The organism is Xanthobacter sp. DMC12 (assembly GCF_056314105.1).
The window spans coordinates 1,244,419-1,356,646 of the sequence record NZ_JBQUYZ010000001.1; the positions used below are offsets into that span (position 1 = coordinate 1,244,419).

The 112,228-nt window shown below is 68.6% G+C and carries 103 protein-coding genes, 1 tRNA gene, 1 pseudogene and 1 riboswitch (2 of these 106 running past the window's edge); of the genes and pseudogenes, 68 read left to right on the top strand and 37 right to left on the bottom strand.

Going from position 1 to position 112,228, the window contains the following annotated elements; translation table 11 throughout:
* Positions 1 to 2,508: the 5' portion of a DNA translocase FtsK gene (locus tag ACT535_RS05785; RefSeq protein WP_476363637.1), read on the bottom strand. Its footprint begins 513 nt before the window's first position; only the first 2,508 of its 3,021 coding nucleotides appear in the window; it begins with the start codon at positions 2,506 to 2,508; its stop codon lies off the left edge, out of view.
* Positions 2,509 to 2,768: 260 nt separating this feature from the next.
* Here ACT535_RS05785 and ACT535_RS05790 point away from each other — a divergent pair, with 260 nt between their 5' ends.
* From ACT535_RS05790 to ACT535_RS05805, 4 genes are all read left to right on the top strand, one after another.
* On the top strand, positions 2,769 to 3,602 hold the full coding sequence (locus ACT535_RS05790) for an ImuA family protein (RefSeq protein WP_476363638.1): 834 nt from the start codon (positions 2,769 to 2,771) through the stop codon (positions 3,600 to 3,602).
* Positions 3,571 to 5,076 (top strand): DUF6504 family protein, encoded by a 1,506-nt coding sequence (locus ACT535_RS05795; RefSeq protein WP_476364001.1) that lies wholly within the window; start codon positions 3,571 to 3,573, stop codon positions 5,074 to 5,076. Before ACT535_RS05790 ends, ACT535_RS05795 begins: the two co-directional genes overlap by 32 nt.
* A complete protein-coding gene (locus ACT535_RS05800; RefSeq protein ID WP_476363639.1) occupies positions 5,073 to 8,372 on the top strand; it encodes an error-prone DNA polymerase in 3,300 nt (1,099 codons plus the stop codon). Before ACT535_RS05795 ends, ACT535_RS05800 begins: the two co-directional genes overlap by 4 nt.
* A 175-nt stretch (positions 8,373 to 8,547) precedes the next feature.
* Entirely contained in the window at positions 8,548 to 9,576 is a 1,029-nt protein-coding gene (locus ACT535_RS05805; protein ID WP_476363640.1) for a polysaccharide deacetylase family protein, read from the top strand.
* 66 nt (positions 9,577 to 9,642) lie between these two features.
* On the opposite strand, the gene otnC is transcribed toward ACT535_RS05805, so the two are convergent.
* A complete protein-coding gene (gene otnC, locus ACT535_RS05810; protein ID WP_476323147.1) occupies positions 9,643 to 10,344 on the bottom strand; it encodes a 3-oxo-tetronate 4-phosphate decarboxylase in 702 nt (233 codons plus the stop codon).
* A 163-nt stretch (positions 10,345 to 10,507) separates the two neighbouring features.
* Here otnC and ltnD point away from each other — a divergent pair, with 163 nt between their 5' ends.
* Both ltnD and ACT535_RS05820 read left to right on the top strand, forming a co-directional pair.
* Positions 10,508 to 11,446: an L-threonate dehydrogenase gene (gene ltnD, locus ACT535_RS05815; RefSeq protein ID WP_476363641.1), complete on the top strand. Its 939-nt coding sequence runs from the start codon at positions 10,508 to 10,510 to the stop codon at positions 11,444 to 11,446.
* A gap of 139 nt (positions 11,447 to 11,585) precedes the next feature.
* Positions 11,586 to 11,843: a cysteine rich repeat-containing protein gene (locus ACT535_RS05820; RefSeq protein WP_476363642.1), complete on the top strand. Its 258-nt coding sequence runs from the start codon at positions 11,586 to 11,588 to the stop codon at positions 11,841 to 11,843.
* Between the two features lie 16 nt (positions 11,844 to 11,859).
* On the opposite strand, the gene putA is transcribed toward ACT535_RS05820, so the two are convergent.
* Entirely contained in the window at positions 11,860 to 15,522 is a 3,663-nt protein-coding gene (gene putA, locus ACT535_RS05825; RefSeq protein ID WP_476363643.1) for a bifunctional proline dehydrogenase/L-glutamate gamma-semialdehyde dehydrogenase PutA, read from the bottom strand.
* A 141-nt stretch (positions 15,523 to 15,663) separates the two neighbouring features.
* Between putA and ACT535_RS05830 the strand changes: the two genes are divergently transcribed.
* The 3 genes from ACT535_RS05830 to ACT535_RS05840 all read left to right on the top strand — a co-directional run bounded on the left by ACT535_RS05830 (position 15,664) and on the right by ACT535_RS05840 (position 18,997).
* Positions 15,664 to 16,134 (top strand): Lrp/AsnC family transcriptional regulator, encoded by a 471-nt coding sequence (locus ACT535_RS05830; RefSeq protein WP_476363644.1) that lies wholly within the window; start codon positions 15,664 to 15,666, stop codon positions 16,132 to 16,134.
* Positions 16,135 to 16,220: 86 nt separating this feature from the next.
* On the top strand, positions 16,221 to 18,050 hold the full coding sequence (gene glsA, locus ACT535_RS05835; protein ID WP_476323158.1) for a glutaminase A: 1,830 nt from the start codon (positions 16,221 to 16,223) through the stop codon (positions 18,048 to 18,050).
* Between the two features lie 149 nt (positions 18,051 to 18,199).
* Positions 18,200 to 18,997 (top strand): DUF2189 domain-containing protein, encoded by a 798-nt coding sequence (locus tag ACT535_RS05840; protein WP_476363645.1) that lies wholly within the window; start codon positions 18,200 to 18,202, stop codon positions 18,995 to 18,997.
* A 15-nt stretch (positions 18,998 to 19,012) separates the two neighbouring features.
* Here ACT535_RS05840 and ACT535_RS05845 read toward each other — a convergent pair whose 3' ends face one another.
* Complete coding sequence (locus ACT535_RS05845) at positions 19,013 to 20,119, bottom strand: NUDIX hydrolase (RefSeq protein ID WP_476363646.1); 1,107 nt, start codon at positions 20,117 to 20,119, stop codon at positions 19,013 to 19,015.
* A gap of 227 nt (positions 20,120 to 20,346) precedes the next feature.
* Positions 20,347 to 21,099 carry an SIMPL domain-containing protein gene (locus tag ACT535_RS05850; RefSeq protein ID WP_168460751.1) on the bottom strand — a complete coding sequence of 251 codons (753 nt, stop codon included), beginning with the start codon at positions 21,097 to 21,099 and terminating at the stop codon, positions 20,347 to 20,349.
* 183 nt (positions 21,100 to 21,282) lie between these two features.
* Between ACT535_RS05850 and ACT535_RS05855 the strand changes: the two genes are divergently transcribed.
* Both ACT535_RS05855 and ACT535_RS05860 read left to right on the top strand, forming a co-directional pair.
* Positions 21,283 to 21,358: transfer RNA gene (locus ACT535_RS05855), tRNA-Ile, on the top strand.
* 349 nt (positions 21,359 to 21,707) lie between these two features.
* The gene (locus tag ACT535_RS05860; RefSeq protein ID WP_476363647.1) at positions 21,708 to 23,108 is read left to right on the top strand and encodes a carbohydrate porin; all 1,401 of its coding nucleotides are present in this window, start codon (positions 21,708 to 21,710) and stop codon (positions 23,106 to 23,108) included.
* 107 nt (positions 23,109 to 23,215) lie between these two features.
* Here ACT535_RS05860 and ACT535_RS05865 read toward each other — a convergent pair whose 3' ends face one another.
* Genes ACT535_RS05865 through ACT535_RS05880 form a run of 4 tightly spaced genes read right to left on the bottom strand, consistent with a single transcriptional unit; the run spans position 23,216 to position 28,294 of the window.
* Complete coding sequence (locus ACT535_RS05865) at positions 23,216 to 26,446, bottom strand: helicase HerA domain-containing protein (RefSeq protein WP_476363648.1); 3,231 nt, start codon at positions 26,444 to 26,446, stop codon at positions 23,216 to 23,218.
* Entirely contained in the window at positions 26,443 to 27,147 is a 705-nt protein-coding gene (locus tag ACT535_RS05870) for a hypothetical protein (RefSeq protein ID WP_476363649.1), read from the bottom strand. The genes ACT535_RS05865 and ACT535_RS05870 overlap by 4 nt, the downstream gene beginning before the upstream one ends.
* Positions 27,148 to 27,564, bottom strand: coding sequence for an endonuclease domain-containing protein (locus tag ACT535_RS05875; RefSeq protein WP_476363650.1), 417 nt, complete (start codon positions 27,562 to 27,564; stop codon positions 27,148 to 27,150).
* Positions 27,551 to 28,294, bottom strand: a complete 744-nt coding sequence (locus ACT535_RS05880) for a hypothetical protein (protein WP_476363651.1) — start codon at positions 28,292 to 28,294, stop codon at positions 27,551 to 27,553. The genes ACT535_RS05875 and ACT535_RS05880 overlap by 14 nt, the downstream gene beginning before the upstream one ends.
* 203 nt (positions 28,295 to 28,497) lie before the next feature.
* On the opposite strand from ACT535_RS05880, the gene ACT535_RS05885 reads away from it, so the two are divergent.
* Positions 28,498 to 29,292: a bestrophin-like domain gene (locus tag ACT535_RS05885; RefSeq protein ID WP_476363652.1), complete on the top strand. Its 795-nt coding sequence runs from the start codon at positions 28,498 to 28,500 to the stop codon at positions 29,290 to 29,292.
* Positions 29,293 to 29,353: 61 nt separating this feature from the next.
* Here ACT535_RS05885 and ACT535_RS05890 read toward each other — a convergent pair whose 3' ends face one another.
* Complete coding sequence (locus tag ACT535_RS05890) at positions 29,354 to 30,874, bottom strand: aldehyde dehydrogenase (RefSeq protein WP_168460759.1); 1,521 nt, start codon at positions 30,872 to 30,874, stop codon at positions 29,354 to 29,356.
* Between the two features lie 19 nt (positions 30,875 to 30,893).
* Entirely contained in the window at positions 30,894 to 31,571 is a 678-nt protein-coding gene (locus ACT535_RS05895) for a GntR family transcriptional regulator (RefSeq protein WP_168460761.1), read from the bottom strand.
* Positions 31,572 to 31,724: 153 nt separating this feature from the next.
* Between ACT535_RS05895 and ACT535_RS05900 the strand changes: the two genes are divergently transcribed.
* From ACT535_RS05900 to ACT535_RS05925, 6 genes and pseudogenes are all read left to right on the top strand, one after another.
* On the top strand, positions 31,725 to 32,975 hold the full coding sequence (locus ACT535_RS05900) for an ABC transporter substrate-binding protein (RefSeq protein ID WP_168460763.1): 1,251 nt from the start codon (positions 31,725 to 31,727) through the stop codon (positions 32,973 to 32,975).
* 156 nt (positions 32,976 to 33,131) lie between these two features.
* Positions 33,132 to 33,992, top strand: a complete 861-nt coding sequence (locus tag ACT535_RS05905) for a branched-chain amino acid ABC transporter permease (protein WP_476363653.1) — start codon at positions 33,132 to 33,134, stop codon at positions 33,990 to 33,992.
* The gene (locus ACT535_RS05910; protein WP_476363654.1) at positions 33,989 to 34,978 is read left to right on the top strand and encodes a branched-chain amino acid ABC transporter permease; all 990 of its coding nucleotides are present in this window, start codon (positions 33,989 to 33,991) and stop codon (positions 34,976 to 34,978) included. The genes ACT535_RS05905 and ACT535_RS05910 overlap by 4 nt, the downstream gene beginning before the upstream one ends.
* 64 nt (positions 34,979 to 35,042) lie before the next feature.
* Positions 35,043 to 35,714 (top strand): annotated as a pseudogene (locus ACT535_RS05915) (ABC transporter ATP-binding protein); the annotation flags it as partial.
* The gene (locus tag ACT535_RS05920) at positions 35,707 to 36,423 is read left to right on the top strand and encodes an ABC transporter ATP-binding protein (RefSeq protein ID WP_476363655.1); all 717 of its coding nucleotides are present in this window, start codon (positions 35,707 to 35,709) and stop codon (positions 36,421 to 36,423) included. The pseudogene ACT535_RS05915 and the gene ACT535_RS05920, both read left to right, overlap by 8 nt.
* Positions 36,423 to 37,244 carry an alpha/beta fold hydrolase gene (locus ACT535_RS05925; RefSeq protein ID WP_476363656.1) on the top strand — a complete coding sequence of 274 codons (822 nt, stop codon included), beginning with the start codon at positions 36,423 to 36,425 and terminating at the stop codon, positions 37,242 to 37,244. Before ACT535_RS05920 ends, ACT535_RS05925 begins: the two co-directional genes overlap by 1 nt.
* Before the next feature lie 30 nt (positions 37,245 to 37,274).
* On the opposite strand, the gene ACT535_RS05930 is transcribed toward ACT535_RS05925, so the two are convergent.
* The 3 genes from ACT535_RS05930 to ACT535_RS05940 form a co-directional block, all read right to left on the bottom strand.
* On the bottom strand, positions 37,275 to 37,433 hold the full coding sequence (locus ACT535_RS05930; protein WP_168460773.1) for a hypothetical protein: 159 nt from the start codon (positions 37,431 to 37,433) through the stop codon (positions 37,275 to 37,277).
* Positions 37,434 to 37,595: 162 nt separating this feature from the next.
* Positions 37,596 to 38,570: an aldo/keto reductase gene (locus tag ACT535_RS05935; RefSeq protein WP_476363657.1), complete on the bottom strand. Its 975-nt coding sequence runs from the start codon at positions 38,568 to 38,570 to the stop codon at positions 37,596 to 37,598.
* Positions 38,571 to 38,637: 67 nt separating this feature from the next.
* Positions 38,638 to 39,228: a TetR/AcrR family transcriptional regulator gene (locus ACT535_RS05940; protein ID WP_476363658.1), complete on the bottom strand. Its 591-nt coding sequence runs from the start codon at positions 39,226 to 39,228 to the stop codon at positions 38,638 to 38,640.
* Positions 39,229 to 39,312: 84 nt separating this feature from the next.
* Between ACT535_RS05940 and ACT535_RS05945 the strand changes: the two genes are divergently transcribed.
* Complete coding sequence (locus ACT535_RS05945; RefSeq protein WP_476363659.1) at positions 39,313 to 40,122, top strand: crotonase/enoyl-CoA hydratase family protein; 810 nt, start codon at positions 39,313 to 39,315, stop codon at positions 40,120 to 40,122.
* A gap of 2 nt (positions 40,123 to 40,124) precedes the next feature.
* The gene (locus tag ACT535_RS05950) at positions 40,125 to 40,544 is read left to right on the top strand and encodes a DUF1330 domain-containing protein (protein ID WP_476363660.1); all 420 of its coding nucleotides are present in this window, start codon (positions 40,125 to 40,127) and stop codon (positions 40,542 to 40,544) included.
* A 38-nt stretch (positions 40,545 to 40,582) separates the two neighbouring features.
* Here the strand turns inward: ACT535_RS05950 and ACT535_RS05955 are convergent, their stop codons facing one another.
* Positions 40,583 to 41,473 carry a LysR substrate-binding domain-containing protein gene (locus ACT535_RS05955; RefSeq protein WP_476363661.1) on the bottom strand — a complete coding sequence of 297 codons (891 nt, stop codon included), beginning with the start codon at positions 41,471 to 41,473 and terminating at the stop codon, positions 40,583 to 40,585.
* 99 nt (positions 41,474 to 41,572) lie between these two features.
* Here ACT535_RS05955 and ACT535_RS05960 point away from each other — a divergent pair, with 99 nt between their 5' ends.
* Genes ACT535_RS05960 through ACT535_RS05970 form a run of 3 tightly spaced genes read left to right on the top strand, consistent with a single transcriptional unit; the run spans position 41,573 to position 42,916 of the window.
* Complete coding sequence (locus ACT535_RS05960; RefSeq protein WP_476363662.1) at positions 41,573 to 42,046, top strand: cupin domain-containing protein; 474 nt, start codon at positions 41,573 to 41,575, stop codon at positions 42,044 to 42,046.
* 7 nt (positions 42,047 to 42,053) lie between these two features.
* Positions 42,054 to 42,452 carry a VOC family protein gene (locus tag ACT535_RS05965; protein ID WP_476363663.1) on the top strand — a complete coding sequence of 133 codons (399 nt, stop codon included), beginning with the start codon at positions 42,054 to 42,056 and terminating at the stop codon, positions 42,450 to 42,452.
* Positions 42,449 to 42,916 (top strand): nuclear transport factor 2 family protein, encoded by a 468-nt coding sequence (locus ACT535_RS05970; protein WP_476363664.1) that lies wholly within the window; start codon positions 42,449 to 42,451, stop codon positions 42,914 to 42,916. Before ACT535_RS05965 ends, ACT535_RS05970 begins: the two co-directional genes overlap by 4 nt.
* Here ACT535_RS05970 and ACT535_RS05975 read toward each other — a convergent pair.
* Positions 42,829 to 44,145, bottom strand: coding sequence for an MFS transporter (locus ACT535_RS05975; protein ID WP_476363665.1), 1,317 nt, complete (start codon positions 44,143 to 44,145; stop codon positions 42,829 to 42,831). The two genes, ACT535_RS05970 and ACT535_RS05975, sit on opposite strands and share 88 nt — an antisense overlap.
* 271 nt (positions 44,146 to 44,416) lie before the next feature.
* On the opposite strand from ACT535_RS05975, the gene ACT535_RS05980 reads away from it, so the two are divergent.
* Positions 44,417 to 45,001, top strand: a complete 585-nt coding sequence (locus ACT535_RS05980; protein ID WP_476363666.1) for a DUF1190 domain-containing protein — start codon at positions 44,417 to 44,419, stop codon at positions 44,999 to 45,001.
* Positions 45,001 to 46,155, top strand: coding sequence for a glutathionylspermidine synthase family protein (locus ACT535_RS05985; protein WP_476363667.1), 1,155 nt, complete (start codon positions 45,001 to 45,003; stop codon positions 46,153 to 46,155). Before ACT535_RS05980 ends, ACT535_RS05985 begins: the two co-directional genes overlap by 1 nt.
* 6 nt (positions 46,156 to 46,161) lie before the next feature.
* Here the strand turns inward: ACT535_RS05985 and ACT535_RS05990 are convergent, their stop codons facing one another.
* Both ACT535_RS05990 and uppP read right to left on the bottom strand, forming a co-directional pair.
* Complete coding sequence (locus ACT535_RS05990; protein ID WP_168460798.1) at positions 46,162 to 46,764, bottom strand: cation efflux transmembrane domain-containing protein; 603 nt, start codon at positions 46,762 to 46,764, stop codon at positions 46,162 to 46,164.
* Between the two features lie 87 nt (positions 46,765 to 46,851).
* Positions 46,852 to 47,724, bottom strand: a complete 873-nt coding sequence (gene uppP / locus ACT535_RS05995) for an undecaprenyl-diphosphatase UppP (protein ID WP_168460800.1) — start codon at positions 47,722 to 47,724, stop codon at positions 46,852 to 46,854.
* Positions 47,725 to 48,181: 457 nt separating this feature from the next.
* Between uppP and hflK the strand changes: the two genes are divergently transcribed.
* From hflK to ACT535_RS06010, 3 genes are read left to right on the top strand one after another with little or no spacing between them, the layout of a single operon-like run.
* Positions 48,182 to 49,267: an FtsH protease activity modulator HflK gene (hflK, locus tag ACT535_RS06000; RefSeq protein ID WP_476363668.1), complete on the top strand. Its 1,086-nt coding sequence runs from the start codon at positions 48,182 to 48,184 to the stop codon at positions 49,265 to 49,267.
* Complete coding sequence (gene hflC / locus ACT535_RS06005; protein ID WP_476363669.1) at positions 49,264 to 50,187, top strand: protease modulator HflC; 924 nt, start codon at positions 49,264 to 49,266, stop codon at positions 50,185 to 50,187. Before hflK ends, hflC begins: the two co-directional genes overlap by 4 nt.
* A gap of 39 nt (positions 50,188 to 50,226) precedes the next feature.
* On the top strand, positions 50,227 to 51,318 hold the full coding sequence (locus ACT535_RS06010) for a YjbE family putative metal transport protein (protein ID WP_476363670.1): 1,092 nt from the start codon (positions 50,227 to 50,229) through the stop codon (positions 51,316 to 51,318).
* A gap of 9 nt (positions 51,319 to 51,327) precedes the next feature.
* Here the strand turns inward: ACT535_RS06010 and ACT535_RS06015 are convergent, their stop codons facing one another.
* From ACT535_RS06015 to ACT535_RS06030, 4 genes are read right to left on the bottom strand one after another with little or no spacing between them, the layout of a single operon-like run.
* Complete coding sequence (locus ACT535_RS06015) at positions 51,328 to 52,083, bottom strand: ABC transporter ATP-binding protein (protein WP_476363671.1); 756 nt, start codon at positions 52,081 to 52,083, stop codon at positions 51,328 to 51,330.
* Positions 52,080 to 53,066 (bottom strand): FecCD family ABC transporter permease, encoded by a 987-nt coding sequence (locus ACT535_RS06020; RefSeq protein ID WP_476363672.1) that lies wholly within the window; start codon positions 53,064 to 53,066, stop codon positions 52,080 to 52,082. The genes ACT535_RS06015 and ACT535_RS06020 overlap by 4 nt, the downstream gene beginning before the upstream one ends.
* Entirely contained in the window at positions 53,066 to 53,929 is an 864-nt protein-coding gene (locus ACT535_RS06025) for an ABC transporter substrate-binding protein (protein WP_476363673.1), read from the bottom strand. Before ACT535_RS06025 ends, ACT535_RS06020 begins: the two co-directional genes overlap by 1 nt.
* A gap of 45 nt (positions 53,930 to 53,974) precedes the next feature.
* Positions 53,975 to 55,963 (bottom strand): TonB-dependent receptor plug domain-containing protein, encoded by a 1,989-nt coding sequence (locus ACT535_RS06030; protein WP_476363674.1) that lies wholly within the window; start codon positions 55,961 to 55,963, stop codon positions 53,975 to 53,977.
* 104 nt (positions 55,964 to 56,067) lie between these two features.
* Positions 56,068 to 56,267, bottom strand: a riboswitch (cobalamin riboswitch).
* Positions 56,268 to 56,594: 327 nt separating this feature from the next.
* Between ACT535_RS06030 and ACT535_RS06035 the strand changes: the two genes are divergently transcribed.
* From ACT535_RS06035 to ACT535_RS06090, 12 genes are all read left to right on the top strand, one after another.
* The gene (locus ACT535_RS06035) at positions 56,595 to 57,815 is read left to right on the top strand and encodes an ABC transporter substrate-binding protein (RefSeq protein WP_476363675.1); all 1,221 of its coding nucleotides are present in this window, start codon (positions 56,595 to 56,597) and stop codon (positions 57,813 to 57,815) included.
* A 308-nt stretch (positions 57,816 to 58,123) separates the two neighbouring features.
* A complete protein-coding gene (locus ACT535_RS06040; protein ID WP_168460822.1) occupies positions 58,124 to 59,023 on the top strand; it encodes a branched-chain amino acid ABC transporter permease in 900 nt (299 codons plus the stop codon).
* A gap of 5 nt (positions 59,024 to 59,028) precedes the next feature.
* The gene (locus tag ACT535_RS06045; protein ID WP_476363676.1) at positions 59,029 to 61,020 is read left to right on the top strand and encodes a branched-chain amino acid ABC transporter ATP-binding protein/permease; all 1,992 of its coding nucleotides are present in this window, start codon (positions 59,029 to 59,031) and stop codon (positions 61,018 to 61,020) included.
* A gap of 10 nt (positions 61,021 to 61,030) precedes the next feature.
* Positions 61,031 to 61,753 (top strand): ABC transporter ATP-binding protein, encoded by a 723-nt coding sequence (locus ACT535_RS06050; RefSeq protein WP_168460825.1) that lies wholly within the window; start codon positions 61,031 to 61,033, stop codon positions 61,751 to 61,753.
* Positions 61,754 to 61,881: 128 nt separating this feature from the next.
* Positions 61,882 to 62,577 (top strand): alpha/beta hydrolase, encoded by a 696-nt coding sequence (locus tag ACT535_RS06055; RefSeq protein ID WP_476363677.1) that lies wholly within the window; start codon positions 61,882 to 61,884, stop codon positions 62,575 to 62,577.
* A 413-nt stretch (positions 62,578 to 62,990) separates the two neighbouring features.
* A complete protein-coding gene (locus tag ACT535_RS06060) occupies positions 62,991 to 63,080 on the top strand; it encodes a K(+)-transporting ATPase subunit F (RefSeq protein ID WP_394028108.1) in 90 nt (29 codons plus the stop codon).
* A gap of 10 nt (positions 63,081 to 63,090) precedes the next feature.
* The gene (gene kdpA, locus ACT535_RS06065; RefSeq protein ID WP_476363678.1) at positions 63,091 to 64,800 is read left to right on the top strand and encodes a potassium-transporting ATPase subunit KdpA; all 1,710 of its coding nucleotides are present in this window, start codon (positions 63,091 to 63,093) and stop codon (positions 64,798 to 64,800) included.
* A 1-nt stretch (position 64,801) separates the two neighbouring features.
* Positions 64,802 to 64,933 carry a hypothetical protein gene (locus tag ACT535_RS06070; protein WP_476363679.1) on the top strand — a complete coding sequence of 44 codons (132 nt, stop codon included), beginning with the start codon at positions 64,802 to 64,804 and terminating at the stop codon, positions 64,931 to 64,933.
* Between the two features lie 16 nt (positions 64,934 to 64,949).
* Positions 64,950 to 67,013: a potassium-transporting ATPase subunit KdpB gene (gene kdpB / locus ACT535_RS06075; protein ID WP_476363680.1), complete on the top strand. Its 2,064-nt coding sequence runs from the start codon at positions 64,950 to 64,952 to the stop codon at positions 67,011 to 67,013.
* A gap of 12 nt (positions 67,014 to 67,025) precedes the next feature.
* On the top strand, positions 67,026 to 67,634 hold the full coding sequence (locus tag ACT535_RS06080) for a K(+)-transporting ATPase subunit C (RefSeq protein ID WP_476363681.1): 609 nt from the start codon (positions 67,026 to 67,028) through the stop codon (positions 67,632 to 67,634).
* Positions 67,635 to 67,672: 38 nt separating this feature from the next.
* A complete protein-coding gene (locus tag ACT535_RS06085; RefSeq protein ID WP_476363682.1) occupies positions 67,673 to 70,378 on the top strand; it encodes a DUF4118 domain-containing protein in 2,706 nt (901 codons plus the stop codon).
* A complete protein-coding gene (locus tag ACT535_RS06090) occupies positions 70,375 to 71,064 on the top strand; it encodes a response regulator transcription factor (protein ID WP_476363683.1) in 690 nt (229 codons plus the stop codon). Before ACT535_RS06085 ends, ACT535_RS06090 begins: the two co-directional genes overlap by 4 nt.
* Before the next feature lie 10 nt (positions 71,065 to 71,074).
* Here ACT535_RS06090 and ACT535_RS06095 read toward each other — a convergent pair whose 3' ends face one another.
* From ACT535_RS06095 to ACT535_RS06130, 8 genes are all read right to left on the bottom strand, one after another.
* Positions 71,075 to 71,983, bottom strand: a complete 909-nt coding sequence (locus tag ACT535_RS06095) for a CopD family protein (RefSeq protein WP_476363684.1) — start codon at positions 71,981 to 71,983, stop codon at positions 71,075 to 71,077.
* The gene (copC, locus tag ACT535_RS06100; protein ID WP_476363685.1) at positions 71,983 to 72,348 is read right to left on the bottom strand and encodes a copper homeostasis periplasmic binding protein CopC; all 366 of its coding nucleotides are present in this window, start codon (positions 72,346 to 72,348) and stop codon (positions 71,983 to 71,985) included. The genes ACT535_RS06095 and copC overlap by 1 nt, the downstream gene beginning before the upstream one ends.
* Positions 72,349 to 72,372: 24 nt before the next feature.
* Positions 72,373 to 73,284 carry a hypothetical protein gene (locus ACT535_RS06105; RefSeq protein WP_476323295.1) on the bottom strand — a complete coding sequence of 304 codons (912 nt, stop codon included), beginning with the start codon at positions 73,282 to 73,284 and terminating at the stop codon, positions 72,373 to 72,375.
* Positions 73,285 to 73,330: 46 nt separating this feature from the next.
* Positions 73,331 to 73,756, bottom strand: coding sequence for a hypothetical protein (locus ACT535_RS06110; RefSeq protein WP_476363686.1), 426 nt, complete (start codon positions 73,754 to 73,756; stop codon positions 73,331 to 73,333).
* A 262-nt stretch (positions 73,757 to 74,018) separates the two neighbouring features.
* Positions 74,019 to 74,999: an amidohydrolase family protein gene (locus ACT535_RS06115; RefSeq protein ID WP_476363687.1), complete on the bottom strand. Its 981-nt coding sequence runs from the start codon at positions 74,997 to 74,999 to the stop codon at positions 74,019 to 74,021.
* Between the two features lie 72 nt (positions 75,000 to 75,071).
* Positions 75,072 to 76,352: a hypothetical protein gene (locus ACT535_RS06120; RefSeq protein WP_476363688.1), complete on the bottom strand. Its 1,281-nt coding sequence runs from the start codon at positions 76,350 to 76,352 to the stop codon at positions 75,072 to 75,074.
* Between the two features lie 201 nt (positions 76,353 to 76,553).
* Positions 76,554 to 77,189, bottom strand: a complete 636-nt coding sequence (locus ACT535_RS06125; RefSeq protein WP_476363689.1) for an NrsF family protein — start codon at positions 77,187 to 77,189, stop codon at positions 76,554 to 76,556.
* 9 nt (positions 77,190 to 77,198) lie between these two features.
* Complete coding sequence (locus tag ACT535_RS06130) at positions 77,199 to 77,744, bottom strand: sigma-70 family RNA polymerase sigma factor (protein ID WP_476363690.1); 546 nt, start codon at positions 77,742 to 77,744, stop codon at positions 77,199 to 77,201.
* Between the two features lie 447 nt (positions 77,745 to 78,191).
* Here ACT535_RS06130 and ACT535_RS06135 point away from each other — a divergent pair, with 447 nt between their 5' ends.
* From ACT535_RS06135 to ACT535_RS06165, 7 genes are all read left to right on the top strand, one after another.
* Positions 78,192 to 79,250 (top strand): carbon-nitrogen hydrolase family protein, encoded by a 1,059-nt coding sequence (locus tag ACT535_RS06135; protein WP_476363691.1) that lies wholly within the window; start codon positions 78,192 to 78,194, stop codon positions 79,248 to 79,250.
* A 78-nt stretch (positions 79,251 to 79,328) separates the two neighbouring features.
* On the top strand, positions 79,329 to 80,522 hold the full coding sequence (locus ACT535_RS06140; protein ID WP_168460859.1) for a branched-chain amino acid ABC transporter substrate-binding protein: 1,194 nt from the start codon (positions 79,329 to 79,331) through the stop codon (positions 80,520 to 80,522).
* A gap of 257 nt (positions 80,523 to 80,779) precedes the next feature.
* Positions 80,780 to 81,700: a branched-chain amino acid ABC transporter permease gene (locus ACT535_RS06145; protein WP_476363692.1), complete on the top strand. Its 921-nt coding sequence runs from the start codon at positions 80,780 to 80,782 to the stop codon at positions 81,698 to 81,700.
* 7 nt (positions 81,701 to 81,707) lie between these two features.
* Complete coding sequence (locus ACT535_RS06150; RefSeq protein WP_168460863.1) at positions 81,708 to 82,901, top strand: branched-chain amino acid ABC transporter permease; 1,194 nt, start codon at positions 81,708 to 81,710, stop codon at positions 82,899 to 82,901.
* On the top strand, positions 82,898 to 83,674 hold the full coding sequence (locus tag ACT535_RS06155; RefSeq protein ID WP_168460868.1) for an ATP-binding cassette domain-containing protein: 777 nt from the start codon (positions 82,898 to 82,900) through the stop codon (positions 83,672 to 83,674). Before ACT535_RS06150 ends, ACT535_RS06155 begins: the two co-directional genes overlap by 4 nt.
* On the top strand, positions 83,671 to 84,417 hold the full coding sequence (locus ACT535_RS06160; RefSeq protein ID WP_476363693.1) for an ABC transporter ATP-binding protein: 747 nt from the start codon (positions 83,671 to 83,673) through the stop codon (positions 84,415 to 84,417). Before ACT535_RS06155 ends, ACT535_RS06160 begins: the two co-directional genes overlap by 4 nt.
* 30 nt (positions 84,418 to 84,447) lie before the next feature.
* Positions 84,448 to 85,497, top strand: coding sequence for a phenylacetaldoxime dehydratase family protein (locus tag ACT535_RS06165; protein WP_476363694.1), 1,050 nt, complete (start codon positions 84,448 to 84,450; stop codon positions 85,495 to 85,497).
* 195 nt (positions 85,498 to 85,692) lie between these two features.
* On the opposite strand, the gene ACT535_RS06170 is transcribed toward ACT535_RS06165, so the two are convergent.
* Complete coding sequence (locus ACT535_RS06170; RefSeq protein ID WP_168460877.1) at positions 85,693 to 86,586, bottom strand: LysR family transcriptional regulator; 894 nt, start codon at positions 86,584 to 86,586, stop codon at positions 85,693 to 85,695.
* 178 nt (positions 86,587 to 86,764) lie between these two features.
* On the opposite strand from ACT535_RS06170, the gene ACT535_RS06175 reads away from it, so the two are divergent.
* Positions 86,765 to 87,934: an amidase gene (locus ACT535_RS06175; RefSeq protein ID WP_476363695.1), complete on the top strand. Its 1,170-nt coding sequence runs from the start codon at positions 86,765 to 86,767 to the stop codon at positions 87,932 to 87,934.
* Positions 87,935 to 87,942: 8 nt separating this feature from the next.
* Here the strand turns inward: ACT535_RS06175 and ACT535_RS06180 are convergent, their stop codons facing one another.
* The 3 genes from ACT535_RS06180 to ACT535_RS06190 are packed head-to-tail and all read right to left on the bottom strand — an operon-like array spanning position 87,943 to position 90,787.
* Positions 87,943 to 88,593, bottom strand: a complete 651-nt coding sequence (locus ACT535_RS06180; protein WP_168460881.1) for a response regulator transcription factor — start codon at positions 88,591 to 88,593, stop codon at positions 87,943 to 87,945.
* Positions 88,590 to 90,086 carry an ATP-binding protein gene (locus ACT535_RS06185; RefSeq protein WP_476363696.1) on the bottom strand — a complete coding sequence of 499 codons (1,497 nt, stop codon included), beginning with the start codon at positions 90,084 to 90,086 and terminating at the stop codon, positions 88,590 to 88,592. The genes ACT535_RS06180 and ACT535_RS06185 overlap by 4 nt, the downstream gene beginning before the upstream one ends.
* Positions 90,083 to 90,787 carry a hypothetical protein gene (locus ACT535_RS06190; RefSeq protein ID WP_476363697.1) on the bottom strand — a complete coding sequence of 235 codons (705 nt, stop codon included), beginning with the start codon at positions 90,785 to 90,787 and terminating at the stop codon, positions 90,083 to 90,085. Before ACT535_RS06190 ends, ACT535_RS06185 begins: the two co-directional genes overlap by 4 nt.
* Before the next feature lie 501 nt (positions 90,788 to 91,288).
* Between ACT535_RS06190 and ACT535_RS06195 the strand changes: the two genes are divergently transcribed.
* From ACT535_RS06195 to ACT535_RS06255, 13 genes are all read left to right on the top strand, one after another.
* Positions 91,289 to 93,175 (top strand): methanol/ethanol family PQQ-dependent dehydrogenase, encoded by a 1,887-nt coding sequence (locus tag ACT535_RS06195; RefSeq protein WP_168460887.1) that lies wholly within the window; start codon positions 91,289 to 91,291, stop codon positions 93,173 to 93,175.
* A gap of 138 nt (positions 93,176 to 93,313) precedes the next feature.
* Positions 93,314 to 94,273, top strand: a complete 960-nt coding sequence (gene moxJ / locus ACT535_RS06200; RefSeq protein WP_476363698.1) for a methanol oxidation system protein MoxJ — start codon at positions 93,314 to 93,316, stop codon at positions 94,271 to 94,273.
* Between the two features lie 45 nt (positions 94,274 to 94,318).
* The gene (moxG, locus tag ACT535_RS06205; RefSeq protein ID WP_168460889.1) at positions 94,319 to 94,921 is read left to right on the top strand and encodes a cytochrome c(L), periplasmic; all 603 of its coding nucleotides are present in this window, start codon (positions 94,319 to 94,321) and stop codon (positions 94,919 to 94,921) included.
* Between the two features lie 46 nt (positions 94,922 to 94,967).
* On the top strand, positions 94,968 to 95,255 hold the full coding sequence (locus tag ACT535_RS06210; RefSeq protein ID WP_168461221.1) for a methanol dehydrogenase [cytochrome c] subunit: 288 nt from the start codon (positions 94,968 to 94,970) through the stop codon (positions 95,253 to 95,255).
* 182 nt (positions 95,256 to 95,437) lie between these two features.
* Positions 95,438 to 96,469 (top strand): AAA family ATPase, encoded by a 1,032-nt coding sequence (locus tag ACT535_RS06215; protein WP_476363699.1) that lies wholly within the window; start codon positions 95,438 to 95,440, stop codon positions 96,467 to 96,469.
* Positions 96,466 to 97,335, top strand: a complete 870-nt coding sequence (locus tag ACT535_RS06220; protein ID WP_476363700.1) for a DUF58 domain-containing protein — start codon at positions 96,466 to 96,468, stop codon at positions 97,333 to 97,335. The genes ACT535_RS06215 and ACT535_RS06220 overlap by 4 nt, the downstream gene beginning before the upstream one ends.
* Positions 97,322 to 98,290: a nonribosomal peptide synthetase MxaA gene (locus ACT535_RS06225; RefSeq protein ID WP_476363701.1), complete on the top strand. Its 969-nt coding sequence runs from the start codon at positions 97,322 to 97,324 to the stop codon at positions 98,288 to 98,290. The genes ACT535_RS06220 and ACT535_RS06225 overlap by 14 nt, the downstream gene beginning before the upstream one ends.
* Positions 98,290 to 99,333 carry a vWA domain-containing protein gene (locus ACT535_RS06230; protein ID WP_476363702.1) on the top strand — a complete coding sequence of 348 codons (1,044 nt, stop codon included), beginning with the start codon at positions 98,290 to 98,292 and terminating at the stop codon, positions 99,331 to 99,333. The genes ACT535_RS06225 and ACT535_RS06230 overlap by 1 nt, the downstream gene beginning before the upstream one ends.
* On the top strand, positions 99,330 to 99,908 hold the full coding sequence (locus tag ACT535_RS06235; protein WP_476363703.1) for a hypothetical protein: 579 nt from the start codon (positions 99,330 to 99,332) through the stop codon (positions 99,906 to 99,908). Before ACT535_RS06230 ends, ACT535_RS06235 begins: the two co-directional genes overlap by 4 nt.
* Positions 99,908 to 100,882, top strand: coding sequence for a vWA domain-containing protein (locus ACT535_RS06240; protein ID WP_476363704.1), 975 nt, complete (start codon positions 99,908 to 99,910; stop codon positions 100,880 to 100,882). Before ACT535_RS06235 ends, ACT535_RS06240 begins: the two co-directional genes overlap by 1 nt.
* Positions 100,879 to 101,427 (top strand): SRPBCC family protein, encoded by a 549-nt coding sequence (locus ACT535_RS06245; RefSeq protein ID WP_476363705.1) that lies wholly within the window; start codon positions 100,879 to 100,881, stop codon positions 101,425 to 101,427. The genes ACT535_RS06240 and ACT535_RS06245 overlap by 4 nt, the downstream gene beginning before the upstream one ends.
* Positions 101,428 to 101,429: 2 nt before the next feature.
* Entirely contained in the window at positions 101,430 to 102,371 is a 942-nt protein-coding gene (locus ACT535_RS06250; RefSeq protein WP_476363706.1) for a YncE family protein, read from the top strand.
* A gap of 69 nt (positions 102,372 to 102,440) precedes the next feature.
* Complete coding sequence (locus ACT535_RS06255) at positions 102,441 to 103,346, top strand: AEC family transporter (protein WP_476363707.1); 906 nt, start codon at positions 102,441 to 102,443, stop codon at positions 103,344 to 103,346.
* On the opposite strand, the gene ACT535_RS06260 is transcribed toward ACT535_RS06255, so the two are convergent.
* Positions 103,333 to 104,745, bottom strand: a complete 1,413-nt coding sequence (locus ACT535_RS06260; RefSeq protein ID WP_476363708.1) for a mandelate racemase — start codon at positions 104,743 to 104,745, stop codon at positions 103,333 to 103,335. The genes ACT535_RS06255 and ACT535_RS06260 overlap by 14 nt on opposite strands.
* Before the next feature lie 25 nt (positions 104,746 to 104,770).
* Positions 104,771 to 105,625 carry an IclR family transcriptional regulator gene (locus ACT535_RS06265; protein ID WP_476363709.1) on the bottom strand — a complete coding sequence of 285 codons (855 nt, stop codon included), beginning with the start codon at positions 105,623 to 105,625 and terminating at the stop codon, positions 104,771 to 104,773.
* Positions 105,626 to 105,918: 293 nt separating this feature from the next.
* Between ACT535_RS06265 and ACT535_RS06270 the strand changes: the two genes are divergently transcribed.
* The 6 genes from ACT535_RS06270 (at position 105,919) to ACT535_RS06295 (ending at position 111,466) form a co-directional block, all read left to right on the top strand.
* Complete coding sequence (locus tag ACT535_RS06270) at positions 105,919 to 106,962, top strand: NAD-dependent epimerase/dehydratase family protein (RefSeq protein ID WP_476323385.1); 1,044 nt, start codon at positions 105,919 to 105,921, stop codon at positions 106,960 to 106,962.
* An 11-nt stretch (positions 106,963 to 106,973) separates the two neighbouring features.
* Positions 106,974 to 107,738, top strand: a complete 765-nt coding sequence (locus tag ACT535_RS06275) for a hypothetical protein (RefSeq protein ID WP_476363710.1) — start codon at positions 106,974 to 106,976, stop codon at positions 107,736 to 107,738.
* The gene (locus ACT535_RS06280) at positions 107,735 to 108,574 is read left to right on the top strand and encodes a fumarylacetoacetate hydrolase family protein (RefSeq protein WP_476363711.1); all 840 of its coding nucleotides are present in this window, start codon (positions 107,735 to 107,737) and stop codon (positions 108,572 to 108,574) included. The genes ACT535_RS06275 and ACT535_RS06280 overlap by 4 nt, the downstream gene beginning before the upstream one ends.
* Positions 108,575 to 108,585: 11 nt before the next feature.
* Positions 108,586 to 109,410, top strand: coding sequence for an ABC transporter permease (locus tag ACT535_RS06285; protein WP_476323394.1), 825 nt, complete (start codon positions 108,586 to 108,588; stop codon positions 109,408 to 109,410).
* A gap of 212 nt (positions 109,411 to 109,622) precedes the next feature.
* On the top strand, positions 109,623 to 110,639 hold the full coding sequence (locus ACT535_RS06290) for an ABC transporter substrate-binding protein (RefSeq protein ID WP_476323397.1): 1,017 nt from the start codon (positions 109,623 to 109,625) through the stop codon (positions 110,637 to 110,639).
* Complete coding sequence (locus ACT535_RS06295; protein WP_476363712.1) at positions 110,636 to 111,466, top strand: ABC transporter ATP-binding protein; 831 nt, start codon at positions 110,636 to 110,638, stop codon at positions 111,464 to 111,466. The genes ACT535_RS06290 and ACT535_RS06295 overlap by 4 nt, the downstream gene beginning before the upstream one ends.
* Positions 111,467 to 111,544: 78 nt before the next feature.
* Here the strand turns inward: ACT535_RS06295 and ACT535_RS06300 are convergent, their stop codons facing one another.
* Positions 111,545 to 111,844: a putative quinol monooxygenase gene (locus ACT535_RS06300; RefSeq protein ID WP_476363713.1), complete on the bottom strand. Its 300-nt coding sequence runs from the start codon at positions 111,842 to 111,844 to the stop codon at positions 111,545 to 111,547.
* Between the two features lie 161 nt (positions 111,845 to 112,005).
* Between ACT535_RS06300 and trxA the strand changes: the two genes are divergently transcribed.
* Positions 112,006 to 112,228, top strand: the beginning of a protein-coding gene (trxA, locus tag ACT535_RS06305; RefSeq protein ID WP_476363714.1) for a thioredoxin. 251 nt of this gene lie beyond the right edge of the window; the window shows 223 of its 474 coding nt (coding positions 1-223); it begins with the start codon at positions 112,006 to 112,008; its stop codon lies off the right edge, out of view.

The following is a 112,228-nucleotide window of genomic DNA, read 5'->3' on the forward strand; positions in this document are numbered from 1 at the left end:
GATGACATCGACTGAGGGGCGCTGCGTCGCCATCACCAGATGGATGCCGGCGGCCCGCGCCATCTGGGCGAGACGTTGGATGGCACCCTCGATCTCCTTGCCCGCCACCATCATCAGGTCGGCCATCTCGTCCACGATGACGACGATGTAGGGCAGCGCGGTGAGGTCCATCTCCTGTTCCTCGAACAGGGCCTCCCCGGTCTCGCGATCGAACCCCACCTGAACGTTGCGGGTGATGATCTCGCCCTTCGCCGAAGCCTCGCGGACGCGGGCGTTGTAGCCGTCGATGTTGCGAACGGCGAGGCGGCTCATCTTGCGATAGCGCTCCTCCATCTCCTTCACCGCCCATTTCAGCGCGATGATCGCCTTCTTGGGATCGGTGACGACGGGGGTGAGCAGATGCGGGATGCCCTCGTATACCGAGAGCTCCAGCATCTTGGGGTCTATCATGATGAGCCGGCAGGCCTCCGGCGTGTGCCGGTAGAGCAGGCTCAGGATCATGGTGTTGATGGCGACCGACTTGCCCGAGCCGGTGGTGCCGGCGACGAGAAGATGCGGCATGCGCGCGAGGTCGGCGATCACCGGCACGCCGCCGATGGTCTTGCCCAGGCACAGGCCGAGCTTGGGATGGGCCTCGGCGAATTCATGGCTCGCCAGCAGCTCGCGAAGCCACACGGTCTCGCGCCGCCGGTTGGGCAGCTCGATGCCGATGACGTTGCGCCCCTCCACCACCGCCACGCGGGCAGACACCGCGCTCATGGAGCGGGCGATGTCCGGCGACAGGCCGATGACGCGGGAAGACTTCACCCCCGGTGCCGGCTCGAACTCGTAGAGGGTGACGACGGGGCCGGGATTGGCGTCGATCACCTCGCCGCGCACGCCGAAGTCGCGCAGCACCTGCTGAAGCATGGTGGAGGACTGGTCGAGGAATTCCTCGGAGAGCTCATAGTCCGGCTCCACCACCGGCGGCTCGCGCAGGAGATCGAGGGGCGGGAGGAAATAGGGTCCTTCCGTGACCTCAGCAGCTGCGTGCGCGGGCTCGGGCGGGAGGGTAACAACAGCTTCCACAGGAACGGCGGCGACGGCATCCACCACAAGCGCTGCTGCCGGGGCCGCAGGAGCGGACATGGCCGCCGAATGGAGGGCACCGAAGAACTGGGCGCTGATGCTCTGCTGGTAGGGTCGCCAGGACGCGAACGCTTCGCCCGACAGGATCGACCCGGCCGCGAGGGGCAGTGGGGCGTCCTCGGCTTCGGCCTCGTCTTGATCGTCGTCTTCAAGCACGGCAGCGTCTTCCGAATCGTCCTGGTCGCGTTCGGCGGCCTCCTCGTCTTCCTCGTCCGTCAGGTCCGTGTCCTCGAAGGCATCGTCTTCGAATTCGTCGTCATCGAGTTCATCGTCCTCCAGCTCGGAGGAAAGCGCCGCGTCGTCCTCGTCCAGTTCGTCGTCATCCTCGGAAAGGGCGATCTCTTCTCCCTCCCCCTCTTCGTTGTGCGTGTCGCCCTCCAGTTCGGCGACCTCATTGTCATCGGTGTCTTCGTCCTCGAACGCGTCGTCCTCGAGTTCGTCCTCCTCGGAGGCTTCAAGCTCGGAGATCTCGTCCTCGTCAGCGTCCACCTCGCTTTCGTCGAAGTCGGCACCCTCCTCGATGGCGGGCAGCGCCTCCAACACTGCGTCCTCGCTCTCCACCGGATCGTCTTCCGCGTCGGCCAGTTCTGCAGGCGCGGGATCCAGATCCTGGTCTCCGGCCGGAGCGGGCGGGGTGGCGGCGCGGCCGATGACGACGAGGCGCAGCAGGCTCCACAGGTGATCGGGGACGTCCGCCGTGTCGACCTCCGAAGCCGCCTCAGCCACGGCCTGCGGCGCGATGCCGGGCTCAAGGAGCGCAGGCTCCGACGCTTCCGCCGGGACCTCCTCGCCGGGGGCAGCGTCTATAAGCGCGGCATCGGAAGCCGAGGGCGCGCAGACAGCAATGGCGGCCTCTTCCTCAACGGGAGGCAGGGCGGCCGGGGCCGCCGTCACCTCTTCCGGCACCGCGCCGGGCGCGGCGAAGGCGGTCTCCGTCGGGATATCCGCAAGCTTGGCGACGGGCTGCTGCGCCACCGGCTGGACCGCATCGTCCGCGGGCTCGAACAGGAAGTGCCAGCCGCGGCTCGACCCCTGGGTCGTGACCGGGGTGGGCACTTGCGGCAGGACTGGCGGCAGCGAGGGCGCGCCCGGCTCGCGGGGGCGCAGCAGATGGTCCGGAGTGCGGGTGAAACGGGTGTTGGCGTCGAGGGTGAACGGCCGCAGCCAGCTCGGGACCAGCTCCAGGTCGATCCAGCTGTGGGTGGTTTCGGCCGCCTCGAAGGCGCCATCGTGGATGGCTGGATCGTATTCCGGAATCCGCTCGTAGAACGAGGGCAGACCACGTTCGGCGGCAGAATCGGCCGGCGGTGGATCGAACGAGTCGTCCGGAGCGTAGGAAGGATACGCAAAAGGTCTCGGAGGACGGTTGAAGGAAGACATGGGAATCCGAAATCCGCAGCACCGGCGCCGTTTCGAGGACACTAGGGCGGGGGGCGTTAAGGGGAGGTTTGCACCTCGCGATAACGGTTTCTGAATACCTTATCTGTGAATCATGGGGACAAGCCCGCACCGCCCCACCCGTCTGCGGTGGACCCGCTCCAGCCCCCGCAATCCCTGCTGCCGGACCTCCGTACGGTTGACATTCCGTCCTGCCGGAGTCCTTTTAAAAGAGAACAAAATAGGAACATTTGGCTCCGTCCATGCCCTCGTTTCCCCACCCGCACCAGGCCCGGCGCGAGGATCTGGCAGCCCTTCGCCGCCGCATCGTCGAGATGGAACGGCTGTCCGCCCCGCCGGACGGTCCCGCCCGGCCGCGCCTATCGCTCGGGGCGCCGTTGGACGAGGTGCTGGGGGGCGGCCTCGCCCGCGATGCGCTGCACGAGGCGTTCCCGGCGGAAAAGGGGAATGTCGCCGCCGTGTTCGGGTTCGCTCTCGCCCTCGCGGCCGGCACCCGCAAGCCGGTGCTGTGGGTGCGGCAGGACATGGCGGCGCTGGAGGGGGGTGACATCTACGGTCCAGGCTGCGCCGCCTTCGGGCTCGATCCGTGCCGCCTGATCCTGGTGGCCACCGCGGATGCGGCCGACACGCTGGGCGCCGCAGAGGAAGCCCTTGGCCATGGCGCCCTCGGGCTGGTGGTGGCCGAGCCCTGGGGATCCCCGCGGCTCATCGACCTCACCGCCACCCGCCGCCTCGCCCTGCGCAGCGAGCGCTCCGGCGTGCCTGCCCTCCTGCTGCGGCCGGGAGCAGACCCCGGCCCCTCCGCCGCCGCCACCCGCTGGCGGGTCTCCGCAGCTCCCTCCCGGGTGGCGGGGGATGTTCCGACCTTCTGCCTCGGCCCGCCTGCCTTCGCACTGGAAATCGAGCGCAACCGTCTTGGACCCACCGGCCGCTTCACCGTGGAATGGAATGCCCATGCCCGACGCTTCACCCCGGCGCCTCGCCGCGCTCTTCCTGCCGCGCCTGCCGACCGACCGGCTGCACCGCAGCCGGCGGGGGCGTCGCATGTCGTCTCCGGCTGGCGCCGCACCGGCTGAGACGCCGCTGGTTACGGTGGAGGTGAAAGCCAATGCCCGCCGGCTCGCCGCGGTGGACGCGGCGGCGGCCCGCCTCGGTCTCCATCCCGGCCTCACCCTCGCCGACGCGCAGGCCCGTGTGCCGCAGATCGAAGCGGTGGAGGCGGATGCCGCGGCCGATACGGCGTTGCTCGCCGCCATCGCCTCGTGGTGCGAGCGCTGGACGCCCTTCGTCGCTGTATCCGGGCCGGACGGCATCGTGCTCGACATCACCGGCTGCGCCCATCTGTTCGGCGGCGAGGCGGCCATGGTGTCCGCCATGACGGAACGGCTTGCCGCCACCGGACTTGCCGCCTGCGGCGCAGTGGCTGGGACCGCGCGGGCCGCCCTCGCCCTTGCCCGCTGGCGGCCGGAGCAGGTGGTGCCGGCTGGCCGCGAGCGGGAGGCCGTCGCCCCTTTGCCGGTGGACGCCCTCGGCCTCGATGCGGAGACGGGGCGAAGCCTCGCCTATCTCGGGCTGGTGCGCATCGGCGACATCGCCGGCAAGCCCCGCGCGGCGCTCGCCGCCCGCTTCGGCAGCGTGCTGGTGGAACGGCTGGACGAGCTGTGCGGCGCGGCTTCGCCGCCCATCTCCCCGCTCAATCCCCTGCCCGTCTATGTGGCAGAACGGCGCTTCGCCGAACCCATGGGCGACGAAGCGACCGCCCGCGCCGTGCTTGCAGACCTCGCGCACGACATCACCGGTGTGCTGGAGCGACACGGCGAAGGCGGCCGCCGCTTCGAGGCCGCCTTCTTCCGCAGCGATGGCGCGGTGCGGCGGGTGGCGGCAGGCACGGCGGCACCGCTCCGTGATGGCGCCCGCCTTGCCGGCCTGTTCCGAGAGCGGCTGGCAGCGCTGGCCGATCCGCTCGATCCCGGCTTCGGCTATGACGTGATCCGCCTGTCTGTCACCGCCGCCGAACCGCTGGCCGCCACCCAGTCCGGCTTTGGCACCGAGCCCGCGGGCGCGGGGCTGGACCAGTTGGTGGATACCCTCTCCGCCCGGCTCGGGCCGCGCCGCGTCACTTGCCTCGCCGCGCAGGACAGCCATATTCCCGAGCGCGCCGCCATGCGGGTGCCAGCGCAAAAGGCATGGCGCAGCAGGGAAGCGCTCGCGCACGACTGGGCCGAGCCGGCCGCCGCCGATGCCCCCCTCGCCCGACCCCCGGCCCTGTTTCCCACCCCCGAGCCGGTGGAGACGCTGGCCCAGGTGCCGGACGGCCCGCCTCTGCGCTTCCGCTGGCGGCGCGTGCTGCACGAGGTGGCGCGAGCCGAGGGTCCGGAGCGCATCGCCCCGGAATGGTGGACCGCCCTTGATGCGGGGAGCCGCAGCCTCACCCGCGATTATTTCCGCGTTGAAGACACGCAGGGTCGGCGCTTCTGGCTCTATCGCGAAGGCACCTACGGGCGGGAGACGTCGGCGCCCCGCTGGTTCCTGCACGGCCTGTTCCCGTGAGCGAGCCCGTCTATGCCGAATTGGCGGCCGCCTCGCATTTCTCCTTCCTGCGGGGGGCGAGCGCGCCGGCCCATCTGGTGCGCACCGCCGTCGGCCTCGGTCTCGATGGCCTCGGCATCGCCGACCGCAACACGGTGGCCGGCGTGGTGCGGGCCTATAGCGCGCTGGAGGATCTGCGCACCCTCGACGAGGATCTGGAAGCCGACGATCCCGAGGCGGATGCCAAGCGCGCCGTCGCCGCCCGCGCCCGCGCCTTCCGGCTGGTGACGGGCGCGCGACTCGTCTTCTGGGACGGCACGGCGGACATCATCGCCTATCCCTCGACCCGCGCCGGCTGGGGCCGGCTCTGCCGCCTGCTCACCACCGGCAACCGGCGGGCGAAGAAGGGCGACTGCCATCTGTCCCTCGCCGACCTCCTCGCCGACGCCCGCGACCTGATGCTCATCGTGCTGCCCGGCGAAGAGGCAAGCGCTCTTCCGCCCCTCCTCTCCCGCCTCGCGGAGGCCGCCCCCGGCGCGGTGTGGCTCGGCGTCGACATGCCATTCTCCGGTGCCGACCGCCGGCGCCTTGCCGCCCTCAAGATCTGCGCACGCACGGCCGGCGTGCCGCTGCTGGCGGTGAACGAGGTGCTTTATGCAACGCCCGAAGAGCGCGATCTGCAGGACATCCTCACCTGCGTGCGCGAGGGCACCACCATCGCCGAGGCGGGGCGGCGGCTCCAGGCGAACGCCGAGCGCCACCTCAAGCCTGCCGCCGAGATGGCCCGCCTGTTCCGCGATGCTCCCGAGGCGGTGGCGGAGACCGCGGCGCTCCTCGCCCGCATCGATTTCACTCTCAAGGAACTGAAATACGACTATCCCGAGGAGCCGGTGCCCCCCGGCTGGACGCCGCAGGCGTGGCTGGAGGAATTGACCTGGCGCTGCGCCGGCGTGCGCTATCCCGCCGGCATCCCCGAGAAGGTGCGGAAGCTGCTGAAGGACGAGCTGGCCCTCATCCGGCAGCTCGAATACGCCCCCTATTTCCTCACTATCCACGATATCGTTCGCTTCGCCGAGAGCCGGGACATCCTCTGCCAGGGGCGCGGCTCGGCGGCCAATTCCGCCGTTTGCTACGTGCTCGGCATCACCGCCGTGGACCCCGCCGACAACGATCTCCTCTTTGCCCGCTTCATCTCGATGGAGCGGCGCGAGCCGCCGGACATTGATGTCGATTTCGAGCACGAGAAGCGTGAGAAGGTGATCCAGTACATCTATGAGAAATACGGTCGTCACCGCGCCGGCATCGTCGCCACCGTCATCCACTATCGGCCACGCAGCGCCATCCGCGACGTAGGCAAAGCTCTCGGCCTCACCGAGGATGTCACGGCGCGCCTCGCCTCCACACAGTGGGGCAGCTGGGGCCGTGATATTTCCGACGCGCACATCCGGGAGGCGGGGCTCGACCCGTCAAACCCCTTCATCCGCCGCGCGGTGGAGCTGGCCGGCCGCCTGATGGGCGCGCCCCGCCACCTCTCCCAGCATGTGGGCGGCTTCGTCCTCGCCCGTGAGCGGCTGGACGACACCGTGCCCATCGGCAACGCGGCCATGGCGGACCGCACCTTCATCGAATGGGACAAAGACGACATCGACGTGCTGAAGCTCATGAAGGTGGATGTGCTGGCGCTCGGCATGCTCACCTGCATCCGGAAAGCGCTCGACCTGATGCGCGAGCACGAGGGCATCGACTGGGGCCTCGCCGACGTGCCGCGCGAGCAACCGGACGTCTACGCCATGCTCCAGCGCGGGGATTCCATCGGCGTGTTCCAGGTGGAGAGCCGGGCGCAGATCAACATGCTGCCGCGCCTGAAGCCGAAGGAATTCTACGATCTCGTGATCCAGGTCGCCATCGTGCGGCCGGGACCGATCCAGGGCGACATGGTCCACCCCTATCTGAGGCGCCGCAACGAGCTGGAGAAAGTGGACTATCCCTCCCCGGCGTCACACCTTGGCGACAAGGGCGAATTGTACGATGTCCTCCACAAAACGCTCGGCGTGCCGCTGTTCCAGGAGCAGGCTATGAAGCTCGCCATGGTCGCCGCGCGCTTTTCCGACATCGAAGCCAACAAGCTGCGCCGGGCCATGGCCACCTTCCGCAACCTCGGCACCATCCACGAATTCGAAAGCTTGATGGTGGAGCGCATGGTGGCGCGCGGCTACAAGCGCGACTTCGCCCAGCGCTGCTTCGAGCAGATCAAGGGCTTCGGCAGCTACGGCTTCCCCGAGAGTCACGCCGCCTCCTTCGCCAAGCTCGTCTACATTTCCTCCTACATCAAATGCCGCCACCCGGCGGCTTTCGCCTGCGCGCTGCTCAATGCCCAGCCCATGGGCTTCTACGCCCCGGCGCAGATCGTGCGGGATGCCCGCGAGCACGGCGTGGAGGTGCGGCCCGTTGATGCCAATTTCAGCCACCACGACAACACGTTGGAACGCCGGGACGACGGCACCCTCGCGTTGCGCCTCGGCTTCCGGCAGGTGGATGGCTTTCACGAGGACTGGGGCGAGCGCCTCGCCGCCACCCGCGCCGTTCCCTTCGCAAGCCTAGAAGACCTCGCCCGCCGAGCGCGCCTGCCCACCCGCGCGGCGAAGCTGCTCGCCGATGCGGATGCCTTCCGCTCCATGGGCCTCGACCGCCGGGCCGCCCTGTGGCACGCCCGCCGCCTGCCGGACGACGATGCCCTGCCCCTGTTCGCGGCGGCGGACGCCCGTGAGCTGGGCGTCGAAGAGGAGGTGACGCTGCCGCGCATGGCGCGCTCGGAGCACATCGTCGCCGACTACCAGACGGTGCGCCTCTCCCTGAAGGGGCATCCCATGGGCGAATTGCGCGACCATTTCCGGAAAGAGCGCATCCTCACCTGCGCAGAGACGTCTGCGCTGAAGGACGGCGCCTTCGTCCGCAATGCTGGCGTGGTGCTGGTGCGCCAGCGGCCGGGCAACGGCAAGGCCATCTTCATCACCATCGAGGACGAGACCGGCATCACCAACATCGTCCTGTGGGAACGGGCGCTGGAACGCTTCCGCCGGGAGGTGATGGGCGCACGCTTGCTTCTGGTGGAAGGACGCATCCAGAAGAGCCCGGAGGGCGTCGTCCACCTCATGGCCCAGCGGCTCACGGACCGCACCGCCGACCTCGCCTTGCTCTCCAGGGTGCGACAGCCGCGGATGGAGGTCGCGCGGGCCGACGAATTCGCCCACCCCCAGCATCCGCGCAAGCATCCACGTGACGTTAGGGTACTGCCCAAGTCCCGGGACTTTCACTGAGCGCCGCGGCCTGGATGCCGCAGAGGTATCCAGCAGCCCAAGTGCGCACCGCGGCCCGCGAAAACACGGTAATTCGGGCAAAAAAGGCACGGCAGCCCCGCGCACTTCACGATTTATCCACAAAAACCCGTGAGGCTTCAGACCATAGGGAACCAAAGGCCGGGATACCGTCGCCGTGAAGCCGCTCCTCATCGTTACCGGATTTGTGGCCGCCGCCGCCGTGGGCGCCGGCATGGCCATCAGCCCGCTCCTGTCGGCCAAGGACGACGGCCCGGCGACCACCCAATCCATTTCCCAGCCGGCCACCCCGGCTTCCGGGCAGGCTGCCCAGGGCAAGGGCGCGACCGCCGCGCAGAAGAGCGCGGCTGCATCGGCCCAGCCGGTGCCGGCCCCGGCGCCGGAGCCCGCCGCGCCCCCGCCGGTGACCCCGCGCAAGAATTACACCTACAAGTCGTTCGACGTGGATGGCTCCTACATCGCCCTGACCTTCGACGACGGTCCGAACCCGGAAACGACGCCGCGGCTGCTTGAGATCCTGCGCCAGCGCAACATCAAGGTGACCTTCTTCGTGCTCGGCAACATGGTCGCCAAGCATCCCGAAGTACTGAAGATGATCGCCGACGAGGGCCACGAGATCGGCAGCCATTCCTGGAGCCATCCGCAGCTCACCCGCATCAGCCAGGCGGCGGTCGACAAGGAACTGGGCAACACCTCGGAAGCGATCTTCCAGGTCACCGGCAAGCGCCCGATCTACCTGCGCCCGCCCTACGGCTCCATGAAGCCGTCCCTGCGCAGCTACATCGAGGACAAGTACGGCCTCACCATCGTCAACTGGTCGGTGGATCCCAACGACTGGAAGAACCGCAACAGCCAGGCGGTGCATGACGCCATCATGGCGCAGGTGAAGCCGGGCGCCATCGTGCTCTCGCACGACATCTATGCCACCACCGTGGATGCCATGCCGCGCATCCTCGATGAACTGGCCGCCAAGGGCTACAAGTTCGCGACGCTGTCGCAGATGGTGGCCATGGACAAGCCGCTCAAGGTGGCCCTGGCCGCCCCTGGAGCCGCCGCCAAGAAGCCGAAGCCCAATGGCGCGAAACCGGATGCGGCGAAGCCTGCCGGCACGCCCAAGCCGGCCGCCGCTTCGGCACCGAAGCCCGCCGGGGCGCCTGCTCCGGCTCGGAGCGCCGGCGTCTACTGACGCGAAAGCCTCTCCACGCGAACGGCGCTCCCGGATCCGGGGGCGCCGTTTTCGTTTGGAGGCCGGTCAGTCCTCGGTCGAGTGGCCATGCCCGTGATGGTCGTGGTGGTGGTGTGCGTCCGGCGCCGGAAGGGTCACGCCGAAGGTCTTCACCAGATCGTCCACCTGAGCCGGCGACAGATAGCGCGGGTTGAGGCCACGCAGCAGCAGGTAGAGCTTCGCAGTCTCCTCCAGTTCCTCGGTGGCGAACACCGCCGCCTCCAGCGTATCGCCGGCCACCACCGGGCCGTGGTTCGCGAGCAGCACGGACGAATAGCGCCCCGCGAGGCCACGGATGGCATCTGCGACAGCAGGATCGCCCGGCCGATAATAGGGCAACAGCGCAGTCTGGCCGGCGCGCATGAGATAATAAGGCGTCATGGGCGGCAGCGCGGCCCGGGGATCGATCTCCGGCAGCATGGTGAGCGCCACCGAGTGGGTCGAGTGCAGATGCACGATGGCCCGGGCCGTGCCACGGGTCTCGTAGAGCGCGGAATGCAGCGGGATCTCCTTCGTGGGCTTGTCGCCGCTGAGGAGCCGCCCGCCCGCATCGAGCCGGGAGATGCGCGCGGGATCAAGGAAGCCGAGGGACGCGTTGGTGGGCGTCACCAGCCATCCACCGTCATCGAGCCTCAGGCTGATATTGCCGGAAGAGCCGGGCGTGAGGCCGCGCTCGAACAGGGACCGCCCGAAGCGGCAGATCTCCTCCCGTAGTCTAGTCTCTTCCATGGCCGGCCTCCGCTTGCTCCGCCGACGCACCAAAGCGAAGCGGAGGCGCCTTGGCAAGCGCGAACGGTACCGCGGCTAAAACGATTTGATCCAATGTCGCCCGGCTCCTACAACAGGCGCCGGAGCCGCCCGCCAACTGGCGGCCGAGACAGGGGAAACGGCCATGGTCGAGCAGGCGGAAGGAACAGCGGGCGTCCAGGGCGTCGGACGCGCGGGCGTGATCGGTCTCGGCTCCATGGGCTTCGGCATGGCGCAATCGCTATTACGGGCGGGGCTTGATGTGGCCGGCTGCGATGTCGGCACGGCTGCGGTGGAGCGCTTTGTCGCCGCGGGCGGGCGCGGTGCAGCCTCGCCCGCCGAAGCGGCGGAGGGGGCGGACATGGTGGTCAGCGTGGTGGTCAACGCCGCGCAGACCGAGGCGATCCTCTTCGGCCCCTCGGGCGTCGCCGAGACCTTGCCTCAGGGCGCGGTTTTCATCTCATCCGCCACCATGGACCCGGACATCGCCCGAAGCCTCGCCGCGCGGCTGGAGGCGACCGGCCGGCACTATCTTGACGCCCCCATCTCCGGCGGCGCCCAGCGGGCGGCCGAAGGCGCACTGACCATCCTCGCCTCCGGCAGCCCCGCCGCCTTCGCCACGGCGAAACCCGCCCTCGACGCCATGGCCGCCAAGCTTTACCCGCTGGGCGACGCTCCGGGCCAGGGTGCCGCCTTCAAGATGATCAACCAGCTCCTCGCCGGCGTCCACATTGCCGCCGCCAGCGAGGCCATGGCCTTCGCCGCACGGCAGGGGCTGGACCTGAAGAAGGTCTACGACGTCATCACCGCCTCGGCCGGCAACAGCTGGATGTTCGAGAACCGCATGCCCCACGTGCTGGACGGCGATTACACGCCACGCAGCGCCGTGGACATTTTCGTGAAGGACCTCGGCATCATCCAGGACATGGCGCGCAGCGCAAAGTTCCCGGTGCCGGTTTCGGCCGCCGCCCTGCAGATGTTCCTCGCCACCTCCGCCGCCGGCATGGGCCGCGACGACGACGCATCCGTCGCCCGCCTCTATGCTCGCATCACTGGCACCACCTTGCCGGGCGACGAGAGCTGAGGCGCGGCGGGTGTCGCTTTTTCGCCGTGCCAGCGGCGTTACACTCCGTCGCGATTCGTTACGTTCGGGGAACGCCCCAGCAACCTCCCCCCGCGAGGGTCTGGCGTCGACCCGACGCATCACAATGAGGATCCAGCCGATGACCCTCTCCCTGCGCGCCTCCTTCCTCGCGCTCCCTCTTCTGGCTCTCTGCACCGGCCCTGCTCCGGCTCAGACCGCCGCCACCCTCACCGCCGAGCAAGCCCAGGCCCTGCGTACCGCCTGCTCGGCGGACGTGAAGAAGCTGTGTGGCGATGTGCAGCCCGGCGGCGGGCGCGTGGTCCAGTGCATGCAGAGCAAGAAGGAACAGACAACTCCGCCCTGCCAGGCCGCCCTCGGCGCGCTGGGCAAGAAGTAGGGACGGCAGGCCAGCCTCAGGCGAGCGCCATGAGGCTGGCATTGCCACCCGCCGCAGCGGTGTTGACCGATACCGATCGCTCTTCCAGCAGCAGGTTCGCCGGATAGGCGAAGGGAGAGGATGCGATCTCCTCGACCGAGGCCGCATGGAGCGGCACGATGGGTCCGTCGCGCTCCGCAATGGCACGGGCAACGGAGCGCAGGCGCTCCCCCTCCCCTTCCACCAGCGCGACGGCGACCGCCTCGCCTTCAGGGGCGAGCCGGGCAGCCACAGGCTCCGGCACTGTGGCAAGCACGCCGGCCAGGGCCGCCGGGGCGTCGAGCATTGCGCGATTTCCAGTGGCGAGCGCGGTGCCAAATTGCCGGATCAGTCCCGTTTCCGTCTCCGGCATCAGCAGCACTATGCCGCGGCTGCGCAGCTCGTAAATGTTGCGTTCGCCCACCGGACCGGGAAGCTCCAGCGTCAGCCCGAGGGGACTGCGCGCGATGATCGCCCGCATCGCTTCCGCATCCGCCGTGCGGCCCGTCCCCTCAAGCCAACCCACGAACGCGAGCGCCGCTGGATCGGGTTGCCCCGCCCCCAGGGTGAACTGCGGCCCACGCACCAGCCGCGAAAGATAGAGCGGCCCGCCAGCCTTCGGCCCGGTGCCGGAGAGGGCGCGCCCCCCAAACGGCTGCACCCCGACCACCGCGCCGATGATGTTGCGGTTCACGTAGAGATTGCCGGCCTCGATCCGCTCCGTCACCGCAGCCACGGTTGAGTCGAGACGCGTTTGCAGGCCGAAGGTCAGGCCATAGCCTGTGGCATTGATGGCCGAGACCAGCCGGCCGAGATCGCGGCGCCGCCAGCGCAGCACATGCAGCACGGGCCCGAACACCTCGCGGCCGAGATCGGCCAGGGACGAAATCTCAATCAGCGTCGGGGCCACGAAGGTGCCCTGCGCCGTCTCGGACGGCAGTGGCGGGCTATGGACGGGGCATCCCTTCGCTGCCATTGCCGAGACGTGCGCCTCGATCCCCCGGCGCGCCTCGGCGTGGATCACCGGCCCCACGTCCACCGAGAGGCGATCCGTGCGGCCGGTCTCCAGTTCCGCCATGGCGCCCTTCAGCATGGCGAGCAGGGTATCGGCAACCTCGTCCTGAAGACACAGAACCCGCAACGCGGAACATCGCTGGCCCGCACTGTCGAAGGCGGAGGCGAGAACGTCCGCCACCACCTGCTCGGGCAATGCGGAGGAGTCCACGATCATCGCATTCTGTCCGCCGGTCTCGGCAATTAGCGGCACCGGCCGGCCATCCGGTCCCGGCCGCCCGGCCAGCGAACGGGCGATCAGTCGCGCCACCTCGGTCGAGCCGGTGAACATCACCCCCGCCACCTGGGGCGCCGACACCAGCGCTCCGCCGATGCGGCCATCGCCGGGCAGAAGCTGCAGCACGTCGGCGGGGATGCCGGCCCCGTGCAGGAGGCGCACCGCCTCGGCCGCCACAAGCGGCGTTTCCTCCGCTGGCTTCGCAAGCACGGGATTGCCCGCAGCCAGCGCCGCGGCCACCTGGCCGGTGAAAATGGCAAGGGGGAAATTCCACGGGCTGATCGAGGCGATAGGGCCGAGCGGGCGATGGGCGGGAGTGAGGCGCGCCTCCGCTTCACCGGCATAATAGCGCAGGAAATCCACCGCCTCGCGGACCTCCGCCACCGCGTTGGCGGCCGACTTGCCGGCCTCGCGCATGATGAGGCCCATGAGGCCCATCATTGCCGCCTCCATGGCGTCTGCCGCGCGCCGAAGCAGCACTCCTCGTTCAGCCGGGACAAGGGCGGCCCAATCGGTCGCGGCCGAAGCCGCGCGGGCGACGGCGCGCGCCACATCCGGGACGGTCGCGTCGCGCACTTCGCCCACAATATCGCGATGGTCGCCGGGATTCCGCACCAGCCGCGGGGCCGCGCCTCCAGATGCGGGCGAGGCCACCGTCCATGTGGCCGCCTGAGCGGCGAGGTGCGACGAAAGCGTGCCGAGCGTCCCGTCGTCGGCAAGATCCAGCCCGGCCGAATTCACTCGTTCCCCATAGAGGGCGCGCGGGGCAGCGATGCCCGGATGGGGCGCGCCCGGCACCGGCATGGAGGCGACGACCTCGGCCGGATCGGCGATGAGGTCCTCCACCGGGACGGCGGGGTCACGGATGCGGTTGACGAAGGACGAATTGGCGCCGTTCTCGAGCAGGCGCCGCACCAGATAAGCCAGGAGAGTCTCGTGGGTGCCCACCGGCGCATAGATGCGGCAGGGCCGGCCAAGGGGGCCGACGACCTCCTCATACAGCGGTTCGCCCATGCCGTGCAGGCACTGGAACTCATAGTCGCCGATGCGGAAGTCCGGGCCAGCCAGGTCGTGGATTGCGGCGAGCGTCTGGGCATTGTGGGTGGCGAACTGGGGGAAGACCGCATCCCTCGCCGCGAGCAGCTTGCGGGCGCAGGCGATGTAGGAGAGGTCGGTGTGGACCTTGCGGGTGAAGACGGGGAAATCCGGCATCCCGTCCACCTGCGCGCGCTTGATCTCGGCATCCCAATAGGCGCCCTTCACGAGGCGCACCGCAATGCGGCGTCCGGTCCGCCGGGCGAGGTCGACGACAAAATCCAGTATCGCCGGGCAGCGCCGGCCGTAGGCCTGCACCACGAAGCCGATGCCGTCCCAACCGGCCAGCTCCGGCGCGGCACAAAGCGCCTCAAGCAGGTCCAGGGAGAGTTCGAGCCGGTCCTGCTCCTCGGCATCGATGGTGAGGCCGATGTTCCAGCGCCGCGCCTCGACGACGAGCACGAGGAGGCGCGGCAGCAGTTCGCCCATCACCCGCTCCGCCTTGGCCCGGGCGTAGCGCGGATGCAGCGCCGACAGCTTTACGGACAGGCCCGGCCCGCGGACGATGCCGCGCCCGCCCGAAGCCGCGCCGATGGCGGTGATGGCACGGTGGTAGGCCTCGAAATAGCGCGTGGCATCCGCCGCCGTCATGGCCGCCTCGCCCAGCATGTCGAAGGAATAGAGGAAGCCCTCGCGCTCGCGCCTCCGGGCACGGCCTAACGCCTCTTCGATGTTGCGGCCCATGACGAACTGCTCGCCCATGACGCCAATGGCCGCATCCACCGCACGACGGATCACCGGCGCGCCGCAGCGGGCGACGAGGCGCGTCAGCGCCCCGGAGAGACTGTGCGTATCATCCGCCAGGGCGAGGTGCCCCGTGACGAGAAGGCCCCAGCTGGCCGCATTCACGAATAGCGACTGGCCGCCGCCCACATGCGCTCGCCAATCGCCGGAACCGATCTTGTCGCGGATCAGCGCATCGCGGGTGGCGGCATCGGGAATGCGCAGCAGCGCCTCGGCCAGGCACATGAGGGCAATACCCTCGCGTGAGGACAGGTCGAACTCCTGCACCAGTTCCTCCACCATCGAGCCGCGGGGCTTGTGCCGCAGACGGGCGACGAGGGCACGGGCGTGGGTGCCGACGCGCACGCGCTGCCCGGGGGAAAGCCGCGCCTGCGGCAGGAGCGCGGCGACGCATGTCTCCTCAGGCACCCGTGTCATGGCGGTGATGGCCTGCCGGAGGACCCCTCGGGGCGCTGGCGGAGGAGCGAAGTCCGCGAACAAGGGCGGGCGGACCGTCTCGCGAAGCGGGCTAAAAACTGCGGGCGCTGGCATCTGAGGCACCTTTCGTCGCGTCTTTCGAGCGATCTCGAACAGGCCTAAATGCTAACCCTGATGCCCGGAGGCGTTCTGACCGAAGATGGCCTCCATGATCCCGGAATTGACTTTTATTAGCTCAGATTGAAAATCGAATTTATGCAAATCGACTATATTTCCGATCAAATTGACGCATTCGATGCGCGCATCATCGCCGCCTTGGTGGAGGACGGGCGCATTTCCGTCACCGACCTTGCGGCGCGGGTCGGGCTGTCGCGCAGCCCATGTCAGGCGCGGCTGAAGCGGTTGGTGGACGAGGGCTTTATCCGCGGCTTCCGGGCCGTGCTCGATCCCGCGAAGCTGGGCCTCGACCACATCGCCTTCACCGAAGTGAAGCTCACCGAGACGACGGAAGCGGCGCTCACCGCCTTCAACAAGGCGGTACTGAAAATCCGCGAGGTGGAGGCCTGCCACATGATCGCGGGCTCGTTCGACTACCTGCTCAAAGTGCGCACCCGCGATATTCGCCGCTATCGAGAAGTGTTGGGGGAGAAGATCTCCAGCCTGCCCCACGTGGCGAGCACCTCCACCTACGTGGTGATGGAGCCGGTGAAGGACGACGGCGCGTAGGCGTATCGCCACCGGCCACCGCGTTTTGCGGCATTGCATCATGGCTCAGGTGGCGTTTCACTGGAGGGAATTTCCGGAGCCCGACCTTGCCCCATCCCCTGCCGACCCTCGAGACCCCGCTGCTCCGGTTTATCAAGGAGACCCACGCGGAATTCTCCCGCATCGACGAGGGCGAGGTCGCCTCCTACATCCCCGAACTGGGCAAGGCCAATCCCGACCATTTCGGCATCGCCGTTGCCACCACCGACGGGCATGTGTACGAGGCGGGCGACACGCAGGTGCCCTTCACCATCCAGTCGGTGTCGAAGGCTATGGTGTTCGCCCTGGCGCTCGATCTTCTGGGGGCGGAGCGGGTGGAGGCGGCCATCGGCGTCGAGCCGAGCGGCGAGGCGTTCAACTCCATTCGTCTGAGGGCCGACAACAAGCCGTTCAACGCCATGGTGAATGCGGGCGCCATCGCCTGTTCCGGCCTTATCGCGGAGAGCGCGGGGGACGAGGCGTTCGAGCTGATCCGCCAGGCCCTCGGCCGCTTCGCCGGGCGCGACCTCGGCGTAGACGCGGCGGTGTTCGAGAGCGAGCGCTCCACCGGCGACCGCAACCGTGCCATCGCCTATCTTCTGCGCACCTATGGCGGCGTCGCGGGAGACGTGGACCGGCTGCTCGACGTCTATTTCCGCCAGTGCTCCGTGCTCGTCACCGCGCGCGACCTCGCGGTGATGGGGGCGACCTTTGCCAATCACGGCGTTAACCCGCTCACCGGCGTCACGGTCGCCTCGAACTACGCAGTGGCGCGTACGCTGGCGGTGATGAGTTCGTCCGGCATGTACGACTTCGCCGGCGAGTGGATCTACCGCGTCGGCGTGCCGGCGAAGAGCGGCGTCGGCGGCGGCATTCTGGCTGCGTTGCCGTCCCAGCTCGGCCTCGGCACCTTCTCACCCCGCCTCGACATGCACGGCAACAGCGTGCGCGGCATCCGCACCTGCGAGGCCATTTCGGAAGCGTTCGACCTGCATATGCTGTCGCGACGGGACGATGTGCGGACCTGCATCGTCGCCGATTACGATTTCCGGACCGTACCGTCCAAACCCGGCCGGCAGCCGCACGAGCAGGACATCCTCTCCGCCCGCTCCGGCGCCATTCGGGCAATCGAGTTGGCCGGCAAGCTCTCCTTCGCCTCCATGGATTACGTGACCCGGCGGCTGACCGACCCAGCGGGCGTGCCGGAATTCCTCATCCTCAACCTGCACCGCGTCGCCACCATCACCGATGCGGGCCTCAGACTCCTCACCGGCCTCATCAAGAACCAGTTGCCCGCCGCCACCACCGCGGTGATCGCGGGCGTCGAAGCCACTTCACCCGTTGCACCGCAGCTGAAGGCGCTGCGGGAACAGGGCGTGCGCGTGCGCATCTTCCCCACCTACGATGCGGCGGTTGAATGGGCCGAGGACCAGGTGGTGTACCGCCATGGCGGCTTCTCCCGTATCGAGGTGGAAGCGGACCTCAGCCGGCAGGCGCTGCTCGCCGGCCTTTCCCCCCAGGAACTGGCCGACCTCTCACGCCTCGGCACTCGCGTGGTGTTCCCTGCCGGCACGCGGATCATTTCCGCCAACGAACCGCCGGCGCGGGTCTATTTTCTGTTGCGGGGCATGGTGAGCGCACGCTCCGGGGGCGACGTCCGCCTCTCCACCATGATCCCGGGCATGGTCTTCGGCGAGATGGCGCTCATCGAGCAGCCCCGCAGCACGGACGTCTGGGCCGATACGGAGGCGGTATGCGTGGAGGTCACGGCCGACCAGTTCCGCGCCTTCCAGGAAACCCATGCCCGCGCCGCCGACCGGATAATGCGCAACCTCGCCATCCTGCTCGCCGGGCGAATCCGCATGGCCACCGCCCGCATCGAGATGCTGACCGGATAGGCCTTTCGCATCATCGGCTTGGATGGCCGTCTCCTAGACGGATCGCCATTTGCCGGCCTAGCACTTTCGGCCAGCCTTGAGCGAAGCCCTTTACAACCCTCCGTTCCCCTCCCAGTCTTCTTCCAAACAGAAGAATTCGGGAGGTGAAGATGGTGGATACGGTGGAGAACCGGCCACAGGCTGTACCGGCGATGCCGGCGGTTCGGGCGGTGACGTTCGCGGACGTGAAGGCCTCGCTCATCGAGGGGTTGTCAGACTTCGCGCGGGCCCCGGCCTTCGGCCTCGTATTCGGCGGCCTTTATGCGGCGGGCGGCCTAACCATCGTCGCCTGTGTCATGTTCTTCGATGTGGGATATCTCGCCTATCCGCTGTTTGCCGGCTCGGTGCTGATCGGACCATTCGTGGCGGCCGGCCTCTACGATGTCAGCCGGGAACTGGAGGCGGGACGTCAACCCACCTGGAACGGCGTGATGGCCACCATCTTTGCCCAGCGCCAGCGGGAACTCGGGTGGATGGCGTTCGTCACCATCTTCGCCTTCATCATCTGGATGTACCAGGTGCGCCTGCTGCTGGCCCTGTTCCTCGGCTTCGCCTCCTTCGCCACGCTCAACGACTTCATCAAGGTGCTGTTCACCACTTCGGATGGCATCGCGTTCCTGGCCGTCGGCCATGTGATCGGGGCTGCGCTGGCGCTGGGCCTGTTCTCCATCACCGTCGTTTCGTTCCCGCTGCTGATGGACCGGGATCTCGATGTGGTGACGGCGATGATAACGAGCGTACAGGCGGTGCTCACCAGCCCCGGGCCGATGATCCTGTGGGGCATCTGCGTGGTGGCGCTGATTGCCATCGGCACCGCCCCCGCCTTCCTTGGGCTGATCTTCGTGTTGCCGGTGCTGGGGCATGCCACGTGGCACCTCTATCGCCGGGCCGTGGCACCGCTCTCCTGAGAGACGACGCCGACGTCAGGAGGCGTCGGTGTCCTTACCCTTGCGCTTCGGCTTGGGCGTTGCCGCATCGGAAACCCGCGCCGTCTTCGCCGTCGCCGCGGATCCGGCAGATTTGGCGGCTGCGGCTTTGGTCGCGGCTCCTGGGCCATCCGCGCTGCCGATGGGCTTCTGCGCGGACTTGGCCTTGGTCGCCTTGGGCTTCAAAACTTTGGCGGGCTTGGCGATCTTGGCGGCCTTCAAGACCTTCGGCGGCTTGGCTTCGCCCGTGGCCGGAATGGCATCGCCATCGTCCGGCATCAGCGCCCGCGACGCCACAACCTTCGCCTTGGCGGCCCGCGCCTTGGCTTCCTTATTCTTGGCCATCTTCGCTCGGGCGACGACCGTGCCCGCATCCTCGGCCCCGGCCCCATGCTCGAGTTGCCCGGGTGATGAGGACGAACGCACCGAGGCGGCAAGACTTTCCTGATCCGTTACAGATCGCGCCCCAGCCTTTGCGGACTTCCCCTTCTCCGCCTTGGCCTTCTCCGTCTTGGCCTTACCCGCCTTGGCCTTGGCCGGCTTATCATCGGCCTTCGCGACCTTGGCCTTGCCAGCCCGCGCCTTGCCCGCCTTGGCACCCGCTTCGCTGCCTTTAACCTGGTCGGCCTCGATCGCCTTCGATTTGGCCGCCTTCGCCTTGAGCACGGCCGGTTCGGCCACAGCGGCAGTGTCAGCCAGCTTCTCCTGCCAACGCCGGGCCATGATGTCCCCGAAGGATAGGATCAGCTGGGAGAGGTCTTCCTCCTGAACCGCCGCAGCGGCGGTCTCGATGGAGAACCAGAAGCCGTAGCGCTGGAACCGTTCCGGCCACTTCTGCAGCAGGCGCTTCACCTTGAGCGGGAAGACCAGCACGTCGCACAGCACGGAGCGGGTGCCGAGGCGCTTCTCATAAGTGTAGGCGCCGAGGGGTTCGCGGGAGACGACGCCGACAAGGCCGGCCTCCTCGTAGGACTCGCGCGCCGCCGTCTTGGGCGGGGTAAGGCCCTTGATCGGCCACCCCTTTGGAATCACCCAGCGGCGCGTTTCCCGGGAGGTGATGAGCCGAATCTGCACCTCGCCGTCGCGCCGCACGCGGTAGGGCAAGGCAGCATATTGCACTCGGCGCCCGCTCGAGACGCCCGCAGCAACCGGAATATGGGGCCAATCCGACCAAGGCGCCATTGACGATCCAGGAGCGGCGGAGCGTGAAAGACGAACCCGGTGACCGAGAACCCGTTCTTCCGCCCGCCGACGGCAGAATCGGTCATCAAGACTGATCTATCACAAAGCATTCCCCTGAAGAAATCGCCCCGGCCGCCGTTGCCGTTGCCTCACTGGGGTTCAGCTTCGTAGACCACGACGGTGCGCGCCCGCACCTCTATCTCACCCGCCTCCACCGGCACCGCCATGCGAGCCGCATCGGCTTTCATCATCATCGGCGCCGGCATGATCGGACCGCTGTGCTGCCCCTCGGGCTGGATCGACATGATGCGCGTGAGCCGAAGCCCCGCAGCCGCGGCGACGCCCTTGGCCTGCTCAATGGCGTCCTTCACCGAGGCCGTCCGCGCCTCGCCTTCCAGCCGATCCGTATCGGCGAGGGCGAAGGACAGGCCCGATGCCTGGTTGGCACCCGACTGCACCACCTTGTCCAGCAGTCCACCGAGCTTGCCGAGGTCACGCACCGTGATCCGGACCGAATTGCGCACCTCGAAGCCGATCAGCTTCGGCGCCTCGCGGGACGGCGGCTGTGGGAAGGACTGCTGCGGCTGGATGGAGAAGGACGAGGTGGAGATATCGTTTGGCGCGATCCCCGCCGCCTTCAGCGCCGCGATCACGTCCGCGACCGCCTTGGAATTGGCGGCGAGCGCATCGTCGGCAGTCTTCGCATTGCTCACGACGCCGGTCGTAAGCACCGCCATGTCCGGCGGGGCAGTGCGCGTTGCCTCTCCCACCACCGTGATCGTCGCCGCCGCAGCCACAGGCCCAGACACAGCCAGCGTTGCGGCGAAGGCCGCTGCAATCACGGCCGCAGTGCTGACCGCGGCACGCGGGAACGAAACGTAGCCGGCCGGCGAATGACGCATGGAGGTATCCTCGTTCGGCCCCGGCTATGCCCCGGGGGGAACGGCAGACGACCGCGCGAACGCGGCGCCATTGCGGCGAAGCCGCCGCCATCCCCACCCTAACGGCACTCTCCTCACGCGAGGGCTGGAATCTGTTGTTCCCGCGCGGCAGGATTGCTAGAGCAACACGCATAAGGCGTGCGGGGGCCTGTAGCTCAATGGTTAGAGCTGACCGCTCATAACGGTTAGGTTGCAGGTTCGAGTCCTGCCGGGCCCACCAGCTTCCGGGTTCATCAGAAACCCCGTGGGCAATTTTCCTTCTTTTCAGCCCGCCGTCCCCAATCGGCACGATCGAGGTTTTTGGGGACGCAGAGGATGATCCGTCGCGTCCATGGACGCGTGTCCGCATGGTGCCGCAGCCGATCGTGATCGACCGGCGCGAGCGGTAGCGAGACGACGACCTAGCTGGTATCCAATTCTTCTTTTGATTTGCTGCACTTGCACGCCTCGAAAACGTGCATTCTACGCGTGCGATTCCCAATTATGGGCCCCGCGGAGGGCCCGCTCTCACGCGATCAAACGTCGGGATTCGCATCGGGCGTTGGGGCTCTCGCGATGGAAACGGGCAGATGAATCGGCCGAAGCGATCTGGGGATCGACGTCACATTGCCAGCGGCCGGACGGTGAAAGTGCGATTCGATCTGGTCGCCGCACTGTTGATCGCCGGCACGGCCCCGGTATTTGCGGTCGATATGGCGGGTGCCGACACGGGAGCGCCGCCTTCGTTCTTTCAGGATGATTTCTGGACCCGGCCCTACCTCTTTGGGGATCTGGGACGGAGCCGGCTGAAGGAACAGGGCATCGACATCTCTGGCGGGCTCGTCAACGAAACGGTCGGGAACCTCTCGGGCGGCACGCACCAGACGGGGGCGAATGCGGGCCAGGCGTCCATTCAGGCCATCTTCGACATGGAGAAGCTGGCCAACATCACCGGCGGCACCTTCGGCATCACCCTCGTGGGCCGTTGGGGCGACAACCTCGCCGAAGTCGCCAACATTCCGGCCCTGATGCTGATGAACGAAGTCTACGGCCGCGGCAATATCGTTCGCCTCGTGGACTTTCACTACAATCAGGCCTTGTTCGACGGCGCCGTGGACATCAAAGTCGGCCGGCTCGCCGTCGGCGCCGATTTCGGCTTCGATCGCTGCGATTTCATTAATCTGACCTTTTGCGGCTCGGTTCCAGGAAATATAGCCGGGAACTACATCTTCAACTGGCCGGTGAGCCAATGGGGCGGCGTCGTGAAGCTCCATCTCACCGATGACCTGACCTTTTCAGCCGCCGTCTATGACGAAAACCAGACCTACCTGTCGGTTCAGGCGAAGTGGGCGCTGCTGCCCAGCTGGCCGTCCGGTTCCGAGGGCGCGCTGGTGCCCCTGGAGCTGAAATGGACTCCGACGCTCTGGAATCTGTCGGGCACCTACAAGATCGGCGGATGGTTCGATACCGCGACCGCGGATAACGCCGTCACCAGCATCAACGGGCAGCCCCAGCTCATCTCCGGGCTTCCCTATGCCCAGGATTATGGGCGATACGGCTTCTACGTTTCCTTCATCCAGCAGCTGACGGGCAACGCCACGGGGCCGAACCCGAAGCAGGGATTGTGGAGCTTCTTCAACTTCACCTATGCCGACCCGCGGACCTCCACGCAGCTCTATCAGGTGGCATGGGGCATTCAGCAGCACGGCACGTTCGCAAGCCGGCCCGATGACGACATCGGTTTCGCCATCGGAACGACCGGGATCAATCCGCGGCTCGCAACGGCGCAGGCTGAGGCCAATTGGCTGGGGCTCGGCCCGGGCTATGTGCAGCACAATGAATATGTGCTGGAAGCCTACTACGGGTTCCAGGCCACGGGGTGGCTGAACCTGAAGGCCTCCCTGCAATACGTCATCGATCCCGGCGGCTACACCTCGCCCGTCAACGAGAACGCCTGGGTGGTGGGCCTGCGCACAACGGTTGCCTTCTGAGGGAGGAGCCACGGGCATCGCCCGAAGCTCCGCCCCGTAGGCGCCCGCACATGGCGGAGCGGTGAGTGGTTTCCGGCCTGCCGGGTGATCCTGACCTTCCTTCCCCTTCAGCCCGGATGCTGTGAGGAGGCGCGCGCCGCCTTCACCACCTCGGCGGCGGTCGGGGGATTGGCCGGGTGCCAGCTCAGACAAAGGGCGGTCTCGATCTTGACCGGCCGACGCACGCCTTCCGTAGAGAAGTAGAAGACACCACGCCCCAACCGGGCCAGATCATCGGCCGCACCACCCTTGGCGGCCATGAGATCACGCGTCGCCTCGATGGTCGCAGGCGAACTCATGCGGCCGTACATATGAGTGGTGCAGTTGGAGACGATGCCGCTGTCGATGCCCCGCGGCAGCTGGGTCGCGAACACCATGCCGAGCCGATACTTGCGCGCCTGCGCTGCCAGCGAGCGGGTGCTCGCCTTGCAGGCCGTATTGGCCTGGGATGGCGCAAAGTTCTGTGCCTCGTCCAGCACGTAGAGCCGCCCGGAGGGGCTCGGGTTCTGCTTCACCCATGTGAACAGCGTCATCTGCAGCTGGTTGACGAACGCCTGCTTCGCTTCGTCGGTGGCAAGGCCGGCGAGGTTGATGACGGAGATACGCGGCCGCCCCGGATCGCGCCCATGAAAGAGGCGCCTGGGATCCAGCTTCGGCCCACTCGACTGGAGCAACGGATTGGTGGCGATGGCCGCGCGCAACTGGTCGGCCATGTCGCGGGCGAGCTTTTCGGCATTGCCGATCTCGCTCAACCCCTCTGGAAGTTCGGACAGCAGGGCCACGAAGTCCTTCAACTCTCGTCCGCCGCTCAAGGCAAAGTGGCACAGAGCGTCGGCGAGAACCCCCTGCTTCAGGATTGCCTTCTGGCCGCCGCCGCCGAGGTAGGGGGTGAGCGTGGCGCGCGCCATTTCCACCGCCTGGCTACGCTCGTCCTCGCTCTCGGCGTCACGGCCGTTGCCGATGGCGGCGAAGTCCGGCAGGAGGGCGAGGGAGAGCGGATTGCCGCTGGAGACGCCGGGGGTCCAGACCACCACCTCCACGCCAGCGTGGTACGCCTCAGCCTTCACCACGTCCTCGGAAGAGAAGGATTCCGGCACTTGGGGCCACGCCTCGCCGAGGCGGGCGAGGTCGTTGTTGATGTCGAGCACGATGGCGGGAATGCCGAGGAGAGCCGCCTCCTCCACCAGACGCCGCAGCAGGACCGTCTTTCCGGATCCGGAGCCCGCGAAAATCGCCACATGCCGGGGCAAGAGGGAAGCTGCGAGTTCCACCGTTTCTCCCCCGCCTTGCGGAGCGACCCGGCGGCCGACCACGATCTGCGTCGCCGCGCCGGACGGGGGCACCAGCGGCTCCGGAGCAGGACGCGCCGGACGGGGATCGACGGGGGGCGCGGCGACCTTGCCGGACGGGATACTGACAGGCGTTCCGGGCGGGGGCGGTTCGGGCGCAGCGCCGAGAAAGGCGGGTGGCGCGAGGCCGGCAGCCTTGAACAGAGGCGCGTCGTACAGCGGATTGCTCTGCTTCAGCCAGGCAGCGAAGTCTGGACGGCCAGCGAGCGAGCGCAGGGCCAGGAAGGCTCGCAGGTCGTCCTCGCCGGGCGCGATGAAGCGACCGCCCGCCTTTTGGAACTCCTCTGTCAGCTGCCGCGACTTCGGCCCCTGCGGCGGTTCAGTCGAGCGCAGCAGCACAAGGTGACGCCCCTTCAGCTTCGAGCCGATTCCAGAAGCCGTCATGGCCGCCTTGATGCGGGATTGATAGGCGAGGTGGTTGGGATGGGGCAGCAGTCGGAAACAGTAATGCTGCTCAAGATCGCCCTGGGCGCGGAAAGTGAAGGACAGCCGGCCGTGGAGCGGCGGCGTCTTCTGGTTCGGGTAGAATTGGACCCCCGCATCCACGTCCTCCGGCAGATCAAGCTGTTGCTCGAAAAGGCCGAGGGCATAGGCGAAGAGGTCGCGCATCTCGTCCTCCCGATCGGGATCGAGAAGGCCGGACACATCCGCCTCTGCGCGAGCCTGGACATAGGCGGCCTCGAGACCGGAGATCGTGGGGATGGTGGCCGGCGGCTGCCCCCCACGCGTGAATGTGGACAATTCCTCGACGTCGCCACCGGCGACACATGCCAGGCGATGGGCCTCGCAGCGCCGGAGCAGTTCGCGCGGCGAGAGACCGACCGCCTCGGCGAAAGCCTCGGGCCGGAACGGCCAGGTGGGATAAGGTGGGGTGAAATTGCGCGGGCCATAGGCAGCGACGAGACGCGCTCCGACCAGCGCAGAAGCACGTTCGGAATCGGGCAAGGCCTGCAGGGACGTCGGCGGACGGAAGCGGGCATCCACGGGCACGCTCGAGGTTTGCTCGATCACCTGCCATGTGGCCTCAAGACACGACAGGACGACCACCGCGCGATATTTCACCTCGTGGAGGTCCATCAGGCCCTGCGCCAGCGCCTCCAGGATGGATCGCGCCTCTGCCTTCTCCCCCTCCGACAGGTTTTCCGCCGCCTTTGAACTGGCGTTCGCGGCACTGACGATGGCGTCGATCTGGTCCACCGCAATCAGTGTTGGCCCCACGAGGCTCATGAGCCAGCACAGGCCTTTTACGACGGAAATGGGTGAGTTCTGGCCGACGAAACCGAACTGGCCCGCGTCCTGCGCCGTCGAGGGCATGCCCTGCAGCCACGCATGCGCGATGCTCTGCTGATCGAGGTCGCTGGATGTCAGGAGAATGAGGGCGGTCAACACGTAGCGATGTTCGAGCGTGCCCTGCCGGTCATACCGGGCGAAGGAGTTGAGGAATAGCGCCGATATGTCGTTCATGGCCTTGCGCGGGTCGTCATCGTGACGGCGCGCGATGGTGCCGACCTGCCCGGCGATGCCCAGTTTGTCCGCCAGCTTCAGGATCAGGAGGTCGTGCTGCGTCATGCCTTCCGCGCGCAGGGCCAGAAGCGAGTTCAGGAAACCGAGCGCTATGGACGACCAGAAATCCTTCACCCCCACGAGGTCGAGGAGAACGAACCAGCCATCGCGCTCCCAGACCCCGGCCCGCAGCCGGCCGACCAGATGGGTCTTGCCATAGCCAGCCGGCCCCACAATGACGCGGCCGAGCGGCTCCGGCTCGGGCTTTTCCTCCGCCGTCCGCTCCTCGAAGTAGGACAGGATGTCGTCGATGCAGCCTTCATGCAGCGCCGTGACCTGATGGGGCGGATCGCGCCAGACGCTGCGCAGCTGCCGGGTCCAGTCGAAGCTTGCGGCGCGGAAAGCCGCCAATCCCGGTGCGCCGGGCTTCTCCCTCGCTCGCGTCATCGCTCGATCCACAGGATGTGGCGGGGCTCGCCGGCGATCTCGACCGCCGCGGCGCGATCCGCCTCGGTGATCTCGGCGCGATTGTCGATGCGGTAGAGGCGGGCAGCGCCCTCCGTCTGCATCGCCTTCAACGCGGCGTCGAGGACCGCTTCGGACACGTCGGAGAGGTGAGGCCGCAAATTCTTCAAGAGCGCCCGCGTGTTGAGGCGGCCACCCGTCACATCGAGATAGGCAGCGCGGATGCGCGCGGGAAGGTTCGATGCCTCCTCCTCTCCCCCTTCGCCAAATCCGCTCCCGATGGCCGGGCCGGACGTGGGCGACGGGCCGCCTTGAGGGCCGAGCAGGTCCGCGAGCGCAATCTCCTGCGCTGCCATGTAGGCGGAAAGGCGCTTCAGCACCGCGCGCAGCACCGCCGAGGCGCCTTCCGCGTCCTCGGGCAGCAAGGCGTGGAGGGCGGCGCCGCCGGCATCCCAGCCCTTGTCCGTGACCTCTATCACATTGGCCCGTCCCCGTTTCGTGGTGCGGATCCAGCCCTCGCGCTCCAGCGGACGGCGCACCGCGGGGTCTGGCACCGGGCGCAGATCCTTCTGCGCGGCGCCGCCGTCGGGATGCGCGAGCAGGGCCAGCAGGAGCAGCCCCTGGCGTTCTTTCAGCCGGCTTTCGGGGGATCGCGTCGGTTTGGTCATCGCCTTGGTTGCCACCTATCTCTCCCCAAGCAAGACCTGCCGGCGGTGCCGGACCAGGTCGCGAATCTTTTCCAGCGCCAGCCAGCAGTCCTGGGCGATCTCGTCGTTGGCGAGACGCAGCACGGCGTAGCCGGACAGGGTCAGCTCGAAATCGCGATGGCGGTCGCGCTGGAAGGCGGCGCGGGTGCCGTGGTCGGCATAGCCGTCCAGCTCCACCACGAGCCGCCCCTCGGCCCACAGGAGGTCGACCCTCGGGCGGGATCCCCGCACGGTTTGAACGGGAAGGTTGAAGCCGAACAGCGGGGCCAGTTCCGCATCCGCCTCGATGAGCCGGGCGAGATGCTGTTCCAGGGCGCTCAACGGGTGGGGACGGCCGCGCCACGGGATCAGCCACGGCCCGTCCGGCTCCGCCCTAACCTCATGTCCATTCACATGATTTTCCGGTGGGGCGATGTCCGCTTCGTCGGCAAGGCGCCAGGCCCCGTGGCGGATACGGTCGAAGGGCGAAAGCTCGGCGGGGGGGCTCGGGAAACAGCGCCACCACCGCCCCGTGGAGATGGCGCGCGATCCATTCCAGCCCTGCGACAAACGCCTCCGCCCTCGCGGCGGGAAGGGGTTGCGGCACCTCCACGACCAGCACCAGGCCATCCGGTCCGATCACCCGGGACAGCTGGTCGAGCTGCGTCCCGGCGGGCGTCCGGGGCACCTTTGGCGGCCGGTTTTCCAGCGCCAGCAAGGCTCCGGCCTCGATCCAGGCGGACAGGACGCCGGGGTGGCCGGCTGCGGTGCGGCGCGCGGCCGCCGTGACGGCCAGGCGGGCGAGCGTGTCCGCCCCCTGGGCGGGGAAGCTCACGTCATCATACCAGACGGGCCACATGCGGAGGGCAATGTCGGCCAATCGGGTGAGGAGATTTTCGGCCACCGCCTCGGGGGTGTCGGCCGGCGCGAGGGGAAGAAAGAGCAGCCGCGGCGCGCCGGATGGAAGCTCCATCTCATTGAAGAGAGAGCATAATTGCGAAAGCTCGACGCCATCCACGCAGACGATGCCGCCCTGCGGCGCCCCGAGGAGGACAGCCGCGAGGGCCGGCGCCGACAGGCGATCGCGTGCGACTTTGTCCCCCAAAAGGTTGCTCCCCAGCCTTGAGACGACCAGAACGCGCAACGGATCGATACCGGGGACATGACGTAGGTGCAACCGCGCTTTTGCCGCATCCGGCGTCCGACTGACTCGCCCCTGAACAGTGCGGTTCGGGTGCCTTTCACCAGGGGAATCGGTATGGTTCGGTGGGGTTTCGGCGGCGAGTCAGTCGAAGGTTCGGCATATTCCGACCGAACCCGCCACGGAACGGATGAAGAGCCGCAAATATGAACGCCTGGGTTGCAGCCGGAGTTGCAGTGGTGACCATGGCCTTTGCCATGGGGATCGGGATGGCCATCGGCAGTCGCCTCTCGCAGACACGCTACGAAGACGGGTCGATCAAGAATTTGCGCACCAGCGTCGCCATCATCGCGACCATGTCTTCGCTTCTGCTTGGCCTCATGGTGAATTCGGCCCGCTACAACTTCAGCGACGCCTATTCCGACGTACAGAAATACGCGGCCGTCCTTCAGATCACCGATCTCAACCTGCTCAGCTTCGGCGCGCCCGCCTGTCCGCTCCGGGGCAACCTTCAGGCCTATGCGCGCCAGCTCGTGGCGGAGACGTGGACGGCCGGCGAGGATGAAGCCTCGTCCGGCGCCGCGCAGGTGTCGGCGCTCACCGCGCTCCTCGGCTTCGATGCCGGGGTGCGCAACCTCAAGGCCGAGACGGCCGACCAGCAGGAGGTGCGAGGCACCCTGCTCGGCCTGTCGCGGCAGTTGGTGGAGTATCGCTGGAAGGTCACGGGCGTCGCCCGCACAGCCACCCCCGTCACCTTCATCGTTGTGGTCATCTGCTGGTTTGCGCTGATCTTCCTCTATTCCGGCGTCTTCGCGCCGCGGAGCGCGCTGGTCCTCGTCGGCCACGGGCTGGGCATGGTCGGCATCGCCGCCGCCATCTTCCTGGTCATGGAAATGGGCCAGCCCTTCACCGGGCCGATCAAGGTGTCCCCCGCCCCGGTGGAGCGGCTGCTGGCGCGCATGCAGGCGGAGCCCTGCCCCGCCGTCGCGCCGCAGGGCTGAAACAGCGACGGCCGGATCGCAAGACGCGACCCGGCCGTCGTAAACCCTTGAGAATGCGCGATCAGTTCAGGCGCGGCTGCTGGGACGTGCCCTTGTACCAGTCGAACGCCTTGCCCTCGGTGGAGAGCATCACCGACTTCACATCGAAGTGGTCGTTGAAGCTCTCGATGCCGAACTCACGGCCGATGCCGCTGTCGTCCACGCCGCCCCACGGCGACGCCGGATCGAGGCGGTGGTGATCGTTGATCCAGACGATGCCGGCCTTCACCTTCGCCGCCACGCGATGGGCGCGGTGGACATCGCGGGTGCGGATGGCGGCGGCGAGGCCGAACGGGCTGTCGTTGGCAATGGCGAGCGCCTCCTCCTCCGTCTCGAAGGGGATCACCACGGTGAAGGGGCCGAACACCTCCTCGCGGGCGATGCGCATGTGGGGCGCCACATCCGCGAACACGGTGGGCTCCACGAAGAAGCCGTTCTCGTGGCCGGGCACGATGCGCCGCTGGCCGCCGGCGACGAGGCGCGCGCCATCGTCATGGCCCGCCTGCACGAAGGAGAGCACGCGGTCGAGTTGGCGCTGGGAGACCACCGGGCCGAGCTGGGTCTCGGGATCGCACGGATCGCCGATGCGGATGGCCTTGGTCTTGGCGGCCAGGCGCTCCACGAACTCGTCATAGATGGTCTTCTGCACGATGTGCCGGGCGGCGCAGACGCAGGTCTGGCCGGCGCCCACGAAGGCGCCGAAGGCGGCATAGTTCACCGCTTGCTCCACGTCGTAATCGTCGAACACCATCACCGGCGTCTTGCCGCCCAGTTCCAGCGTCTGGTGGGCGAAGACCTTCGCCGCCGCGGAGCCGGCGATGCGCCCGGCCTCGGTGCCACCGGTGAGCACCAGCTTGTTGATATCGTGATGCTCGGCGAGGAAGCGGCCGGAATTGCCGCCGATGCCGTTCACCACATTGAACACGCCGGGCGGCAGGCCGTTGTCGCTCATCAGCTTGGCGAGACGCAGCGTGGTCAGGGGCGTGTATTCGGAGGGCTTCACCACCGTGGTGCAGCCCGAGGCGAGCACCGCCGCCAGCGACTTGCACAGGATCATCAGCGGGTGGTTGAAGGGCGTGCAATTGGCCACCACGCCGATGGGCGTGCGGCGGGTGTAGTTGAGGTAGTTGCCTTCCACCGGGATCACGTCGTCGCGGCGGGCGAGGGCGAGGCCGCCGAAATAGCGCAGGAAGTCCGGCAGGCGGCCGAGCTGGGCGCGGGTCTCGTTCACCGGCCGGCCGTTGTTCTGGGTTTCGAGCTGGTACAGCTCCGGCAGCGCGGCCTCGAAGGCGTCGGCGATGCGGTTGATGAGCTTCACCCGCTCGCGGATGGCCATGCCGCCCCAGGCGTCACCATTGAAGGCGGCGCGGGCGCTTTTCACCGCCGCATCGACGTCCTCGCGGGTGCTGTCGGGAATGGTGGCGATGACGGCGCCGGTGGCGGGGTTCTTCACCTCCACCGTGCCGCCGCCGATGCTCTCCACCTCGCGGCCATCAATGAAATTGCCGCGCGCCGCGATGGCGATCTCGGCTTTGGCGTTCATGGCGTTTCTCCGGTTTTTCTCAAAGGACGACGGCGTGGCGCGACAGGGCCGCGACCACCCGCTTTTCGGCATCGGCGATATGGTCCCGCAGCAGGCGGGCGGCCTTGCGGCCGTCGCGGGATTGCAGCGCCTCGATGATGGCGACGTGTTCGGCAATGAGCCGGTCGGGGTCGCGCCCCTGCATGGTACCGATGCTGACCAGCACCAGCCGGTCCGCCTGCGCGACCAGATCCACCACCTCTTCCCGCATGCGGCGGTGGGGCGAGCACATGGCCACCGCGACATGGAAGGCGCGGTTGTAGCGGATGAAATCCGACTTTGACGCATCGAAGGTGCGGAACACGTCGAGGGCGGCCAGCACCTCGTCGGTCGCATGGCGGGCGGCATCGGCCGCGCAGGCCGGCTCCATCACCTCGCGGAAGCGGAAGATGTCGCGCGCATCGGCCAGCGACACCGGATTCACCCGGTAGCCCTGGCGCGGCAGCACGGTGATGAGGCGCTCCTGCTCCAGCCGAAGCAGGGCCTCGCGCACGGGCTGCTTGCTCACCTCGAAGCGGCCGGCCAGCTCCTGCTCGCGCAGCTCCTCTCCGGGCTGGAGACGGCAGCCGAGAATCTCCTCCTTGAGCCGCGCATAGACCGCGTCCCGCAGCAGGCCGGAGCCGCCGATGGCCTTATCAGAGGCGATGTCTTGATCCATCAACATATTTCATGCCCTGAAATTCTCGCCGCATCTTGGAGGAGTGATAACGACAGAACAACGGAAAAATGGCGCTTGACGGCGGTTTTCGGTTCTGTCTGAAATATCACGACAAAAAATTTTGCCGTCAAGAGCATCTCAGGGAGAGCAAAAATGCCCACACTCACCAAGCGCACCGCGGCCTGTTCGTGGCTCGCCGCGACGGCGCTGTCCGCGCTGATGGCCGTGCCCGCGGCGGCGCAGCAGCCGCCCATCAAGGTCGGCTTCATGACGGTGCGCTCCGGCGCGCTGGCGGCCGGCGGCAAGCAGATGGAGCAGGGCATGGAGTATTGCCTTGCCGAGCGGAACGGCATGATGGGCGGCCGCAAGGTGGAGCTCATCACGGTGGACACCGCCGGCCAGCCGGCCACCACCAAGACCCGCGCGCAGGAGCTGGTGGAGCGCGAGCGCGTCAACGCCATCATCGGCCCGCTCGCCGCCTTCGAGGCGCTGGCCATCGACGACTACATCCGGCAGGTGGGCGTGCCCGTGATCTCGCCCTCGGCGGCGGCGGAAGACCTCACCCAGCGCAAGCAGAACCCATGGTTCGTGCGCGCCGTGGGCACCTCCGCCCAGGCCAACCACGCGCTCGGCGAATATGCCGCCAAGGACCTGAAGCTGAAGCGCGTCGTCACCATCGGCGACGACTTCGCCTTCGGCCACGAGGCCACCGCCGGCTTCCAGCGCGCCTTCGAGGACAATGGCGGTCAGGTGGTGCAGAAGCTGTGGCCGCCGCTGAACGTCGCCGATTACGGCAGCTACATCAGCCAGATCCGCACCGACGTGGATGCCGTCTACGCCGCCTTCGCCGGTGGCAACGGCCTGCGCTTCCTCCAGCAGTACGCCGAATACGGCGCGCCGGTGAAGGTGATCGCGCAGATGACCACGGTGGACGAGGGCATCCTCAAGTCCATGGGCAAGGAGGCGGTGGGCGTCATCTCCTCCGGCTGGTACACCGCGACCCAGGACGTGCCCGGCAACAAGGAATTCGCCGCCGGCATCCGCGCCAAATACGGCGCCGATCCCGGCTACTACACCGCCGGCGCCTATGCCGCATGCGCCTTCCTCGATGCGGCCGTGAAGGCCGTGGACGGCAAGGTGGAGGACAAGCAGGCGCTCATGAAGGCGCTGCGCTCCGTGAAGCTGGAGAAGGGCCCGTATGGCGAGGTCACCCTCGACGAATACGGCAACCCCATCATGAACGTCACCATCCGCAAGACCGAGGAGAAGGACGGCCGGCTGCAGAACGTCGTCATCAAGACCTATCCGAAGGTGACGCAGTTCTGGATCTACGATCCCAAGGCCTTCCTCGCCGAGCCGGTCTACAGCCGCGACTACCCGCCGGCCAAAAACCTCGGGAAGTGATCCCGGGACCTGATCCCGGCTCCTCCTTCGGGCGCTCCCCAGCGGGCGCGCCCGATCCGGGCGTCGCACGGCTCATGCCCTGACCGCCGTTGCGACGCCTGGACTCTACATCCGCGCGGATCGCCACCTCCTGCTCGCGCCACTCGGGGAGTTTCCATGACCTTCTGGGTCAGCCAAAGCCTCAATGCCCTCGCGCTCGGCGGGCTGCTGTTCATGCTGGCGTCGGGCTTCAGCCTCATCTTCGGGCTGATGCGGGTGGCGAACCTCGCGCACGGCGCGCTGTTCATGCTCGGCGCCTATCTGGGCCTCGCCGCCGTGAAGGCTGGCTTCGGCTTCTGGGCGGCGGCGGCAGCGGCGGCGGTGGCGGTGGGGCTGCTCGGCGGCATCCTCGAGCGCACGCTGCTGCGGCGGCTCGCCGGGCGCACGCTGCCGCAGGTGCTGCTGACGCTGGGCCTCGCGTTCATCATCGCCGACGCCTGCCTGATGATGTGGGGCGGCGACCCCATGCGCCTGCCGCCGCCGCCGGAACTCTCCGGCGCCGTGCGGGTGGGGGATGCGGTGTTCCCGCGCTACCGGCTGTTCGTCATCGGCGCCTCGGCGGCGGTGGCGCTGGGGCTATGGCTGCTGGTGGAACGCACCCGCGCCGGCGCCATGATCCGCGCGGCGGTGGATGACGTGGGCATGGCCCGCGCCATCGGCGTCTCCGCCTCCACCCTGTTTACCGCCGTCTTCTGCCTCGGCACCGCTCTGGCGGGCCTCGGCGGGGTCATCGGCGGCCCCATCCTCTCGGTCTATCCCAGCCTCGATCAGGACATGCTGCCGCTGGCGCTCCTCGTCGTGATCCTCGGCGGTGCCGGGAGCCTCGTCGGGGCGTTCGTGGGCGCCTACGCCATCGGCTTCATCTACACGTTCGGACAGGTGCTCGTGCCCGACCTCGCCTATGTGATCCTCTTCCTGCCCATGATCGCGGTGCTCTCCGTGGCGCCGCAGGGCCTGTTCGGCCGGAGGCTCGGATGAGCGCGCGCGTCCTCCCCTTCGCGGTGGCGCTGGCCGCCATGGCCATGGTGCCGCTGTTCTCCTCCTCGCCCTTCTACGTGAACCTCACCAGCCAGGTGGCCATCGCCGCCATCGGCGCGCTGGGGCTCAACGTGCTGGTGGGTCATGCGGGGCTGAACTCCCTGGGCTTCGCCGTCTTCCCCGGTCTCACCGCCTATCTGGTGGCATGGCTCTCCACCGTGGGAGGCATCGATCCCGTAGCGGCGGCGCTGCTGGCGCTGGGCGGGACGCTGGCGGTGTCCGCGCTGTTCGCCCTCGTCGCCCTGCGCACCACCGGCCTCGGCTTCGTGATGATCACCATGGCGCTCTGCCAGATCGTCTGGGGCGCCGCCTATCGCTGGACCTCGGTGACCGGCGGCGACAACGGCCTCTCCGGCGTGCCGCGCCCCGGCGGCGCGTGGCTGCCGCTGGAGAAGCCGGAATACTTCCTGTGGCTCTGCCTCGCCGTGCTGGCGCTGGCGCTGATCCAGCTCGGCCGCTTCTTCGACAGCCCGCTCGGCGTCGCCCTGCGCGGCACCCGGGACCAGCCGCGCCGCATGGGGGCGGTGGGTTATGACGTGTGGCGCATCCGCTTCGTCGCCTGGATGCTCGCTGCCGCCTGGGGCGCCGCCGCTGGCCTGCTCTATGCGTGGTACCACCAGTTCGTCAGCCCCCACATGATGGCGGTGACCGCCTCCGCCGAAGTGCTGCTGATGGTGGTGGCGGGCGGCGCCGGCACGCTGGCCGGCCCGCTTATCGGTGCCGCGCTGGTGGTGCTGCTCAAGAACCTCGCCTCCATCTGGATCGACCGCTGGGTGATGCTGCTCGGCTTCACCTTCGTCGTCATCGTCCTCGTGATGCCCGACGGCATCGTCCCCGGCTTCAACCGCCTCACCGCATGGCTGAAGCGCGTGAAGCCGGCAGCCCCCGCCCCCAAACTCGTGCCGAGGGAGCGCGCCGATGGCTGAGCCGGCTCTCCGCATCGACGGCCTGACCAAGCAGTTCGGCGGCCTGCCCGCCGTCGCCGATGTCAGCCTCGACATCATGCCCGGCGAGCGGCATCTGCTGCTCGGCCCCAACGGCGCGGGCAAGACCACGCTGTTCAACCTGATCTGCGGCGACCTCACCCCCACCGGCGGCTCCATCCGCCTGTTCGGGTCGGAGCTGGTGGGCCTGCCACCGCGCAAGCGCACCGGCTTCGGCCTCGCGCGCACCTATCAGATCCTCACGCTGTTCCCGCACGAGACGATCTGCCGGAACGTGATGCTGGCGCTCAACGGCCTCCGCCGCGAGAAATGGCGCGCCTGGGCCCCCTTCAACGCGGACGCGGCGCTCAGGGCGGAAGCCCTCGCCATCCTCGACCGGGTGAAGCTCGCCGACCTCGCGGACCGGCCCGTCTCCCAGACCGCCTATGGCGACCGGCGGCGGCTGGAGATCGCCATGGCGCTGGCCCTCGCCCCGCGCGTGCTGCTGCTGGACGAGCCATTGGCCGGCCTCTCCCGCGACGAGCGGGTGATGGTGCAGGACCTGCTCGCCAATTTGCCGGAGGAGATGACCGTGGTGCTCATCGAGCACGACATGGATGTCGCCCTCGCCTTCGCCGAGCGCATCACCCTGCTCCACCACGGCCGGGTGGTCACCACCGGATCGCGCGCCGACATCGCCGCCGATCCCCGCACACGGGAGGTGTATCTCGGTGCCTGAAGCCCTCACCCTGTCCAATCTTCACGTCTATCACGGCGAAATCTGCGCCGTGCGCGGGCTCGACATCGCCTGCGCGGAAGGCGCGGTCACCGCCCTGCTCGGCCGCAACGGCGCGGGCAAGTCCACGACGCTTTCCGCCATCGCCGGGCTGCTCGACGCCCGGCAGGGCCGCATCGACCTGTTCGGCACGGCGCTGGAGAACCGCAAGCCAGAGGCCATCTGCCGGCTGGGCGTGGGGCTGGTGCCGCAGGGGCGGCGCATCTTCCCGTCCCTGACCGTGCAGGAACACCTCGCCATCGCCTACCGGCCGCCGCGCCACAAAGCGGCGCGGGTGTTCGACATCGCCTCGGTGGAGACGCTGTTTCCGCGCCTGAAGGAACGGCGCCGTCAGCTCGCGGGCTCCATGTCCGGCGGCGAGCAGCAGATGCTGGCCATCGCCCGCGCGCTCGTCACCAATCCCCGCGTGCTGCTGCTGGACGAGCCGGCGGAAGGCCTCGCCCCGCAGATCGTCGCCGAGGTGGCGGATGCCATCGCCGCGCTGAAGCAGGCCGGGCTCTCCATTCTCCTCGTGGAACACAATCTGCCGCTGGCGCTGCGGCTCGCCGACACCTGCGTCGTCCTGTCTTCGGGAGAGGTGGTCTGGCGCGGACCGCCGCAGGTTCTCGCCGACGACCCCGCCCTCATGGCCCAACATCTGGGAGTGCACTGATGCTCACCGCCAACACACGCGCCGCCGGCCTCTCCGCGCACATCACCGGCACCGGTCCCAGCATCGTGTTCCTGCACTCGCTCCTGTCCGATCGCGGCAGCCTGGAACCCATGGTGCCGCTGCTGTCCGACCGCTTCCGCCTCGTGCTGCTGGATCTGCCCGGCTTCGGCGGCTCGCCGCGTGTGGAAGGCGGGCTTGAGGGGCAGGCGGATGCGGTGGCGGCGGCGGCGGCGGAGGCCTGCCCCGGCGAGACGCCGATCCTGTTCGGCAATGGCTACGGCTCGTTCCTCGCCCTTGCCACGGCGCTGCGCCATCCGCACCTGTCGAGCGGCCTGTTTCTGGCCGGCTGCGGCGCCCGCTTCACCGAGGAGGGGCGCGGCGCCTTCCGCTTCATGGCCGCGAAGGCCGGTGCGGAGGGGCTGGAATCCATCGCCCAGACGGCCATGCTGCGCCTGTTCCCCGCCGCCATGGCGGCACGGGTGCCGGAGACGCTGGCGGAGCGGCGCGCGGCCTTCGTCGCCACCGATCCGGAGGTGTTCGGCGACGCCTGCGGCCTTCTCGCGACCCTCGACCTGAGGGACGCCGCGCGGGATCTCGCCGTGCCGGTGTTCGCCTGCGCCGGCACCTTCGACGCAGCGACGCCGCCCGCCATGGCGCGCGAACTCGCCGACCTCGTGCCCAACGGCACATTCCACGAGATCCACGATTGCGCCCACGTGCCGACCCTTCAGGCGCCGGCCGAGGTGGCGGTGCTGCTCACCGCATTTGCCCGGTCTTCGAGCACGCCGCGCGCGGAAGCTGCCGCAGCGCGGGCGGGCTGAGGCCGCGCGGACACGCGTCGCCGGCCGGCGTCACGCGACGGTCGGAACGTCCATGGCGAGGGCCACCAGCGTGAAGCCGAGCGCGAGCAGGAAGTTCAAGCCGCCGCTGCCGCCGAACACAAGGGTGACACCCACGCTCATCAGCGCGGCGACAAGGGTGAGGATGATGCCGAAGGCGATGCCCTTCATGGGTCTGGTCCAGAAACACGATCGGGCCAATATGCCCGCTTGATCGTGATGCTCCGGGTGCCGGGCGGAATTTCGACAGGAAAGCGGCGGCTTTGCTGCGGGCGGGGTCGCCGCCCACAGATCGACGAAACGTGATCTTTTCGCCACGGCGGGCGCGGGGGCTCAGTCCGTAAAGCCGGCAACCCGGTGCGGGACGTAGGGCGCCTCCAGCGCGGCGATCTCCTCCGCCGTCAGCGCCAGCGAGAGGGCCGCCACCGCATCCGTGAGATGGCCGGGCTTCGAGGCGCCGATGATGGGCGCGGTGACGCCCTTCTTCTGCAGCATCCAGGCAAGCGCCACCTGCGCGCGCGGCACGCCCCGGTTTGCGGCGATGGCGCCCACCGCGTCCACCACCTCCCGGTCGCCCGCCACATAGAGCGTCTTGCCGAATTCGTCGCTCTCCAGCCGATAGGTCGCCTCGTCCCACGCCCGCGCCAGCCGGCCGCGCGCCAGGGGGCTCCACGGGATGACGGCCACGCCCTCCTCGATGCACAGGGGCAGCATCTCGCGCTCCTCCTCGCGATAGAGGAGGTTCATGTGGTTCTGCATGCTCACGAAGCGCGTCCAGCCGTTGAGGCGCGAGATGTAGATCGCCTTGGCGAAGCGCCATGCCGGCATGGAGGAGGCGCCGATGTAGCGCGCCTTGCCGGCCTTCACCACGTCGTGCAGCGCCTCCAGCGTCTCCTCGATGGGGGTGGCGTGGTCGAAGCGGTGGATCTGGTAGAGGTCCACATAGTCCGTGCCGAGGCGGCGCAGGCTGGCGTCGATCTCGGCCATGATCGCCTTGCGCGAGAGGCCCGCGCCGTTGGGGCCGGGGCGCATGCGGTTGAACACCTTGGTGGCGAGCACCACCTCCTCGCGCCGCACGAAATCCTTCAGCGCGCGGCCGACGATCTCTTCCGACGTGCCGTCCGAATAGACGTTGGCGGTGTCGAGGAAATTGATGCCGAGGTCGAGGGCCTGCCGGATGAGCGGACGGCTCTCCTCCTCCTTCAGGGTCCAGGCGTGGGAGCCGCGGTTGGGCTCGCCGAACGTCATGCAGCCGAGGCACAGCTTCGAGACCTCAAGGCCGGTCGCGCCGAATTTCACGTAGTCCAATGCCCGTCTCCCGCGATGAAGGCGCCCACCATGGCCGCCGCGGCGCCACTTGCAAGCGTTCAGTGCATCACGATACCGCGCTCGTCCCGCGCGGATGGGCGCGCACCAGGGCGCCGGCGGCGGCGCCCGCCTCCTCGAACCAGCTCGCATCGCGATGCACCAGCGAGGCGGAGAAGGCGCCGTCCAGCAGCAGCAGAATCTGCCGCGCCAGCGCCGTGGGCGTCTCGAAGCCTTCCCCCTCCAATTCACCCGCCAGCCACGTGGCGAAGGCCGCCTTGTGGCGGGCGCCGATCTTCACCGCCGGGTGTCCGGGCAGCGCGGCCAGTTCCGCCGTGGTGCGCAGGAACCCGCAGCCCTTCCACTTGGGATGCCGCGCGCTCTTGGCGAGGGCCGCGAAGATGGCGGCGACCTTCGCGTCCGCCCCGCCCTCGGCGGCGGCGAACCACGCCGCCATCTGCTTCAGATTCGGCTGGTCGCGGGCGTCGAGATAGGCGGCGACGAGATCGTCCTTGCTGTCGAAATGGTAGTAGAGCGTCCGCTTGGTGACGCCCGCCTTCTCCGCCACCGCATCCATGCTCACGCGGCCGATTCCCTCCGCATAGAACAGCTTCGAGGCGGCCTGAACGATCTTGGTGCGGGTGTCGGTGACCTTCGGCATGACCGCAAGGTATACCGTACAGTGAGTATACTCAACCGGCCGCCGCGTGCAGGGTCGGCTCCTCATCGAACGGGGAGATCATCCATGACGGACCTTGTGCTGACGACGGTGGACGGCGCCATCGCCACCCTCACCCTCAACCGCCCGGAAAAGCTCAATGCCCTGAGCTACGACACCATCGAGACGCTGCTGCGCCACCTCGACGCCATCGAGGGCGACGACGGCATCCGCGGCGTCATCCTCACCGGCACCGGACGCGCCTTCTCGGCGGGCGGCGACATTCCCGAATTCTCCCGCTCCGTTGCCGAAAGCCCCGAGGCCGCGCTGCGCGATTTCGTGGCGCGCGGCCAAAGGCTGACGGCGCGGGTGGAAGCCTTCCGCAAGCCGCTGGTGGTGGCGGTCAATGGCCTCGCCTACGGCGGCGGCTGCGAGGTGACGGAAGCGGCCCCGCTCGCCATCGCCAGCGACCGCGCAGTGTTCGCCAAGCCGGAGATCCGGCTCGGCATGCCGCCCACCTTCGGCGGCACCCAGCGCCTGCCCCGCCTCGCCGGCCGCAAGCGGGCCATGGAACTGCTGCTCACCGGCGAGACCTTCACCCCTGAGCGCGCGCTGGAGCTGGGGCTGGTGAATGCGGTGGTGCCCCATGACGAACTCCTGCCCCGCGCCCGCGACCTCCTGGAGCGCATCCTCGTCCACTCCCCGCTCGCCGTTTCCAGCATCCTCACGGCGGTCACGCGCGGCATCAACCTGCCCATCGCCGAGGGCCTGCTGGTGGAGGCCGAGCAGTTCGCCCGCATGGCCCCCACCGCCGACCTGCGCGAGGGGCTCGACGCCTGGATCGTCCGCCGCGCACCCGCCTATCCGGGCCTGTGGACCGCATCTGCGGAGGGCTGACCATGGATGGCCACACCAGCTTCCCCCGCGAGACGTTCGCCGCCTTCGCGGCGAACGACCGCCCCGGCCCGGTGCACCTGCTGAACCTCATCCGCCTGCGCCCGCGCGTGGTCTATGCGGACGGGCGCATCACCACCGGCGCCGAGGCCTATGACGCCTACAGCCGCCTCAGCGCGCCGGTGCTCGCGGAGATCGGCGGGCGCATCGTCTGGCGTGGCGACTTCGAGCTGTCCCTCGTCGGGCCGCCGGAGACCCATTGGGACATCGCCTTCATCGCTGAGTATCCCAGCCCCGGCGCCTTCATGCAGATGCTGCGCGATCCGTGCTACCGCGAGGCCATGGCACACCGGCAGGCCGGCGTCGCCGACAGCCGGCTCGTGCGCTTTGATCCGCTGCCGGCCGGCGCCGGCTTCGCGGGATGATTGGCGGCGAGGCATCGCAGAGGTGCCGCGCCCCTCTCTCAGTCGGCAGTGCCCAGCGGCCACCCGGCCTGCGGTGCTGCTTGGCCCTCGCCTTCCAGCCAGCGCGCGAGGGCATCGATGTTGCGCGGATTGCGCGGCGATCGGCTGCGGATGAAATGAAAACCGCTCTCAAGCTCCATCAGCGGCCCCAGCACCCGCAGTCTCCCGGCGGCGAGATGGTCGTCCAGGTAACGCGCATCAGTGAGCACGACGCCGGCCCCGGCCAGCGCCGCCTCCAGCCCCTGCGCCCGGTTCTCCACCACCATGCCGCCGGCCGGAGCCCCACCCTTCTGCCGCGTCTGTTGCCACCACAGCGGCCAGTCGCGGAAGCGGGCACGGGCGCGGATCACCGGCCAGTCGGACGGCCGGCCCAGCGCCAGGCCGGGCGCGGCGGCGGGCACCAGCGTCTCGCGGAAAAGCAGCCGCGCCTCCACGCCGGGCCAATCGCCCATGCCGCTGCGGATGGCGCAGTCCACATCCTCCCCGTCGAGATCCACCACGCGCTGCGTGGTCAGCACCGCGATCTCGATATCCGGATGGGCGCGCTGGAAACGCGGCAGGCGCGGCAGCAGCCAGTTGGCGGCCAGCGTGTTCACTGTCGAGAGCCGGATCTGCCGCGCGCGCCTCTGGAGGGGCGAGACCGCCGCCTCGATCCTGCCGATGGCGTCACCCATGGCGGCGAGGAGCGCTATGCCCTCGTCCGTCAGTACGGAGACCCGGCCGGATCGCATGACCAGCCGCGCCCCCAGTTCTGCCTCAAGGTCCGCAATGCGGTGCCCGAGGGCCGAACGCGAGATGCCCAGCGCCTCGGCGGCCGCCCCCTGCCTTTTGTGCCGCGCCAGCGCATCGAGGGCCGCAAGGCCGCGCAGCGACGGCAGGTTGGAGGACATGAGCGCTTCCCGGACGAACCAAACAGGTGAGAACTTCTCACCCATTTCAGCCCAAACATCCGCTAGCTTCCAGCCCGATCATTGTCGGAGGAGCGCATCATGACAGGCCCCGCCCGCACGCCGCTCGCAGCCGAGGACGTGCCGCCCCGCACCAAGCCCTCCAACTATCCCGCGCCCTTCGCCGCGCGCATGGCGGGGCGGGAGAAGCGGCAGTTGGGCGACGCCTTCGGCCTCTCGCGCTTCGGCGTGAACCTCACCACGCTGGCGCCCGGCGCACAGTCCGCGCTGCTGCACCGGCACAGCCGGTCGGAGGAGTTCATCTATATCCTCGCCGGCACGCCGACCTTGCGCACCGACGAGGGCGAGTTCCTGCTCGGCCCCGACATGTGCATCGGCTTTCCGGCGAACGGCCTCGCCCATCATCTCGTCAATAAAAGCGCGGAAGAGGTCCGCTATCTGGAGATCGGCGACCGGGATCCCGAGGATGCCGGCACCTATCCCGAGGACGATCTGGTGGCGCAGTTTTCTGCCGCCGGATGGTCCTTCACCCACAAGGACGGAACCCCATGGTGAGGCCCGCATGATTTCCCACGTGAATATCGGCACGAACGACATCGTTGCCGCGAAGGCCTTCTACGATCCGCTGATGGCGCGCCTCGGCTGGCGCCTGCGCTTCTTCGATGCCGCCGACGGGAAGGCCGGGTGGCAGCCGGCGGAGGGGCGCTTTCCCCTGTTCCTGCTGTGCCTTCCCTTCGACGGCGGCCCCGCCGCGCCCGGCAACGGCGCCATGGTCGCCCTGCTCGCGCCGGACCGGGCGAGCGTGGACGACATCCACCGCATGGCGCTGGCCGCCGGCGGCACGGATGAAGGCGGGCCGGGGCTTCGGCCCCACTATCACCCCAACTATTACGGCGCCTATTTCCGCGATCGCGACGGCAACAAGATCTGCGTCTGCTGCCATGCGGCGGAGGGCGCATGATTGCTGCCGAGGACTCCGACGTGACGCTCACGCGCGAGCAGATGCACGCCCACGCGCAGGGCTGGATCGCCGCCTGGAACCGGCGCGACGTGGAGGCGGTGCTCTCCGCCTTCACCGACGATGCGCGCTTCCGCAGCCCCATCGCCTTGCAGATGACCGGGAGCGCCACGCTGGAGGGCCGCCCGGCCATCGAGGCCTATTGGCGGGCGGCGCTGGGGCGGATCGAGCGGCTGGATTTCCGCCTCCTCGCCGCCATCTGCGATGAACCCGGGCAGCGCATGGTGGTGCATTACGAGGCGACCCTCGGGGACACCACCCGCCGCGCGTGCGAAATCTTCGTCTTTCGCGGCGGGCTGAAGATCGAGGCCGAAGCGCTCTATGGCGATACGGTCGCGCTGCCCGGTGGCGGCGCGGCGGGCGCCTCCGAGACCGTAGCGCCCGTCTCCGGCATGGCGAAGAAATAGAGCAGGAAGCCGGCCGCCGCGATGGCGGCCAGCGTGAGGAAGGCGGCGCTGTAGCCGGCGGCGACGATGGTCACGCCGGCGATGGAGGCCGAAAACGCCGCCCCCAGCCCCTGCGCCGTGGCCACCGCGCCCTGGCTCACGTTGAAGCGCCCGGTGCCGCGCGTCAGGTCCGCCACCACCACCGGGAAGAGCGCGCCGAAGATGCCGGCGCCCACGCCATCGAGGCACTGCACGGCGAACAGCCAGAACGGATTGCTGGAGAGGGTATAGAGCGCGCCGCGCAGCGCCAGCACGGCGAAGGCGACGAGGAAGATGGGCTTTCGGCCCCACGCATCGGCCTTCGCACCCACCATGATGGCCATGGGCACCATCACGCACTGCGCCGCCACGATGCAGAGCGCGATGAGCGAGGTCGCCTGCTCCTTGCCCACCACATAGGTCAGCAACTGGCCGGTGGTGGGCAGCATGGCCGCGTTGGAGAGGTGGAAGAGGAAGCAGGTCAGCGCGAAGATCAGCAGAGGCCGGCTCGACAGCAGCGTCTTCAGGCCCGAGGGATGCTCATGGTGGGCGGCGTCGTGGGCGAGGCCGCGGGCCAGCGTGTCGTCGATCTCTCGCCGCGGCACCACCAGCATGGCGCCGATGCTGAGCGCGGCGAGCACGGCCATCAGCCAGAACACCACGATGGGGCCGAACAGCACCGCCGTGCCGGCGGCGATGGCGGCGGACACCGCATTGCCGAGATGGTTGAACGCCTCGTTGCGCCCGATGCGCCGCGCGAACGCCTTCTGCCCCACGAGGCCCAGCGTGATGCCCGAGAGCGCGGGCGGGAAGATGGCCCCCGCCATGGCCGCCAGCGACTGGCTGCCCGCCACCAGATAGAAGTTCGAGAGGAAGGGCAGCGACAGGCAGGCGATCGTCACGGCAAGCGCGCCGGCGATCACGATGGCCGGCTTGTTGCGACTGCTGTCGATGAGCGCGCCGGCCGGCGTCTGGGCCAGAAGCCCGGTGAGGCCGGCGATGGTCATCACGAAGCCGACGGTGGCTTCCGTCCAGCCCTGCTCCGGCCCGCGCACCGCCAGCAGATAGATGGCGAGATAGGGCCCGAGGCCGTCCCGCACGTCCGCCAGGAAGAAATTCAGCGCATCGAGCCCCAGCATGGCGCGGCGCGACGGCCCCTGATGGACCGCCTCTCCGCCACCGCCCTGCCCCACCCCATCACCCGCGACCATCGGCAGCCCCCGAAACTCGTCGTTCCATACGAAGAAAAGCGGCCGAAGCGCCCCGCCATCTCGGCGGCGGGCAGCGGCAGCGTGACAACGCCGCCGGATACTGTCCAGATCCCGCTCGCCATGCAGTCGATTTCGCCGGCGTGGCGGACGCAGCGTCACCCGAATCCGCTTTACGTTGGGGGGAGACAACCTTAGGTTCCGCCTCCGCTCGCGCCAGGGGTCCTGCGTGCAGGCGACCTGCGTTGCGGGGATTTGGGAGGGACGGAGCGCGATGAAGCGGTCTGCTCAGATCAGCCTCGGCCTGCTTCTCGGCGGGACGGTGCTGACCTTCTACGCCTGCAGCGGCCCCGACGAGACCGCCGAACTCATCTATGATGGCAATCACGCGGACGCGGTGCGCCAGTGCGTTGCCGACGACGTGCCGGTGCAGACCTGCGAAGCCGCCTATACCGAGGCGCAGCGCGCCCATGCGCGGAGCGCCCCGCGCTTCACCTCCCGCGCCGAGTGCGAGCGCGCCACCGACAGCGCCTGCGATTTCAATCTGGTGCCGCGGCCCGATGGCACCGTCGCCCTCGTAATGGCGCCGCTCATGACCGGCTTTCTTCTCAGCCAGGCCCTGTCCGGCCGCGAGGCGAATGTGGGTACGGCCGTCTATCGCTCGCTGCAAGACCCCACCTCCTACCGGCCCCTCTCCGCCTTCGACCGCGTCCGCGTCAGCGGCGGCCTCGGCGGAGTCGCAACGGTCGGGCCGCCGTCGTTGGGCGGGGGCAAGGGCATCGGCGCGGGTGGACGCGGCGGATTTGGCGCCCATGGCAGCGGCGGCAAGGGCGGCGGGGGGAAAGGCGGCGGCTCCTGATGCGGCGCCATTCCATCTCCCCGCGCCCGGACTGGCGCGCGACGGCCACGCGGCTCGGCTTCCACTTCGCCGACATGTATGGCGCGCCCTATTGGGACGAGAGCGCCATGTTCTCGTTCAGCCTCGCGGAGATCGAGGGCGCCATCGAGGACCCGAGCCGCGATCTCCACCAGATGTGCCTCGCCCTCGCCGAACGGGCGGTGGCGGACCCGCAGGTCATGGCGCGCCTCGGCGTGCCGGAGGCTCATCGCGATCTGGTGGCGGCCTCGTGGCGCGCCGCCGAACCCACGCTCTACGGCCGCTTCGACCTCGCCTATGACGGCACGGGGCCGGCCAAGCTGCTGGAGTACAACGCCGACACCCCCACCGGCCTCTATGAGGCCGCCGTCTTCCAGTGGATCTGGCTGGAGCAGGCCCGCGGCCTCGGCATCGTTCCGGCCGGCGCCGACCAGTTCAATTCGGTGCACGAACGCCTCGTGGCGCAGTTCGCCGCCATGGGCACAGGGCGGCGCCTGCACCTCGCCGGGATGCTGGACGACGTGGAGGATGGCGGCACGCTGACCTATCTCGCCGATTGCGCGCAGCAGGCCGGCAACCGGGTGCAGCTCATCAACATGGCCGACATCGGCATCGATGCGCGCGGACGCTTCATCGATCTCGACAATCTCGTCATCTCGCGGATGTTCAAGCTCTATCCGTGGGAATGGATGTTCGACGAGGCCTTCGCCGTCCACCTCGCCGGCGCCCGCTGCACCTTCATCGAGCCGCCGTGGAAGGCGATGCTCTCCACCAAGGCCATCCTGCCCCTGCTTTGGGAGATGTTTCCCGGCCACCCCAACCTGCTGCCGGCCTATTTCGCGGGCGATCCGCGCGCCGAGGCGCTGGGCGACCACGTGGTCAAGCCGCTGTTCTCCCGCGAGGGCGAGAACGTGACGCTGGTGCGCGGCGGCCGGGTGGAGACGACGCCCGGCCGCTACGGCGACGAGGGCTATGTGGTGCAGGCAGCCGCGCCGCTCTTTGAGTCGGCGCACGGCTATGCGGTGATCGGCAGCTGGATCGTGGGCGACACCGCCTGCGGCATGGGCATCCGCGAGGATGCCTCGCCCATCACCGCCAACCTCTCCCGCTTCGTGCCGCACATCATCGACGGCTGAGCCGCCTCACGGCTCGGCGCGATGCTCTTCCCGGGCGGCTTCCCACACTTCGCGGGCGGCATCGAGGTTGAGGGCGGCGATGGCGAGGCCGACGATGAGGTCGGGCCACGCCGAGCGCCACAGGAAGGCGGTGACCACGCCGGCCGCGATGATGGCGATGTTGGCGAAGGCGTCGTTGCGCGCCGAGAGGAAGGCGGCCTTCGTGAGGCTGCCGCGATGGTGCCGGTAGCGGGCGAGCAGGAAGGCGCAGGTGAGGTTCACCGCCAGCGCGCCGAGGCCGGTGAGGGACAAGGCGAGGGGCTGCGGCGCCACCGGATCGAGGAACTTGTCCCAGGCGGTCCACACCGTGGCGAGGCCGGGAATGAGCAGGATCAGCGCCAGCGCCATGCCCACCTTCGCCCGCGCCCGCGCCGACCAGGCAAGGGCGACGAAGATCAGCAGGTTGACGCTGGCGTCTTCCAGAAAGTCCACGCTGTCCGCGAACAGCGAGACCGAGCCGATGGCGAGCGCCACCGCGAACTCCACGCCGAAATAGGCGAGGTTCGCCAGCGCCACCACCAGCACCGTCCGGCGCAGGCCCGCATGGTCCAAAACCTGCCCGTCGCTCATTGCGCCCCCTCGATCGTCATGCCCTGCGGTCGTCATGCCCTGCGATCCTGCCGCAGGGTTACGCAAGGCGCGCGCCGTGTCGAGCGCTCAGGAGAGCACGCCCCGCCACACGGCAACCAGCAGGAACACGCCCATGCCGATGCGGTAGAACACGAAGGGCCAGGACGAGAGGCGCTCCATCACCCGCATCAGCGTCCAGATGGCGACGAAGGCGGAGAGCGAGGCAGTGACGAGGCCGACGCCGAGCACTTCCCAGCCCTGCATGTCGAGGCCGGCATGGTGCAGCTCCAGCAATTCCTTCACGCCCGCCGCGAAGATGGCCGGCAGGCCGAGCAGGAAGGAGAAGCGGGCCGCATCCTCCCGGCGCAGGCCGAGGAACATGGCCGCCGTCAGCGTCGAGCCCGAGCGCGACACGCCGGGAATGAGCGCGCCGACCTGCGCGAGGCCCACCACCAGCGCGTCCGGCAGCTTGATCTGCGCGAAGGTGCGGGTGTGGCGGCTGGTCATTTCGGCGATGCCGAGCAGCAGGCCCATGACGAGGCTCGCCGCACCGATGACCCACAATTCGCGGAAGGACGAGCCGCAGGCGTTCAGCTTGCTCTTCAAGAGCACGCCGGCGATGACGATGGGGATGGTGCCGAGGATGATGCCGAGCACGGTCTTGGGTGCATGGGCGGTGAAATCCCCCGTCCGCACCGACGAGATCGTGCCGCAGGCGAGCGCCCGCAGGTCGCTCCAGAAATAGGTCACCACCGCGAACAAGGCGGCGAGTTGCATGGCCGCGGAGAAGGCGGAGCCGGGATCGGGCCAGCCGAGCACCGCCGGCACGAGGCGCATGTGCGCCGTGGAGGAGATGGGCAGAAGCTCGGTGATGCCCTGTACGACGCCGAGGACGGCGACCTTGCCGGTGCCGAGGGCGACGAACCCGGTGTCCACCCCATTGGTGCAGACGCTGGCCATGGTGTCGATTTCCGCTTGCTATGAGGTCGGCGTGACGCCTGCGGAAGGCCGTGCGCGCAAGGATATAGCAAGCGCGCGCGAAGACAGGCGTCCCTTGCTATCTGCTTCGCGCGCGCGACGGAACCTTGCGGGGTGCGCGTTGTCACCGCAGTGCCGCTGCGGAAGTCTTGCGGCGCGGCGGTTGCCGGCTCCTCCCGGCGGATCACCTCGCGGAACGGAAGCCACGCTTCAGAGCGCCCGGGATGACGGACCAGTTCCGGACAAACCCTTGGGACTGAATAACAATCCTCTCCATCTCCGCTCTCGCGCGGGCGTCGCGAGATGCCGCACCTCGCGACCGACCGGAGCAATTGCGAATGGAGATTGAAATCTTCTATGGTCCGTCGCCATCCATTGGGCCTGCGCCGCCCATTACTTTAGGTAATATCAAATATTACCTGACCTGAGGTCAGCCTGAATGGCGAATATTGAAGCCGTCCCGCCCACCGAAGACGCGCCCCCGCCGCCTGTGGCCGTGCCCGAACCGGCGCGCCCGCAGCCGTTCGAGGGGCTGGCGCGGGAGCAGGTGTCGGAGATGCTGCGCCTGCCGCATTTCGGCCGGCGCGGGGCGCTGGTGGCGGTGGGGCTCATCGCGGCGCTCTGGGCGGCGAGCGGCTTCTACCGGGTGCAGCCGGACGAGCAGGGCATCGTGCTGCGCTTCGGCCAGTGGGTGGCGACAGAGCCCTCCGGCGTCCACTACCACTGGCCCTATCCCATCGAGACCATTCTCCTGCCCAAGACCACCCAGATCAACCAGATGGTCCTCGGCTCCCGCGACGGACGGCGCGAGCGCAGCCAGATGCTCACCGGCGACGAGAACATCGTCGAGGTGGACTGCGTGGTGTTCTGGCGCATTCGCGATGCGGGCCAGTTCCTGTTCAACGTCGCCGATGCGGAAGGCACCCTGCGCGTCACCGCCGAGAGCGCCCTGCGCGAGGTCATCGGCCAGAACCCCATTCAGGCGGCGCTCTCCGACAAGCGCCAGCAGATCGCCCAGCAGACGGAAGTCGTGCTCCAGCGCCTGCTCGACAAGTATCAGGCCGGCATCGTCATCACGCAGGTTCAGTTGCTGCGCATCGATCCGCCCGCCGCCGTCATCGACGCCTTCAACGACGTGCAGCGCGCCCGCGCCGACCAGGAGCGCGCGCGCAACGAGGCCGAGGCCTACCGCAACGATATCCTGCCCCGCGCCCGCGGCGAGGCCGAGCGCATCGTGCAGGAGGCGCAGGCCTATGGCGAGCAGGCGGTGGACCTCGCCAAGGGCGAGGCGCAGAGCTTCCTCGCCGTGGAAGCCGCCTATGAGCGGCACAAGGACGTGACCCTCCGCCGCCTCTATCTGGAAGGCGTGGACGAGGTGCTGAAGCATTCCGGCCGGGTCATCGTGGACCTCTCCGCCCACGGCAGCAGCATCGTGCCCTACCTGCCCCTCACCGAGGCCGACAAGCGCGCCACCCTCCCCGCCCCGCCGGTCGCGGAGCAGGCCAGCGCGGGAGCCGCCAAATGAAGCGCGCCGGATTCATCGCGCTGGGGGTGGGCATCCTCCTCGTCGCCTTCGCCTCTTCCTTCGCCTTCACCGTGCAGCAGACCCAGCGCGCGCTGGTGGTGCGGCTCGGCATGCCCATCGCCGTGGATGACAAGCCGGGGCTCTATTTCAAGGCGCCGTTCATCGACACGGTGATCTATTTCGAGCGCCGCCTGATCTCGCTGGAGCCGCCCGCCGAGCAGATCATCCTGGGCGACCAGAAGCGCATCGAGGCGAGCACCTACACCCGCTTCCGCATCAACGATCCGCTCGCCTTCTATCAGGCGGTGGGCGGCATCGAGCAGGGTCAGTCGCGGATCGCCCAGATCGTCAATTCGGCGGTGCGGCGGGAGCTGGGACAGGCCAAGCTCGTGGACCTCCTCTCCACCGAGCGCGACCGCATCATCGACAAGATTCGCAACGAGGTGATCGAGCGCAGCCGGGCGCTGGGCGTGGACGTGGTGGACGTGCGCCTCTTGCGCGCCGACCTGCCCGCCGAGACCAGCCAGGCCATCTACGACCGCATGAAGTCCGAGCGCCAGCGCGAGGCCAAGGAACTGCGCGCGCAGGGCTTCGAATGGGCGCAGGAAATCCAGGCCCGCGCCGACCGCCAGCGCACGGTGATCCTCGCGGAGGCGCAGCAGAAGTCCAAGATCGCGCGCGGCGAGGCCGACGCCAAGGCCTCGCAGATCCTCGGCGAGGCCTATGACCGCAGCCCCGCCTTCTACACCTTCCTGCGCACGCAGCAGACCTACAAGCAGACGCTGGCGGGCGCCTCGCCCATGCTGCTGCTGTCGCCCGACGCCGACTTCCTCGGCGCCCTGACGCGCGGACCGACCCTCGCCGATGGCACGGGCGGACCGGCCAAGGGCACGCCCGCAGCCAGCACCCAGAAGCCGTGACCGGCCTCGCCCCGACGCATTCGAGAAGGACATCCGGCCATGGACCTCGGCGCTGACCTTTCCTGGTTCGGCACGAGCCTGAAGATCTTCCTCATCGACATCCTGCTGAGCGGCGACAACGCTTTGCTCATCGCGCTCGCCTGCCGCAGCCTGCCGGCGGCGCAGGTGCGCAAGGCGGTGGTGCTCGGGGCGGCGGGGGCGGTCTTCTTCCGGCTGGTCATCGCGGCCCTCGCCGGCACGCTGATGGCCATCCCCCTGCTGAAGATCGGCGGCGGGCTGCTGCTGGCCGTCATCTCCATCAACCTCCTCGCGGGTGAATACCGGCGCCGGCACGAGGGTGACCGGGAGGTGGAGCTGGACCCCTCCCTGGGCCAGGGGGGCGGGCTGCTGGGGGCGGCGCTGGTCATCCTCATCGCCGACGCCATCATGAGCCTCGACAATGTGGTGGCCCTCGCCGCCGTCTCGGAGGGCCATCTCTCCTATCTGGTAGGTGGCGTGCTTCTGTCCGTGCCGCTCATCTTCTTCGGCAGCTTCGTGATGGCCGAGGCGATGAAGCACATCCCCGCCCTCACCTTCATCGGCACCGCCTTCCTCGGCTGGATCGCGGGCAGTCTCATCGTCAGCGATCCGCTCTGGTCCGGCTGGGTGGCGGCCAATGCGGAAGCGCTGTTCGTGCTGGTTCCGCCCGCCGCCGCCATCTTCGTGGTCGCCAACGCCCGCTTCACGGCGGATGCGCGCATGGCCGGCGACGGGAACAAGGCGCCGGCGCCGCCAAAGCGTGCGCGCCTTCTGCCGGCGCGCGCGGCGCCCGCGCCCGTCGCCGCGCCGGTGGCGGCCCCGGTCGCCGCCCCCTTGGCGATGGCCGTCTCCGCCCCCGCCGTGGCTGTGGCTGCCCCGGTGGCAATGGCAGTCGCCGTGGCCGAACCTGTCCGCTCCGCAGACCCCGTCATCGCCCCCGCCCCCGTCGCGCCGCGGCCACGTCCCGCCGCGCCGGTGCGGCGGCCCACCCAGAACCTGCCGCCGGCGCCCGATTATTCGGACAAGGTGATGATCTACGGGCTGATCGGGCTTTTCTGCCTCATCGCGGTGGTGATGATCAGCGTGCTCATCATGGCCCACGGGGTGGGCTGAAGCCCGGCTCTAATCCCGCCGCGCCCACGGCAGCACCACCGTCTCGCCCGCATGGGTGAGGCGCACGGTATCCACGCCGAAGGCGTCCGCCAGATGGGCGTCATCGAGCACGTCTCCGGGCGCGCCCTCGGCGAGGAGCCGGCCGTCCTTCATCAGCGCGAGGCGATCGCAGAAGCGGCCGGCCAGCGTCAGATCGTGCAGCACCGCCACCACCACGGCGCCGCGTCGGGCGGTGTCGCGCAGCAGCGTCATCACCTCCAGCTGGTGCAGCGGATCGAGCGCGGCCGAGGGCTCGTCGGCGAGGAGGATGGGCGCCTCCACCGCCAGCGCGCGGGCGAGCAGCACCCGCGCGCGCTCGCCGCCGGAGAGGGTATCGGCCGAGCGTTTGGCGAGCCCCTCCACCCCGGCCGCCGCCATGGCGCGCCGCGCGGCAGTATCCACCGCCGCTGCGCCGTGGGGCAGGCGCCCCAGAGCGACGACTTCCTCCACTGGCAATGGCCAATGGATGCGCCCGTCCTGAGGCAGGTAGGCGATGGTCCGGCCGAGCCCGCGCCGGCCGATTTCCGCGGCGCTGCGGCCGTCATAGAGCACATGGCCGAAGGCCGGCGCCTCAAGGCCGGCGAGCACGCGCATCAGGCTGGTCTTGCCGGCGCCGTTGGGGCCGAGGAGACCGAGGAAGGTGCCGCCCTCGACCTCCAGATCGAGAGCACGCACCAGCGTCGCGGCGCCCCGCGTGACAGTGACGGAACGGGCGGCGAGCCTCATGCCTCCCTCCCCCGTAGACGCGCGAGGAGGAACAGAAAGAAGGGCGCGCCGATGAGCGCCGTCACCACGCCGAGCTGAAGCTCCGGCCGGGTGGGGATGACCCGCACCACGATATCCGCGCCGAGGGTGAGCGCCGCGCCGGCCAGCCCGCTCGCGGCCAGAAGCCGGCCCGGCCGGTGGCGCACCAGCGGGCGCACCAGATGGGGCACCACGAGGCCGACGAAGCCGATGGCCCCCGCCACCGCCACGCTCGCCCCCACCGCCGCCGCGGTGCCGCCGATGACGAGGAGGCGCACCCGGCGCAGCGGGAAGCCGAGGCTCTCGGCTGCGTCCTCTCCCAATGTGAGGGCATCGAGCGCCGGTCCGGTGCGGAGCACCAGTACCCAGCCCACTGCCATGAAGGGCAACGCCAGCGCCACATGCACGAGGCTGCGGTCGGCCAGCGAGCCCATGAGCCAGAACACCAGCTCCAGCGCCGCATAGGGACTGGGCGCAAGATTCAGCGCCAGCGCGGTGAGCGCACCGGCGAGGCTCGACAAGGCGACGCCGGCGAGGATCAGCATCACCGTCCCCGCCCCCCGTGCTGCGAGGGCGAGGAGCACGGCGGTGGCCGCCGCCGCGCCCATCAAGCCGCCCAGCGGCAAAGCGAGCGCGAAGGAGGTCGAGAAGCCGAAATAGAAGGCAATCACCGCCCCCAGCGCCGCCGCCCCGGAGACGCCGACCACGCCGGGGTCGGCCAAAGGATTGCGCATCAGCCCCTGCAAGGCCGCCCCGGTCAGGCCGAGGCTGAAGCCCACCGCCGCACCGAGAATGGCGCGCGGCAGGCGCAGCTCGGACAGCACCAGCGCCGCGACGCTCGGCCGGCCGGCGAGGAGATCAGCAAAGGCACCGCGAAGGTCGAGCGGGGCATAGCCCACCGCCACCGAGGCGCAGAACAGCACCGCGACCAGAGGGCCGAGCCCAAGGACGACGCGCGAGGGCATCAGCGCGCCCCCTCGGCGGCGGCGTGATGCTTGGCGGGGTACCGCGCTGCTTGAGGCCCGGAGAGGCGCGCCCGCGCCGCCGCCAGCAGCGCCGCCGCCTCGGCGAGGTCCGGCCCGGCGCAGGTCCACAGCCGGAGCGGCAAGGCCAGCGTGCGGCCCCTGAAAGGCGCGAGCGCGGGGTGATGCAGCAACGCGTCCGCCAACGAGGGCGGCGCCGCCTCATCGGCATTCACCACCACGAGGTCGGGCTGGGCGCGCACGATCTCCTCCAGCGCCAATTGCCCCATCTTGTCGGTCGGCAGGCGGGCAGCGAGATTGGTGAGGCCGGCCTTCTCCATCAGTTCGTCGGCCAGCGAGCCGCGGCCCGTGGTGAAGCCGTTGGGGCGCAGCACCACGGCGGTCGGGCGCGGCCCCGCAACCGGCGGCACGCGCGCGAAGGCGGCCTGCATCTGCCCCACCATAGCCTCGCCCCGCTCCGGCACGCCGAGGCGCGCCGCCACCATGCGGATCTGGGCGTAGGCCTCTTCCAGCGTTTCGGGATCGGTCAGTTCCACCACCTCGAAGCCGAGGCGGCGCAGCATGGCGGTGGCGTTGCGGGCGGTGTAGGCGCCGGCCAGCACGAGATCCGGCTTCAGCGGCACCACCTCCTCCGCCAGCCCGCGATTGACGGGCACGCCGCGCGCGAGGTCCGCCACATTGGACGAGAGCGGGTCGCGGGCCAGATGGGTGACGGAGAGCACCTGCTCCGGATCGGCGAGGCGCAGGGCCAATTCGTCCGTGCACAGGTTCAAGGAGACGACGCGGGGCCGGGCGTGCGTCTCTTCCGCCCGCGCCGGGGCGCAGGCCAGAAGAGCCGCGAGCATCAGTCCGGCCGCCGCGCCTTTCACCGAACCCTCACCATGCGCGCCTCACCACGTGAGCTTCACCCCGCCATAGGCGCCGAAGCCGGGGGCGAGGAAGCCGTTGGGGTTTTCGTAGGTCTGGTTGAACAGATTGTCGATGCGCCCGAACACGGTGGTGGCGGCATTGAGCCGATAGTTCGCCGCCAGATTCACCACCGTGTAGCCGGGCTGGTCGATGTAGTTCGAGGTGAGGCGGACGATGTCCCACCAGGAGGACGCATAGACGAGGCTCGCCGCCAGATCGAGTTCGTCGGTCGGCCGCCAGCCCAGCGTCAGGCTCACCTTGTTGTTGGGCCGGCGCAGGGGATAGCAGGAGGTGACGTCGATGGGCGCGCAGGCGGCGCCGAAGGGCTGGCCGGGCGGCACATAGCCCACGACGTTGGTGTAGGTGTAGTCCACCCGCGCATCGATGCGGTCCGTCACCTTCACCGCCACGAACGCCTCCACGCCCTGCGACACGGCGCTGGAGATGTTGACGTTCTGGTACGTCACCGGATCGTAGCTGATGAGGTTGGTGATGTTGTTGTGGAAGTACGTCACCCCGAACAGCACGCGCTCGCCGAACGCCTTCTGCTCGAAGCCTGCATCCCAGCCCTCGCTCTCCTCCGGCTGGAGGCTCGCATTGCCGTAATAGGGTGCGTAGAGCTGGTAGAGGGTCGGCGCCTTGAAGCCGGTGCCGTAGCTCGCCTTCAGCTTGGTGCCCGTCTCGTCGAACAGCAGCGCCGGGGCGAGACGGAAGGTGGTGTGGTCGCCGAAGCTGTCGTCGGCGTCGTAGCGGATATTGGCGGCGAAGAAGAGCCGGTTCCAGAGGTTGCCCTGATACTCGGCATAGACGCCCGTGTCGCCGGTGGAGGCATCCACGTTCGTATAGGCGGTGGAGGAGGTCATGGCTTCATTCCGCCGCTCGGCGCCCACCAGCAGGTTCTGGCCCGGCGCCACCAGATAGTTGGAGCGGACATAATAGACCTGCCGGTCGCCGTCATAGGTGCCGTTCACGTCCGGATTCGGCCCGACGGTCGGGCTCGACGAGGTCATCTCGCTGGCGCCGAAGGTGGTGACGAGCGCGCCGTCCAGCGCGGTCCACACGCCCTCCCCCTTGGTGAAGAACATGCCCGTATAGGCCGTGGAGCGCAGCGCCGCCGGAAGGCCTTCATAGGTGGGCGGGGGATAAGTATCCGGCGTGAAGGCGAGGCTGGTGTCGATGTAGCGCGCGACGAAGTTCACCGCGAGCGTCTCGGTGGCCTGCCAGTCGAGCCGGGTGGAATAGGTCCAGTTGTCGTAGGCGTTGGGATTGCGCGGCCAGATCGGCGGGCCGACGGTCTGCGGCGTCACCGGAATGTCGGTGGAGGAGAAGTGCGTGACGTTGAACGAATAGGCGAGCTTTTCGGTGGAGCCGGTGAGGCTCGCATACTGGTTGAAGGTGCCGAGCGCGCCGCCCTCCACATAGGCCGACACTTTCGGCGGCCCCTCTCCCTTCTTGGTGGTGATGGAGATGACGCCGCCGATGGCATCCGAGCCATAAAGGCCGGACTGCGGGCCGCGCAGCACCTCCACCCGTTCGAGATCTGAGGCGAGCAGCTTGCCGAAATCGAAGGCGCCGTTGGTGGCGGCCGGATTGCCGGCGTCGATGCCGTCGATCAGCACCTTCACATGATTGGAATTGGTGCCCCGGATGAACACCGAGGTGGTGCCGCCCGGGCCGCCCGTCTGCACCACGTTGAGGCCGGGCAGGGATTGCAGCACGTCCGGCAGCGTGCGCTGCTGGTTGCGGGCGATGTCCTGCTCCGTGACGATGCTGACGGAACTCGCCACCTCGGTCTCGGGTGTGGGGATGCCGGTGGCGCTGACGACGATGGTGGGCAGATCGCCCGCATTCTGGTCGTCCGCCGTCTGGGCGAGGGCGGGCGGCACGCAGGCAAGCGGAACACAGGCAAGCGTGAGCAGGGCCGCAGCCCGCAGGGCGCGGCGGGATCGGGAGTGAACGGCGGACGGCATGAGGAAACTCGACGGCACGGGTGGTCCGTCACCGCGAACGAGGCATCCCGGCCGCGGCAGGCCGGAAAAACCGCCATCAGGAGAACCCCGCCCGACGTGCTCGCGCATGACCACGGCTGACGGCAGGTCTCCTGGCTCGCGGGTCATCGCCCTTGCTGCCGCCTTCCCAGGTCGTGCGACCCAGTGGCTGATGGCAGAGGACTCGCCACTTACAGTTGCGGGGGCAGCCACGGCATTTCCGGCAAGGCCGGAGCACCGCGTTCCCTTTTGATCCCTTGCGGGAACCGTCGGTCCGACCATAGGCGGCGGCCGGACCCCGCGTCAACGAATCCTTCGCAAGTGCGAAAGCCTGAGAGCAACTGCGGGAAGACCGCGCCGGACGGCGTATCGCCCGATCACATCTTGCTCATTGCTTCAAAAATGCGTGGTCCGAAATCACACGACATCCGTATCGGGAGGGTGTGGTTGCCTTCAAAAACGGCAGCAGCAAAGGCCGCACCCAACATTCCGCTAGGTTATGGTGGCGCGCCCCGCTCAATTCGCTTAAACGATTGAGAGCCGCCCCGCCAACGAGCGGGTGGGTACTACCAAAGTATAATAACCGAATAATCGGGAACACAGGGAGTAGAAGATGCGACTGAGGAGCATGGTCGCGGCTTTGGCCGCAGGCGTTGCCGTTTTCGGGCTTGCCGTTTCCGGCGCAGCTTACGCTGCCGACCCCATCAAGATCGGCCTCACCGGCCCCTTCACCGGCGGCTCGTCCTCCATGGGCGTCAGCATGCGCGATGGCGTGAAGCTCGCCGTGGAAGAGGTCAACAAGGCCGGCGGCGTGCTGGGCCGTCCCCTCCAGCTCGTCGAGCGTGACGACGAGGCGAAGAACGAGGTGGGCGTGCAGATCGCCCAGGAGCTCATCAACAAGGAGGGCGTGGTCGCCACCCTCGGCTACATCAACACCGGCGTCGCCCTCGCCTCCCAGCGCTTCTATCAGGAAGCCGAGATTCCGGTCATCAACAACGTGGCCACCGGCACCCTGATCTCCAAGCAGTTCGTGCCGCCGGACAACAAGAACAACTACATCTTCCGCACCTCCGCCAATGACGCCATCCAGAGCGCCATGATCGCCGACGAGGCGGTGAAGCGGCAGGGCTTCAAGAAGCCGGCCATCCTCGCCGATAGCACCAATTACGGCCAGCTCGGCCGCGCCGATCTGGTGAAGGCCCTCGCCACCATGGGCGTGAAGCCGGTCGCCGAAGAGAAGTTCAACATCGGCGACACCGACATGACCGCGCAGCTGCTGCGCGCCAAGGAAGCCGGCGCCGACGTGGTGCTGACCTACGCCATCGGCCCCGAGCTGGCGCAGATCGCCAACGGCATGGCCAAGCTCGGCTGGAAGGTGCCGATGATCGGCTCGTGGACGCTCTCCATGGCCAACTTCATCGACACCGCCGGTGCCAACGGCAATGGCGCGATGATGCCGCAGACCTTCATCCAGCTGCCCGACACCCCGAAGCGCAAGGCGTTCATCGAGGCCTACCAGGCCGCCTACAAGATCGACCGCATGCCCTCGCCGGTCTCGGCCGCGCAGGGCTATGACTCGGTGCTGCTGCTCGCCGCCGCCATCAAGCAGGCGGGCTCCACCGACGGCCGCAAGGTCCGCGAGGCGCTGGAAAACCTCAACACCAAGGTCGAAGGCGTCGTGACCGTCTACGACAAGCCCTTCTCCGCCACCGACCACGAGGCCATCACCTCGAACATCCCGGTGTTCGGCCTCGTCAAGGACGGCCGCGTGGTCGCCGCCCACCCCGAAGACATCGCCGGCGACAAGGCGGTGCGGGTGAAGACCAAGAACTGAGCCGAGGGCTCGGGTTCAGGGCTGGCTGCCCGACACATGGTCGCGTCATCCCCCGGCTTGTCCGGGGGATCCACCGGGTGACCGGGCGGGCTGCGACCTAACAAGGAGCTGGCCAGCGGCGAAGTGGATGCCCCGGACAAGCCGGGGCATGACGGCGCTGGGTAGGGTGTCGGTTCATAGCGCGCCCCACGGTTAGCCCCTCTCCGCCTCCCACACACCATTCGGATCGCCGCGCCAACGAGCGCGGCGGCCGGTTTGCCCGGAACCCTGCCCCGACGCGGGGGCCGCGCCCCCTTCCGGAGACCGTCATGAACATCCTGTCGCAGCTCATCGTGAGCGGCATCGCCGTGGGCATGATCTACGGCGTCATCGCCTTCAGCTACCAGCTCACCTTCGCCACCTCGAAAACCCTGAACTTCGGCCAGGGCGAGGCCCTGATGCTGGGGGCGCTGGTGGGCCTCACCACCATCAATTTCCTCATCGGCCAGGCGCTCGGCACGCTCTGGGCCTATTTGCTCATGCTGCCCATCGTGTTTGCCTTCGGCCTCGCGCAGGGCGCGGTGGTGGAATGGCTCGGCGTGCGGCAGGCGGTGAAGGCGAAGTCCGAAGCCGGCTGGATCATGGCGACCATCGCCCTCGGCATCATCTTCCGCAACCTCGCCGAGAACATCTGGGGCCGCGACGCGCTGCGCTTCCCCTCCCCGCTGCCCGAGGCTGCGCTCACCATCGGGCCGGTGCGCATCCAGCCCATGGAGATCGCCATCGTCATCGGCGCCCTCGCCATCATGCTGGCGGTGGAAATCTTCAACCGGCGGTCCATCTTCGGCAAGGCCGTGGTGGCCACCGCCAATGACCGCGACGCGGCGGGCCTGATGGGCATCGACACGCGGCGCGTCATCACCTTCTCCTACGCGCTCTCCTCCATGACCGCCGCCTTCGCCGGCGTGCTCATCGCCCCCGTCACCCTCACCGGCGCCACCATGGGCGCGGTGCTGGGGCTGAAGGCGTTCGCGGTGGCCATCATCGGCGGACTGTCGAGCGGCATGGGCGTCATCGTCGGCGGCCTGATCCTCGGCATCACCGAGACGCTCACCGGCTACTACATCTCCACCGGATACAAGGACGTGCCCGGCCTCGTCCTGCTGCTGCTGGTGCTCTCGCTGAAGCCCTCGGGCCTGTTCGGCCGCGCCACCATCAAGAAGGTCTGAGCCCCATGCTCGCGCGCCGCCTCCTCTCCTCCACGGGGTCGCTCCTCGGCCTCGCGGTGCTCGTCGTGCTGCCCTTCGTGGTGACGAGCCCCTATTATCTCCACCTGCTCGTCACCATCGCCATCTTCTCGATCCTGCTGCTCGGGCTCGATGTGGTGTTCGGCTATACGGGCGAGGTGTCCATCGGCCATGCCGCGCTGTTCGGCATCGGCGCCTACACGGCCGGCTGCCTCGCCATGCATTTCGGCATCGGCTTCTGGCCGGCGCTGCCCTTGGCCATCATCGTCGCGTCCGTGTTCGGCGTGGTGCTGGCGCTGCCGGCGCTGCGCGTCACCGGCCCCTATCTCGCCATGGTGACGCTCGCCTTCGGCACCATCGTGCAGATCCTCATCAACGAGATGACGGACCTCACCAACGGCCCCCTCGGCATCAAGCTGACGACGCCGCTCTTCATCGACCTGCGCTCGCTGGGCGACACCATTCCGCTGTTCGACATGTCGCTCAAGCGCATGAAGGAAGTGGAATATTATTACATCGCCGCCATCGCGCTGGTGCTGACGCTGATCATCATCAACCGCATCCTCGCCTCCCACCTCGGCCGGGCGTTCGAGGCGCTGCGCGACAGCCCCATCGCGTCGGACTGCATGGGCGTTTCGGTCTACAAGCACAAGGTGCTGGCCTTCGTTGTCTCCGCCGGCCTCGCCGGGCTCGCGGGGGCGCTGTTCGCCTATTCGGAGCAATATATCGCGCCGAACAATTTCGGCTTCGAGCTGTCGGTGCAGTTCCTGCTGGCGGTCACGGTGGGCGGGCGCAAGTCGCGGCTGGGGCCGATCCTGGGCGCGGTCATCATCGTGTTCCTGCCGAACCTGCTCTCCGACATCGAGCTGTTCCGCTACATCGCCGGCACCATCGCGCTGATTGCCGTCATCGCCGGCGCGCGGGCCTTCGTGAAGGATCCGGAAAATCGGGTGCGCAACGCCATCCCCGTGGTGCTGTGCCTCGCCTTCTTCCTCTTCTCGCTGCTGCTGCAGAAGATCACGGACTACAAGCTCGCCGTCTTCGGCGTGATGATCCTGTTCGTGGTCTATTACCTACCGGAGGGCATCGTCGGCTTCCTCAAGCGCGCCGCCGCCCAGCTCTGGCCGAGCCTCGTGCAGGCCCACGCGGTGATCCACGCCGACACCCACGGCAAGGCGGTCACCGCCTCGCACGAAGGCCATTCCGGCGTGCTGCTCCACGTGGACAATGTGGTGATGCAGTTCGGCGGCCTGAGGGCGCTGGATCAGGTGTCCATCGAGGTGAAGCCCGGCACCATCCACGGCCTCATCGGGCCGAACGGCTCGGGCAAGAGCACCATGATGAACGTGCTCACCGGCATCTATGTGCCCACCGCCGGCGCCGTCCGGTTCAAGGGGCAGGCGATGACCGGCAAGACCTCCTCCGACATCGCCGGGGAGGGCATCGCGCGCACCTTCCAGAACGTCCAGCTCTTCGCCGAGCTGACGCTGATCGAGAACGTGCTGGTGGGCCTCCACCACACCTATCAGGCGACCTTCGCCGAGGTGGCGCTGGGCCTGCCGCGCATAAGGCGGGAGGAGAAGGCGGCGCGCGAGCGGGCCATGAGCCTCCTCCACTTCGTCGGCCTCGCGGACCTCGCCAACGAGGAGGCGCGCAACCTGCCCTACGGCAAGCAGCGCCTCCTGGAGATCGCCCGCGCGCTGGCGCTCGATCCCGCATTGCTGCTGCTCGACGAGCCCGCCGCCGGCCTCACCGCGCCTGATATCAAGCACCTCGTCGAGATCATCAAGAAGGTGCGCCACGCGGGGCTCACCATCGTGCTCATCGAGCATCACATGGATGTGGTGATGGGCCTGTGCGACACGGTGACGGTGCTGGATTTCGGCCAGAAGATCGCCGAGGGCAAGCCGGCCGAGGTGCAGGCCAACGAGCGCGTCATCGAGGCCTATCTCGGCGGCGCCGCCGCTGCGGCGGAATGAGGAGATCGCCATGCTCGAAGTGAACGATCTCGTCGCTGGCTACGGCAAGGTGAAGGTGCTGCACGGCCTCTCCCTCAAGGTGGAGGAAGGCCGGCTGGTTACTCTCATCGGCTCCAACGGCGCCGGCAAGACCACCACGCTGCGCGCCATCTCCGGCATGATCGTGCCGGAATCGGGCACGGTCCGCCTTGGCGGGGAAGACCTCACCGGCCAGCCCTCCTTCAAGATCACCAAGAAGGGCCTCGCCCACTCGCCGGAAGGGCGGCGGGTGTTCCCCACCCAGAGCGTGAAGGACAACCTTCTGCTCGGCGCCTTCCCCCGCCTCACCGGGGCGCGGGAGCGCGGCGACGTGGAGGGCGACCTCGACCGCATGTTCACCCTCTTCCCGCGCCTCGCCGAGCGCCGCGCCCAGCTTGCCGGCACCCTCTCCGGCGGCGAACAGCAGATGCTCGCCATGGCCCGCGCGCTGATGCTGAACCCGCGCGTGCTGCTTCTGGACGAGCCCTCCATGGGCCTCGCCCCGCGGCTCGTGGCGGAGGTTTTCGCCACCATCGCGCGGCTCAAGGAGCAGAAGATCACCATGCTGCTGGTGGAGCAGTTCGCCGCCGCCGCGCTGGAGGTGGCCGACTTCGGCTATGTGCTGGAAAACGGTCGCGTCGCCGCCAAGGGCCCGGCCGAAGCCCTGCGCAACGACGCCGCCGTGCGCGCCGCCTATCTCGGCCACGCGCACTGAGATCGTTGGGCCACATCGCCCTGTAACGGCAATTATCCCTACCTCGGTAGCGTTCCGGGTGCCATGAAGCTAGGCTTTGGCATCCGGGGCGCGGCGGGCTGCCGCCCGGGCCGGGAACGGGGATGGGGATGCGACGACTGTTGGCGGCGGCTCTGGTGGTGCTGGCTTGTGGCGGCGCGGCGCACGCGTCCGACATCAAGGTCACAGGCGTGTCCGTGAACGGGGTCAACGCGGCCCTGCTGATGCCGCCCAAGCCCCATGGCGCCGTCGTGCTGCTGGCCGGCAGCGATGGCCGCATCGGGGTCGGCGCGGATGGCAGTATCGCCCGTGGCGGCAACCAGCTGGTGCGCACCCGCAACGCCTATGCCGCGCGCGGCCTCGCAGTGCTGGTGCCCGAGGGGGATGTGAACGTGGCGGCGGCTGTCGAGATGATGGCGCACTACGGCCCCGTCACCCTCATCGCCACCAGCCGGGGCACCCAGCGGGCCGCCCGTGGCATCGCGGCGGGCGCGCGTCCCGCACGGCTGGTGCTGACCTCTGGATTCCTCAGTGATGCCTCCGGCGACCGCGAGAACGTGGCGAACATCCTCGGATCGCCGGCCGCCCTGCCCCCAACCCTCGTCATCGAGCATCGGCAGGACGGCTGCAAGCGCACCCTTCCCGCGGGCGTCGAGCCCTTCCTGGCCTGGGCGAAGGGCAAGGCGCGCGCAGTGTGGCTGGACGGCGGCCAGAGCGAGGGGAACCCCTGCGAAGCCATGGCCTACCACGGCTTCAACGGCATCGACGGCGACGTCGTGGCTGCGGCGGCCGCGTTCGCGCGGTAGGGTCGCGCTCCTTCCGGCGTGCCCGACCCACTTATATGAGATGGCATGAGGGGCCCCCCAATGGGGGCCCTTTTGTGTGTCCGGAAGCGCTCCGGCCTCGCGCTTTTCTTTATGCGATTTTTATTCTGGCCCCGAGCGGCCCGTCTCGAATCTTTATGCGCAAGGTGACACCTTTCCCTCGCTGAGCGGCGCCGGGTGAAAGCTCCCATGCGCTGCGGCCGACCGCGACGCAGGTCTTCCCGCGTCTTCGCGGCCCGACACCTTTAGAGGCTCAGGTCTCATGCTCGACATTCTGATACTCGCCCTGGCGGCGGGGCTTTTCGCCCTGGCCATCGGCTACGGCTACGCCTGCGAGCGGCTCTAGCGCCGGCCGAATACAGGCCGCACTCGCCGCCGTATCGAAGGAAAACTCCATGACCCTCGATTTTGCTCTGGGAGGCCTCATCACGCTGGGCCTCCTTTTCTACCTCACCCTCGCGCTGCTGAAGCCCGAGCGGTTCTGAGGAGGCCCCGATGACCCTCAATGGCTGGATCCAGATCGCCCTGTTCTGCGCGATCATCCTTGCGCTCACCCCGCTGCTTGGCGGCTACATGACCCGCGTGTTCGCGGGCGAGCGCACCTTCCTCTCCCCCGCGCTGCGCCCGGTGGAAGGCGCGCTCTATGCCCTCGCCGGCGTGGATGCGAAGCGCGAGCAGACGTGGCTCGGCTACACCCTCGCCATGCTGGTGTTCCATGTCGCCGGCTTCCTCATGCTCTATGCGATCCTGCGCCTGCAGGACCTGCTGCCGTTCAACCCGCAGGAGATGGCGGGGATGCCGCCGGACCTGTCGCTGAACACGGCCATCAGCTTTCTCACCAACACCAACTGGCAGAACTACGGCGGCGAGAGCACGCTCTCCTATCTCGCGCAGATGCTGGGGCTGACCCACCAGAACTTCCTCTCCGCCGCCACCGGCATCGCGCTGGCGGTGGCGCTGATCCGCGGGTTCTCCCGCGCGTCGGCGCAGACGGTGGGGAATTTCTGGGTGGATGTCACCCGCTGCACCCTCTACGTGCTGCTGCCGCTCTGCATCCCCTACACCCTGTTCCTGGTGTGGCAGGGCATCCCGCAGACGCTCGGGCCCTATGTGGATGCGACCACGCTGGAAGGCGCGAAGCAGACCATCGCGGTCGGTCCCGTGGCCTCGCAGGTGGCCATCAAGATGCTCGGCACCAATGGCGGCGGCTTCTTCAACGCCAATGCCGCCCACCCGTTCGAGAACCCTACGGCGCTGTCAAACTTCGTGCAGATGCTCTCCATCTTCGCGCTGGGCGCCGGCCTCACCAACGTGTTCGGCCGCATGGTGGGCGACGTGCGCAAGGGCTGGGCGATCCTCGCCGCCATGGGCGTCATCTTCGTCGCCGGCGTCGCCGTCACCTACTGGGCCGAGGCATCAGGCACGCCCGGGCTGAACGCGCTGGGGCTGTCGGGCGGTAACATGGAAGGCAAGGAGCTGCGCTTCGGCATCGTCGCCTCGGCCCTGTTCGCCGTCATCACCACCGCCGCCTCGTGCGGCGCGGTGAATGCCATGCACGACAGCTTCACGGCGCTCGGCGGCATGATCCCGCTCATCAACATGGAGCTGGGCGAGATCATCGTCGGCGGCGTGGGGGCGGGGCTCTACGGCATGCTGCTGTTCGTGGTGGTCGCCATGTTCGTGGCCGGCCTCATGGTGGGCCGCACGCCCGAATATGCCGGCAAGAAGATCGAGGCCAAGGAAGTGAAGATGGCCATGCTCGCCATCCTCGTCCTGCCCCTGATGATGCTGGGCTGGACCGCGGTCGCGACCGTGCTGCCGGGAACGGTCGCGGCCATCAGCAATCCCGGCCCGCATGGCTTCTCCGAGATCCTCTACGCCTTCACCTCGGCGACGGCGAACAACGGCTCGGCCTTCGCTGGCCTCTCCGGCAACACGCCCTTCTACAACGTGACGCTCGCCGTCTCCATGTTCATCGGCCGCTTCATGATGATCGTGCCGGCCATGGCGCTGGCGGGATCGCTGGCGGCGAAGAAGACCGTGCCGGCCTCGGCGGGCACCTTCCCCACCCATGGCGGGCTGTTCGTCGGGCTGCTGGTGGGCGTCATCCTCATCGTCGGCGGCCTCACCTTCTTCCCGGCGCTCGCGCTCGGGCCGATCGTGGAGCACCTCGCGGCGGTGACCGGCCAGACCTTCGGGGGCTGAGATGGCACGCCGCGCCCCATCCGCGCGGGCTCCCGCCCTGCGCACCTCCGAACTCATCCTCCTTTTGACCCTCGCCGCCTTCGTCCTCGTCGCCGCCGTCCAGATGGTGGCGCTCGTTGTCGGCAAACCCTGATTTCCGGGAGCCATCCATGGCCAAGCCCCGTTCCAGCAGCATCCTCGACCCGGCCATCCTGGTGCCGGCCATCGGCGCATCGTTCAGGAAGCTCGATCCGCGCGCGATGGTGAAGAACCCCGTGATGTTCGTGGTGGAGGTGGTCGCCCTCCTCACCACAATCCTCTTCGTCCGCGATCTCGCGACGGGCGGGAGCGGCCTCGGCTTCTCCTTCCAGATCATCCTGTGGCTGTGGTTCACCGTGCTGTTCGCCAATTTCGCGGAAGCGGTGGCGGAAGGGCGCGGCAAGGCGCAGGCGGATTCCCTCCGCCGCACCCGCACGCAGACGCAGGCGAAGCTCCTCACCGGCACCGGCAGTGACTGGCAGGAAGTGCCCGGCACCTCGCTGAAGGTGGGCGACGTGGTGCTGGTGGAGGCGGGCGACGTCATCCCATCCGACGGCGAGGTGGTGGAAGGCGTCGCCTCGGTCAACGAGGCCGCCATAACAGGCGAGAGCGCCCCGGTGATCCGCGAGAGCGGCGGCGACCGCTCGGCCGTCACCGGCGGCACCACGGTCATCTCCGACCACATCAAGGTGCGCATCACGGCGGCGGCGGGCTCCACCTTCCTCGACCGCATGATCCACCTGGTGGAGGGCGCCGAACGGCAGAAGACGCCGAACGAGATCGCCCTCAACATCCTGCTCGCGGGCATGACGCTGATCTTCGTCTTCGCCACCGCCTCCATCCCGAGCTTCGCCGCCTATGCGGGGGGCACCATCTCCGTGGTCGTGCTGGTGGCGCTGTTCGTGACGCTGATCCCCACCACCATCGGCGCGCTGCTCTCGGCCATCGGCATCGCCGGCATGGACCGCCTGGTGCGCTTCAACGTGCTCGCCATGTCCGGCCGCGCGGTGGAGGCGGCGGGCGACGTGGACACGCTGCTCCTCGACAAGACCGGCACCATCACGCTGGGCAACCGGCAGGCGGCAGAGTTCCGCCCCGTGCGCGGGGTGACCGCGCAGGAGCTGGCGGACGCGGCGCAGCTCGCCTCGCTCGCCGACGAGACGCCGGAGGGGCGCTCCATCGTGGTGCTGGCGAAGGAGAAATACGCCATCCGCGGCCGCGACATGGCCACCCTCAACGCCCATTTCGTGCCCTTCACCGCCCAGACCCGCATGAGCGGCGTGGACGTGGACGGCTCGGTGATCCGCAAGGGCGCGGTGGATGCCATCCTGAAGGATCTCCAGGCGTCCGGCGCGGGCGCACGCCCCCTCTCGCCGGAGACGCTGCGCGAGGTGCAGGCCATCGCCGAGGAGATCGGCAAGGCCGGCGGCACCCCGCTCGCCGTCGCCCGCGACGGCAAGGTGCTGGGCGTCATCTACCTGAAGGACATCGTGAAGGGCGGCATCCGCGAGCGCTTCGCCGAATTGCGCCGCATGGGCATCCGCACGGTGATGATCACCGGCGACAACCCGCTCACCGCCGCCGCCATCGCCGCCGAGGCCGGCGTGGACGACTTCCTCGCCGAGGCCACCCCCGAGGCGAAGCTGAAGCTCATCCGCGACGAACAGGCCAAGGGCAAGCTCGTCGCCATGTGCGGCGACGGCACCAACGACGCCCCGGCCCTCGCCCAGGCGGATGTAGGCGTCGCCATGAACACCGGCACGGTGGCCGCCCGCGAGGCCGGCAACATGGTGGACCTCGACAGCGACCCCACCAAGCTCATCGAGATCGTGGAGATCGGCAAGGCGCTGCTGATGACGCGCGGCTCGCTCACCACCTTCTCCATCGCCAATGACGTGGCGAAGTACTTCGCCATCATCCCGGCCATGTTCGTGGCCTTCTACCCGCAGCTCGGCGCGCTGAACGTGATGGGCCTCGCCTCGCCGCAGAGCGCCATCCTCTCGGCCATCATCTTCAACGCCCTCATCATCATCGCCCTCATTCCGCTGGCGCTGAAGGGCGTCACCTTCCGGCCCATCGGCGCGGCGGCGCTGCTCCAGCGGAACCTGCTCGTCTATGGCCTCGGCGGGATCGTGGTGCCGTTCGCCGGCATCAAGATCATCGACGTGGCCGTCACCGCCTTGCACCTCGTCTGAGGAGAGCCTGTCATGCTCAATACCTTGCGTCCCGCCTTCGTGCTCCTCGTGCTGCTGACGGGGATCACCGGCCTCGCCTACCCCCTCGCCATGACCGGCGCCGCGCAGGTGCTGTTTCCGGTTGAGGCCAATGGAAGCCTTATCGAGAAGAACGGCACCGTGGTCGGCTCCGCCCTCATCGGGCAGACCTTCTCGTCCGACCGCTATTTCCACGGGCGGCCCTCCGCCACCACCGGCGCCGACCCGGCGGATACCTCGAAGACCGTTCCCCAGCCCTACAACGCCGCCAATTCCATGGGCTCGAACCTCGGCCCCACCAACCCCGCCCTGTTCGAGCGGGTGAAAGGCGACATGGCGGCGCTGAAGGCCGAGAATCCCGCCGCGGGGGTGCCGGTGGATCTCGTCACCACCTCCGCCTCGGGGCTCGACCCGGACATCTCGCCGGAGGCCGCCTTGTTCCAGGTGCCGCGCATCGCCAGGGCGCGCGGCGTCAATGAGGACGTGCTGCGCCGGCTGGTGGCGCACGAGACCGACGCGCCCACCTTCGGCCTCCTCGGCGAGCCGAGGGTCAACGTGCTCGCCCTCAATCTCGCGCTGGACCGCTTCGCCGGCGCAAAATAGAACAGGCGGGACCGGAGCGGCCCGGCCGGGAGACGGCAATGCCCGAAGAGCGCGAGAGCGACAACCGCCCCTCGCCGGACGCCCTCCTGAAGGAGGCGCAGCGGGAGAGCCGCGGCCAGCTGAAGATCTTCCTCGGCGCCGCCCCCGGCGTCGGGAAGACCTACGAGATGCTCGCCTCGGGCCGCACCCGCCGGAACGACGGCGCCGACGTGGTGATCGGCGTCGTGGAGACCCACGGCCGCAGGGAAACGCAGGCGCTGGTGGAGGGCTTCGAGATCGTCCCCCGCCGCAAGGCCCCGTACAAGGGCCGGATGCTGGAGGAGATGGACCTCGACGCCATCCTCGCCCGCAAGCCCGACCTCGTGCTGGTGGACGAGCTGGCCCACACCAACGCCCCCGACAGCCGCCACGCCAAGCGCTACATGGACGTGGAGGAACTGCTCGCCGCCGGCATCGACGTCTATTCCACGCTGAACATCCAGCATGTGGAGAGCCTGAACGACGTGGTGGCGCAGATCACCCGCATCCGCGTGCGCGAGACGGTGCCCGACGCCATCATCGACCGCGCCGACGAGATCGAGGTGATCGACATCACCCCATCCGATCTCATCCAGCGCCTGCACGACGGCAAGGTCTATGTGCCCGACACCGCCCGGCGCGCGGTGGACAATTATTTCTCCCCCGGCAACCTCACCGCCTTGCGCGAGCTGGCCCTGCGCCGCACCGCCCAGCGGGTGGACGAGCAATTGCTCAGCCACATGCGCGCCCATGCCATCTCCGGCCCCTGGGCGGCGGGCGAGCGGGTGCTGGTCTGCATCAGCGAGGACAAGCGCTGCGCGGCACTGGTGCGCTATTCCAAGCGCCTCGCCGACCGCCTGCGCGCGCCGTGGGTGGCGCTCTATGTGGAGACCCAGCGCAGCTTCCAGCTCGGCGACACGGAGCGTGACCGCATCGCCGAGGTGCTGCGCCTCGCCGAGCGGCTGGGGGCGGAGGCCGTCACCGTGCCCGGCGGCGCGCACATCGCCGACGATGTGCTGGCCTATGCGCGGTCCGCCAACGTCACCCAGATCGTCATCGGCAAGTCCGACCGCTCCCGCTGGTTCGAGATCCTGCACGGCTCGGTGGTGCACGACCTCGTGCGCCGCTCCGGCAACATCTCGGTGCATGTGATCGCCGGCGATGCCGGGCAGCCGGCCGCAGGGGACGCGCGCCCCGCGGCGCCCGTGCCGGTGCGGCGGGAGGTGCGGGCCTATGCCGAGGGCGCGCTGCTCGTCGCCGCCGCGACCCTCGTCGGCCTCGCTCTGCAACGGCTGCTGGGGCTGCAGAATGTCGCCCTCGTCTTCCTCACCGCCGTGCTGGTGAGTGCCGTGCGCTCAGGCCTGTGGCCGGCGCTGGCGACCTCGGTCGCCGCCATGCTGGCGTTCAATTTCTTCTTCATCCCGCCGCTCTACACCTTCACCATCGCCGATCCGGAGAACGTGATCGCGCTGTTCTTCTTCCTGGTGGTGGCGGCCATCGCCAGCAATCTGACGGCGCGGGTGCGCGGGCAGGCGCTGGCCGCGCGGGCGCGGGCGAAGACCACGGAAGACCTCTATCTCTTCTCCAAGAAGCTCGCGAGCGCGGTGAGCCTCGACGATTTGCTCTGGGCCACCGCCTTCCAGATCGCCTCCATGCTGAAGGTGCGCGTGGTGATGCTGCTGCCGGAGGATGGCGCGCTGACCGTGAAGGCGGGCTATCCGCCGGAGGACGCCATCGACGCGGCGGATCTTGCCGCCGCCAACTGGACCTATGAGAACAACCGCCCTGCCGGCCGCGGCGCCGATACGCTGCCCGGCGCACGCCGCCTGTTCCTGCCTATGCACACGGGGCGCGGGGCGGTGGGCGTGGTGGGCATCGACAAGGACAAGGAGGGCTCGCCCCTCTCGCCCGAGGAACGCCGCCTGCTCGACGCCCTCGCCGATCAGGCGGCCCTCGCGGTGGAGCGGGCGAACCTCGTCTCCGACGTGGAGAAGGCACGGCTGGACGCCGAGACCGACCGGCTGCGTTCCGCCCTCCTCACTTCCATCTCGCATGATCTCAAGACGCCGCTCGCCTCCATCCTCGGCGCGGCAGGCACGCTGAAGAGCTTCGCCGCCGCCCTCAGCGAGGACCAGCGCGGCGAGATGCTGGCCACCATCGAGGAGGAGGCGCTGCGGCTCAACCGCTTCATCGCCAATCTCCTCGACATGACGCGGCTGGAATCCGGCGCCATCGTGCCCAATGCCATGCCCAACGACCTCGCCGAGATCGTCGGCAGCGCCATGCGGCGCGCGGCTTCCATCCTCAAGGACCACCGGGTGGAGATCGACCTTGTGCCGGACCTGCCCATGGTGAGCGTCGATCCGGTGCTGTTCGAGCAGGCGCTGTTCAACCTCCTCGACAATGCCGCGAAATACGCACCCGCCGGCTCCCTCGTCTCCCTCCACGGCTGGGCCGAGACCGGACATGTGACGCTGCAGGTGCTGGACGAGGGGCCGGGCATTCCGGTGGAGGACGTGGACAAGGTGTTCGACAAGTTCTTCCGCGCCCGCAAGCAGGATCAGGTGCGGGCGGGCACCGGCCTCGGCCTTGCCATCTGCCACGGCTTCATCGAGGCCATGGGCGGCACCATCGCGGTGGCCAACCGGGCCGATCGTGCCGGCGCCGTCTTCACCATTGCCGTGCCCGCGCAGGCGCTCGCCCCCCTGCTGGAGGCGGCGCCATGAGCACACCGGTGAAGCTCCTGGTGGTGGATGACGAGCCGGCCATCCGCCGCCTGCTCGCCACCGGCCTGCCAACCCAGGGCTACGGCGTGGAGAGCGCCGCCACCGGTGCCGAAGCGCTGGCGATGATGGCCGCGGGCGCGCCCGATCTCGTCATCCTCGACCTCGGCCTGCCCGACATTCCCGGCCGCGACCTGCTGCGCCGCTGGCGCGAGGCGGGTGTGACCTGCCCCATCATCATCCTCTCCAGCCGCACCGACGAGCCCGGCATCGTGGAAGCGCTGGAGGCGGGGGCGGACGATTACGTCACCAAGCCCTTCGGCATGAACGAGCTGGTGGCCCGCATCCGCGTCGCCTTGCGCCACCGCCTCCAGCAGCAGGGCGAGAAGCCGCTCTTCGTGGTGGGCGACCTCTCGGTGGATCTGGTGCGGCGGATCGTGAAGGTGAAGGACCGGGAGGTGAAGCTCTCGCCCAAGGAATACGCGATATTGCGCGTTCTGGTGCAGCACGCGGGCAAGGTCCTGACTCACCATTACCTGCTCTCGCAGGTGTGGGGCGGCAGCCAGGACCTGCAATATCTGCGCGTCTATGTCCGCCAGCTCCGGCAGAAGCTGGAGGACAATCCCGAAAAGCCCCGCTACATCCGCACCGAAACCGGCGTCGGCTATCGCCTCGCCGAGCCGGAGTGAGCGCCGCCGGCTAAAGCTGCGGGTCGCTCATGCCCAGCAGCGCCGCGAGGAAGACGGCGACGAGCGCCAGCGCCACTTCCAGCCGGCTGTTCGCTGCGATGCGGGCAAGGTCCGCGCCCCGTGCGTCCGAGCGGGCGAGGCGCAGAGCGATATGCCGGTTGCGCAAGGCGAGGCAGACGAGGCCGGCGAACACCGTCGCCTTCAGCAAAACGATGCGCCCGTAGATCGTCCCCGGCAGCGCGGCCGCCGTCTCGATATGCAGGATCGCGGCGAGCCCGCCGCCGAGGCCCACCATCAGCACCGCCCCGATGCCGACGCCGGAGAAGCGCCGCAGCACGGCGCCCGGCGCCTTGCCCGCGTCGTCCGGCGCCCTGGCCCATTGGTCCAGCAATACGACCAGCGGCAGGAGCCCGCCGATCCACACGGCCGCGCCCACACCATGGACCGCATGGACCGCCACCAGCACCACCGCCCGCACGCCTTCGGCGGCGCCGGGATGGCCGAGGAGGCTTTCGCTCGCCATCAGCACCGCCCCCGCCCCGGCTATCGCCGCCAGCCTTCTGCGTCCGCGCAGGGCGAGGCAGGCGAGCACGGCCAGGACGAGCACGACAAGGCGGAAGGTCATGGCCCGGCCGAAGCCGGTCCCCAGCAGGAAGCCGGAGACGAGGCTTGGGTCGGCGAGGCTCGCCGGCGTGCCGGTGATGTCCACCAGCGCCGCCCCCGCCCAGATGAGGGCGGAGACGAGCGCGACCGGCAGCGCACGGAATACTTTCCGCTCGGCCGCCCGCGACGCCACGGCACCCGCCGCCCCGGTCCACGCCGGCACGGCATAAAAAGCGAACAGCGGCGCGCCGAGCAGCGCCAGCCCCGCCGCGAAGTGGGCAAACCGCGCGCCGAGGATGACGGGAAACACGTCCACTATTTGCCGACCTGGAAGCCGAAGCTGCCCTCGGTCTTGTGGGTGTCCACGGAGACGATCTTCCACTGCACCTTGTAGGCGCCGGCCGGCAGCGACTGCCCCAGCTTCAGCACCAGCGCCTTGGGATCGGAGCCATCCGCAGTCGCGCCCGAGGCGACGGCCGAGCCGTCCGCCCGCGTCACGACGATGGAGGAAAAGCGGGGCTCCACCGCCTCGCTGAAGACGAGGCGGATCTCGCTGGGGCCCGCCGTGACGGTGGTGCCGACGCCCGGCACCGCCTTTTCCAGATGGGCGTGGGCGAAGGCGGCGGTGGCCGACAGGAGGCCGAGGGCCGCCGCGGCGGCGAAGGTTGCGATGCGCTTCATGATGGGTCTCGCGAAAAGGGGATCTCAGGGAAAGAGGGGCTTGCCGATGCCGTTCGGGAAGATGTCGTCCAGGAAGAAGTGCAACTGGCCAATCACACCCACATGGCTGCCGCTCTGGACATTGATGGGGATCAGCGCCTCAAGGCCCACCTGCACCGCCCCGTTGGACCAGATGACGCCGGGACTGATGGTGCCCGTAGTGATGCGCGCGCCGTCGCCGATGTTGGAGACCGGCGACTGGAAGCTCGCTTCGATGATGGGCGTGAGCTGCTTGATGAAGTCCGGCTGGCCGGTCATCTCGCGCACGTTCTGATTGAGGTAGGGCAGGCTGTATTGCAGCGACAGGCCCCAGGTGACCACGCGCGGGTTGGATTCAAAGGTAAGCGGGTCTGTGAGCTGGGTGGGCAGGCCATATCCCAGCTGGCCGGTGATGGCGAAGGGCCGGAGCAGGGCGAGGCTGTCCGGCAGGTCGCCGAATCCCTTGCCGAAATAGAGGTTGGGAGACACGGTGGTGTAGGTGTCCACCACCTTGGAATTGCCGGTGCCGCCCCACTCGATGCTGAGGCCCACCGAGAAGATGAATTCGTGCTCCGCATTGTTGAGGAGCATCGCCTTCAGCGTCGTCTCGATGTTGTCGAAGCCCGAATGGCCGGGGCTGTTCTGCAGCCAGCCGCTGCCGATGGAGACGCCCAGCCACGGGGTGATGGTCTTGGCATATTCGAACGAATAGCCGGTGCCGCTGACCCCGTCGCCATCCTTCAGATATTGCACGGTGGGCAGCGCGAGTTCGTCGGCCACGGCCGGATCGTCGAAGGTGAGCGTCGCCGGGAACACGCGGTCGCCCGCGATGCCATGGGCGCTTGCGGACGGCGGATGCGCAGCAAGGAGAAGGCCGGTCAGCGCGCAAAGGCTGACGGCCCCGTGAAGCCTGGTCATGAAACAATCCTCGTGAGAAACCGAAGGCGCGGGCGAGCGCGCGGGTTCAGGCAGCCGTGACGGCGTTCACGAGGAAGGGCGGTGCGCGCGGCGGCGGCCCGCGCTTGAAGGGAAGCTGTATGGCGAGCTGCGCGGCGGGAAGATCCGCACGCGCGAGGTGAAATCCGCCCGCCGCGCCGAGCGCGACGGCAACAGGCGGCGGCGCCAGCATGCCGTCCGCGCAGGGACAGGCGATGCAGTCCGCGCAACAGGGATGCGACGGGGATTGATCGGGAGCGGAAGGGCCGGCCTGCCCGCTCTCGTGCTCGCACAGGACGCCGGCGGCAACCAGCCCCTCGACCTGCACCGCATTCCACCTGAGGCCGGCGGCATTGCCCGCCTGCACGAAGGCGGCGATGCCGTTGACCAGCAGCAGCATGGCGAAGAGTAGGCGCAGGATGACGGGCAGGCGCGGCACGACCGCAAGGCGCAAACCCGCGTGCGCGCGTCCGGTATTTCCGGCCGCACCTCTCCGCGCCTTGCTACCTCCCCCGCCCCCCATCCGAGCTTGATCCCGTACTGCGTGTGTTCGTTTCCGAAGGTCGCAAGACTACCAGCGATGACGAGCACGGCGCAACCAACGTCCCCTTTCGTCTTGCGACAACCGGTAAAATACCAGAGAAAAATTGGGAATACCGTCGGGTAAAACTACGTTATTCCCGCGCCACGCAACTTCAGCGCGCAGACACCTCGCCCTAACCTCCGAAAAAGACCCGTTCAGCTGTACCCCGCAGCAGCCAATCGCGCTGCTTGTCGTCCAGCATGGGGCTTCGGAGTACGAAATCGTAGGTGGCGGCGAAGGCGAAGGCGGTGGCCAGCGTGTTCGGCGGATCGCGCTCCAGCACCGGCATGTCGCTGCCCCACATCAGCCGCTCCGGCCCGAACGCGGCGAGTAGCGCGAGGAACTGCGGAATGACCCGGACGTAAGGTGGCTTGTCAAACTTGTTCAAGCCGGAAATCTTCACCGTCACATTCGGGAATTGGGCGAGGTCCACAAGCCGGCCGAGCTGGACCTCGTCGCCCGGCATCACATGCGCCATGTGGTCGAGGCAGACCGACGTTTTCGGGTAGCGCTGGCACAACTCGGCCATGTCCAGCAGCGCATCGTCGCTCATGTCGGGACTGTCGCGCAGGAGCGGGCAAATCACCAGATTTTCCGCCGCCGCGATGGACCAGAGGGCATGCATGACTGGCGAGGTCAGCCAGCGCTCCGTGTTCACGCCGCGCAGGCGGAAGCCCTTCACGCCCCGCGCCTTTGCCTCGGCCATGTGATCGATCGCGTCGGGCCGGCTGTCGTCCACCGCGCCCACCACGGCGAAAGTGCCGGGGTGAGCTGCTGCGGCATCGGTGAGATAGCTGCTGTCGAAGCCGAAATAGCCGATGTGCTGGACCAGCACCACGCGCGAGACCCCGATCTGCGCCTCCCGGCCGAGCAGGGTCTCGATGCTGTAGTCCGTCGGATCGCGGTCCTTCGCCGTCTGGCCGCGCACCATGGGATAGCGCGCGATGTCCCCGCCCCAGCTGTGGCTGTGTGCATCGATGAGGCCGCCGGGCGCCGCCTTCGCTGGTGCGCCCATGCCGCCGGCCACCGCCAGCGCCGCCGCGCCCTTCAGCAGGCTGCGGCGAGCGATGCCACCCGCCGCTCGCGTCCCCACCCGGCCGCCAACGTCCGTCATCGCCCGCTCCCTGCGCCATGGCCGCGCCCTAGATGGGCACGGCGCCCCTGCCCTGGCAAGCGCTGGGGCGGCTCAGATGAGCGCGTCGTGGCCGACGTGGAGCGGGTGAAGCGCCTCCTGCACATGCGCCGCCAGCGCGGCGGCGTGATCGGACAGGCCCTGCAGCGGCGCCGCGTGGGTCGCGTGGTCCGGGACGGTCCCTGCGATGACATCGAGCGCATCGGCCAGCGCCACGGGCAGATGGAGGCCGGACAGGGTGTTCCCCGAATGCGGTCCGTGGCCACCCGACGTCGCCTCCAGCAACCCCGCTGCCCGCGCTTCCAGGGTCGCGAACAGCTGGCCGAGTTCGTCGGACTCGCCGGGGAAAGCCGCCTTCAGCGCCGCGAAGGCATCGGGTGTGGCCACGCTGGCGGACAGGAGCATGGGCGCATTCGCCTCGAAGACCAGGGCGGTGTGGGCGCTGGTCGCACTCTTCTCTGCGTCGGTGACGGTGAAGGTCACGTCCCGCGCGCCGTCCGGAGCGGACGCGGCGGTGGAGCGATAGGAGACCTGCTCGGCGAGCTGGCTTGCCTGCGCATCGGAAATGGCGGCGGAGAAGGTGAAGGCGAGGTCGTGCCCGTTGTGTCCATCGGCCGAGACCGTGCCGACCTGCTTGCCGTCGAGATAGAGCTTCTTGCCGGTGATGCTGAAATGCCCGTCCGACAGATAAAGCTGGTCGGTAGCCGTCGCGCCGGCGAGATGGACCGCGAGCTTGCCGCCTCTGAAGCCGGTCAGATCGGGATTGGCCACATGGACGTCGGCGTCGATGACGACGCCCGCTGCGGCCTGCGAGGCGGAATGGACCGACTGGGCATCGAGGCCGGAGAAGACGGGTGCGTCGTTCTCAGGCTTCAGCTTGAGCAGCATGGTGGCTGAAGTATCCGCACCGGACGAGTTTAAAACTCTATAAGTGACGACGCGACCGAACGCTGAGGGCGTGTCGCTATCGTAGTAATAAGATACCGCTCTCGCCATAGCGGTCATAGCTTCGCCTGTTACGTTCGGCTCAAGAGTGACCGATATGTAGGGACCGCCTGACGTGAGTGTTCCGACCAGCACATCATTATAATAAACAGATCCAAAATCTTGTCCGTAAACGACCTTTATCCCCCCGCCATCTTTAAGGTAGAAATGGTCATTCCCACCAAAATTGGCAACATCGACAAGAAAGTATCCTTGGGTGAAAATATCAGGCGATGTCGCCGTAAACGTCACATTCGAATCCAACACCACCGGACCCGCATTCACCGTGTTCTCGGCCAGCGTCTTGCTCTTATCGAGCCCGCTGAAGCCGGTTTTCGCTTTTGCCGCCATGACCGCAACTCTCCCTGACCAGAGTTGCAATTAGGGGTAGCGAGGGGCGGTGACGGGGTCTAGGCCATGACGCTAGGGCAGGCTGAAGTTGGCGCCCGCAAGCGACCAAAGGGCAACAGTGCCCGGCGGCGGCGCGCGCCGCCAAAGAGCCGCGCGCTCGCAACCCGCGGCAAGTGGCGCGCCGGAACCGGAGCCCCTGCCCTACCAGCGCAGCAGCCGGCTGCCGAGGAGCGCGCCCACCGCCGTCACCACCGCCACCGCGATGCTGTACCAGGCGAGGACGAACAGCGGGGAATCGTCCACGCAATGCAGCGCGTAGAGGGCGGCGCCGATGCCCCCCGCGGCGAGGCCCGCGGCAGCGCCGGCGAGCGTCGGGCGGGTCGGCGCGCCGTGCCGCAGGGCGAGGAGGAGCGCGCCCAGCGCCGGGGCAGCGATCATGGGGATGAGGGTCGTGCAATAGATGGCGTAGCGGCCGACCAGTTCGGGCCGCCACTGGCTCGCGGGCGTCAATAAAAGTTCGGCCGCAACACCGGCCGCGAGCACCAGGGCCGGCACCCACAGCGCCCGCGCGGCCCGCGCCACCGGCGCGCCGGGCTGCGACAGGCGCATCCCCAGCAGCACGGCCGATGCGGCGAGCGAGAGCGTCACGGCGAACTTGAAGACGAGGCGCCAGTCCGTCATGAGGGTCAGCAGGTGCGGGCGCGGCGCCAGGAGCCATGCGAACACGCACGCCGACGCCACGACGCCGACGACGAGCGCCAGCGCCAGCGTGCTCCAAAAGCTGCGCACCGGCCGCGCATCGGCGGCGAGGGCGCGTATGAGGTCATCCGTCTTCACGTTTGTCCTTCACTCCTCCCGCAGGCGGGCCGAAAGGCTCGCAAAGGCCCGGTGCAGCGCCACCCGCACCGCGCCCGGCGTCATCCGCATCCGCTCCGCCGTCTCGGCGACGGAGGCGCCCTCCACCGCCACCGAACGCAGCACCGCCTGCTGCTTCTGCGGCAGCAAAGCGAGGTGGCGCTCCACGTCCGCAGCCCCGGTATCCGGCCGTTCTTCAGGCGCCGGAAGGAACTCGGCGAAGTCCTCCACCGGCACCTCCACCCGCCGTCCGCGCCGGCGTAGATGGTCCACCATCTTGTTGCGGGCGATGGTCCATAGCCAGGGCCCGAGCGGATCCTCCGTGCGCCAGGTGTGGCGCTTCAGATGCACCGCCAGCAGCGTCTCCTGCACCACGTCCTCCGTCTCCGTCGTGGGCGCGCCGAGGCGGACGAGGCGGCGCTGGACCACAATGCGCAGCGCCGGCGCCAGCTCGCGCAGCAATTGCTCATAGGCCGCGCCCTCGCCGGCAAGCGCGCTCCGCATCAATTGCGCCCACCGCAGCTCGCGGTCGTCCATCTACACGTTCCCGAAGGTCAGTTCGCACGCGCCCGCCCGAACGTTACAGCCCGGACCGGCGACGCACGCATTTTTCGCGAGGATCATTCTTCGCCGCGTCCCGCAAGGCAATGGGCGAAGGCGGGGCGCTTGGCCGCGCCGGGGAGTTTGGCCGCTCCCGAACGTCGCCGCGCCATCGGAAATCGTGCAAGGCGCGGTGCGCAAAGCTGGCGGCGATCGGCCCGAAGGCCATCCTTTGCGCACCGCGCCTCATCTACAGGCGGCGCGAAGCCGGGCAATTGCGCCCTGTCGAGGCAGAGCGGCCCCGTCGCTGGCCCGGTCAGCCCACTTGCACCTGCCCCATAGGAATATGCGCAAGCCCCCCTGCACATTTGCGCCCTTCCGCGCACGCTCGCCCACGCCATCATGGACCGGCGAACCCCACCGTCCCGTTGGCAGAAGAGCCCGATGACCGTCCAATATCCCCGCTTCAAGGCCGCCGCCTGCCACGCCTCGTCCGTCTTCCTGGATGCGGACAAGACCGCCGAGAAGGCCTGCGACCTCATCGCCGAGGCCGCCGCCAACGGTGCATCGCTGGTGGTGTTTCCGGAATCCTTCCTGCCCGGCTTTCCGGTGTGGGCGGCGCTGCAGGCGCCCATCTACAATCACGGCTTCTTCCGCGCGCTGGTGGCCGAGGCGCAGAAGCTCTCGGACGGCGCCGTCCGCACCATCCGCATGGCGGCGCGCCGGCACGGCGTCCACGTCTCCCTCGGCTTCACTGAGGGCACGGACGCCAGCGTCGGCTGCATCTGGAATTCCAACGTGCTGATCGGGCCGGACGGCGCGATCCTCAACCACCACAGGAAGCTCGTCCCCACCTTCTACGAGAAGCTGGTGTGGGCGAACGGCGACGCGCGCGGCCTGCGCGTCACGTCCACCGAGATCGGCCGGGTCGGCATGCTGATCTGCGGAGAGAACACCAATCCCCTCGCGCGCTATGCCCTGATGGCGCAGGGGGAGCAGGTGCACATCTCCTCCTATCCGCCGATCTGGCCGACCCGTCCGCCGGAAGAGGATGGTGCCTACGACCTGAAGCGCGCCATCGAGATCCGCGCCGGCGCCCATGCCTTCGAGGCAAAGGTGTTCAACATCGTCGCCTCCGGCTTCGTCGATGCTGCCATGCGCGAGGCCATGGGCAGCATCGGGAAGGCGAGCCTCGACGTGATGGACAATTCCCCCCGCGGCATCTCCATGGTGCTCGATCCCACCTCGCAGGTGGTGGGCGAGGTGCTGGGCGAGCACGAGGGCATCCTCTACGCCGAGATCGACACCGCCCGCTGCGTGGAGCCCAAGCAGTTCCACGACGTGGTGGGCTATTACAACCGCTTCGACGTGTTCCACCTGGAGGTGGATCGCTCCGCCCGGGAGCCGGCCTATTTCTCGGAGGGCGCGGCCATCGCCCGCGCTGCCGAGGACGGGGCGCTCGACCCTTCGGCGGACGTGCTCTTCGCCGACGGCGCGGCCTGAATTTTCCCTCCCACCGGAGCCGGCAACGACCGGCGCCGCACGGCCTCAACAGAACAAACCCTTCCAGAGGATCATCACATGGCAACGGATCGAAAGCTCCCGGCTCGAAAGCTGTTCAATCTTGCGGGTATGGCCCTCGCGGCGCTGTCGCTGGCGACGGCGCCCGCGCTGGCCCGCGACACGGTGAAGATCGCCTTCATCGGCCCGCTCACCGGCGGCAATTCCGCCACGGGCCTCGGCGGCCGCAATTCCGCTGCGCTCGCCGTGGACCTGCACAATGCCAAGCCGGACGCCAAATACACCTACGAGCTGGTGCCCTTCGACGACGAGTGCAAGCCCAACGTGGGCGTGCAGGTGGCCACCAAGGCCGCCTCCGACAAATCCATCATCGCCGGCATCACCCATTATTGCTCGGCGGTGGCCATCGCCACGGTGGACACCTACAACCGCTTCGGCCTGCCGGTGGTGGTGTGGGGCGCGGTGCTGCCGGAAATCACCTACGGCAACGATTACAAGGAAATCCATCGCGTCAACGGCACGATGATCAATGAAGGCAAGATGGCCGCGGAGTTCCTCACCAAGCAGGGCTTCAAGACCTTCGTCGTGATCCACGACACCACGGACTACGGCAAGGGCCAGAACAAGTATTTCGCCGAAAACCTGAAGCCCCAGGGCGGCGAGATCCTCGCCACCTTCCCGGTGCCGCCGGACCAGCAGGACTTCACCGCCGAGCTGACCAAGGTGAAGGAATTGAAGCCGGACGTGGTGTTCATCGGCGGCCTCACCCCGCTCGGCGTGCGCGTGCGCTCGCAGATGGACCGGCTCGGCATTCCGGCGCAGCTCGCCGGCGTCTCCGGCATCATGAGCGCCGGCTTCATCGAGGGCGCCGGCCCCGCCGCCGAGGGCACCGTGTCGTTCCACAACGGCGCGCCGCTGACCAAGTATGCCGACGGCAAGGCCTTCATGGACGCCTATGCCAAGGCGGGTTACCGCGAGGACCCGGACGCCTACGGCCCGTTCGCCTTCTCCGCCGCCAATCTCATCATGGACGCCATCGAGAAGGTCGGCCCGGACCGCAAGAAGGTGCGCGACCTGCTCAACACCACCAAGGGTTACAAGGCGCTGGTGGGCGAGATCAATTTCGACGACCACCGGCAGAACATCGTGTCCGCCAACGTCTATGTCTCACAGGACGGCAAGTGGGTCTACTGGCCCGACAGTGCCTATGCGACGGGCAGCAAGAAGCTGCCGGGCAAGGCAGCGAGCAACTGACGCCCTCCCTGTTCCCCGGACCAGCGACACCGCAGGTGGAGCGCCGATCCGGGGTCCAGGGGAAACGTCGGCGAAGCCGGCAACACCCCGCAATGCGGGGGAATGGAGCCGCCTTCAGCGACGTGTCGTGCTGGGCCACAGCTCTCCTTCCGCTGCGCTTCAGTCGGCCGAGGCGCGAGGGCGGCGCCCCACTCGAAATTACCCCCGGCGCCCTTCTTGCAACGCGCCGGCCTGTGCTCCCCCTTGAGAGACCCGCCATGGATCCCGGACTTCTCGCCCAGTACCTGTTTAACGGGCTGATGCTCGGCACCATCTACGCCATCGTCGCGGTCGGCTTCTCGCTGTTCTTCGGCGTGCTGGACGTAATCAAATTCTCCCACGGCGACGTGGTGAGCGTGGGTGCCTTCTCCGCCTTCGGGGCGGCGGGGCTGATGGCCGGGCTCGTCACTCTCTCCGGGCCGCTGGCGCTGGCGGTGGGGCTCATCGCGGCGCTGGGGGCGGGCGCGCTCTCGGGCGTCATCATCGGCCGGCTTTTGGTGCTTCCGCTGAAGAACGCGCCGGGCGTGAACGTGCTGCTGGCGACGCTGATGGCCGGCACCGTGCTGCGCGAGGCCATCCGCCTCGGCGTGCCCAACGGCGGCAATCCCAAGCCCTTCCCGGCTTTGCTGCCGGACGGGGTGCTGAAGGCGGGATCGTTCAGCGTGGGCGTGGACAGCGTCATCATACTCCTTGCCGGCCTCGCCGTGGTGCTGGCGACCCATCTCATCATCACCCGAACCCGCCTCGGCCTCTCCATCCGCGCGGTGGCGCAGGACGGGGAGGTGGCGCAGCTCGCGGGGGTCAGCTTCAACCGCACCGTGCTCGGCACCTTCGCGCTGGGATCCATGCTCGCCGGCCTCGCGGGGCTGATGCTCGGGCTCTACTATCGGGAGATCAACTTCAACATGGGCGTCATGCTCGGCATCATCGGCTTTGCCTGCGCCGTGGTGGGCGGGCTCGGGAGCCTCGTCGGGCCGATCATCGGCGGCTTCCTGTTCGCGGGCGTGCAGACCCTCGTCACCGTCGTGCTGCCCTTCACCAGCGCCTACAAGGACGTGGTGGCCTTCGCCGTCATCATCGCCCTCATCGGCCTGTTCCCCACCGGCCTCATCGCCGAGAAATCCAGCGAGCGGGTGTGAGATGAGCATGGCAGACCTTGCCCCCTCCCTCTCCGCGCAGACCGAGCGCAGCGGCGGCCTCGCACGCCTCGTCGTCGCCGCCACGGTGGCGCTGCTCTTCGCCGGCGGCGGCTTCCTGCTCCATGCCGAACAGCAAGGCCAGGTGATCGCGCTCCTCACCGCCTTCGTCGCGGTGTTTGCGCTCGCGGAGAAGGTGCCCGCCGGGCGCCGCATCGCCGGCCTGTGCCGCGCCCACCCCGGCACGGTGAACCTCACCGCCGCATTGAGCATCCTCGCCATCGCCGCCGTGCTGCGCGAGGAGCACTACACGCTCCTGATGATGGCCACCGTCGCCCTCTTCGCCACCGCTGCGGCGGGGCTTACCCTGCAGATGGCGTTCGCCGGCGTGCCCAATTTCGCCGGTGCGGCCTTCTTCGCCGTGGGCGCCTATGTGGCGGCGCTGCTGGGGAATTCCGGCATCCCGCACCTTCTCGTGCTGCTCATCGCGGGCCTCGCGGCGGCGGTGCTCGGGCTCGTCCTGCTGCTGCCGGTGCTGCGCACGCGCGGCCATTATGCCGCCCTCGTCACCATCGCCTTCGGCCTGTTGCTGCGCGCCTTCCTGGAGGTGAACGATGTGCTGGGCGGCCCGCAGGGCATGAAGGTGAAGTCCTTCTCGGTGTTCGGCCTGGATTTCAGCCACGTCACCGAGATTGGGCCCTACGACGTCTCGTTCTACCTGCCCTATGCGCTCGCCTCCTGCGCCCTGTTCGCCCTCGCCTTCTTCCTGGTGCGGCGGCTGGAAAATTCGTTCGTGGGCGTCGCGCTCGATGCGGTGCGCTCGGACGAGGTGGCGGCGAGCGTGTTCGGCCTCTCCATCGCCCGCTGGAAGGCCACCGCCTTCCTGCTCGGCAATGGGATGATCGGCGTCGCCGGCGCGCTCTACGGGATGATGAACGGCTTCGTGAATCCCAACAGCGCCAATTTCGGCGACAGCCTCATCATGCTGTCCATCCTGGTGCTGGGCGGGCTCGGCAATCTGTGGGGCGCGGTGGTGGCGGCGGTGGTCATCCTCGTCATTCCGGAGAAACTGCAGGCGATCCAGGAATTCCGCCTCGTCATCTTCGCCCTGCTGGTCATCGCCATCCTGCGCTTCCGCCCCTCCGGCCTCATGCCGCGCGCGGCGCGCGATTTCTCCGCACTGCTGAAGGGAGGCACGCGATGAGTGCCCTGCTCGCCTGCTCCGGCCTCACCATGCGCTTCGGCGGCCTGACCGCGCTGGACGCCCTCGACATCAGCGTGGGGAAGGGCGAGACCATCGGCCTCGTCGGGCCGAACGGCTCGGGGAAGACCACCTTCTTCAACGTGCTCACCGGCCTCTACAAGCCCTCCGCCGGTGCCGTGCGGCTCGCCGAGCAGGACCTTTTCGCCCGCTCGGCGCAAGAGATCGGCCGCGCCGGCGTCGCCCGCACCTTCCAGCGCTCGCGCCTGATGCTGGACCAGACGGTGTTCGACAACATCGCGCTCGGCGCGCTGGGGCGGCTCGACCTCAGCCTCCTCTCCGCCCTCGTACTGCGCGGCCGCTTCCGCCGCCAGCTGTCCGAGCTGGTCGAGCGGGCGACCGCCCTCACCCGCCGCTTCAATCCGCAGATCGCGGCGAACCTGTTCAAGCCGGCCGGCAGCTTCACCATGATCGACCGGCGGCGCATCGAGATCTGCCGCGCCCTCGTCGGCGCGCCGCGCCTGCTGCTGCTGGACGAGCCCTCCGCCGGCATGACCCATGAGGAGACGCGGGCGCTGATGGACGACCTCCTCGCCTTCCGGGAGGAGATGCCCGACCTCGCCATCGTCCTCGTGGAGCACGAGATGGACGTCATCCGCCGCATCTCGGACCGCTGCATCGTGCTGAACTTCGGCAAGAAGATCTTCGAGGGGCCATTCGACGCCCTCATCGCCGATCGCGAGGTGCAGACCGCTTATCTGGGAGGCGCCCAATGAGCCGGCCGCAAACCTCCCGTCCTGAAGCCTCCCGCCGCCTCTCCGTCTCCGGAGTCACCACCGGCTATGACCGGGCGGACGTGCTGCACGATGTCTCCATCGAGGCGAAGCCCGGCCGCATCACCTGCATCCTCGGCGCCAACGGGGCGGGCAAGTCCACCCTCATCCGCTCCATCCTGGGCCTGACGCCGGTGCGGCGGGGATCGGTGGCGTTCGGCGGCGACACCATCACCCATCTCGCCACCCACCGCATCGCCGCGCTCGGTATCGCCACCGTGCCGGAAGGCAACCGCGTGCTCCCGCGCATGACCGTGCTGGAAAACCTCAAGGTGGGCGGCCTTCTGGAAAAGGACCGCCACCGCCTCGCCGCGCGCATGGAGAAGATGTTCGAGACGTTTCCGCGCCTGAAGGAGCGGCGCAACCAGCTCGCCGGCACCCTCTCCGGCGGCGAGCGCTCCATGCTCTCCATCGCCCGCGGGCTGATGACCGACCCGGAGCTGATCGTGTTCGACGAGCCCTCCCTCGGCCTGTCGCCCTTGTTCGTCTCGGAGGTGTTCCGCATCGTGCGGCAGCTGAAGGAGGAGGGCTACACCATCCTCCTCGTGGAGCAGAACGTGCGGCAGACGCTGGATGTGGCGGACGACGGCTATGTGCTGGCCCAGGGCCGCGTCGTCGCCTCGGGCACCAGCGCGGCGCTCGCCGCCGACGGCGAGCTGCACAAGGCCTATTTCGGCGTTCACTGAACAACCAACAACACTTCGGGACGAATCCCCATGGCGATGCCCGTCTATGACCGCGTCCATCCCCTGCGCAAGCCGAAGGGCTTCGAGCCGGTGGTGCAGCGCTGGTCCACCGCCTTTGCCAACAATTGCCGCGCGCTCTGCGTCGCCTTCCATGGCGTGCAGGGGCGGAGCGCGGAGGAGGTGCAGGCCTCGCCCTTCTTCGGCTGGATCGAAAAGACGCTGGCGCTGCCGGACGGCCCCACCGTGAGCGACCATGCCGCCTTCGTGGACCAGAACGGGCTCTATACGCACATCGTCGCCGCCTACTGGCTGGATGAGAGCAAGCGCGACCGCTTCCTCGCCCACCCCACGGTCGCCGGCTGGTGGGACGACGACGACCGCCTCACCGAGCCCACCGGCTATTTCCGCGAGAGCATGACCGTGCCGGTGGAGCGGCAGGAGAGCATCTACTGGCAGGATTATGCCGGCGGCCTCTCCGCCGCGCCGGACGTGGCGCTCTATCCCACCCCGTGGTGCGGCTACTACGGCGCCATGCGCGACCGCATTCCGCTGGCCGCCGCCGACACGCTTGAGAGCCCGGTCGCCGCGCTCGTGCCGGTGGAGCGGGAGACGAAAGGGGCACGTTGGCGCCTCGCCATTCCGCACAATTTCGCGGTCATCCGCTCTGCCGCCTTCTGGGGCCGCTGCGATCCCGAGCAAGCGGACAACTACATGCGCGAGCTGCGCGAGCCGCTGCTCAAGGGCATGGACTTCCTCAAAGAGAACGGCGAAGCCTCCGGCTGCGCGTCCCTGCGCTTCCAGCAAACCTGCGATGCGGCGGGGGTGCCGGTGCTGGAAACCCATGCGCTCGGCTACTTCCTCTCCCTCGGCCATCTGGAAAACTGGGCCGAGCACCACCCCACCCACGAGGCCATCTTCTCCGCCGCCATCGCCCGCTATCGCAAATACGGCAAGGCCAACCAGCTGCGCACCTGGCACGAGGTGTTCGTGCTGCCCGAGGGCGACACGCACCAGTTCGAATATGTGAACTGCGCGCCGGGCACGGGGCTTCTGGGGTTCTTGCCGGGGGAGCGGGTGTAGGGGCGCGTGGGCGGGAAATCCCCTCACCGCGATCCACCTCGACTGCGACGCCTGTCCTTCCTGCCCGTCGTCCTCCGGCTTGACCGGAGGACCCATGGTGGTGATTGGCCCGGTGTTCGCGTGATGGCTCAAGCGGAGGGATGGGCCCTCCGGTCGAGCCGGAGGGCGACGGCTGCTCGGACGCCCCCCAGCCCCTCAGAACTCCGTCAGATAGGCCGCGTCCCGCTGCACCACCTCGGCGAGGTGCTGGAGCACGGCGCGGAAGCGGCCCATGAACTCCAGGTCCTCGTGGACGCTCACATAGATGTCGCGCATCACCACCACCTCGTCGGTGAGGATGGGGATGAGGCGCGGATTGCTCTTGGCCGAGAACAGCGGCAGCAGGCCGATGCCGGCGCCGCGCGCCACCGCATTCTGCTGGGCATGCATGGAGGTGGAGCGGAACGACACCTTCAGCGGCTCCAGCACATCCAGCAGCCAATGCACCGGCTGGATGGCGACGAGGTCCTCCACATAGTCCACGAAGGTGTGGGACGGCAGCTCCGCCCGCGTCCTCGGCATGCCGAAGCGGCGCACATAGTCGGGCGCCGCATAGAGCGCGAGGCGGAAGGCGCCGATCTTGCGCACGGCGAGGCGCTGGCCTTGCGGCGGCACGAAGGAGATGGAGATGTCCGCCTCGCGCTTGGTGAGATTGATGAGGTGGCGCTCGGTGACCAGCTCCACCACCAGCCCCGGCTCCTTCTCCGCCAGTTCGGCGAAGCGCTCGGCGAGGTAGAAGGCGCCGATGCCCTCCATGGAGGCGACGCGCACATGCCCGCGCGGCGCGCTGGGCGCCGCCTGCAAGGTCTCCTCGACCCCCACCGCCTCCTGCTCGATGCGCTCCGCCACCGCGAACAGGCGGTGGCCCGGCTCGGTCAGCACGAAACCGTCGGGCTTGCGGTCGAACAGCTTGAGGGAAAGATCCTTCTCCAGCTCGCTGATGCGGCGGGAGACCGTCGTGTGGTCCACCTTCAGCCGCCGCGCCGCCGGCATCAGCCGGCCCTGCCGGGCCAGTTCGAGGAAGAAGATCAGGTCGTTCCAGTTGAACATGGCTGAAGATCCTCGAGCGGTTGCCCGGTGATAGCAGCAGCGGGCGCGCCGCCCAACCCCGCCCCGGTTGCAGGACCGCGGCACGCGAAGACGCTGGAGCACGCGGAGACACGGGCGCGCGGATCGGATAAGCCTTGCGCCCCACCCTCTTTCGCCACCCGCCGCCCACGGATCGCTCATGCCGGTGAATGACACGCTCGACGCCTTCGTCTCCCATGGCCACTTCGAGCTTGCCCCCACGGGAACGGGGCCGCTCGACGGCCTCACCTTCGCGCTGAAGGACCTGTTCCACGTGGCCGGCGTGCCCACGGCGGCGGGAAGTCCGGCGTGGTTGGCGAGCCACGGGGTGCCGGATGAAACTGCGCCGGTGGTGGACCTGCTGCGCGGCGCCGGCGCGCGCCTCGTGGGCAAAACCCACACGGACGAGATGGCCTGGAGCCTCAACGGCGAAAACCACCATTACGGCACGCCCATCAACCCCGCAGCGCCGGAGCGCATTCCCGGCGGCTCCTCCTCCGGCTCCGCGGCGGCGACGGCGGGCGGGCTGGTGGATTTCGCCATCGGCTCGGACACCGGCGGCTCGGTGCGGCTGCCGGCGAGCTATTGCGGCCTCATCGGCCTGCGGCCGACCCACGGGCGCATCCCCATCGCCGGCGCCGTGCCGCTGGCACCCTCCTACGACACGGTGGGCTGGTTCGCGCGCGATGCACAGACCTTCGAGAAGGTCGGCGCCGTGCTGCTGGGCGATCCCGTGGTGCCCCCCGCGCCGCGTCTGCTGCTGGCCCGCGACCTGTTCGAGGCCGCCGGGCCGAAGGTGTCGGCAGCGCTGGCGCCGGCCCTGGCGCGGATCACGGCGCTTTATGGGGCGGCGGAGGAGGTGGACGTGGCCCATGGCGCCCTGCCCCACTGGCGCAATGCCTTCCGCATCCTGCAATCGGCCGACGCCTGGGCGGCGCACGCCGATTGGGTGCGCGCCACGCAGCCGGACTTCGGCCCCGGGGTGAAGGAGCGCTTCGCCGCCGCCGCCACCCTCGATCCGTCGGAAGTCGCGGAGGCGCGCGCCTTGCGGGTAGAGGTGCGGGCGCGCATCGACGCGCTGCTGGGTGAGGACGGCGTTCTCCTCCTGCCCACCGCGCCCGGCATCGCACCCCTGCGCGGCACACCGCTCGCCGATCTTGAAGCCTTCCGCGCCCGCGCCATCGAGCTTCTGTGCCTGTCCGGCCACGCGGGGACGCCGCAGATCTCGCTGCCGCTGGCAACGCTGGACGGCTGCCCGCTCGGCCTCTCCGCCATGGCGCCGCGCGACAAGGACGAGATGCTGCTCGCCCTCGCCCGCGCGCTTGGCTGAAACGGAACCTAGTTCTTCCGTCCGGCCGGGGCGCCGGCCACGTACTGGATGGCCCGGTGGATCAGTTCGGCGAGATTCGTCGCGCCGAGCTTGGCCTTGAGCTGGGAGCAGGTGTTGGCCACCGTCTTGTAGCTGACGCCCAGTTCGTCGGCGATCTGGCCATAGGCCTTGCCCTCGGCGAGCAGGGCCAGCACCTGCAGCTCGCGCGGGGTGAGATCGGCCATGACGCCGCTGCGTCCGCGGGTGCCCAGCAGGGCCACCTCCAGGGCGAGGTCATGGCTGATGTAGGGCTGGCCGCGCCGCACCTTCTCGAAAGCCTCGATCAGGTCGCTGGGCGACGTGTCCTTGAGGAGATAGCCCGTCGCGCCCGCCTCCAGCGCGCGGCTGGCGATCACCGGGTCCGCGTGCATGGAGAAGACGAGGATGGGCATGCGCGCCGCCTGCGCCCTCAGGCGGCGAACCAGGGCAAGGCCGGCGAGGCCGCTGCCGTTGAGCGCAAGGTCCACGATCACCACGTCGGGCCGCTTGCGCCGGAACAGGCGATAGCCGGCCAGCGCCGTCTGGGCCTCCATCAGGTCGGAGACGCCCGCGTCCTCCAGCAGGTGCCGGCAGCCTTGCAGCACGATGGGATGGTCGTCGATGAGGAGAACGCTGGTCATACCGGATGCCCTGGACCTGAACGCATGCGCCTGCCCTCGGCGGAGACCGAAGACGCAGGGGCAGAATGCCCCAACGGGATGGGAAGCTCCACAAAAAGCCGCGCCCCCCCCTGTGGCGCGCGCTCCAGCCGGCAGGTGCCACCGAGCGCCTGCACCCGCTCCTTCATCCCGGACAGACCGTGCCCCATCACGGGAATGGCGGGCGGCCCCTGACCGTCGTCGGTGACGACGATGCGCAGCAGCGCCCCCGCGCCACCCCGTCCCTCCTCTCCCACGGCGATACGCACCGAACGGGCGTTGCCGTGCTTGAGCGCGTTGGTGACGCCCTCCTGCGCGCAGCGATAGACCGTGGCATCGAACGACGGCTCGTAGTGATCGGCAAGGTGCCCCGCCTCCAGTGCGAATCGCCGCTCGGGATCGTGCTGGCGGAAATCGGCGACGAGGCTGGAGAGCACGTCCTTCAGCGGCACATGATCAAGGGCGGCGGGGCGGATGCGGGTGAGGAGCCGGCGGTTGGCCACCTGCATGCGCGCGACGATCTCGATGAGGCTCTTAGCCCGCGCCACCATGCGCTCGGCATTCTCGGCCGGGGCCGTGGCGGCGAGGCGGGCGAGCGAATCGGCGCTGGCCTTCAGGCCGAACATGAGCGGGCCGAGTTCGTCGTGCAGGTCGCCGGCGATCTGCCGCCGCTCGTCCTCCTGCAGGCTCACGAGGCGGGCGTAAAGGTGAGCATTTTCCTCGCGCGCCGCACCGAGGGTTTCGGCGAAGGCGTTGAAGCGCTCCGCCACCTCGGCGAGTTCGCGGGTGCGGGGCGGCTCCACCCGGCAGGCGAACTCGTTGTGCTCCAACTCGTCGAGCCCGTCGCGAAAGCGGGAGAGATCGCGCCGCACCTGCCCGAGGGCGACGAACAGGGCGGAGAGGATGGCGAAGTTGACGGCCAAGGCGACGCTGGCGAAATCAAATACGTCGTCCCAGACCTCGGCCACTTCGTCGTCGGGGACGCCCTCGATGCGGACCCGGCCGATGAGGGTGCCGTCTGCCACCACGTCGATCCGCCGCGTGACCTGCGACACGCCGATGAGCCGGGCAAACCAGGAGGGCGCAGCCTCCCCGCCCGCGGGCGCGCCGTCGGCGGGCAGCACGGCCGGCCGACCATCGGGCCCCTCGAGGGAGATGCGCACATGGCGCAGGTGGCGCAGATGGGGCGGAAAGGCTGCGGCGAGGGTCGTGCCCGGCTCCGTGGCCACGCGCTCGGCCACCTCGCGGACCATGTTCTCGGCCATCTCGATGGAGGCGACCATCTCGCGCCCCGCCGCCACCCGCGCATTCACCACCACCACCGCGCCCGCTACCACGGCGGCGACCAGATTGATGGCGAGCACGGCGCCGAGCACACGGGTGCGCAGCGAAACCCGGCGCGGCACGGCCGGCGCGGCATCCGCATTTCCCGCGCCCGCGAGGCCCCGCGCAAGCGCGGCGGGGGGGACGCTCATGGGTTCCTCCGTTCGGCGGCGGGCGCGGCAAGCGCGGCGAGCGCGTCCTCGCGGCTCGCGCCCGCGGCCCGCAGATTGAAATAGTGCTGGCAGAGGTCACTATAGCCGATCCGCCGCACCGTGCGACCGACCGTGATGAAGCCCCCGAGCAGCACCTGCGGGCTTTCAACCACGGAGATTTCGCCGAGCATGCGCTCCAGTTGCAGCGTGCGGTTGGCAAGCATGCGGCGGTTCTCGTCGAACAGGGCGTCGGCCTCACTCAAAAGCGTCGCGATCTCCGCCACGGCCTCGGCGGACGGGGGAACTCCGGACGGTCCGGACCGCGTGGCGAGAAAGACCTCGGGCGGGATGTCGTCGCCCACATCCAGCCATTCGCGCGTCGCTCCGCCGCGCACGGCGCCCCCTTTGGCGGCACTCAGGCCCCCCGGCGGAGGCGTGGCCTCCGGCGCCGAAGCTGCGCTGGAGGCAACCGGCCGGCGCTCCTCCTCCTCGCCGCACGACGCCACCGCGAGCGCGCCCGTCGTCGCCAGAAGGCACATCGCGAAAAGCCGGGCGACGGAGAGAGGACGGGGATCAGAGCCATGGCGCATCGGAAAAGCAGTCTCTCCCACGTATTCTGCCGGCTCTGCCGACATCTTCACCACCCGACCATCCGTTTGGGACGCGACGATCTCTGAATATTTTCTCAGAACAAGACGCACCCGGATTCCAACTTGGCGAAAACACACCCCCTATAAAGCACGACACCTCCGCCAACAGAACAAATAATCGAACCCGCACGGGGCTCGGAACGCTGCGGCACCGGTCGACAAACAACATACTTATCAGACACTTATGGAAGTCCGGCAACCGCCTTTGCCAAGTGTTCCCATGATGAATTGCCGAATGATCGGCAGACAAAAGTGCGGATACCGCTTCAACTGAAGCCACACAAGATAAAGAACCATAAGAAATCAATAAGAAAAAATCGGGTTTCTGGTCGCAATCGGAGGACGACCGCCACCCCGGCCATCACCAGCTCTGCTCCACGCAAGGTGCGGTCTCCTGCGTCCCGTCCACGGGGCGAGGCCCACGCCATGTGAGGAAGCGGAGGGGAAGCTTCGGCTCCCGCGCCACTCCCGCCGCCGCCAGGCTGCGGGGGAACGCACGGGTGCGGGAGGGACAAGTCCAACCGAGTGAGGAACCACCCAAGGAAACGCCAAATGACGAGATTGTTTTCCTCCGTCTCCCTCTGTGCCGTGACCCTCGCCCTCGCGGCGGGATCAGCGGCCGTCGCTACGCAGGCACTCGCCAACGACAAGCTCGTCGAAATCGCCAAGAGCGACGAGAACTGGCCGATGACCGGCAAGAATTACGACGCCAACAACTACAGCCCGCAAAAGCAGATCAACAAGGCGAACGTGAAGCAGCTTCGCCCGGCCTGGTCCTTCTCCACCGGCGTGCTGTCCGGCCACGAGGGCACCCCGCTCGTCGTCAACAACGTGATGTACATCCACTCGCCCTATCCGAACACGACGTTCGCGGTGGGCCTGGACGATCCCGGCCACATCCTGTGGCAGCACAAGCCGAAGCAGAACCCCACCGCCCGCGCGGTCGCCTGCTGCGACGTGGTGAACCGCGGCCTCGCCTATTGGCCCGGCGACGGCAAGACCCCGGCGCTCATCCTCAAGACCCAGCTCGACGGCCACATCGTGGCGCTCAACGCCGAAACCGGCGCGGAGTTCTGGAAGCTGGAGAATTCCGACATCAAGGTCGGCTCCACCCTCACCATCGCGCCCTATGTGGTGAAGGACACGGTGCTGGTGGGCTCCTCGGGCGCCGAGCTGGGCGTGCGCGGCTACGTCACCGCCTATGACGTGAAGACCGGCGCGCAGAAGTGGCGGGCCTATGCCACCGGCCCGGACGAGCAGGTGAAGCTCGCCGACGACTTCAACAAGGCCAATCCCCAGTACGGCCAGAAGGGCCTCGGCACCGGCACCTGGGAAGGCGACGCCTGGAAGATCGGCGGCGGCACCAACTGGGGCTGGTACGCCTTCGATCCCTCCACCAACATGATCTACTACGGCTCCGGCAACCCCGCGCCGTGGAACGAGACCATGCGTCCCGGCGACAACAAGTGGACCATGACCATCTGGGGCCGCGACATCGACACGGGCGAGGCGCACTTCGGCTACCAGAAGACCCCGCACGACGAGTGGGACTACGCCGGCGTCAACGTCATGATGCTCTCCGAGCAGAAGGACAAGACCGGCAAGATGCGGAAGCTTCTGACGCATCCGGACCGCAACGGCATCGTCTACACCCTCGACCGCACCGACGGCTCGCTCGTGTCCGCCGACAAGATCGACGATACGGTGAACTGGGTGAAGCAGGTGGACCTGAAGACCGGCCTGCCCCAGCGCGATCCGGAATACGCGACGCGTATGGACCACAAGGGCCGCGACATCTGCCCCTCGGCGATGGGCTACCACAACCAGGGTCACGACAGCTACGACCCTGAACGTCAGTCCTTCTTCATGGGCATCAACCACATCTGCATGGATTGGGAGCCCTTCATGCTCCCCTACCGCGCGGGCCAGTTCTTCGTCGGCGCCACCTTGTGGATGTATCCGGGCCCGAAGGGCAACAAGCAGACCTATGAAGGTCTCGGCCAGGTGAAGGCCTACGACGCCATCAACAACAAGTACAAGTGGGAAGTGATGGAGCGCTTCGCGGCCTGGGGCGGCACGCTCGCCACCGCCGGCGGCGTGATGTTCTACGGAACGCTGGACGGCTTCATCAAGGCCCGCGACAGCGACACCGGCGAGCTGCTGTGGAAGTTCAAGCTGCCATCCGGCGTCATCGGCCATCCCATGACCTACACCCACAAGGGCGTGCAGTACGTCGCCATCTATTACGGCGTCGGCGGCTGGCCGGGCGTGGGCCTGGTGTTCGACCTCAACGATCCCACCGCCGGCCTCGGCTCCGTGGGCGCGTTCAAGCAGTTGCAGAATTACACCCAGATGGGTGGCGGCGTCATGGTGTTCTCGCTCGATGGCAAGGGCCCCTACGACGACCCGAAGGTGGGTGAATACGCTTCCGGCGGCTGACCTCCGACAACCGCCCCTTGCCGGCCGCCGTCCCCCCGGCGGCGGCCGGTTTCTTCTTTCGCCATGAGCCCACCATCGCCGCCTTCATCGCCTGCCGCACGGCCGCGAGAGGATGCGAACCAGACGGAGGCTGAACCGATGACCTGTTCTGCGAGCACACTTGCGCGCCACGCCGCGACATTCGCCACCAGCCATCTCGTTGCCGGAGCCCTTGTCGCCGGCACGCTGGCCCTCTTCGCCGCGCCGGCCCTCGCGCAGACGGCGGAATCCGGCAAGATGTCGCCGCAGACCGCCAACCAGGGCTCGGCCGCACCGGCTCAGGCCGCGACGCCGCCCGATCCCTCGATCCTGCGCGTCTGCGCCTCCGAGGTGGAGGCGCCCTTCTCCCAGAAGGACGCAAAGGGGTTCGAGAACCGCATCGCCGGGGTTCTGGCGCAGGCCATGGGCCGCAAGGCCGTCTTCGTATGGACCTCCAAGCCTGCCATCTACCAGGTGCGCGACCAGCTCGACGCGAAGCTCTGCGACGTGGTGATGGGTGTCGACACCGGCGACGCGCGGGTGCTCAGCTCCAAGTCCTACTACCGCACGTCCTACGTGCTGGTGACCAAGGCCGACCGCAACATCACCGCTGCCGACTGGAACGACCCGCAGGTGAAGGCGCTCAACCGCTTCGTCATCCGCTTCTATTCGCCCGGCGAGACGGTGCTGAAGCGCCTCGGCAAGTATGAGGACAATGCCGCCTACCTCTACAGCCTGGTCAACTTCCGCTCCCCGCGGAACCAGTATGTGCAGGTTCCGGGCGAACGCGTCGTCTCCGAGGTGGCCAATGGCGAGGCCGACATCGCCTTCGCCTTCGCGCCGGAGGTGGCGCGCTATGTGAAGGCCTCACAGGTGCCGCTGCGCATGAACCTTGCCGGCAATTCCGTCACCAAGTTCGACGGCACCGAGCTGCCCCTTCACTACGATCAGTCCGTGGCCGTGCGGCTCGGCGACAACGCCCTTCTCGCCGAGATCGACGCGGCGCTGGTGAAGGCGCGGCCGCAGATCGACGAGATCCTCGCGGACGAGGGCATTCCCCTGCTCAAGCCCAATTCCTGAGCCGGCCGGAAGGTCGCCATTTCATCGGAAGTTCTGGAAGGTCCAATGCACAGCCGTTTTCTGTCGCGGGGCGTCAAGGCCCTCCTCGCCGTCGCTTTCGTGTCCGGCTTCGCCCTTGCCGCGCAGGCCACGCTCAACTTCACCAATACGGTGACGGGCCAGCCGCTTGATCTCTCGGATGCCCCAGCCGAGGGCCGCGATACGGAGGCGGTGAAGAAGTTCCTGGCCACCGGGGTGAACATCTACGTGGAAAACCCCACCTGCCTGCCCAAGGGCAAGGATCTGTTCCTGTCCATGTGCTCGGGCTGCCACGGCCACTACGGTGAGGGCAAGATCGGCCCCGGCCTCAACGACTCTTATTGGACCTACCCGAAGAACATGACCGATCAGGGCCTGTTCGAGACCATCTTCGGCGGCGCGCAGGGGCAGATGGGACCCATGTACGGGGCGCTCAACCTCGACGAAATGCTGCTGGTGATGGCCTGGGTGCGCCACATCTACAAGGACGATCCCAACGACGCGGTGTGGCTGACTCCGGCGCAGCGCGCGGCCTTCAAGCGCTTCGACGACAAGGAAGACAAGACGCCGGAGCTCGACAAGGCCCCGGTGTGCAAGGCGACGGCCGCGACCGCGGCCGGAAGCAAGTGAGAAGGCAAGTAAGAAGGGAGGACACCAGATGACGCATAAGGTTCGCATGTCCGTGCTCGCCGCCGCCGCGTTCGCGGTCACGGCCCTGGCCGCCGGCGGTGCCGCCGCCTATGACGGCACCAATTGCAAGGCGCCCGGCAATTGCTGGGAACCCAAGCCCGGCTATCCCGACAAGGTCGCCGGCAGCAAGTACGATCCCAAGCACAACCCGGCTGAGCTGGCGAAGCAGGGCGAATCCATCACCCAGATGGAAGCGCGCAACAAGAAGCGCGTCGAGTATTTCCAGAAGACCGGCCAGTTCGTCTACGACGTGAGCAAGATCCCGTCCAACTGACGCGGCCTTTCCCGACCCCCACCAGCAAGGCGGAGCCTTTCCGCGAAGCCGGGCAATCCTCCGATGGATGGTGGGCAACTGGCGCAGCCGCTCGGGTCTGAGCGGGATCACCCTTCCCGCCCCCGTCGGCTGCGCCTTTCTTGCCGCACAGGCCCCCTCACCGCGGCCCGAAGGGACACCCCATGCACGCCATCGCCGACACGGAGGGCGCGCTCGCCCAGTGGCGCGCCCGGGCTCTCGAATTCGAGCGGGCGGTCGGGCGCATCGTGCTCGGTCAGGAGCGGGTCATCCGGCTCCTGACCATTGCGGTGTTCGCCCGCGGCCACGTGCTGCTGGAGGGCGACGTGGGCGTCGGCAAGACCACGCTGCTGCGCGCCCTCGCCCGCGCCATCGGCGGCGCCTACGAGCGGGTGGAAGGCACCATCGACCTCATGCCGGCGGATCTCGTCTACGACGCACGCATCGGCGACGACGGCCGCCCGCGGATCGATCCCGGCCCGCTGCTGCGCCGGGGGCCGGACCTCGCGGTCTTCTTCTTCAACGAGATCAACCGCGCGCGGCCGCAGGTCCACGCCATGCTGCTGCGGCTGATGGCCGAGCGCACCGTCTCCGCCTTCGGGCGCGAGTACGTCTTTCCCTTCCTCCAGGTGTTCGCCGACCGCAACCGCGTGGAACGGGAGGAGACGTTCGAGCTTCCGGCCGCCGCCCGCGATCGCTTCTTCATGGAAGTGCAGGTGAAGACACCGGAGGATTTCGCGGCCCGCCGCGCCCTGGTGTTCGACCCGCGCTTCCACGACACCGACCTTTTGATCTCGGAGGTGCCGGAGGCGGTCATCGACCATCGCAGCCTTCATCAGGTCGCCCGCGAGATCCAGAACGCCATTCCCGCCAGCGACGCCATCGTCGCCTATACGGTCGCGCTGTGGGAGGCGATCCGCACGCCCGAGAGAGCCGGCATCACGCTTCCCGGCGTGCGCATGGATCGCCTGGTGCAGGGCGGGGCCAGCCCGCGCGGCATGTCCTATCTCATCCGCGCCGCGCGGGTGCGCGCCTGGCTGGAAGGCCGAACCATGATCGTGCCGGAAGACCTGCGCGCGGTCTTCCCGGAGGTGATGGCCCATCGCATCTTCTTCGATCCGGTCTATGAGATGCGCCGCGAGGAAATCGCCGCCGACCTCTGCCGCGCCGCCTTCGCCACGGTGCCCGCGCCATGAGCCGCCTCACCGGAGAAGCCGACGACGATCACGGCGGCAAGGTGCTGCCCTATCGGCTGCGCTGGCGCCCGCGCGGGGTGCGTCCCGGTGCCCATCCGGGACAGGGCGATGGCGGTGACGGCACCTTTCGTGCCCTCGTTCCCCTGGTCGCCCGGCCCGATCCGCGCCGCATCGACCTGCGCGCCTCGCTCCGCGACCCGTTCGAGGGCGTTCATGTACGCACCTTCGCACCACGCCGCGCCACCACCGTCGCCGTGCTGACAGACCTGTCCGGCTCCATGGGCTTCGACGGCACGGGCGCGGAGGTGGCGCACCTCGCGGCCACGCTCGCCGCCTCTGCCGCTGCCACGGGGGATGAATTCACGCTGCTGGGCGCCGGCGGGGATCTGCGCGAGGACGCGTTCATTCCCGCCACGCGGCGCCGCGGGCTCGTCGCGCAGGTGTCTGCGACCGTCTCCGCCGCGACACCCTTGGGAAAGAGCGCGCAGGGTCTTGCGGCGGCGGCCGAGCGCCTGCCGCGCCGCCGCTGCCTGGTCTTTCTTGTCTCGGATTTCCTCATGCCCGAGGCCGACCTCGACGGGCTGCTCGACGGCCTGTGGCGGCACGATGTGGTGCCCGTGGTGGTGCGCGACAGCCGCGCGGAGGGCGACGTGCCGGCCTGGGGCCTGATGGAGGTCGCCGATTCCGAGACGGGCGCACGACGGCTCGTGTTCATGCGGCCGGGCCTGAGGGCACGTTGGCAGGCGGCGGCACAGGCCAGGATCGCGGCTCTTGAGGCGCGCTTCGCCGCTCGCGGACACACGCCCTTCCACCTCGTGGACCGGTTCGATGCCGATGCGCTGGTCGCCTTCCTTGCCCGCCGCTAGGCCGTGGCGGCGTGCGGCCCTCGCGCTCGCCGGCGGGCTGCTCGTGGCGCTGCCCGCCCGCGCGGCGGGGGTGGACCTCTATGCGCCGCGCGCCTTCGGCTATCTCATCGGCGACACCCTCACCCTGGAGGCGGTCGTGACCCTCGATGCGGGGTGGCGCCTCGACGAAAGTTCCCTGCCCCGGCCACGTCCCGTCACCTACTGGCTCGATCTGAAACGCCTCGACGTGAAGCCCGGGACCGCGCCAGACGGCGCCCCGCGCTATCGCCTCACCCTCACCTACCAGACCTTCTATTCCCCGCTGGAGCCCCGCGCGCTCGATATTCCCGCCGTGCCGCTGGCCGCCCGCAACGGCGATGCGCGGCAGACCCTGACCATCCCCGCCTGGACCTTCGTCTCCTCGCCATTGCGCGAGCTGGTCGCCAGCCAGCGGGGCAATCCCATGGCGCTGCAGCCGGATATCCGCCCGCGCCCCTATCCCCTCGCGGGAGACGCACGGCTCGCCGCAGCGGCGGCGGCCGTTGCGGCGGCCAGCCTCCTCGCCTTCGCGGCGGCCTCGGGCTGGGGACCGTTCGCCGGCCGGCGCCGCCCCTTCGCGCTCGCCTTGCGCCACATGCGCCGGCTACCCGACCTCGACGCGCCGCTCGGCTATGAGGATGCCCTGCAACTCCTCCACCGCGCTTTCGACGATGCCGCCGGACAACGGCTTTTCGGCGAGGACGTGCCCGCCTTCCTCGCAGAGAGGCCCGCGTTGGCGGGCGAGGCCGAGGCGATTCAGAACCTCTTCACCGCGTCCCGTATCGCCTTCTTCGGCGATGCCCCGGAAAAGGCGATGGCCCTGGTGCCGCCCCATGCCCTGCTCGACCTTGCCCGGCGGCTCGCCGCCGTGGAGCGGCGGGGCGGCATGCGACAGGAGGGAACGCGACAGGACGGAACGCGCAGGGAGGCCGCGTGATGTTCGGCCTCGAGGTGGACCATGCCGCGCTCCTGTTCCTGCTCGCCCTCGCCCTGCTGCCGCTCGCCGCATTGCCCCTGCGCGGCGTCGTGCTGCCGGCGGTGGCTCTGGTGCCGCGCGACGGGCTGTCGATTGCCGTGTCCCTCGGTATCCGCCTCATCGGTGCGTTTGCCATCGCCGCCCTCGTGCTCGGCCTCGCCGGGCTGCACCTGAAGGCGCGGGAGGTCGAGCGCATCGGCTCGGGCGCCAATCTGATGCTGCTCATCGACCGCTCTGCCAGCATGGACAACACCTTCGCCGATCGCGCACCGGGCGCCGGGGAGGAATCGAAATCCGCCGCGGCGAAGCGCCTGCTCACCGAATTCCTCGGCCGCCGCCCGCGGGACCGCATCGGCATTGCCGCCTTCTCCACCTCGCCCATCCCGGTGCTGCCGCTGACCGACCACCACGATGCGGTGGCCGCGGCGGTGGCGGCCATCGATCGGCCGGGCCTCGCCCTGACCGACGTGGGTCGGGGCCTTGCCCTCGCCCTCGACAGCTTCGACGCATCAGCCGCGTCCGGCGGCTCGCGCGCCGTGCTGCTGGTGTCGGACGGTGCCGCCGTCATCGACCCCCGGGTGCAGGCGGCGCTGCGGGATTCCCTGAAGCGCGCGCCGGTGCGGCTCTATTGGCTGTTCCTGCGCACCGTCGGCTCCCTCGGGATCTTCGACAAGCCCCGCGTGCCCGGCGAGGACACGCCGCAGGCCATGCCCGAGCGGCACCTCAACCTTTTCCTCGCCAGCCTCGGCGTGCCCTACCGCGCCTTCGAGGCCGGCAGCCCCGAGGCCGTCGCCGACGCCATCGCCGAGATCGACCGGCAGGAGAGCCAGCCCATTCCTTATCTGGAACGCATCCCGCGCCGAGATCTGGCGCGCCTGTGCTACGCCGTCGCCGCCGCCGCGTGCGCGCTGCTTCTCGCTGCCCGGCTCGGCGAGCGCGGCCTCGGGAGCCGGCGGAGCGCCACATCTGCCGCTGCAGGCATCGACACGCGGAGCGCGGCATGAGGCAGCGCTTGTCACCCATCAGGCACCGCCGCCTCGCCGCGCTGGCCGCCGTCACGGTGCTGGCCGGCGCGCTGGTCGTAATCGCCGTCACCGGCATCCGCATGGCCCTGAACGCCGCCGCCAACCGCACCATCGCCGCCCTCGCCACCGGACGCGACGTGCCGGTCGAACTCAACGCGCCGGACCGCGTGCTCCTCGCCCGGGCGCATTTCCTGATGATCCGCGACCGGCTTGACGAGGCGCAGCCACTGGTGGACCGGCTCGCGGCGGACCGCAGCCCGTTTGCGGTGGCCGGCCTCTACGACCTCGCCAACGCCCGTCTCGCCATCGCCATCTCGTTTCTGGAGAAGACCGAGATCGACCCCGCTGTACCGCAGGTGCGCCTCGCCAAGGCCGGCTATCGCGCGGCGCTGGCGCGCGCGCCGGATTTCTGGGACGCCAAATACAATCTCGACATCGCCATGCGCCTGGTGCGCGATTTCCCCCAGATCGAGCAGGAGCAGCAGGACGAGGCGCAGGAGACGCCGAAGCGCCTGTGGACCGACCTTCCCGGCCTGCCCAAGGGCCTGCCCTGATGCGGCGCCCGGACGCGCGCACCCTCGCCCTCGCCACGGCGTTCCTCCTGGCGCTCGCGGCCATCATCGCGCCGCGGCATCAACGGCCGTCCGACGCCTACCGGCTGCTGGCGGTCGTGGACATCACCGGTTCCATGAACGTGCGCGACTACAGCTTCGAGGGCCGCCCGGCCTCGCGGCTCGACACGGTGAAGCGGACCCTGAGCGCTCTCGCGGCCCGGCTGCCGTGCGGCTCGCGCATGGGGCTCGGCATCTTCACCGAACGGCGCACCTATCTGCTGTTCGAGCCGGTGGAGGTCTGCACCGACTTCGCCCCCCTCGACGGCGCCATCGGCGCGCTCGACTGGCGGATGGCATGGGAGGGCGACAGCTACATCTATGCCGGCCTCTCTTCCGCCATCGACCTCGCCGGACCGCTCGACGCCGATCTTCTCTTCTTCACCGACGGGCAGGAGGCGCCGCCGCTGCCGACCTCGGGTGCGCCTGCCTTTGCCGGCGAGCCGGGCAAGGTGCGCGGGCTGATCGTCGGCGTCGGCGGCACCGAGCCGGCGCCGATCCCCAAGTTCGACAGGGACGGGCGGGAAATCGGCTTCTACGCCATGACCGACGTGCCGCAGGAAAACCGCCACGGCCTGCCGCCCTCCGGCTCCGAGCAGCGCGAAGGCTGGCACCCGCGCAACGCCCCGTGGGGCGCGGAGGAGGCGACGGGGCAGGAACATCTCAGCGCGGTCCGCACCGACCACCTGAAGGACCTGGCCCATGCAACGGGCCTCGCCTACGCACCGCTCGCGGACGCCGCCGCCCTCGCCGCCGAAGTCAGGGCGTCGGCCCGGCCACGTCCGGTCGCAGGCACGATGGACACCGCCCCGCTGCCGGCCGCCCTCGCCTTGCTGCTGCTTGCCGCGCTCTACCTCGCCCAGGCCTGGGACCGGCGCCCCGATTTTCTGCGTAACCGAAGGATTTCCGCGTCATGATCTTTGCCCGCCTCTTCCGCCGCGCTGTGCTGCCCGCCCTCGGCCTCCTCCTTGCGCTTGCCGCGCCCGCGCAGGCCCACGGGCCGACGCCGCAGAAGGCGGAGGCCAAGGCCACCGTGGCGGCGACGCCCGACGCCGTGTGGAAGATCGCGGGCGATTTCGCCGGCATCGGCGCCTGGCATCCCATGGTGAAGGCGGTGAAGGCCAAGGGCGGCAACGCGGCCGGCGCGGAGCGCGTGCTGGTGTTGGAGAAGGGCGAGATCACCGACGGCCTCGATGATGTCGATGCGGCCCAGCGCAGCCTCTCCTGGCGGCTCAACACCGAGAATGTGGAGGCGCTGCCGGTGAGCTTCTACACTATCACCCTCAGCGTGAACGACGCCGGCGGAGGCAAGAGCGAGGTGGTGATGGCCGGCCGCTTCTATCGCGGCGACACGTCCAATTACCCGCCCGACGAACTGAATGACGAGGCCGCCGTGGCCGCCATGACGGCCTTCTTCGAGGCCGGCGTCAACGGGCTCAAGACCAAGGCCGAGGGGAAGTGAGGTTGCCGGCGGCACTCACCGTCCTCTCACTCGCCCTCCTCGCCCTCGGCTGGAGCTTGCCCGCCACCGCCGGCACCCTCCTTGCTGTCTGCCAGGGCGGGGCCGAAGTGGCGGTGATCGACACCGCGACCGCCACGGTGTCGGCGCGGGTGAAGGTGGACAAGGTGCCGGCCGCGATCGCGCTGTCTCCGGATGGCGCCTTTGCCTTCATCACCCATCCGGACATCGGCCTCCTCACCCGGCTCGATGTGAAGGCACGGACGGTCACGGCCACCGCCCGCATCGGCGGCCAGCCGTTCGGCATCGCAGCGGCACCGGACGGGGCAGCGCTCTATGTCAGTGATTGGTCGGGCGACAGGATTTTCCGCGTCGATCCGCGCACCCTCGCCATCACCGGCACGCTTGGCGTGGGCCGTGCCCCGGCCCATCTCGCCATCGATCCGGACGGCCGCACGCTCTATAGCGCCGACCGGGAAAGCGATGCCGTGAGCCTCATCGCCCTGCCCGCCTTCACCCGCACCGGCGCCATCCCGGTGGGCCGGGCGCCCTATGCGCTCGATGCCTCCGATCCGGCTCTCGTGGCGGTGGCGGATGTGCGCAGCGGGGATGTCACGCTGATCGCCAAGGCGGATCACCGCGCAACGCGAATCGGCGGCATGAAGATGCCCTATGGCGTCGCCTTCCAGCCCGGCCGGGGACTTCTGCTCGCCACCGACCAGCAGGCAGGCACGCTGGACCTGATCGATCCTGGGACGGCCTCCATCACCAAGCGCCTGCGCCTCGGCGGCTCGCCCGAGGACGTTCTCGTGGATAGGGCGGCCGGGCGCGCCTATGTGGCCGAGTGGTTTGCCAACCGCGTCACGGCGGTGGCCCTCGATGATTTCGTCATCACCGCCCGCATCCCCGTCTGCGACGGGCCGCGGGTGATGGCGCTGGTGCCCTGAGGCCCGAAATTCCGCTTGCGCCCAAGTTTCAGCCGCGGTCCGTATGGCCGGGACTGCGGGAACGGGGCCATGCACGAAATCTCACTCATCTTCACCTGCCTTCTGATCGGCATCGTGCTGCGCTGGTCCGGCCGTCTGCCGGACACCGCCACCAAGGCCTTCGGCGGCTGGGTCATCAATGTCGCCCTGCCGGCGGCCGCGATCAGGAGCGTCCATCACCTGAAAATGGACGACGGCTGGTGGCTGGCCGCGGCGACGCCGTGGATGGGCGCGCTCCTCGCAATCCTTGTGGTGGTGCCGCTTTGCCGGGCGTTCGGCTGGTCGCATCGGCGGGCCGGCGCGCTGCTTTTGGTGGGCGGCTGGGGCAACACCTCGTTTGTCGGCTTGCCCATGATCGCGGCCTTCGCCGGCAGCCAGTGGCTGGGGCTGGGCATCGTCATCGACCTGTTCGGCTCCTACCTCGCCTTGTCCACGCTGGGCCTCGCCATCGCCGCCGTGGCGAGCGCGGGGCATTTCGACTGGCGGGCGGTGGCCAAGCGCATCGGCACCTTCCCGCCCTTCTGGGCCATCCTGATCGCCTTTGCCACCAATGACTTGCCGCGCCCCGACTGGCTCGACCAACTGGTCGAGGCGCTGGCCCAGACGCTCACCCCCATTGCCTTGGCGGCTGTAGGCTATGCCCTTCGTTTTGATCGCATTTCCGGCCGTGTCGGCGCGCTGGCGGTGGGGCTCGGCTATCGGCTGCTGCTGGCGCCGCTGGCGATTTTCCTCATGTATGCGGCGCTGGGACGGACCGGCGATCCGGTGGCGCAGGTGGCGATGCTGGAGATGGCCATGCCGCCCATGCTGGGCGCCAGCATCATCGCGCTGGATCATGATCTGGAGCCGGACCTCGTGGCCCTCGTCATCGGCATCGGCGTGCCGCTTTCCATGCTCACCGCGTGGATGTGGTGGGGCCTCGTCATCCACCCATGAGCGGCGGGACGCCGACAGCAAAGCCTTGGCACTGCAGCGATTTCAGGCTGACCGCCCCTTGCCTGACGGCGAGGCGGACAGGCCCGCCGGGGGGGCGATGGTAGAGGTCGCCGTGGGCGGCGAGGAACGCGTCCTGCTCCCCCTCCGGCGCAAACGACATGCCGTCCAGATAGTGATGGCCGTTGCGTTCCACATGGGTGAGACCCAGCAGGGAGACGAGGGCGAGATCCTGCTGGGTGCTGATGCCGGACCAGGTGCAAAGGTCTTCTGCGGAAAGGAAAAATCGGCTTTCGCCCAACTCCGCGTTGCGCTTCTCGATGCGAGCGGCGTTGAGGATGGATTTGTAGAAGCCCTTGCAGGTCTTGCTGGAAGCCCCTTGATATCCCAATGAGATAGCCTGCGGAAAGGCATCCAGGGTGGCGTCCGATTCGTCGATCATCACCGGCTTCAGGCGTGCCAGTACCCCCACCTCCCGCTCCAGCGCGACGGCGCGGCGGATGGGTTGCTCGATGTACAGGGTAGAGGCACAAAGCCTTGACAGCGCAGGCGTTTCCGACATGCGCCGCCAGAGTTCGACGATGCCGTCCACATCCGAATACTGCTCGTTGCCATCCAAGGTGACGTGATATTGGGCAGTCCCTGAATCCAGCACTGCGGCGATGCAGGTGAGGCGGTCGAGATCGGCGGCGATGTCGCCGCCGGCCTTCAGCTTGTAGAAGCGGCAGCCGTAGGTTTTGACAACATCCTCAAGGGTTTGCGGCAGCCCATCTTCCGGGCCATCGAGGGGATCGGCGGCCGTGAGGGCGTCCACCATGCCCACCGTATGGCGCACGCCAATGGTATCCTGTGGCTGCAAATTGCCCAGGAATTGGGCGATGTTGAAGCCCTCAAGGTCGTCGGTCAGGCCTGAGCTAACGGTGATACCTGCGACGTTGCTCCGGACCATCGAAGCGAAGGACAGGCCGAGCATCCGCCCCGTGGCATCCAGAATGGCCCTGTCCACCAGCGCGGGGCCGTAGGAGGCGACCAGCGGATTGAGCCCCAGCGCCGCGCAACGCGCCTGCTGCTCCTTGTAAACGCTTGCGGAAAGACCGAACGGCGTGTCCGCCGGCAAAGCGGCGTATAGCTCCAGCGCGATCGCCAGCGACGTGCGCAGCTGCTCCACATTGTCGTCGTCGGAGAGCGCGGGATTCTTGTCGAACCATTTGGGCAGAAGGCATTCGGCGGCGATGCCGACCGCGCCGCGCCCGTCCGTCGCCTCGATCCGCACGGTCAGTTCGGCCTGCCGCACCTCGCGCAGCGTGGCGACGCCGAAGCGGAACGGCATGCGCAGCTTGGCGGCGCGCTCGCGCAGGTTCGCCTCGGCCAGCCGCACGCGCGGCGCCGCGTCCTCTCCCATGATTTTATCCTTGTGTTTGCGCGGGTTATTCCACCATGCGCGGGAAGGCGCCGCTGCGGGCGCGGGCCTCCAGCGGCCAGGTCTCGCCCAGGCGGCGGGTGGTCGCCATTACGAAGGACCCGCAGCTTTCGAGGTCCGCCCGGCTCATGCGGTTGGTGGGGGCCGCAAGACTCACCACGCCCACGCATTCGGGCGCCCCGCCCAGCGTCGAGGCGAGGATGGGGGCGGCGACGGCGCCCACGCCCAGCTCGTTCTCCTCATAGCTCAGCGCGAAGCCGCGCCGTGCCACCTCCTCCAGCTCCGCGCGGATGTCGGAAATGGAGGTCTTGGAATAGGCGGTCGAAGCCTCGATTCCCTGATGCATCAATAGTTTGAGCGCATCGGCGAAGGGCAGCGTCGAGAGCCACGCCTTGCCGGTGGCATGGGTGTGGAGGCCGATCTCCAGCGTGTAATTGGGATCGATGCGCAGCGACCTCTTGCTGCCCGCAAAGGATTGCACCCACACGATTCTCTGCCCGCCCGGCTCGACGATGGCGAGGCGCACCAGTTCTCCGGTCTCTTCCGCCAGCTGGCGGAGCGCCGCGGAGCACTGGTCCAGCAACCGGCTCGTCTGCAGGTGGCGCAGGCCGAGGTTGCTGATGCGGTAGGTGAGGTAATAGCGCTGGGCGCGCTCATCGCGCCACACCAGCATCTGCGACTCCAGCGTGTTCAACAGCTTGGAGACGATGGCCTTGTTCAGGTCCAGGCGACGGGCGATCTCGGCCAGCGGGAAGCCGTCCACGGAATCGGCCAGCATCCCGATGATGTCGAAGGCGCGCTCCACCGAGACGATGGTCTCGTCGACTTTCTGGGGAGGGGCCCCGGCCGCAACTTTCGCCATCTCATCTACCCTTCAACGCACCCGGCAATCACTGATAACGATGTTATCCATGATTTCGAGCGTGGCAAGGCCGGATCGCGGCTCAAACTGCGATGCGGAACCGAAAATACCCGCTTGACTCCGACTTTGGACGAATCTAGCCCTATAGATATGGGTAACGGCGTTACCCAATAAACAAGCAGGCCGGCACCTGAACCGAGCAAGGTTCGGGGCCGTTCAGGCCCCGGTTCGGTGCGGTTCATCCCCCGTTCGGGTGCCATTCGAGGCCTGTCAGGAAAAATGGGAGCGGATTCGTGAGTGAACGCCTGACCTTCGACACCGTGCCGGACCTGATCGAGACCGAGGAGCAGCTTGAGGAGCTGGTCTCCCGTCCCACCCAGGGGCTGGTGGACGACTTCGCCACTCTGGACGGGGACATCATCGTCCTCGGTGTCGCCGGCAAGGTGGGCCCCTCCCTCGCCCGCATGGCCAAGCGCGCCGCGCCGGAGAAAAGGGTGATCGGGGTCGCGCGCTTCTCTGAAGCTGGGTCCAAGGAGGAGCTGGAGGGCTTCGGCATCGAGACCATCCGCTGCGACCTGCTGGACGCGGAGGCCGTCGCGCAGCTGCCCAAGGTGAAGAACGTGGTCTACATGGCCGGCAAGAAGTTCGGCACCAATGACGACCCCTCCTTCGCCTGGGCCATGAACACCATGGTGCCCGCGACCGTCGCCTCCCACTTCCGCGACAGCAGGATCGTCGCCTTCTCCACCCTGTGCGTCTATCCCTTCGGCGTCTTCGCCCACAATGGCTGGGACGAGCGGGTGCAGCCGCGCCCCGTTGGCGACTATGCCAACTCCTGCGTCGGTCGCGAGCGGGCGTTTGAATACGGCTCCCACATCCATGGCACGCCCGGCCGCCTTGCCCGGCTGAACTATGCCATCGACCTGCGCTACGGCGTGCTGCACGACATCGCCAGCTGGGTCCATCGCGGCGAGCCGATCCCCATCCGCACCGGCCATGCCAGCGTGATCTGGCAGGGGGATTCCAACGCGCAGATCCTGCGCTGCCTGAAGCACTGCACGGTGCCCACCACGCCCATCAACATCGGTGGGCCGGAGCAGGCGAGCGTGCGGGCCATCGCCCATGCGTTCGGCGAGAAGTTCGGCAAGGCGCCCATCTTCGAGGGCGAGGAGGAGCCCACCGGCTGGGCCAACAGCACCTTCCAGGCCCAGCGCCTGTTCGGCTATCCCAACGTGCCGCTCGCGCGGATGATCGACTGGGTGGCCCACTGGGTGGAGAAGGGCGGCGCCATCTATGGCAAGCCCACGCGGTACGAAGTCCGCGACGGCCTCTTCTGAGCGCCGCCGCCATGGAAAGCGAAGAGCCCCACCCCTCCCCTGCGCCCTCCCCTGCCCTTGGCTTTATGGGCTTCTGGGCCGACATCGATGCGGAGTACGAACTCCGCTATCAGGAATGGCACAATTGCGAGCACATGCCGGAGCGGGTGGGGATTCCCGGCTTCATTGAGGGGCGGCGCTATCGCGCCGTCCACGGCAGTCCGCGCTTCTTCATGTGCTATGTCACGGACGGCCCCGAGGTGCTGGGCAGCCCGGCCTATCTCGCCGCGCTGAACCGGCCCACGCCCTGGACCAGCGAAGCCCTCACCCACTTCCGCAATCCGGTGCGCTCGCTCTACCGCAACCATTGCCGAGTTGGGTATGCGGGGGGCTATGCCCCCTACATCCTGCAACGCCGCTTCGACCATAAGGCCGACGCCGCGACGCTGGTGGAGATGGTCCGCGCAGCGGTGGCGGAGGACACCTCCGGCACGCTCTCCGGCGGCCTCTATGAGGTGGACGAAGCCATCTCCGGCATCATGACGGCCGAGCGCCGCATCTATTCCGGCGGGCCAGGGCGCCAGCAATATCTCTTCACCATCGAGGCGCTCGACCGCGATCAGGCGGAGGCGGCCGGGCGCCGGCTCGACGCCCTGCTGGGGGATGGCGCCTCCGAGATCAATCCCGGCCTCTACTGGCTGGAAAACCGCATCCAGTCCGCCCAGCTGCGCAGGCCCGCCGCCGCGCAGACCGAAACCCCGGCAGACACCCGCATTCCCGAAAGGCTCACCCCATGAAGCTCCTGCGCCATGGCGCGGCCGGCGCCGAGCGGCCCGGCCTCCTCGCCGCCGACGGCTCGGTGCGCGACCTCACCGGCATCGTGCCGGACATCGACGCCGCCTTCATCGCCGATCCCGCCCGCCTCGCCGGTTTGCAGGGGCTGGACCCGCTCGCCCTGCCCCGCGTGCCCGGCGAGGTGCGCCTCGCAGCACCGCTCGCCGGCATCGGCAAGATCGTCGGCGTTGGCCTGAATTACCACGACCACGCCCGCGAATGCGGCCTGCCCATTCCCGAAGAGCCCATCCTCTTCATGAAGGCCACCACCTCGCTCTGCGGCCCCTATGATGCCATCCGCCTGCCGGAGGGGTCCGAGAAGACCGACTGGGAGGTCGAGCTGGGCGTGGTCATCGGCAAGACCGCGCGGAAGGTCTCCGAGGCGGACGCGCTGGACCATGTGTTCGGCTACTGCATCGCCCATGACGTGTCCGAGCGCGCCCACCAGCTGGAGCATGGCGGGCAGTGGACCAAGGGCAAGAGCCACGACACCTTCTGTCCCCTCGGCCCCTGGCTGGTGACGGCGGACGAGGTGGGCGACCCGCAGGCGCTGGACCTCTGGTGCTCGGTGGATGGCGAGATGCGCCAGAACAGCTCCACCGGCGACATGATCTTCAAGGTGGCGGAGATCGTCTCCTACGTCAGCCGCTTCATGACGCTGGAGCCGGGCGACCTCATCATCACCGGCACGCCGGCGGGGGTGGGGCTGGGGCTGAGGCCGCAGGTCTATCTCGCCCGCGGGCAGGAGGTGCGCCTCGGCATCGCCCGCCTCGGCGAGCAGCGTCAATCCGTGGTCTGAGGAGGCCTGCCATGACAGACACCCTTCTCGTCCAGACCCAGCGGGCCAACGTGCTCTCCAAGCTCATGAGCATGGAGGCGATCCGCCCGCTCATCCTCGTCGCGGTGATCCTGGTGGGGTGGGACCTCGCGGTGCGCCTGCTGCGCATCCCGCCCTATCTCATCCCGGCGCCGACTTTGGTGATCGAACAGGTCATCGCCCAGTGGCCCATGCTGCTGCGCGAGACGATGCCAACCCTCTACGCCACGCTGGGTGGCTTTGCCCTGAGCGCGCTGGTGGGCATTCCGCTGGCCATGCTGATCGCCTCATCGAAGACGGTGGAGAGCTATCTCTATCCGCTCCTCGTCTTCTCCCAGTCGGTGCCGAAGATCGCGGTGGCGCCTTTGTTCGTGGTGTGGTTCGGCTTCGGCGTGCTGCCGAAGATCATCTCCGCCTTCCTGCTCGGGGTGTTCCCGGTGGTGGTCTCCACCGTGCTCGCCTTCAAGAGCGTGGACAAGGAGATGATCGACCTAGCCCGCTCCATGCGCGCCGGGGGCCTGCGGACCTTCATCCGCATCCGCCTGCCCCACGCGCTGCCCGGCATCTTCGCGGGGCTGAAGGTCGCCATCACGCTCGCCGTGGTGGGCGCGGTGGTGGGCGAGTTCGTCGGCTCCAACTCCGGCATCGGCTACGTGCTGCAGGTGGCGAACGGCAATTTCGACCTGCCGCTCATGTTCGCCGCGCTGTTCGTGCTCTCCATGATGGGGGTGATCCTGTTCATGGCGCTCGACGCCATCGAGCATTTCCTCATCCCCTGGCACGCCTCGCGCCGCCCGGACCCCAACGGCGGGGCGTGAGGGCGCGCACCGTCATGCCCCGGCGCGTCCGGGGCATCCACCCCGCCCCAGGGCGGGTGTCTCAGGCCGGAATGCCAGCCCGGCCCCTCCGTGGATCCCCCGCACAAGGCGGGGGATGACGCGGCAGAGAAGGAAGTGCCGAACCACGACGTCCCGATCAGAGCAAAGCAACAAGAACCAAAGCAAAACCAGAAAAACCGGTGGAGGAAACCATGATCTCGCGGAGACTATTCGCCACGCACCTGTTATCCGGCGCCCTCGCGCTCGGCCTTGCCGCCGCATCCGCGCTGCCCGCCGCTGCACAAGCGGGCAAGACGCCGGACAAGGCGGTGCTGATGCTCAACTGGTACGTCTATGGCGAGCACGCGCCCTTCATCCTCGGCCTCAAGAAGGGCTATTACGCGGAAGAAGGCATCGACCTCGACATCCAGGAAGGCCGCGGCTCGGCGGTGACCATCCAGGCGGTGGGCGCCGGCACGGCCACCTTCGGCCTCGCCGACATCGGCGTGATGATCAAGGCGGTGGCGAAAGGCGCGCCGGTGAAGACCATCGGCGTGCTGCTCCAGCGCACCCCCGGTGCGGTGGTTGCCCCCGAGGGCAAGATCAACGGCGCCAAGGACCTGCCCGGCAAGACCATCATGTTCACGCCCGGCGATGCCGTGACCCCCATCTGGCCGCTGTATCTCAAGAAGCTCGGCATCCCCGAGGGCGCGGTGAAGATGGTGGCGGCGGATGCGCAGGCCAAACTCAACGCCGTGGTGAACAACCAGGCCGACGGCCTCATCGGCTTCACCACCGAGCAGGGCGCGCGCCTGCCGGACATCATGAACAAGCCGGTGACCATGCTGCGCTACACCGATGCGGGGGTGAACCTCGTCTCCCTCGGCATCGTCGCCAACAATGACACCCTCGCCAAGCGCGCCGACATGGTGAAGCGCTTCATGCGCGCCACCACCCGCGCGGTGGAAGAGGCGGAGAAGAACCCCAAGGCCGCCATCGACATCCTCATGGAGGCCTATCCCAAGATCGGCCTGCCGGACGCGCAGTTGCGCAGCCTGCAATATTCGCAGGCGCTCTACCGCGCCTCCGACGACAAGAGCACGCGCCCCTTCCGCATGAACCCGGCGCTGATGGACGAGAGCCTCGACATCCTCACCCAGTACGGCGGCCTCGACCCCTCCGCGCGCAGCAAGGCGCAGGATTACTTCACGCTGGAGTTCCTTCCGTGACCGCTGTTCTGCACAGGATCGACACCCGCCCTCCCGCGCCCCGCGCCGAGGCCGCCGGCAGCCATATCGCCATCGCCGGCCTCACCAAGACCTACAAGACGCGGGGCGGTTTGGTGCCCTCGCTCAAGCCCATCGATCTCAACATCTCGAAGGGCGAGTTCGTGGCCATCGTTGGCCCCTCGGGCTGCGGGAAGAGCACGCTGCTCAAGCTGGTCGCCGGGCTGCTGCCGGCCACCAGCGGCAGCATCACCATCGGCGGCGTGAAGGTGACGCAGCCGCCGGACGGCGTGGGCATGGTGTTCCAGAGCCCGGTGCTGCTGCCGTGGCGCACGGTGCGCGACAACGTGCTGCTGCAGGTGGAGATGCGCGGGCGGCCCGTCAGCGCCTATCGCGAGGCGGCCGCGCGCCTCCTCCACACCGCCGGCCTCGACGGCTTCGAGGAGCGCTTCCCCTGGGAACTATCCGGCGGCATGCAGCAGCGCGCCGCCATCTGCCGGGCGCTGGTGCATGATCCCGAAGTGCTGCTCATGGACGAGCCCTTCGGCGCCCTCGACGCCATGACGCGGGAGAAGATGAACGCCGAGCTGCAGCGCATCTGGTACGAGACGCGCAAGACCGTGCTGCTCATCACCCACTCCATCCCGGAGGCGGTGTTCCTCGCTGACCGGGTGGTGGTCATGTCCAGCCGGCCGGGCAGCATCGAGGCCATCTACGACATCGACCTGCCCCGCCCGCGCGACCTCACTGTGATGGGCGAGCCCCGGTTCGTCCGCTACACGCAGGAGATCCGCAAGCACTTCTTCGCGCAGGGCGATCTGGATCACTGACCGATCGAGCCCGGCGAGAAACGGCGCCCGCCCCACGGCGGGCGCTTGTGCGTCAGGCCACCGTCTCAGGCCACCGTCTCAGGCCACTTGCACCATGCGGTGGATCACCTTGTCGGCAATCAGCGCGGCGCCGCCCGCCGCGGCGAAGTTGGCCAGCGCGGCGCCATCGATATGCGCGCGCCACTTGGCCTCCGTCTCCCAGATCTCGACGAAGATCAGGATGCGCCCGTCGTCCAGCGACTGGTTCAGCTCGTAGCGCAGGCAGCCGTCTTCCGCGCGGGTCTCTGTCACCAGCTTTTCCTGAAGCGCGCGCAGGGCGCTCTCCTGCCCCTCCTTCGCGGTGATGATGGCGATGACGGTGAGGGGCGCTGCGCTCATTCTTCTGCTCCCGGAACGGCCGCCCGGTGCGGCCGGCGCCACCATAGCGCCATCCTTGCGCGACGCATCCCTTTCCCTGGCTCCGTTCTTGCCCGGCCCCGTCCTTGCCCGGCCCCGTTCTTGCTCGGCCCGGTCCGACGCCCGCGCCCCGAGGAGCCGTGATGACCGAAGCCGACACAGCCACCCGCCTGCGGACCATCGCCTGCCCCGCCTGCCATGCGGTGACGCCCGTTCCGGCCGGTACGGATGCTCGCACCCTCTCCTGCCCGGCCTGCGGCGGTCCGCTCTTCCCCGGCAAGCCCATGACGCTCACCGCCGAGAGCTTCACCGCCCACACGTCCGAAAGCGACCTGCCCCTCGTCATCGACTTCTGGGCGGACTGGT

Excerpts from the sequence above, each read along its gene's own strand:
- ACT535_RS05790 (WP_476363638.1), top strand. The coding sequence starts at position 2,769 with ATGCCCTCGTTTCCCCACCCGCACCAGGCCCGGCGCGAGGATCTGGCA.
- ACT535_RS05795 (WP_476364001.1), top strand. The coding sequence starts at position 3,571 with ATGTCGTCTCCGGCTGGCGCCGCACCGGCTGAGACGCCGCTGGTTACG.
- otnC (WP_476323147.1), bottom strand. The coding sequence starts at position 10,344 with ATGGAAGAGACTAGACTACGGGAGGAGATCTGCCGCTTCGGGCGGTCC.
- ltnD (WP_476363641.1), top strand. The coding sequence starts at position 10,508 with ATGGTCGAGCAGGCGGAAGGAACAGCGGGCGTCCAGGGCGTCGGACGC.
- ACT535_RS05820 (WP_476363642.1), top strand. The coding sequence starts at position 11,586 with ATGACCCTCTCCCTGCGCGCCTCCTTCCTCGCGCTCCCTCTTCTGGCT.
- putA (WP_476363643.1), bottom strand. The coding sequence starts at position 15,522 with ATGCCAGCGCCCGCAGTTTTTAGCCCGCTTCGCGAGACGGTCCGCCCG.
- ACT535_RS05830 (WP_476363644.1), top strand. The coding sequence starts at position 15,664 with ATGCAAATCGACTATATTTCCGATCAAATTGACGCATTCGATGCGCGC.
- ACT535_RS05840 (WP_476363645.1), top strand. The coding sequence starts at position 18,200 with ATGGTGGATACGGTGGAGAACCGGCCACAGGCTGTACCGGCGATGCCG.
- ACT535_RS05850 (WP_168460751.1), bottom strand. The coding sequence starts at position 21,099 with ATGCGTCATTCGCCGGCCGGCTACGTTTCGTTCCCGCGTGCCGCGGTC.
- ACT535_RS05860 (WP_476363647.1), top strand. The coding sequence starts at position 21,708 with ATGAATCGGCCGAAGCGATCTGGGGATCGACGTCACATTGCCAGCGGC.
- ACT535_RS05865 (WP_476363648.1), bottom strand. The coding sequence starts at position 26,446 with ATGACGCGAGCGAGGGAGAAGCCCGGCGCACCGGGATTGGCGGCTTTC.
- ACT535_RS05885 (WP_476363652.1), top strand. The coding sequence starts at position 28,498 with ATGAACGCCTGGGTTGCAGCCGGAGTTGCAGTGGTGACCATGGCCTTT.
- ACT535_RS05890 (WP_168460759.1), bottom strand. The coding sequence starts at position 30,874 with ATGAACGCCAAAGCCGAGATCGCCATCGCGGCGCGCGGCAATTTCATT.
- ACT535_RS05895 (WP_168460761.1), bottom strand. The coding sequence starts at position 31,571 with ATGGATCAAGACATCGCCTCTGATAAGGCCATCGGCGGCTCCGGCCTG.
- ACT535_RS05900 (WP_168460763.1), top strand. The coding sequence starts at position 31,725 with ATGCCCACACTCACCAAGCGCACCGCGGCCTGTTCGTGGCTCGCCGCG.
- ACT535_RS05905 (WP_476363653.1), top strand. The coding sequence starts at position 33,132 with ATGACCTTCTGGGTCAGCCAAAGCCTCAATGCCCTCGCGCTCGGCGGG.
- ACT535_RS05910 (WP_476363654.1), top strand. The coding sequence starts at position 33,989 with ATGAGCGCGCGCGTCCTCCCCTTCGCGGTGGCGCTGGCCGCCATGGCC.
- ACT535_RS05925 (WP_476363656.1), top strand. The coding sequence starts at position 36,423 with ATGCTCACCGCCAACACACGCGCCGCCGGCCTCTCCGCGCACATCACC.
- ACT535_RS05930 (WP_168460773.1), bottom strand. The coding sequence starts at position 37,433 with ATGAAGGGCATCGCCTTCGGCATCATCCTCACCCTTGTCGCCGCGCTG.
- ACT535_RS05940 (WP_476363658.1), bottom strand. The coding sequence starts at position 39,228 with ATGCCGAAGGTCACCGACACCCGCACCAAGATCGTTCAGGCCGCCTCG.
- ACT535_RS05945 (WP_476363659.1), top strand. The coding sequence starts at position 39,313 with ATGACGGACCTTGTGCTGACGACGGTGGACGGCGCCATCGCCACCCTC.
- ACT535_RS05950 (WP_476363660.1), top strand. The coding sequence starts at position 40,125 with ATGGATGGCCACACCAGCTTCCCCCGCGAGACGTTCGCCGCCTTCGCG.
- ACT535_RS05955 (WP_476363661.1), bottom strand. The coding sequence starts at position 41,473 with ATGTCCTCCAACCTGCCGTCGCTGCGCGGCCTTGCGGCCCTCGATGCG.
- ACT535_RS05960 (WP_476363662.1), top strand. The coding sequence starts at position 41,573 with ATGACAGGCCCCGCCCGCACGCCGCTCGCAGCCGAGGACGTGCCGCCC.
- ACT535_RS05965 (WP_476363663.1), top strand. The coding sequence starts at position 42,054 with ATGATTTCCCACGTGAATATCGGCACGAACGACATCGTTGCCGCGAAG.
- ACT535_RS05970 (WP_476363664.1), top strand. The coding sequence starts at position 42,449 with ATGATTGCTGCCGAGGACTCCGACGTGACGCTCACGCGCGAGCAGATG.
- ACT535_RS05975 (WP_476363665.1), bottom strand. The coding sequence starts at position 44,145 with ATGGTCGCGGGTGATGGGGTGGGGCAGGGCGGTGGCGGAGAGGCGGTC.
- ACT535_RS05980 (WP_476363666.1), top strand. The coding sequence starts at position 44,417 with ATGAAGCGGTCTGCTCAGATCAGCCTCGGCCTGCTTCTCGGCGGGACG.
- ACT535_RS05985 (WP_476363667.1), top strand. The coding sequence starts at position 45,001 with ATGCGGCGCCATTCCATCTCCCCGCGCCCGGACTGGCGCGCGACGGCC.
- ACT535_RS05990 (WP_168460798.1), bottom strand. The coding sequence starts at position 46,764 with ATGAGCGACGGGCAGGTTTTGGACCATGCGGGCCTGCGCCGGACGGTG.
- uppP (WP_168460800.1), bottom strand. The coding sequence starts at position 47,724 with ATGGCCAGCGTCTGCACCAATGGGGTGGACACCGGGTTCGTCGCCCTC.
- hflK (WP_476363668.1), top strand. The coding sequence starts at position 48,182 with ATGGCGAATATTGAAGCCGTCCCGCCCACCGAAGACGCGCCCCCGCCG.
- hflC (WP_476363669.1), top strand. The coding sequence starts at position 49,264 with ATGAAGCGCGCCGGATTCATCGCGCTGGGGGTGGGCATCCTCCTCGTC.
- ACT535_RS06010 (WP_476363670.1), top strand. The coding sequence starts at position 50,227 with ATGGACCTCGGCGCTGACCTTTCCTGGTTCGGCACGAGCCTGAAGATC.
- ACT535_RS06015 (WP_476363671.1), bottom strand. The coding sequence starts at position 52,083 with ATGAGGCTCGCCGCCCGTTCCGTCACTGTCACGCGGGGCGCCGCGACG.
- ACT535_RS06020 (WP_476363672.1), bottom strand. The coding sequence starts at position 53,066 with ATGCCCTCGCGCGTCGTCCTTGGGCTCGGCCCTCTGGTCGCGGTGCTG.
- ACT535_RS06025 (WP_476363673.1), bottom strand. The coding sequence starts at position 53,929 with ATGCTCGCGGCTCTTCTGGCCTGCGCCCCGGCGCGGGCGGAAGAGACG.
- ACT535_RS06030 (WP_476363674.1), bottom strand. The coding sequence starts at position 55,963 with ATGCCGTCCGCCGTTCACTCCCGATCCCGCCGCGCCCTGCGGGCTGCG.
- ACT535_RS06035 (WP_476363675.1), top strand. The coding sequence starts at position 56,595 with ATGCGACTGAGGAGCATGGTCGCGGCTTTGGCCGCAGGCGTTGCCGTT.
- ACT535_RS06040 (WP_168460822.1), top strand. The coding sequence starts at position 58,124 with ATGAACATCCTGTCGCAGCTCATCGTGAGCGGCATCGCCGTGGGCATG.
- ACT535_RS06045 (WP_476363676.1), top strand. The coding sequence starts at position 59,029 with ATGCTCGCGCGCCGCCTCCTCTCCTCCACGGGGTCGCTCCTCGGCCTC.
- ACT535_RS06050 (WP_168460825.1), top strand. The coding sequence starts at position 61,031 with ATGCTCGAAGTGAACGATCTCGTCGCTGGCTACGGCAAGGTGAAGGTG.
- ACT535_RS06055 (WP_476363677.1), top strand. The coding sequence starts at position 61,882 with ATGCGACGACTGTTGGCGGCGGCTCTGGTGGTGCTGGCTTGTGGCGGC.
- ACT535_RS06060 (WP_394028108.1), top strand. The coding sequence starts at position 62,991 with ATGACCCTCGATTTTGCTCTGGGAGGCCTCATCACGCTGGGCCTCCTT.
- kdpA (WP_476363678.1), top strand. The coding sequence starts at position 63,091 with ATGACCCTCAATGGCTGGATCCAGATCGCCCTGTTCTGCGCGATCATC.
- ACT535_RS06070 (WP_476363679.1), top strand. The coding sequence starts at position 64,802 with ATGGCACGCCGCGCCCCATCCGCGCGGGCTCCCGCCCTGCGCACCTCC.
- kdpB (WP_476363680.1), top strand. The coding sequence starts at position 64,950 with ATGGCCAAGCCCCGTTCCAGCAGCATCCTCGACCCGGCCATCCTGGTG.
- ACT535_RS06080 (WP_476363681.1), top strand. The coding sequence starts at position 67,026 with ATGCTCAATACCTTGCGTCCCGCCTTCGTGCTCCTCGTGCTGCTGACG.
- ACT535_RS06085 (WP_476363682.1), top strand. The coding sequence starts at position 67,673 with ATGCCCGAAGAGCGCGAGAGCGACAACCGCCCCTCGCCGGACGCCCTC.
- ACT535_RS06090 (WP_476363683.1), top strand. The coding sequence starts at position 70,375 with ATGAGCACACCGGTGAAGCTCCTGGTGGTGGATGACGAGCCGGCCATC.
- copC (WP_476363685.1), bottom strand. The coding sequence starts at position 72,348 with ATGAAGCGCATCGCAACCTTCGCCGCCGCGGCGGCCCTCGGCCTCCTG.
- ACT535_RS06105 (WP_476323295.1), bottom strand. The coding sequence starts at position 73,284 with ATGACCAGGCTTCACGGGGCCGTCAGCCTTTGCGCGCTGACCGGCCTT.
- ACT535_RS06115 (WP_476363687.1), bottom strand. The coding sequence starts at position 74,999 with ATGACGGACGTTGGCGGCCGGGTGGGGACGCGAGCGGCGGGTGGCATC.
- ACT535_RS06120 (WP_476363688.1), bottom strand. The coding sequence starts at position 76,352 with ATGGCGGCAAAAGCGAAAACCGGCTTCAGCGGGCTCGATAAGAGCAAG.
- ACT535_RS06130 (WP_476363690.1), bottom strand. The coding sequence starts at position 77,744 with ATGGACGACCGCGAGCTGCGGTGGGCGCAATTGATGCGGAGCGCGCTT.
- ACT535_RS06135 (WP_476363691.1), top strand. The coding sequence starts at position 78,192 with ATGACCGTCCAATATCCCCGCTTCAAGGCCGCCGCCTGCCACGCCTCG.
- ACT535_RS06140 (WP_168460859.1), top strand. The coding sequence starts at position 79,329 with ATGGCAACGGATCGAAAGCTCCCGGCTCGAAAGCTGTTCAATCTTGCG.
- ACT535_RS06145 (WP_476363692.1), top strand. The coding sequence starts at position 80,780 with ATGGATCCCGGACTTCTCGCCCAGTACCTGTTTAACGGGCTGATGCTC.
- ACT535_RS06150 (WP_168460863.1), top strand. The coding sequence starts at position 81,708 with ATGGCAGACCTTGCCCCCTCCCTCTCCGCGCAGACCGAGCGCAGCGGC.
- ACT535_RS06155 (WP_168460868.1), top strand. The coding sequence starts at position 82,898 with ATGAGTGCCCTGCTCGCCTGCTCCGGCCTCACCATGCGCTTCGGCGGC.
- ACT535_RS06160 (WP_476363693.1), top strand. The coding sequence starts at position 83,671 with ATGAGCCGGCCGCAAACCTCCCGTCCTGAAGCCTCCCGCCGCCTCTCC.
- ACT535_RS06165 (WP_476363694.1), top strand. The coding sequence starts at position 84,448 with ATGGCGATGCCCGTCTATGACCGCGTCCATCCCCTGCGCAAGCCGAAG.
- ACT535_RS06170 (WP_168460877.1), bottom strand. The coding sequence starts at position 86,586 with ATGTTCAACTGGAACGACCTGATCTTCTTCCTCGAACTGGCCCGGCAG.
- ACT535_RS06175 (WP_476363695.1), top strand. The coding sequence starts at position 86,765 with ATGCCGGTGAATGACACGCTCGACGCCTTCGTCTCCCATGGCCACTTC.
- ACT535_RS06180 (WP_168460881.1), bottom strand. The coding sequence starts at position 88,593 with ATGACCAGCGTTCTCCTCATCGACGACCATCCCATCGTGCTGCAAGGC.
- ACT535_RS06185 (WP_476363696.1), bottom strand. The coding sequence starts at position 90,086 with ATGAGCGTCCCCCCCGCCGCGCTTGCGCGGGGCCTCGCGGGCGCGGGA.
- ACT535_RS06195 (WP_168460887.1), top strand. The coding sequence starts at position 91,289 with ATGACGAGATTGTTTTCCTCCGTCTCCCTCTGTGCCGTGACCCTCGCC.
- moxJ (WP_476363698.1), top strand. The coding sequence starts at position 93,314 with ATGACCTGTTCTGCGAGCACACTTGCGCGCCACGCCGCGACATTCGCC.
- moxG (WP_168460889.1), top strand. The coding sequence starts at position 94,319 with ATGCACAGCCGTTTTCTGTCGCGGGGCGTCAAGGCCCTCCTCGCCGTC.
- ACT535_RS06210 (WP_168461221.1), top strand. The coding sequence starts at position 94,968 with ATGTCCGTGCTCGCCGCCGCCGCGTTCGCGGTCACGGCCCTGGCCGCC.
- ACT535_RS06215 (WP_476363699.1), top strand. The coding sequence starts at position 95,438 with ATGCACGCCATCGCCGACACGGAGGGCGCGCTCGCCCAGTGGCGCGCC.
- ACT535_RS06220 (WP_476363700.1), top strand. The coding sequence starts at position 96,466 with ATGAGCCGCCTCACCGGAGAAGCCGACGACGATCACGGCGGCAAGGTG.
- ACT535_RS06230 (WP_476363702.1), top strand. The coding sequence starts at position 98,290 with ATGTTCGGCCTCGAGGTGGACCATGCCGCGCTCCTGTTCCTGCTCGCC.
- ACT535_RS06235 (WP_476363703.1), top strand. The coding sequence starts at position 99,330 with ATGAGGCAGCGCTTGTCACCCATCAGGCACCGCCGCCTCGCCGCGCTG.
- ACT535_RS06240 (WP_476363704.1), top strand. The coding sequence starts at position 99,908 with ATGCGGCGCCCGGACGCGCGCACCCTCGCCCTCGCCACGGCGTTCCTC.
- ACT535_RS06245 (WP_476363705.1), top strand. The coding sequence starts at position 100,879 with ATGATCTTTGCCCGCCTCTTCCGCCGCGCTGTGCTGCCCGCCCTCGGC.
- ACT535_RS06255 (WP_476363707.1), top strand. The coding sequence starts at position 102,441 with ATGCACGAAATCTCACTCATCTTCACCTGCCTTCTGATCGGCATCGTG.
- ACT535_RS06260 (WP_476363708.1), bottom strand. The coding sequence starts at position 104,745 with ATGGGAGAGGACGCGGCGCCGCGCGTGCGGCTGGCCGAGGCGAACCTG.
- ACT535_RS06265 (WP_476363709.1), bottom strand. The coding sequence starts at position 105,625 with ATGGCGAAAGTTGCGGCCGGGGCCCCTCCCCAGAAAGTCGACGAGACC.
- ACT535_RS06275 (WP_476363710.1), top strand. The coding sequence starts at position 106,974 with ATGGAAAGCGAAGAGCCCCACCCCTCCCCTGCGCCCTCCCCTGCCCTT.
- ACT535_RS06280 (WP_476363711.1), top strand. The coding sequence starts at position 107,735 with ATGAAGCTCCTGCGCCATGGCGCGGCCGGCGCCGAGCGGCCCGGCCTC.
- ACT535_RS06285 (WP_476323394.1), top strand. The coding sequence starts at position 108,586 with ATGACAGACACCCTTCTCGTCCAGACCCAGCGGGCCAACGTGCTCTCC.
- ACT535_RS06290 (WP_476323397.1), top strand. The coding sequence starts at position 109,623 with ATGATCTCGCGGAGACTATTCGCCACGCACCTGTTATCCGGCGCCCTC.
- ACT535_RS06300 (WP_476363713.1), bottom strand. The coding sequence starts at position 111,844 with ATGAGCGCAGCGCCCCTCACCGTCATCGCCATCATCACCGCGAAGGAG.